The sequence below is a fragment of the Halobacteriovoraceae bacterium genome, from assembly GCA_020635115.1.
Taxonomy (GTDB): Bacteria; Bdellovibrionota; Bacteriovoracia; order Bacteriovoracales; family Bacteriovoracaceae; genus JACKAK01.
Window position 1 is genome coordinate 57672 of sequence record JACKAK010000001.1, and the last position, 115343, is coordinate 173014.

Annotated in this window: 116 protein-coding genes and 1 pseudogene (2 of these 117 cut by a window edge); 49 read left to right on the forward strand and 68 right to left on the reverse strand. The window is 33.2% G+C overall.

Annotated elements, in window-relative coordinates; genetic code table 11:
- The 3 genes in view from H6622_00340 to H6622_00350 are tightly spaced (at most 3 nt apart) and all read left to right on the forward strand, a layout consistent with a single transcriptional unit that may run on beyond the window.
- Positions 1–1488, forward strand: partial view of an efflux RND transporter permease subunit gene (locus tag H6622_00340; protein ID MCB9059951.1) — the 3' portion only. It extends 3039 nt beyond the left edge of the window; 1488 of the gene's 4527 nt are visible here — the last part of the coding sequence; the start codon falls outside the window, past its left edge; it ends in the stop codon at positions 1486–1488.
- A 3-nt stretch (positions 1489–1491) separates the two neighbouring features.
- On the forward strand, positions 1492–1767 hold the full coding sequence (locus tag H6622_00345) for a DUF1971 domain-containing protein (GenBank protein MCB9059952.1): 276 nt from the start codon (positions 1492–1494) through the stop codon (positions 1765–1767).
- On the forward strand, positions 1764–2177 hold the full coding sequence (locus tag H6622_00350; protein ID MCB9059953.1) for a hypothetical protein: 414 nt from the start codon (positions 1764–1766) through the stop codon (positions 2175–2177). The genes H6622_00345 and H6622_00350 overlap by 4 nt, the downstream gene beginning before the upstream one ends.
- A 2-nt stretch (positions 2178–2179) precedes the next feature.
- On the opposite strand, the gene H6622_00355 is transcribed toward H6622_00350, so the two are convergent.
- Together H6622_00355 and H6622_00360 are read right to left on the reverse strand one after the other, a co-directional pair.
- Positions 2180–2350 carry a hypothetical protein gene (locus H6622_00355; protein MCB9059954.1) on the reverse strand — a complete coding sequence of 57 codons (171 nt, stop codon included), beginning with the start codon at positions 2348–2350 and terminating at the stop codon, positions 2180–2182.
- The gene (locus tag H6622_00360) at positions 2347–2661 is read right to left on the reverse strand and encodes a recombinase family protein (GenBank protein MCB9059955.1); all 315 of its coding nucleotides are present in this window, start codon (positions 2659–2661) and stop codon (positions 2347–2349) included. The genes H6622_00355 and H6622_00360 overlap by 4 nt, the downstream gene beginning before the upstream one ends.
- 358 nt (positions 2662–3019) lie before the next feature.
- Between H6622_00360 and H6622_00365 the strand changes: the two are divergent.
- From H6622_00365 to H6622_00375, 3 genes and pseudogenes are all read left to right on the forward strand, one after another.
- Positions 3020–3445: pseudogene (locus H6622_00365) on the forward strand (TIR domain-containing protein).
- 12 nt (positions 3446–3457) lie between these two features.
- Positions 3458–3706: a hypothetical protein gene (locus tag H6622_00370; protein ID MCB9059956.1), complete on the forward strand. Its 249-nt coding sequence runs from the start codon at positions 3458–3460 to the stop codon at positions 3704–3706.
- Between the two features lie 15 nt (positions 3707–3721).
- Positions 3722–4078: a hypothetical protein gene (locus H6622_00375; protein ID MCB9059957.1), complete on the forward strand. Its 357-nt coding sequence runs from the start codon at positions 3722–3724 to the stop codon at positions 4076–4078.
- 21 nt (positions 4079–4099) lie between these two features.
- On the opposite strand, the gene H6622_00380 is transcribed toward H6622_00375, so the two are convergent.
- A complete protein-coding gene (locus H6622_00380; GenBank protein ID MCB9059958.1) occupies positions 4100–4750 on the reverse strand; it encodes a hypothetical protein in 651 nt (216 codons plus the stop codon).
- The gene (locus H6622_00385) at positions 4747–5103 is read right to left on the reverse strand and encodes a hypothetical protein (protein MCB9059959.1); all 357 of its coding nucleotides are present in this window, start codon (positions 5101–5103) and stop codon (positions 4747–4749) included. The genes H6622_00380 and H6622_00385 overlap by 4 nt, the downstream gene beginning before the upstream one ends.
- Before the next feature lie 828 nt (positions 5104–5931).
- Between H6622_00385 and H6622_00390 the strand changes: the two genes are divergently transcribed.
- Together H6622_00390 and H6622_00395 are read left to right on the forward strand one after the other, a co-directional pair.
- On the forward strand, positions 5932–6927 hold the full coding sequence (locus H6622_00390) for a LysM peptidoglycan-binding domain-containing protein (GenBank protein ID MCB9059960.1): 996 nt from the start codon (positions 5932–5934) through the stop codon (positions 6925–6927).
- A complete protein-coding gene (locus H6622_00395; protein ID MCB9059961.1) occupies positions 6924–7448 on the forward strand; it encodes a hypothetical protein in 525 nt (174 codons plus the stop codon). The genes H6622_00390 and H6622_00395 overlap by 4 nt, the downstream gene beginning before the upstream one ends.
- 4 nt (positions 7449–7452) lie before the next feature.
- Here the strand turns inward: H6622_00395 and H6622_00400 are convergent, their stop codons facing one another.
- The gene (locus H6622_00400; GenBank protein ID MCB9059962.1) at positions 7453–7590 is read right to left on the reverse strand and encodes a hypothetical protein; all 138 of its coding nucleotides are present in this window, start codon (positions 7588–7590) and stop codon (positions 7453–7455) included.
- Between the two features lie 228 nt (positions 7591–7818).
- Here H6622_00400 and H6622_00405 point away from each other — a divergent pair, with 228 nt between their 5' ends.
- A complete protein-coding gene (locus H6622_00405) occupies positions 7819–8058 on the forward strand; it encodes a hypothetical protein (protein MCB9059963.1) in 240 nt (79 codons plus the stop codon).
- Between the two features lie 88 nt (positions 8059–8146).
- Positions 8147–8398: a hypothetical protein gene (locus H6622_00410; GenBank protein MCB9059964.1), complete on the forward strand. Its 252-nt coding sequence runs from the start codon at positions 8147–8149 to the stop codon at positions 8396–8398.
- 80 nt (positions 8399–8478) lie between these two features.
- Here H6622_00410 and H6622_00415 read toward each other — a convergent pair whose 3' ends face one another.
- Positions 8479–9138 carry a GNAT family N-acetyltransferase gene (locus H6622_00415; GenBank protein ID MCB9059965.1) on the reverse strand — a complete coding sequence of 220 codons (660 nt, stop codon included), beginning with the start codon at positions 9136–9138 and terminating at the stop codon, positions 8479–8481.
- A gap of 132 nt (positions 9139–9270) precedes the next feature.
- Entirely contained in the window at positions 9271–9717 is a 447-nt protein-coding gene (locus H6622_00420) for a carboxypeptidase regulatory-like domain-containing protein (GenBank protein ID MCB9059966.1), read from the reverse strand.
- Positions 9718–10060: 343 nt separating this feature from the next.
- On the opposite strand from H6622_00420, the gene H6622_00425 reads away from it, so the two are divergent.
- The 3 genes from H6622_00425 to H6622_00435 are packed head-to-tail and all read left to right on the forward strand — an operon-like array spanning position 10061 to position 14610.
- The gene (locus H6622_00425; protein MCB9059967.1) at positions 10061–10273 is read left to right on the forward strand and encodes a hypothetical protein; all 213 of its coding nucleotides are present in this window, start codon (positions 10061–10063) and stop codon (positions 10271–10273) included.
- A 21-nt stretch (positions 10274–10294) separates the two neighbouring features.
- Entirely contained in the window at positions 10295–11545 is a 1251-nt protein-coding gene (locus H6622_00430; GenBank protein ID MCB9059968.1) for a TolC family protein, read from the forward strand.
- 5 nt (positions 11546–11550) lie between these two features.
- Positions 11551–14610 carry an efflux RND transporter permease subunit gene (locus H6622_00435; protein MCB9059969.1) on the forward strand — a complete coding sequence of 1020 codons (3060 nt, stop codon included), beginning with the start codon at positions 11551–11553 and terminating at the stop codon, positions 14608–14610.
- Between the two features lie 21 nt (positions 14611–14631).
- Here H6622_00435 and H6622_00440 read toward each other — a convergent pair whose 3' ends face one another.
- The 7 genes from H6622_00440 to H6622_00470 all read right to left on the reverse strand — a co-directional run bounded on the left by H6622_00440 (position 14632) and on the right by H6622_00470 (position 23009).
- Positions 14632–15369: a sulfite exporter TauE/SafE family protein gene (locus tag H6622_00440; GenBank protein ID MCB9059970.1), complete on the reverse strand. Its 738-nt coding sequence runs from the start codon at positions 15367–15369 to the stop codon at positions 14632–14634.
- Positions 15370–16863: a carboxypeptidase M32 gene (locus H6622_00445; protein MCB9059971.1), complete on the reverse strand. Its 1494-nt coding sequence runs from the start codon at positions 16861–16863 to the stop codon at positions 15370–15372.
- A gap of 24 nt (positions 16864–16887) precedes the next feature.
- The gene (locus tag H6622_00450) at positions 16888–18414 is read right to left on the reverse strand and encodes a hypothetical protein (protein ID MCB9059972.1); all 1527 of its coding nucleotides are present in this window, start codon (positions 18412–18414) and stop codon (positions 16888–16890) included.
- Positions 18411–20723 carry a hypothetical protein gene (locus tag H6622_00455; protein ID MCB9059973.1) on the reverse strand — a complete coding sequence of 771 codons (2313 nt, stop codon included), beginning with the start codon at positions 20721–20723 and terminating at the stop codon, positions 18411–18413. Before H6622_00455 ends, H6622_00450 begins: the two co-directional genes overlap by 4 nt.
- A 61-nt stretch (positions 20724–20784) precedes the next feature.
- Positions 20785–21159, reverse strand: coding sequence for a hypothetical protein (locus H6622_00460; GenBank protein MCB9059974.1), 375 nt, complete (start codon positions 21157–21159; stop codon positions 20785–20787).
- Between the two features lie 218 nt (positions 21160–21377).
- Positions 21378–22016, reverse strand: a complete 639-nt coding sequence (locus H6622_00465; protein MCB9059975.1) for a class I SAM-dependent methyltransferase — start codon at positions 22014–22016, stop codon at positions 21378–21380.
- Between the two features lie 3 nt (positions 22017–22019).
- On the reverse strand, positions 22020–23009 hold the full coding sequence (locus H6622_00470) for a hypothetical protein (protein ID MCB9059976.1): 990 nt from the start codon (positions 23007–23009) through the stop codon (positions 22020–22022).
- A 200-nt stretch (positions 23010–23209) separates the two neighbouring features.
- On the opposite strand from H6622_00470, the gene H6622_00475 reads away from it, so the two are divergent.
- Positions 23210–23608 (forward strand): hypothetical protein, encoded by a 399-nt coding sequence (locus H6622_00475; protein ID MCB9059977.1) that lies wholly within the window; start codon positions 23210–23212, stop codon positions 23606–23608.
- Positions 23609–23617: 9 nt separating this feature from the next.
- Positions 23618–24763, forward strand: a complete 1146-nt coding sequence (locus tag H6622_00480) for a helix-turn-helix transcriptional regulator (protein ID MCB9059978.1) — start codon at positions 23618–23620, stop codon at positions 24761–24763.
- On the opposite strand, the gene H6622_00485 is transcribed toward H6622_00480, so the two are convergent.
- Positions 24760–25569: a hypothetical protein gene (locus H6622_00485; GenBank protein MCB9059979.1), complete on the reverse strand. Its 810-nt coding sequence runs from the start codon at positions 25567–25569 to the stop codon at positions 24760–24762. The two genes, H6622_00480 and H6622_00485, sit on opposite strands and share 4 nt — an antisense overlap.
- A 756-nt stretch (positions 25570–26325) precedes the next feature.
- On the opposite strand from H6622_00485, the gene H6622_00490 reads away from it, so the two are divergent.
- Both H6622_00490 and H6622_00495 read left to right on the forward strand, forming a co-directional pair.
- Positions 26326–26688, forward strand: a complete 363-nt coding sequence (locus tag H6622_00490) for a hypothetical protein (GenBank protein ID MCB9059980.1) — start codon at positions 26326–26328, stop codon at positions 26686–26688.
- Positions 26685–27104 carry a helix-turn-helix transcriptional regulator gene (locus H6622_00495; protein MCB9059981.1) on the forward strand — a complete coding sequence of 140 codons (420 nt, stop codon included), beginning with the start codon at positions 26685–26687 and terminating at the stop codon, positions 27102–27104. The genes H6622_00490 and H6622_00495 overlap by 4 nt, the downstream gene beginning before the upstream one ends.
- A 437-nt stretch (positions 27105–27541) precedes the next feature.
- Here H6622_00495 and H6622_00500 read toward each other — a convergent pair whose 3' ends face one another.
- From H6622_00500 to H6622_00510, 3 genes are read right to left on the reverse strand one after another with little or no spacing between them, the layout of a single operon-like run.
- Positions 27542–28708 (reverse strand): IS91 family transposase, encoded by a 1167-nt coding sequence (locus H6622_00500; protein MCB9059982.1) that lies wholly within the window; start codon positions 28706–28708, stop codon positions 27542–27544.
- A 9-nt stretch (positions 28709–28717) separates the two neighbouring features.
- Positions 28718–29371, reverse strand: a complete 654-nt coding sequence (locus tag H6622_00505) for a tyrosine-type recombinase/integrase (GenBank protein MCB9059983.1) — start codon at positions 29369–29371, stop codon at positions 28718–28720.
- Positions 29328–29606, reverse strand: a complete 279-nt coding sequence (locus H6622_00510; protein MCB9059984.1) for a phage integrase N-terminal SAM-like domain-containing protein — start codon at positions 29604–29606, stop codon at positions 29328–29330. The genes H6622_00505 and H6622_00510 overlap by 44 nt, the downstream gene beginning before the upstream one ends.
- A gap of 513 nt (positions 29607–30119) precedes the next feature.
- Here H6622_00510 and H6622_00515 point away from each other — a divergent pair.
- A complete protein-coding gene (locus H6622_00515) occupies positions 30120–33887 on the forward strand; it encodes a hypothetical protein (protein ID MCB9059985.1) in 3768 nt (1255 codons plus the stop codon).
- Between the two features lie 204 nt (positions 33888–34091).
- Here H6622_00515 and H6622_00520 read toward each other — a convergent pair whose 3' ends face one another.
- The 10 genes from H6622_00520 to H6622_00565 form a co-directional block, all read right to left on the reverse strand.
- Entirely contained in the window at positions 34092–34622 is a 531-nt protein-coding gene (locus tag H6622_00520; GenBank protein MCB9059986.1) for a hypothetical protein, read from the reverse strand.
- Positions 34619–35674: a hypothetical protein gene (locus tag H6622_00525; GenBank protein MCB9059987.1), complete on the reverse strand. Its 1056-nt coding sequence runs from the start codon at positions 35672–35674 to the stop codon at positions 34619–34621. Before H6622_00525 ends, H6622_00520 begins: the two co-directional genes overlap by 4 nt.
- A 262-nt stretch (positions 35675–35936) precedes the next feature.
- Positions 35937–36248, reverse strand: coding sequence for a helix-turn-helix transcriptional regulator (locus tag H6622_00530; protein MCB9059988.1), 312 nt, complete (start codon positions 36246–36248; stop codon positions 35937–35939).
- A gap of 3 nt (positions 36249–36251) precedes the next feature.
- Positions 36252–36557 carry a hypothetical protein gene (locus H6622_00535; protein ID MCB9059989.1) on the reverse strand — a complete coding sequence of 102 codons (306 nt, stop codon included), beginning with the start codon at positions 36555–36557 and terminating at the stop codon, positions 36252–36254.
- A 266-nt stretch (positions 36558–36823) separates the two neighbouring features.
- Positions 36824–37282 (reverse strand): hypothetical protein, encoded by a 459-nt coding sequence (locus H6622_00540; protein MCB9059990.1) that lies wholly within the window; start codon positions 37280–37282, stop codon positions 36824–36826.
- 5 nt (positions 37283–37287) lie between these two features.
- Positions 37288–39393, reverse strand: a complete 2106-nt coding sequence (locus H6622_00545; GenBank protein MCB9059991.1) for a hypothetical protein — start codon at positions 39391–39393, stop codon at positions 37288–37290.
- Between the two features lie 24 nt (positions 39394–39417).
- The gene (locus tag H6622_00550) at positions 39418–40266 is read right to left on the reverse strand and encodes a hypothetical protein (GenBank protein ID MCB9059992.1); all 849 of its coding nucleotides are present in this window, start codon (positions 40264–40266) and stop codon (positions 39418–39420) included.
- A 37-nt stretch (positions 40267–40303) separates the two neighbouring features.
- The gene (locus H6622_00555; protein ID MCB9059993.1) at positions 40304–42310 is read right to left on the reverse strand and encodes a hypothetical protein; all 2007 of its coding nucleotides are present in this window, start codon (positions 42308–42310) and stop codon (positions 40304–40306) included.
- Position 42311: 1 nt separating this feature from the next.
- Positions 42312–44846: a hypothetical protein gene (locus H6622_00560; protein MCB9059994.1), complete on the reverse strand. Its 2535-nt coding sequence runs from the start codon at positions 44844–44846 to the stop codon at positions 42312–42314.
- 274 nt (positions 44847–45120) lie between these two features.
- A complete protein-coding gene (locus H6622_00565) occupies positions 45121–45870 on the reverse strand; it encodes an IS5 family transposase (GenBank protein ID MCB9059995.1) in 750 nt (249 codons plus the stop codon).
- Positions 45871–46201: 331 nt separating this feature from the next.
- On the opposite strand from H6622_00565, the gene H6622_00570 reads away from it, so the two are divergent.
- Positions 46202–46549: a hypothetical protein gene (locus H6622_00570; GenBank protein ID MCB9059996.1), complete on the forward strand. Its 348-nt coding sequence runs from the start codon at positions 46202–46204 to the stop codon at positions 46547–46549.
- On the opposite strand, the gene H6622_00575 is transcribed toward H6622_00570, so the two are convergent.
- Both H6622_00575 and H6622_00580 read right to left on the reverse strand, forming a co-directional pair.
- Positions 46546–47370 (reverse strand): hypothetical protein, encoded by an 825-nt coding sequence (locus tag H6622_00575; GenBank protein MCB9059997.1) that lies wholly within the window; start codon positions 47368–47370, stop codon positions 46546–46548. The genes H6622_00570 and H6622_00575 overlap by 4 nt on opposite strands.
- Complete coding sequence (locus H6622_00580; protein ID MCB9059998.1) at positions 47346–48341, reverse strand: class I mannose-6-phosphate isomerase; 996 nt, start codon at positions 48339–48341, stop codon at positions 47346–47348. Before H6622_00580 ends, H6622_00575 begins: the two co-directional genes overlap by 25 nt.
- A gap of 69 nt (positions 48342–48410) precedes the next feature.
- On the opposite strand from H6622_00580, the gene H6622_00585 reads away from it, so the two are divergent.
- The 5 genes from H6622_00585 to H6622_00605 all read left to right on the forward strand — a co-directional run bounded on the left by H6622_00585 (position 48411) and on the right by H6622_00605 (position 54980).
- Positions 48411–49115 carry an LON peptidase substrate-binding domain-containing protein gene (locus H6622_00585; GenBank protein ID MCB9059999.1) on the forward strand — a complete coding sequence of 235 codons (705 nt, stop codon included), beginning with the start codon at positions 48411–48413 and terminating at the stop codon, positions 49113–49115.
- A gap of 79 nt (positions 49116–49194) precedes the next feature.
- Positions 49195–51600 (forward strand): leucine--tRNA ligase, encoded by a 2406-nt coding sequence (locus H6622_00590; GenBank protein ID MCB9060000.1) that lies wholly within the window; start codon positions 49195–49197, stop codon positions 51598–51600.
- Between the two features lie 13 nt (positions 51601–51613).
- Complete coding sequence (locus H6622_00595) at positions 51614–52366, forward strand: sterol desaturase family protein (GenBank protein MCB9060001.1); 753 nt, start codon at positions 51614–51616, stop codon at positions 52364–52366.
- A gap of 127 nt (positions 52367–52493) precedes the next feature.
- On the forward strand, positions 52494–53765 hold the full coding sequence (locus H6622_00600; GenBank protein ID MCB9060002.1) for a hypothetical protein: 1272 nt from the start codon (positions 52494–52496) through the stop codon (positions 53763–53765).
- Between the two features lie 120 nt (positions 53766–53885).
- Positions 53886–54980, forward strand: coding sequence for a hypothetical protein (locus tag H6622_00605; GenBank protein ID MCB9060003.1), 1095 nt, complete (start codon positions 53886–53888; stop codon positions 54978–54980).
- Here the strand turns inward: H6622_00605 and H6622_00610 are convergent.
- Complete coding sequence (locus H6622_00610) at positions 54967–55614, reverse strand: hypothetical protein (GenBank protein MCB9060004.1); 648 nt, start codon at positions 55612–55614, stop codon at positions 54967–54969. The genes H6622_00605 and H6622_00610 overlap by 14 nt on opposite strands.
- A 161-nt stretch (positions 55615–55775) precedes the next feature.
- On the opposite strand from H6622_00610, the gene H6622_00615 reads away from it, so the two are divergent.
- From H6622_00615 to H6622_00640, 6 genes are read left to right on the forward strand one after another with little or no spacing between them, the layout of a single operon-like run.
- Entirely contained in the window at positions 55776–56723 is a 948-nt protein-coding gene (locus tag H6622_00615; GenBank protein MCB9060005.1) for a P-loop NTPase, read from the forward strand.
- A gap of 2 nt (positions 56724–56725) precedes the next feature.
- The gene (locus tag H6622_00620; protein MCB9060006.1) at positions 56726–57418 is read left to right on the forward strand and encodes a helix-turn-helix domain-containing protein; all 693 of its coding nucleotides are present in this window, start codon (positions 56726–56728) and stop codon (positions 57416–57418) included.
- A gap of 4 nt (positions 57419–57422) precedes the next feature.
- Positions 57423–58400: an RluA family pseudouridine synthase gene (locus tag H6622_00625; protein ID MCB9060007.1), complete on the forward strand. Its 978-nt coding sequence runs from the start codon at positions 57423–57425 to the stop codon at positions 58398–58400.
- 10 nt (positions 58401–58410) lie between these two features.
- Entirely contained in the window at positions 58411–59007 is a 597-nt protein-coding gene (locus H6622_00630; protein ID MCB9060008.1) for a polyphenol oxidase family protein, read from the forward strand.
- A 54-nt stretch (positions 59008–59061) separates the two neighbouring features.
- Positions 59062–60219, forward strand: coding sequence for a thioredoxin domain-containing protein (locus H6622_00635; GenBank protein MCB9060009.1), 1158 nt, complete (start codon positions 59062–59064; stop codon positions 60217–60219).
- The gene (locus H6622_00640; protein MCB9060010.1) at positions 60206–61012 is read left to right on the forward strand and encodes a TatD family hydrolase; all 807 of its coding nucleotides are present in this window, start codon (positions 60206–60208) and stop codon (positions 61010–61012) included. The genes H6622_00635 and H6622_00640 overlap by 14 nt, the downstream gene beginning before the upstream one ends.
- On the opposite strand, the gene H6622_00645 is transcribed toward H6622_00640, so the two are convergent.
- The 3 genes from H6622_00645 to H6622_00655 all read right to left on the reverse strand — a co-directional run bounded on the left by H6622_00645 (position 61007) and on the right by H6622_00655 (position 63130).
- Positions 61007–61387, reverse strand: a complete 381-nt coding sequence (locus H6622_00645) for a DUF1311 domain-containing protein (protein ID MCB9060011.1) — start codon at positions 61385–61387, stop codon at positions 61007–61009. The genes H6622_00640 and H6622_00645 overlap by 6 nt on opposite strands.
- A gap of 98 nt (positions 61388–61485) precedes the next feature.
- Positions 61486–62202, reverse strand: a complete 717-nt coding sequence (locus H6622_00650) for a Bax inhibitor-1/YccA family protein (protein MCB9060012.1) — start codon at positions 62200–62202, stop codon at positions 61486–61488.
- Entirely contained in the window at positions 62195–63130 is a 936-nt protein-coding gene (locus H6622_00655; GenBank protein MCB9060013.1) for an alpha/beta hydrolase, read from the reverse strand. Before H6622_00655 ends, H6622_00650 begins: the two co-directional genes overlap by 8 nt.
- 212 nt (positions 63131–63342) lie before the next feature.
- On the opposite strand from H6622_00655, the gene H6622_00660 reads away from it, so the two are divergent.
- Complete coding sequence (locus H6622_00660; GenBank protein ID MCB9060014.1) at positions 63343–64752, forward strand: HAMP domain-containing histidine kinase; 1410 nt, start codon at positions 63343–63345, stop codon at positions 64750–64752.
- Here H6622_00660 and H6622_00665 read toward each other — a convergent pair whose 3' ends face one another.
- Genes H6622_00665 through H6622_00680 form a run of 4 tightly spaced genes read right to left on the reverse strand, consistent with a single transcriptional unit; the run spans position 64753 to position 67260 of the window.
- Positions 64753–65283 carry a hemerythrin domain-containing protein gene (locus tag H6622_00665; GenBank protein MCB9060015.1) on the reverse strand — a complete coding sequence of 177 codons (531 nt, stop codon included), beginning with the start codon at positions 65281–65283 and terminating at the stop codon, positions 64753–64755.
- A 9-nt stretch (positions 65284–65292) separates the two neighbouring features.
- Positions 65293–65496, reverse strand: coding sequence for a hypothetical protein (locus tag H6622_00670; GenBank protein ID MCB9060016.1), 204 nt, complete (start codon positions 65494–65496; stop codon positions 65293–65295).
- Complete coding sequence (locus tag H6622_00675; GenBank protein MCB9060017.1) at positions 65483–66181, reverse strand: hypothetical protein; 699 nt, start codon at positions 66179–66181, stop codon at positions 65483–65485. The genes H6622_00670 and H6622_00675 overlap by 14 nt, the downstream gene beginning before the upstream one ends.
- Complete coding sequence (locus H6622_00680; protein ID MCB9060018.1) at positions 66178–67260, reverse strand: HD domain-containing protein; 1083 nt, start codon at positions 67258–67260, stop codon at positions 66178–66180. The genes H6622_00675 and H6622_00680 overlap by 4 nt, the downstream gene beginning before the upstream one ends.
- A 139-nt stretch (positions 67261–67399) precedes the next feature.
- On the opposite strand from H6622_00680, the gene gap reads away from it, so the two are divergent.
- Genes gap through H6622_00695 form a run of 3 tightly spaced genes read left to right on the forward strand, consistent with a single transcriptional unit; the run spans position 67400 to position 70350 of the window.
- Positions 67400–68413 carry a type I glyceraldehyde-3-phosphate dehydrogenase gene (gap, locus tag H6622_00685; GenBank protein MCB9060019.1) on the forward strand — a complete coding sequence of 338 codons (1014 nt, stop codon included), beginning with the start codon at positions 67400–67402 and terminating at the stop codon, positions 68411–68413.
- Entirely contained in the window at positions 68413–69603 is a 1191-nt protein-coding gene (locus H6622_00690; GenBank protein MCB9060020.1) for a phosphoglycerate kinase, read from the forward strand. The genes gap and H6622_00690 overlap by 1 nt, the downstream gene beginning before the upstream one ends.
- Before the next feature lie 9 nt (positions 69604–69612).
- On the forward strand, positions 69613–70350 hold the full coding sequence (locus H6622_00695) for a triose-phosphate isomerase (GenBank protein MCB9060021.1): 738 nt from the start codon (positions 69613–69615) through the stop codon (positions 70348–70350).
- Here H6622_00695 and H6622_00700 read toward each other — a convergent pair.
- Entirely contained in the window at positions 70347–70928 is a 582-nt protein-coding gene (locus tag H6622_00700; protein MCB9060022.1) for a hypothetical protein, read from the reverse strand. The two genes, H6622_00695 and H6622_00700, sit on opposite strands and share 4 nt — an antisense overlap.
- A 153-nt stretch (positions 70929–71081) precedes the next feature.
- On the opposite strand from H6622_00700, the gene secG reads away from it, so the two are divergent.
- The 3 genes from secG (at position 71082) to H6622_00715 (ending at position 74215) form a co-directional block, all read left to right on the forward strand.
- A complete protein-coding gene (gene secG, locus H6622_00705; protein ID MCB9060023.1) occupies positions 71082–71462 on the forward strand; it encodes a preprotein translocase subunit SecG in 381 nt (126 codons plus the stop codon).
- An 82-nt stretch (positions 71463–71544) separates the two neighbouring features.
- On the forward strand, positions 71545–72009 hold the full coding sequence (locus tag H6622_00710; protein MCB9060024.1) for a hypothetical protein: 465 nt from the start codon (positions 71545–71547) through the stop codon (positions 72007–72009).
- 226 nt (positions 72010–72235) lie between these two features.
- On the forward strand, positions 72236–74215 hold the full coding sequence (locus tag H6622_00715) for a hypothetical protein (GenBank protein ID MCB9060025.1): 1980 nt from the start codon (positions 72236–72238) through the stop codon (positions 74213–74215).
- Positions 74216–74220: 5 nt separating this feature from the next.
- Here H6622_00715 and H6622_00720 read toward each other — a convergent pair whose 3' ends face one another.
- From H6622_00720 to H6622_00735, 4 genes are all read right to left on the reverse strand, one after another.
- On the reverse strand, positions 74221–76374 hold the full coding sequence (locus H6622_00720; protein MCB9060026.1) for a hypothetical protein: 2154 nt from the start codon (positions 76372–76374) through the stop codon (positions 74221–74223).
- Positions 76375–76526: 152 nt separating this feature from the next.
- Entirely contained in the window at positions 76527–77492 is a 966-nt protein-coding gene (locus tag H6622_00725) for a hypothetical protein (GenBank protein MCB9060027.1), read from the reverse strand.
- A 229-nt stretch (positions 77493–77721) separates the two neighbouring features.
- The gene (locus H6622_00730) at positions 77722–78183 is read right to left on the reverse strand and encodes a single-stranded DNA-binding protein (GenBank protein MCB9060028.1); all 462 of its coding nucleotides are present in this window, start codon (positions 78181–78183) and stop codon (positions 77722–77724) included.
- Positions 78184–78367: 184 nt separating this feature from the next.
- The gene (locus H6622_00735) at positions 78368–78811 is read right to left on the reverse strand and encodes a hypothetical protein (GenBank protein ID MCB9060029.1); all 444 of its coding nucleotides are present in this window, start codon (positions 78809–78811) and stop codon (positions 78368–78370) included.
- A 400-nt stretch (positions 78812–79211) separates the two neighbouring features.
- Here H6622_00735 and H6622_00740 point away from each other — a divergent pair, with 400 nt between their 5' ends.
- From H6622_00740 to H6622_00765, 6 genes are all read left to right on the forward strand, one after another.
- Positions 79212–82010 (forward strand): Tad domain-containing protein, encoded by a 2799-nt coding sequence (locus H6622_00740; protein ID MCB9060030.1) that lies wholly within the window; start codon positions 79212–79214, stop codon positions 82008–82010.
- 71 nt (positions 82011–82081) lie between these two features.
- Positions 82082–82759 (forward strand): histone protein, encoded by a 678-nt coding sequence (locus H6622_00745; GenBank protein ID MCB9060031.1) that lies wholly within the window; start codon positions 82082–82084, stop codon positions 82757–82759.
- A 63-nt stretch (positions 82760–82822) separates the two neighbouring features.
- Positions 82823–83080 (forward strand): glutathione S-transferase N-terminal domain-containing protein, encoded by a 258-nt coding sequence (locus H6622_00750; GenBank protein ID MCB9060032.1) that lies wholly within the window; start codon positions 82823–82825, stop codon positions 83078–83080.
- Between the two features lie 66 nt (positions 83081–83146).
- Entirely contained in the window at positions 83147–84439 is a 1293-nt protein-coding gene (locus H6622_00755) for an HD domain-containing protein (GenBank protein MCB9060033.1), read from the forward strand.
- On the forward strand, positions 84432–85115 hold the full coding sequence (locus tag H6622_00760) for a hypothetical protein (protein MCB9060034.1): 684 nt from the start codon (positions 84432–84434) through the stop codon (positions 85113–85115). Before H6622_00755 ends, H6622_00760 begins: the two co-directional genes overlap by 8 nt.
- On the forward strand, positions 85108–86016 hold the full coding sequence (locus tag H6622_00765) for a hypothetical protein (protein ID MCB9060035.1): 909 nt from the start codon (positions 85108–85110) through the stop codon (positions 86014–86016). Before H6622_00760 ends, H6622_00765 begins: the two co-directional genes overlap by 8 nt.
- Here the strand turns inward: H6622_00765 and H6622_00770 are convergent.
- The 6 genes from H6622_00770 to mreC all read right to left on the reverse strand — a co-directional run bounded on the left by H6622_00770 (position 86013) and on the right by mreC (position 91447).
- The gene (locus tag H6622_00770; protein ID MCB9060036.1) at positions 86013–86498 is read right to left on the reverse strand and encodes a MarR family transcriptional regulator; all 486 of its coding nucleotides are present in this window, start codon (positions 86496–86498) and stop codon (positions 86013–86015) included. The genes H6622_00765 and H6622_00770 overlap by 4 nt on opposite strands.
- Positions 86499–86635: 137 nt before the next feature.
- The gene (locus H6622_00775) at positions 86636–86884 is read right to left on the reverse strand and encodes a hypothetical protein (GenBank protein MCB9060037.1); all 249 of its coding nucleotides are present in this window, start codon (positions 86882–86884) and stop codon (positions 86636–86638) included.
- Between the two features lie 66 nt (positions 86885–86950).
- Positions 86951–88063: a rod shape-determining protein RodA gene (gene rodA / locus H6622_00780; protein MCB9060038.1), complete on the reverse strand. Its 1113-nt coding sequence runs from the start codon at positions 88061–88063 to the stop codon at positions 86951–86953.
- Positions 88056–90032 carry a penicillin-binding protein 2 gene (gene mrdA, locus H6622_00785; protein MCB9060039.1) on the reverse strand — a complete coding sequence of 659 codons (1977 nt, stop codon included), beginning with the start codon at positions 90030–90032 and terminating at the stop codon, positions 88056–88058. Before mrdA ends, rodA begins: the two co-directional genes overlap by 8 nt.
- A 6-nt stretch (positions 90033–90038) precedes the next feature.
- Positions 90039–90566, reverse strand: coding sequence for a hypothetical protein (locus H6622_00790; GenBank protein MCB9060040.1), 528 nt, complete (start codon positions 90564–90566; stop codon positions 90039–90041).
- Positions 90563–91447, reverse strand: coding sequence for a rod shape-determining protein MreC (mreC, locus tag H6622_00795; protein ID MCB9060041.1), 885 nt, complete (start codon positions 91445–91447; stop codon positions 90563–90565). Before mreC ends, H6622_00790 begins: the two co-directional genes overlap by 4 nt.
- Positions 91448–91628: 181 nt before the next feature.
- On the opposite strand from mreC, the gene H6622_00800 reads away from it, so the two are divergent.
- A complete protein-coding gene (locus H6622_00800) occupies positions 91629–93095 on the forward strand; it encodes a SurA N-terminal domain-containing protein (protein ID MCB9060042.1) in 1467 nt (488 codons plus the stop codon).
- Between the two features lie 9 nt (positions 93096–93104).
- Positions 93105–93335, forward strand: coding sequence for a ferredoxin (locus tag H6622_00805; GenBank protein ID MCB9060043.1), 231 nt, complete (start codon positions 93105–93107; stop codon positions 93333–93335).
- 66 nt (positions 93336–93401) lie between these two features.
- Here H6622_00805 and H6622_00810 read toward each other — a convergent pair whose 3' ends face one another.
- The 15 genes from H6622_00810 to H6622_00880 form a co-directional block, all read right to left on the reverse strand.
- A complete protein-coding gene (locus H6622_00810; protein MCB9060044.1) occupies positions 93402–94682 on the reverse strand; it encodes a flagellar hook protein FlgE in 1281 nt (426 codons plus the stop codon).
- A 117-nt stretch (positions 94683–94799) separates the two neighbouring features.
- The gene (locus H6622_00815) at positions 94800–95216 is read right to left on the reverse strand and encodes a flagellar protein (GenBank protein MCB9060045.1); all 417 of its coding nucleotides are present in this window, start codon (positions 95214–95216) and stop codon (positions 94800–94802) included.
- On the reverse strand, positions 95203–96066 hold the full coding sequence (locus tag H6622_00820) for a hypothetical protein (GenBank protein MCB9060046.1): 864 nt from the start codon (positions 96064–96066) through the stop codon (positions 95203–95205). Before H6622_00820 ends, H6622_00815 begins: the two co-directional genes overlap by 14 nt.
- Before the next feature lie 8 nt (positions 96067–96074).
- The gene (locus H6622_00825) at positions 96075–97451 is read right to left on the reverse strand and encodes a flagellar hook-length control protein FliK (protein ID MCB9060047.1); all 1377 of its coding nucleotides are present in this window, start codon (positions 97449–97451) and stop codon (positions 96075–96077) included.
- Positions 97452–97473: 22 nt separating this feature from the next.
- The gene (locus tag H6622_00830; GenBank protein ID MCB9060048.1) at positions 97474–98022 is read right to left on the reverse strand and encodes a hypothetical protein; all 549 of its coding nucleotides are present in this window, start codon (positions 98020–98022) and stop codon (positions 97474–97476) included.
- Positions 98019–98471, reverse strand: coding sequence for a flagellar export protein FliJ (gene fliJ, locus H6622_00835; protein ID MCB9060049.1), 453 nt, complete (start codon positions 98469–98471; stop codon positions 98019–98021). The genes H6622_00830 and fliJ overlap by 4 nt, the downstream gene beginning before the upstream one ends.
- Positions 98468–99844 (reverse strand): FliI/YscN family ATPase, encoded by a 1377-nt coding sequence (locus H6622_00840; protein MCB9060050.1) that lies wholly within the window; start codon positions 99842–99844, stop codon positions 98468–98470. Before H6622_00840 ends, fliJ begins: the two co-directional genes overlap by 4 nt.
- A complete protein-coding gene (locus tag H6622_00845) occupies positions 99837–100646 on the reverse strand; it encodes a hypothetical protein (protein ID MCB9060051.1) in 810 nt (269 codons plus the stop codon). Before H6622_00845 ends, H6622_00840 begins: the two co-directional genes overlap by 8 nt.
- 12 nt (positions 100647–100658) lie before the next feature.
- The gene (gene fliG, locus H6622_00850) at positions 100659–101696 is read right to left on the reverse strand and encodes a flagellar motor switch protein FliG (GenBank protein ID MCB9060052.1); all 1038 of its coding nucleotides are present in this window, start codon (positions 101694–101696) and stop codon (positions 100659–100661) included.
- A 13-nt stretch (positions 101697–101709) separates the two neighbouring features.
- Entirely contained in the window at positions 101710–103398 is a 1689-nt protein-coding gene (gene fliF, locus H6622_00855) for a flagellar M-ring protein FliF (GenBank protein ID MCB9060053.1), read from the reverse strand.
- Between the two features lie 19 nt (positions 103399–103417).
- Entirely contained in the window at positions 103418–103780 is a 363-nt protein-coding gene (fliE, locus tag H6622_00860) for a flagellar hook-basal body complex protein FliE (GenBank protein MCB9060054.1), read from the reverse strand.
- A gap of 9 nt (positions 103781–103789) precedes the next feature.
- Positions 103790–104227, reverse strand: a complete 438-nt coding sequence (flgC, locus tag H6622_00865) for a flagellar basal body rod protein FlgC (GenBank protein MCB9060055.1) — start codon at positions 104225–104227, stop codon at positions 103790–103792.
- 7 nt (positions 104228–104234) lie between these two features.
- Positions 104235–104642, reverse strand: a complete 408-nt coding sequence (gene flgB / locus H6622_00870; GenBank protein MCB9060056.1) for a flagellar basal body rod protein FlgB — start codon at positions 104640–104642, stop codon at positions 104235–104237.
- Positions 104643–104646: 4 nt separating this feature from the next.
- Positions 104647–105582: a sigma-54-dependent Fis family transcriptional regulator gene (locus H6622_00875; GenBank protein MCB9060057.1), complete on the reverse strand. Its 936-nt coding sequence runs from the start codon at positions 105580–105582 to the stop codon at positions 104647–104649.
- Positions 105583–105617: 35 nt separating this feature from the next.
- Positions 105618–108266, reverse strand: a complete 2649-nt coding sequence (locus tag H6622_00880; protein ID MCB9060058.1) for a hypothetical protein — start codon at positions 108264–108266, stop codon at positions 105618–105620.
- Positions 108267–108504: 238 nt separating this feature from the next.
- Here H6622_00880 and H6622_00885 point away from each other — a divergent pair, with 238 nt between their 5' ends.
- The 4 genes from H6622_00885 (at position 108505) to H6622_00900 (ending at position 111405) form a co-directional block, all read left to right on the forward strand.
- Positions 108505–108996, forward strand: coding sequence for a hypothetical protein (locus H6622_00885; GenBank protein ID MCB9060059.1), 492 nt, complete (start codon positions 108505–108507; stop codon positions 108994–108996).
- Between the two features lie 66 nt (positions 108997–109062).
- Positions 109063–109866: an ABC transporter permease gene (locus H6622_00890; GenBank protein ID MCB9060060.1), complete on the forward strand. Its 804-nt coding sequence runs from the start codon at positions 109063–109065 to the stop codon at positions 109864–109866.
- Positions 109866–110603 carry an ATP-binding cassette domain-containing protein gene (locus H6622_00895; protein MCB9060061.1) on the forward strand — a complete coding sequence of 246 codons (738 nt, stop codon included), beginning with the start codon at positions 109866–109868 and terminating at the stop codon, positions 110601–110603. Before H6622_00890 ends, H6622_00895 begins: the two co-directional genes overlap by 1 nt.
- Position 110604: 1 nt before the next feature.
- Positions 110605–111405 (forward strand): MCE family protein, encoded by an 801-nt coding sequence (locus H6622_00900; protein MCB9060062.1) that lies wholly within the window; start codon positions 110605–110607, stop codon positions 111403–111405.
- 3 nt (positions 111406–111408) lie between these two features.
- On the opposite strand, the gene H6622_00905 is transcribed toward H6622_00900, so the two are convergent.
- From H6622_00905 to H6622_00920, 4 genes are all read right to left on the reverse strand, one after another.
- A complete protein-coding gene (locus tag H6622_00905; GenBank protein ID MCB9060063.1) occupies positions 111409–112338 on the reverse strand; it encodes a hypothetical protein in 930 nt (309 codons plus the stop codon).
- 106 nt (positions 112339–112444) lie between these two features.
- Complete coding sequence (locus H6622_00910) at positions 112445–113974, reverse strand: sigma-54-dependent Fis family transcriptional regulator (protein MCB9060064.1); 1530 nt, start codon at positions 113972–113974, stop codon at positions 112445–112447.
- Positions 113975–114073: 99 nt separating this feature from the next.
- Positions 114074–114301, reverse strand: coding sequence for a hypothetical protein (locus tag H6622_00915; GenBank protein MCB9060065.1), 228 nt, complete (start codon positions 114299–114301; stop codon positions 114074–114076).
- 110 nt (positions 114302–114411) lie between these two features.
- Positions 114412–115343: the 3' portion of a methionine adenosyltransferase gene (locus H6622_00920; GenBank protein MCB9060066.1), read on the reverse strand. It continues 232 nt past the right edge of the window; only the last 932 of its 1164 coding nucleotides appear in the window; the start codon falls outside the window, past its right edge — the gene reads right to left on this strand; it ends in the stop codon at positions 114412–114414.

Sequence of the window (115343 nt, forward strand, 5' to 3'; positions counted from 1 at the left end):
AACTTTATGAAAAAGGTCAAAGGTAACAAAAAGGTAAAACATTTATCAGTTTTATTAATCCCACTCATAATTGGTTTACACACAAAAGAAGCTAGGGCCGAAGAAAGAATAAACATTAAAAGAATTGTAGAACTTGTTAAAGATACCAATGAATTTAAAATTCAAAATGAGTCTGTGAGTCAGTCTGAATTTGGTATTGATGCTGTTGATGGATTCCTCGATTCAAAACTGACTTCAAAGCTTTTTAAGTATTCCTCTGTTAACTATCCAAACCCACCGATCTCTCTTGATTCTGAAAGAGAAGGATACGGACTTAGTTTTGACTACGAAAAAATGACTTCATTTGGAATTAAACTTGGTTTGGGGGTTGGATTTGAGGATAAAAAGCTTGGAACAATTCCGGACAATAATCAATTTAGCCTTGATGCAATGGATACTGTTTATAAAGCAACTATCGCTGCTCCACTTTGGAGAAACTTTGGCAGTAAGGAATATCACTTAAACAGAAGTGCTGCCGTTGCCAAAAAGAATGGCCAAACTATTCAAAGTAAATCTTTAAAGGACAAACTAATTATCGAAGCTGTCACTAATTATTGGTCGATAGTTAAGTTAGAAGAAGAGCGAGAAATTGCTCAAAATTCACTGACACGTTTTAAAGAACTACATAAATTGAACATAACAAAAATAAAATCTGGAATCATAAGTAAATCGGAGTTCTTGACTTCTGAAGTTGAAATTACTAGTCGAGAGAAAATTTTAAAAGATTTAGAATCTAGGATAAGAATTGAGAAATTAACTCTAGAAAGTGTTTTAGAACTGAAGTCTTCTGTTGTGATCGAGCATGACAAAATGAATGCTTCAAGTTCAATTCTAAGCAGTCAAAGTAATTCTGCTCTAAATTTAGTAGAGTCAGGTCTTACATTTAAACAAATGCAAAGTAATAGTGAACTTTTTGATGAGTTGCTTTCAATTGAGAACGAAAAAACAAAATCAAACGTTGATTTTTTTGTATCTTTAAAGAGTTTTGGACGTGGTGATGATTTGAGCAACTCAATTAGTGAAAACACTCAAGATAAATACGAGGTGTTTGCTGGTGTAACTTGGGATTTTGACTTAGGAACTAAGAAAAATGATTCAGCCATGGCAGCAGCGATGAGTCAAAAAAGGCAAGCAGACTATAAGAGAGATAAGACTAAGCTTCAACTTATAAAGGGTGTAGAGACTCTGAAAGAGAAAGTAAAATCCAATAAAGAACAGATTGTATTTCTCGAAAAGATGAAAGAGCAGCAATTCAGCATTTTAAAAGCTGAAAAGAAAAGGTTTGAAAATGGCAGAATTACAACATTAGACTTTGTAAAGCTACAAGAGGCTTTTGATCGAAGCTTATTGCAAGTTATTGCTCTTAATTATTTAAATGAAATAACCATACTTAATCTATATTTTACTGTTGGTAAGACGGATGAATATTTAAAGACATACATGGAGTAAAAAATGAAAGAATTACCAGAAAATGTAAATGTATATAAACGCACTCCTGATTTTAATCAAGAAACCATCCCTACTGGATTATTGAAGGCCCACACAACGAAAGAAGGAACTTGGGGAAAAATTTGCGTCACCAAAGGGAAATTACTATATACAATTGAGACAGGGCAACAGGAGTCAATTGAACTAACGCCCGAGAAATTTGGAGTTGTGGAGCCACAAGTCCCACATCATGTTGAAGCTTTAGGAGAAGTTGAGTTTCATGTGGAGTTTTTAAAATGAGCGATAGAAATAAGAAAGTCATTGCCTTTACTTTGGGCTTGCTCGCAATTGGCTTTGGAGTAATGACATTAAAATCTGGAGGATTTGCTCTCTTTGGTGGAGTTGAAGGAAAAGAATTTGCTGGTCAGTATGTTCCATTTGTACTTTGGTTTAATTTCATTGCTGGTTTTTTCTATGTAATATCAGGGGTTGGTATAATTCTTAAAACGAAATGGGCCCTAAAATTATCCATCGCTCTGGCAGCTTTGACTCTGTTCGTTTTCTTGGGTTTCGGAATTCATATTATTTTAGGAAATTCCTATGAGGCGAGAACCGTTGGAGCAATGTCTATTCGGGCCATTTTTTGGATATTCATTTCCATCTCTTTAATGAAAATTGGGGTAGATAAAAATCAGGAAATTACTCTTTAATTTTAGTTGAGACCATTTTTTATTAAAGCAGAACTGAACCCCTGAAGTGGTGGCAACCCCTGATCCAGTTTTTTAATGGTTTCAACCTTGAACTCTTTAATCAAGCTTGGGGCAATATAGCTTCCTGATACCAGTAAAATAATGGCCGCTACTATTTCTGCTACTGCTTTCATTTCTCTTCCTCCTGTTGGCGGCGGACAATGGTAGTCACGACAGACTTGTCCCATTGGCCTCCTTTTTTACTTTTTATTTTTTTATCGTTTAAGTGTTTGGCGATCTGGCGGAATGATAGGCCCTCATCATGAAGCTTCATAATAAGCTTTATGATCTTTTGCTCCTTAGGGCTTGAAACAATCTGGCCTTTGACAAGCATTTCCCCGTACTTCACCCGAAGCATTTGAGTGCCCTGATCCTTGCTCAGATCGTGAAGTTTAATAGCATCTAAGATTGAGGTTTTTGGCCAAACGCAGTCGGTCACGGCCACGATTTGCCTCATAGAGAGGCCCAAATCGAGGTAAAGCTTCTTCAGTATTCCGTAATTTTCCGCTGGCGAATTGAAAAAATGTGTAATAAAAACAGAGATATAACTAGGGTTGGGGAACGGTTCGTCTAGCGTTGCGGTTGCCCGACCATTTTAATTCCCACTATTTTTTTATTTTCTAAAAAATTGAATTTTTCTAAACACTTAAAAACACTAATGTTTAGAGATTGCGATCAGGTCACTATTTCTTGAAATTTCCCCATATTTCGATGTTTGGTAACATTTGGTAACTTCTCAACCTTGACATCTGCGCGATCAATCCCATCTTACCTCTGGTTAAACACCAGATAGGAGTCTTTCAATGGCAAAAAAATCAGTATTCGTCAGTTTTGATTATGAAAATGACAAACATTAAAAACATTTAATGAGTGCATGGGATGCGAATGATAATTCTGATTTCTCATTCAACGACAAATCTTCTCACGAAATAAATAGCGATAATGTGGGAAGTGTTAAGACAGCTCTAACATCCAGAATCAATGATGCAACATATACATTAATTATAGTTGGAAAAGAAGCTAATAAGGCCCATAAGGATAAAGATTTAATTGGGTACAAAAACTGGATTAACTTTGAAACTGCGAAAAGCAAGGGTGCTAAAAACAAACTTGTAGCGGTCAAGCTAGATAAGTCTTATGAATCGCCAGAAGAGCTATTAAACTCTGGCGCAAGCTGGGCAATGTCCTTTAAAGAAGATGAAATAATTAAAGCTCTTAATAATGCCTAAGAGGCCATAGACGTGTCCTTGGAAGTTGAAGCAAAAATTAACATTTTAAACGATCATTACAAGGACACGTTCCCGTATCTAATCGAGTATATAAAGCGTAGAGATAGATTTCTCCTGTATGTCATATTAGTTCTAGGGCTACAGTTTATTTCAATTACCACTGATACAGATTCAACAGGAATATTAAAAGGTTTTATGGAGTCCAAAGTTGGATTCAAATTAAACATAACTCCAGAAATATTTAATATTTTAATATTTTAATATTTTAATATTTTAATGTGGTTCTTATTAATGATTACCTCGTTGAAGTATTTTCAGGTAACAACTTTAATAGAAAAACAATATAAGTATATCCACTCATTAGAAAATGAATTTAAAATTCTTTATGGAAAAGAAGTAATTAATAGAGAGGGATATTCTTATTTGAAAAATTACCCTTTAATCTCTTCATACGCTCATTTTATATATGTTTGGTTTTTTCCGGTTTTTTTAATACTTATTTCATCTATGAAAATTATAAAAGATTATCCAGGCACTTTTTGGGATTTTCATTTTTTATTAAGTATAATTATTTTCTTTGGTGTTCTTGCTTCGACGATCTTCTATGTAATTTTTCAAAAATATAAAAGGTAAATTATAAATGTTTGATGAAGGCTAATCTAAGTTATTAGTTTCTCTGCCATCTGGGTTTGAAACTGGAGTTGGTAAACCCTTTATCACCTTTACTGCATAAGCGGGATAGTTCCCAGCTTCGATGGCCGTGACAAATTCCTCTCTTGACAGGAGAACATTTTTTACCAAGTCGAAGAATAATTCATTTCTGCCATTTTTGTCTTCTTTGAGCACAACCACCGGCTTACTTTTATTGATAGACTCAGACTTCTTACCTTCATATTTACGTTTGTCACTGGGGGTAATAATTAACTCGCCTTTATCTAAGGCTTCATGAATTAACTTAAGAAGTTCTTTTCTATCTTTGGCTTTTTTACCATATTTTCTTCCAATGGCATTGTTCCAAAGGTCCATATTTAGAGAACCGGGATTTTTTGCATCTGAATACCAAGAGAGTGGCGAATATTCATTAATTCTTCCAAATATATCAGCAGTCTCCTCACTATAAACTTGAGTAAATACTCCGCTTACATAGCCATGTCTAAAAGCATCAATGTCGTTGTCAACAAGCCCATGAGCAGTTGGATCAATTTTCCCATTTGCATCTTTGGGTAATGGGCGAATATTTTTATCAAAATATTCATAAGCCTCATCTCTTGCTTCAATAAGTAAAAGGTCTGGTCTAAAGTTCACAGGTCCTCTTTACTCTTAATTAAATCAAAAATAAACCACCAGTGAAAGGCTAAGGATATAAATGCTAATGCCCATCCCCAAGGTGTCGCTAAAAAAATACCTAAGCTGGATATAAAAATAAAAAATGCGATGGGGTACTTGAATCTAATACGAATATATTTAAATGAAGCAAGCCATAATGGAGCATTTAAAAATAACGAATTCAAAAAGCCTCTTGGAATTGCGATATGATAGGGGCGAGGTTCTCCGACAAGGTACAATGTAAATGTGCATAAGATTGTGAGGACAAGGGCCATAATTCTTATGCACCAATCTTTGTTATCTTTATATTGTTGCTTGATTGCTAAGATCACTATTTTCCCTTTAAGGGTAAGCTAAAATATCTTTCATCGATTGTCATAAAAAATATTAATAATTCAACGTCTCATTTCATTTCTGAAAACATATCACTTTGATACAATAGCTGATTAATTTTGGTTCCAACAACAGATTCAACATTATAATTCATCTCTTTATAAGCATTAAGGCGTTTTTTGAACATCGAAATGGTTAATCCCATCCCTGGATCAAGATAGTGACCTTAAACCCAAAATTTAGTCCATACTCAAAGAGAGTCTCACTGTGTGTTAAAAATAGAACAAGGAGACAATAAAATGAAAGGCAAAAAATTTTCAGAAGAAGTGATTTTTAAAATTTTAAAGGAATATGAATCGGGAATTCCAGTAAAAGAACTTGGACGCAAATATTGAATGGCCGAGCAAACAGTTCATAAATTGAAGAAAAAGTCTTAGATTACGATAGAGAACAACTAAAAGAGATGGTTTAAGCCAAGTGGATCTTGAAAGAACACCAGGAAAGAAAGTCGAAGAAAACTACGAATTTCAGTCAGGTGTTATTGTAGGTTAATATATTGGTGGTCAGTTTTTGCTACTCTAGGAACTGATGGACTAGTTAAAATCCTGGCGGCATAAGATAGTGCAAAATTAAAAATCTAAGCAAAATGCAGTTCATTAAAATATCCTTAGACTAAATAAAAACAGCAATAAGATAATAGTTAAATTCAGATAACTCACTGATAGTTAATCCTTTACAAATTACAAGTATGAAAAATTCGCAATATTCTCTCGGTTAAATACTTAAATATGATATTAACGTTAAAAATATTCTGACTGGTGTGAAAAATGATCGAAGTGAGACCAAGTAGTTTTTATAAAATTTATGAGGTTCAGCCTGGAGATACCCTATCTCAAATTATCGCAGATCACTTTTCATATGATGACTTGCCTCATAGTCCGCATCTTAATTGGTCTGAAATAAATTATCTCATCGATATTGTACTCCATAATAATCCTCATATAAAAGACCCTAATAGAATACAACCCTGGCAAATGATAGATCTTGCCACTTATAAGAAAAAACATTCTGAAATTTATACCAATGCTCATCACGCATTAATGAAGAATATATTTAGACATATACCAATAGGAATGTCACATATTATGAACAGAAATCAGGGTGGTATAGATTTGCTTGCTCTTGTTATTTCTGGATCGGTATCAGCAACAGATGGTGTAGCAAAAGTATATATTAAAGCTATGGAGAGGTTTGCTGATTTTGTAAACCAAGGCGGTTATACATTTAAAGGTTCTAGCAATAATCTAGTAGCAATGCTTCAGGACGTTTGGGATAAGGGTCCAATTAAGAAAGAAATAAATGCGATGAATGACCTTCTTATCGCTCAAATCAAGGGACTAAATTATAAAGGGTATATTAATCCTTTGAAAAAACACCTAGTTTTTCCTAATACATTTGCACCCAGAAAAGCTGTAAGATATGCTGAAAATGCCGTAAAACATCTTGGGAAAGCTAGGACGGTGGCATTTGGTACAAGTTATGTAATTGAACCAGCTCTAGGGGTTTTTAGAGTTTATAAGGCAAAAGATGGTGAGAAAGTTAAAGTTGCTTTTGAACAGACAGGTGGAGTTGTTATTGGAGCTTTAGCTTCAAATGTTGCTGCTTGGGGTGTGTGTACGGTTACTTTTTCATTGCCTTCTGGTCTAACAAGTGCCTTTTTCTGTGTCGGTGTGGTTTCGTTTTTTGCTGGAGCGGCTGGAAGTTATGGAGGGTCAGAGGTTGGAGGTAAAATTTATGAGAAATTAGAGGGGGTTCTGTATTGAATTTAGAAAATATAACTCTTAATATTCTTGGGTTAGTAGCGATATATTTTGCTTTAGTTGTACCATTACTTACATGGTTTTATTTAGATAAAAAATACCCAAAGATTAAGAATAACTTTATCTATAATACGACAGGAGGGTATTTTACCAAATTTAAGGTAAATCACCGATTCTTTGGATACGTAACATTATTCGTATTTAGTGATTTGAGCAAAAAAAATAACAGAAATAGGCTTTCACATTATTTTGATCGAGGTACAGATATAGCAGGCTTGGCAAAAATTGGTAAAATTGAAAAATACTTTGGTTTATTTCATATATTTATTGCTTTTATATTTTTAGTTGATTTATCAGCTTTTTATATTTTATCAAAAGGATGGCCTATAAATTATCTCTACGGTATTGAAAGAAGTCCAACAACATTACAAATGTATCATTTTTCCGGTCTTGCCGTTACCTTAATTGGTTGTGCTATATACTACTCATATAAATTTATAAAAAAGAGAAAAGACAGGAAGTAAATTTCTAAGGTCTGTACACACATCTAAAACCAACATCTGCGGCAGCATATGTTGATAGAGAATTTGTTGATAGTCCGTAAATACCGGATTTATCTCCCCAAGAATATGTCCCACCTCTAAATGCTCCACCGCCTGAACCCAAAGGTCATATCCATTGTAGGCCACACCAAAACTTCTACGCGCTTGATGTCTATCTAAAGTTGGCAGGAGTGGAGACAAAAGGCGTAACCGACAATCTCTCCTACGGAATTGGTGAATCAAATATTTTTTTGAAAACACTAAAGTCCAATTATTCAGCAACCTATATATCCTATACAAATTATAATTTATTCTATTATATTTCATATAATTATGTGTTATAATGTATAGGATGAGCGAAGCACCTACAAGCTATAAATTTGAAGTTACTGTTAATGGCCATGAGATAAATGAAGTTCTCATCGGAAGACATTATCTCAAAAAGCATAGTTCCTATATGAATGATGAGCTAATATTGGAACTGGTCAGCTATCTTGATGGTAGGGATTTTCCAGTTGATTCTAGCACCAGCGGAATAGATTATTTTGCGGCCGATATTGAATTTGGTGAACCTCCAAAAATCTATCGGTAAATTTGGTTATTTGAAGGCAAGCGACTTTCAATTTTGGGAGTGGTCAATGCTTATCGAAGAAAGAAAATTGTAAAAAGAGAGGTGAAAGATGGCCAAAAGAAAAAGTAAACTTGAGTCTTTGTCATCTGAACAGATTGAAGAAATCACGGCCCATTCTGAAAAGAGAAAGGATGTTCCTCTGATCAAATCCAGTCAAGTCAATATGAGACTGTCAGATGAGATTTTAAAAAAGGCCAAATCTTTGGCCAAGGCCCAAAAGGTTCCCTATACAACTTTTTTAACAAAACTTTTAAAAGAAGATATTGAAAGGCTTTGGAGTGTGTTTAAAGGGGCCAGATAGGCGTTAACAAAAGTGAACTGTCTTAAATTTCCCCTTTAATAATGGGAATTTGCAGTGATAATATCTGTTCAACCATTTAACTATGTCTCAGGAAGGACATTTATTTTTTTTTCTCGATACCAAATTTCATAGGGATCATTGACGTCAAGAGATATAAACTTGTCAATTATTTTAAAATCATATCGATCATATATGCTTTGAGCTTTCATTTCTTCAACGTTTTGAGGAGAAGTGGTATCGAGCCGTAAATAACTTTTTCCTCTTTTTTTTGATTCTTCAATCGCTTTTTCTAGTAATTTTTTTCCAGCACCTCTACCAGTATAACTTGGATCTACAAAATACCATCCGATCCAATCTGCTTCAGTTTGATCGGTCACAATTTCATAAAGACCAATTGCTCCTCTTGGCGTTTCTTCTCCAATTTCAAATATTGCCCAAAATTCAAAACTATCATTGACGTAGACTTGTCCTGTAGGAGGATAATAAAAATGGTGACCAGGTGAACTCAAGGATGTATTTAAATGATCTTCTATGTGCGATAAGTCTTTTGGAAATACTGATTTTGCAAGTTCCATTAATTGAGGAATATCTTTTAATTGCACTTTCCTTATTACTTGTCCTTTTCTATTAAAATTTTTATAAGCATTTTTACTCAAAAGATTTTGGCAATCTTCAGCATATGAATTTATTAAAACAGAAATGAGCAAAAATATTGATAAAATAATTTTTTTTAAGGCCATTAAGGTTACTCTGTGAATAAATAGTATATATTTATATCTTAAGCTAAACTTCAATGACTACAGGAATAATTTGGCCCATTTTGGAGGTAAGAAAATATAAGATTTAAGGTTTTATTTTCAGATGCGTCAATTTTAAAAAATATCTTCTGGTTGATCCTCATCTACCTCCCATTTACATAACGAGTAAAAGGTTTGGCCATTGACCGTAATAAACTTTTTCTCGTTTAAAAGTTCGCATTCTAAATAAATAAGAACACCTCTACCCTCACCATGCTCTATTCGTGAGCGTTTAACTCCACTCCAAATATCATATTCCTTTCCATCAACTATAACTATTATCATCTGACCGACAGCAAATTCATGTGGAAGAATATGAAGAAGACTTCTTCTAAAAGAAGAAGGAAATTCAAAATATCCATTTTCATCAGTGGTCGTTTCATCAACGAATTTGTCAGCTTCATTGATCGTCCTAATAACTTTAGCATTTTTAATAATCTTGCCATCTGGCCTAATAATTCCAGAGGAACTAGAAAATAAACATGCAACTGCTTTTTTTTGTTGTAAAAAAATAAACCCCAAGTGGAAAGAAAATAACAACAATTACAATTAGTATTAACTTGATCATGATTTTATTATATATTGAGGAGAATTAAAGACAAGATACTAGGCCTGCTCAGTTCAGAATTCATCTAAATTCAAATCTCTTCTGAATATACCTCTGTTCGAATTTTTAGATATTTTTATCTACACATAAATTTAAAGTGTTAAAATACTATAGTATTTATATATGCTTAGTATTAAAAAGAGTTTTTTCAAAATATTGACTCGTGATCTAAAAATAATATAACCTAGTTCTAAATTATTATATGAAACTAGTTTTAGTGAAGTTTCAAAAATAATTTATAAAAAAATTCATCTTATGATGAATATATTGAGGTGGATTATTAAAGCATCATCTTATCTATCGTTAAGTTTTCCTCAATTGAGTCTTAAAATTGATTATGATCTTTCTTTTAATCATGTCTATGAAATACCTACATTTGTGGTTGTACTATTTTTCAGTGAACTTATGAGTAAGCTCCATGGCCAAAATAATTTTAGAGTAACAAAACAGTGGCCCATAAAAATTCATTAACAATTATCAAAAAGACAAAATATGTATAACATTTCTTCCATTTTCCAGATAATAATCAAACTTAATTTTAGCTTTGTTTTCATACTACTTTCTACTAAATCCATTCATGCATCAGTTGAAGAATTATTTCTTCAGTCCCTTAAAGAATCAAAGCAAGTTGCAATTATTAACCTAAATGAACAAAAATCCCTATTACTGTTAAAAAATAGAATTACTTCAATCTACCCTGAGATAAGTCTAAAAAACACTAATTCATATACTGATCAAAGCGATACTACAAATAGTTTAAATTCCAAAATCGCTTTATCTTTAGAGCAGAAACTTTTTCAAGGAGGTGCTGAATTTGCACTACTTGATTTAAAAGGAATTATACCTCGGCAAAGTGACGCACAAAAAAAGCTCGAATTTTCAACATACTTTGCGCAATTTAGTAATTATTATTTCCAACTTTCTTCAGCTTTAAAAGAAAGAGATACTGTAAGAGATCTACTTAAAAACCTTGAACAAAGAGTAAAGCTTGTTAGCAAAAGAGTGACAATTGGTAGAGATCGTGGAGCTGATTTGCTAGCATTGGAATCACAACTTGCAAGATTAAAATCAGACCTTATCTCTACTGAAATTCAAATTGAACATGCAAGAACTAACTTTACTAATTTTTCAAATTTAAAAAATATTGAGATCACTCAAGACAATATTGACCCTCTAAAACTAGTATTGGAAGGAGATGCAAATCTTAATGAAAGACCTGAATTAAAAAACTTAAAATTAGAACTTGAAGTCTCTCAAGCAGAAGTAAAAATTCAAAAATCAAGTTATTATCCCCAGGTAAGTCTTGGATCTAATTACTATGTCTATCATTCTTCTAGTAATAATACAAATTGGGATATAAGTCTAAACGTGACAATGCCATTACTTGATTTTGGTGAGAGGTCATCTGCTGTGATGGTACAAAAAATACAGACTAAAATCAATCAAGCAAAACTTGATCTCAGTGTGAATAATTCTGATAAAATTTGGAGTAACTATATTAAAGCTTTTGGTCTTAAGAAATTAGAATTTCTCAAACTTAAAGAATCCTTGGAAAAAAGTAAGGATGCATACAAAGAACAATTGAAAGACGTTGAAAAAGGACTAATTACACAAATAGATGTTATAAGAAGTCTTGATGATGTTATTAATCTTGAAAAACTTGTCATCAGGTCTGCTCTTGATTTGAAATTACAATACTATCAGGCCAAGGCCTATCTAGGGGATTATCCAAAGAGTGAGTAAAATTTATGAGTTTATCTTCGATTTCTATAAGGAACCCTGTTTTTGCTTGGATGATTATGGTCTCTCTCATTCTATTTGGAATTCTAGGGTTTCGTGAATTAGGTATTAATGAAAATCCAGATGTTGATTATCCCTCAATTTCTATTTCATACACCTATGATGGAGCAACTCCTGAAGTTGTTGAAAAAGACATTTTAGAACCAGTTGAGTCTGTTCTTGTTTCAATGCAAGGTATAAAAGATATGACCTCAACTGCTGGACGTGGACAAGGGAGTATTGAACTTGAATTTACCTTAGAAAAAAATATTGATTTTGCTCTTCAAGAAGTCCAAACATTGTTAGGTAGAGCACAAAGACAGTTGCCTGATACTATAGAAACACCCACTGTTACAAAGTCAAATGCTGCAGATGACCCAATTCTTTATCTTGCTATTACATCAAAAACTTTAAATGAGCGCGAACTAAATATCTTATTTAAGGATGGAATTGTCGATCAATTGACAACTGTTGAAGGAGTTTCAGAAATAAGAGCATTTGGTTCACAAGACCCGATGATGAGAATTGATGTTGATGCAAAAAAACTTCGCTCTTATCAGTTAACTCTTACAGACATCACTGAAACGTTGAAAAGAGAGCATGTTGAACTACCTGCTGGGAAATTTGAAAATGTTGAAATGGAAAAAAGTTTAAGAATACTAGGAGAAGGTAAAACTGTTAACGATTTTAGAAATATGATCATTGGCCGTAGAGGTGGTAGGGCCAACTATATTCCGATTAAACTCTCTGATGTTGCAAATATTTATCAAGGAGTTGCAAATCGAACAAGAGTTTCCAGAGTGAATGGAATACCTTCGTTGTCGATGCCGATTTATAAACAAAGAGGAGCAAATGCAGTAGAGGTTGCAGATAGAGTTAAAGAAAGAGTTCAAGAAATATCTAGCTCATTACCCCAAGGGACAAATCTTTCGGTCAATTTTGATAGGACTACATTTGTCAGAATTTCAATTAATGAACTATTACAAAACTTAGTTATTTCTGCGCTTTTAACCTCTCTTGTTTGTTGGTTGTTTTTAAATTCAGTCTCGGCGACAGTGAATATTTTGCTCGCGATTCCAACTGCCATTATTGGAACTTTTGCTTTTATGCATTTACTAGGATTTACACTCAATACTTTCTCCTTTTTGGGACTCACTTTGGCCATTGGGATTGTTGTTGATGACGCCATAGTCATGCTAGAAAATATAGTCCGATATGCAAATGAAGGATATGATAAGGTTCAGGCCTCATTCAAAGGAAGTCGAGAAATCACTTTTGCAGTCATAGCTACTACTGCTGTTTTAATCGCAATTTTTTCTCCAATCACACTTATGCCTGGGATTGAAGGACGATTTTTCAATGAATTTGCACTTACACTTTGTATAGCAGTAAGTTTGTCATCTGTAGAAGCATTAACTCTGGCCCCAATGCGCTGTTCTCAGTTTTTAGATGTTAGCTCTAAAGGTTTATTTATTCACCGAATTGTTGATCGGGCCGTGGAGTGGGGAAAGAACTTTTACATTAAGTGTTTAACATATTCCTTAAAACATAAAACAATTATTCTCGCATCGGCATTAATATTTTTTGCGGCCTCTCTTTTATCACTCAAGTATATTGATAAAGAATTCTCTCCAGAGTCTGATAGAGGTTTTATGTTTGTCATCTTTATTGCTCCAGATGGAAAAAGTATAGATTACACAAATTCAAGAGTAAAAGAATTTGAAAAAATTGTAATGGCCCATCAAAGTGTTAGAAAAGTTATTGTTGCGGTTGGTGGTGGGCGTGGAGCAACCTCTGGTAATCGAGGATTTGGAGTTATCATCTTAAAAGACCTTGAAAAAAGAAGTAAATCCCAATTTGAAGTTGCTGATGAATTACGAAAACAGTTTAAAGAAATCAAAGGAATTCACATTATCGTTAGGGATAGAATGGGTTCTGTTATAGGAGGACGAAGAGGTAGTCCAATTGAATTTACGATTACAGGGCCTAGTTTAGAAAAACAAAAAGAACTTTATAAATTGATAAGCAAAGAGATGGCCGATTCTCAATTAATGGTCGGTATTCGTTCAGATGATGTTGGAGAGTTACCAGAAATTCATGTCGTTCCTGATCGTAAGAAGGCACAGGATCATGGTGTTGAAATAAATACGATTGCTTCAACGTTAAACATTGGGATTGGAGGAATCAGCGCTGGAAAATACACTGAAAATGGCAGACGTTATGATCTTTTTGTACAATTAGCAGAAAATGATCGTGAAGAGGACAAGCTTTCATCTTTATTGCTTCAAAATAATAGAGGTGAATTTATTTCATTAAGTGATGTAGTTTCCGTTGAGCCGGCATTTGGTCCTCAAAATATTTACAGAGAAAATCGTCTTCGTGGTGTTCGAGTTGATGCGAACTTGGCAAGTGGAGTGAATCAAAGTAAAGCGATGGAGTTTGTGCAAAAAAAGGCAAAAGAGATTTTCCCTGAAAAATATTATTTGAAGTTTTCAAAAAATCTTAACGAGTCGCTCATCAATATTGTTTTAATTATGCTTTTAGGATTAGTTATTGCTTACATGTTGCTTGCGAGTCAGTTTAATTCATTTGTAGATCCATTGACTGTTTTTCTAGCGATTCCATTTGGACTCACAGGAGCTTTTTTTGCACTTTGGATGACAGGTGAAACGTTAAATATTTATTCAATGATTGGGATATTACTAACAATGGGAATTGTTAAAAAGACTTCTATTTTAATTGTAGAGTTTTCAAATCACTTGCGTGATCAAGGCATGGATTTATATGATGCTATAATCTCGGCCTGTTCGACTCGTTTCCGTCCTATCATTATGACGACTTTTACAACTTTGGCCTCGGCCCTACCAGCGGCCTTTATAGCTGGTGCAGGAATTGAAACGAGAAGGCCTATGGCACTTGTTATATTAGGGGGAGTATTCCTTTCTACAGTATTTACTTTAATTGTCATTCCCTGCTTTTATGTAAGTATTGCTAGACCAAGGCGTGAAATTTTAGTTGAAATAGATTAGTTTATCGTTTTATAAAGCTACTCAAATGTACATCTTGAAAATTCTATATATAATCCTCAGTGCAGCAATAAAAAGAGCAGATTTATATATAATTGTAAATACTCTTTCGTTTATTTTCCCTAGTATACTAACTCCTATTTTTGTACCAATAATAGTCCCTACAGACATGAACACGATGAGTGGTAAGTACGAAAAATAATCAAATTGAAGATATAAAAATGCAGGAATTTTAAAAAGATGTCCTATAAACTGTGAAGATGCTTTCGTGGCCACAATGTTCTCTTTACTAAAATCATCTCTTAAAAAAAACACTGCTTGCATTGGGCCAGTAGCTCCAATCAATGGGCCAAGTAAACCGGTAAAAAATCCAACAAACGCATATCCCCAAAAAGGGATTTGTAAATGAGGCATTTTTTTTGGTTTAAATAAAACATAAAAAATTAACAGTACAATTAATCCCAAAAAATATTCTGTTTGATCAATTTGTTTTATCAAATATACAGCAACAACAGTTCCCAAAGGAAGCCCAAGCAGAGTCCAATAAAAAATTGGTAAAATAATGTGTTCTCTAAGGATAAATGATCTTGTTGAATTACTTACGAGTTGAACAATTCCATGAACCGGGACAAGATTTTGATAGGAAAAAAAGAAGGTCATTAGGGAAAGTAGAACAATTCCTCCGGCCATACCAATCGTTGCAGAAATAGTAGCAGTTAAGCCTGATAGAAATGTAAGTATCCCAATTTGAGTAAATTCCATTTAAATTCCTACATATCTTTCTTTTAAATGTTTTAGTAGGTACTGGCCACTTAGTTTTTCACCTGTTGCATTTTTTAAAAGTTCGTCCATATCGTATAAGGCACCCTTACTCCAAATGTTTTTTTTCAACCAATTCTTGATTGATAAAAAATTTCCGTTACGAATTTCTTGATCGAAATTAAGTTCTTCTTTCATTTTATTTTTTACTTGAGCAGCTATCATTGCCCCTTGAGTGTACACAGGAAAATAACCAAATCCCCCCCCTGGCCAATGAACATCTTGCATGCATCCATCTTTGTCATCCCCAAGAGTTGAAATCCCTAAATATTCAAGCATTTTTTCATTCCAAATATTAGGCAAATCACTAATGTTTATATTCCCACTAAACAACTCTTTTTCGATTTCATATCGCATAATAACATGTAACGGATAAGTTAACTCATCTGCTTCAACTCTTATTTTACTTTTTTCTACTTTGATGAAATGTCTATAAATATTCTCTGGACTCCAGGCCAGGAGATCAAATGTTTTTGCATATTTAAAAAATGTATCGTGTACCTTTGATGAGTAAAATTTCCAAAACTCAAGTGATCTAGCAATTTGCATTTCAAAAAAAAGACTTTGACCTTCGTGAACAGCTATGCCACTAGCAGAACCTACTGGTTCATATAAATAATCAGCGGGTAAATTTTGCTCGTAACAGGCATGTCCGGTTTCATGGACAATTCCCATAAAGGCCTGAGTAAAATCTCCATCTTTATATCTAGTTGTAATTCTCACATCAGTAGGTACTCCGCCACAAAAAGGATGATGTGAAACGTCTAATCTTGCATGATTAAAATCAAGTCCTAGATTTTGAATAATTTCTTCACCAAATGTTTTTTGTATTTCTATTGGATAATCACCATCAAGTGGTTTTGTTTCTTTCTGTTTTTCAATAGCAATATTTATTAAATTTGGAAGTTCTTTCTTTAAAGGTTTAAAAAGTTCATCAATTCTCTTTTGAGAATTTCCAGGTTGAAATTTATCTAATAAAACGTCATAAGGATTTGATTTTTCTTCATCACTAATTATTTGGGCCTCTTCCTTAGAAAGTTCAAATACCTTCTGTAAATACGGGATCAGAGCTTTGAAATTATTTTCTTTTCTGTATTCTTGCCATTTGAATTCACAAGTAGAAGTGGCCCTTGAAAGTTCTTTTGTTAGTTTATTTGGGATGACTATCTGACGTGTATACTCTTTCTCTACGATTTTTAGATTTTTTACTTGCCATTCATTTAATTTTTCTTTTTTTGCATCTTCAATAAATGAAATTATATCTGGGGATGTTTTATAATCTTTAATTAAACATTCAAGTTCAGATAAAGCATCTGTTCTGGCCTCTTGGCCACCTTTAGGCATAAAAACTGCACCATCCCAATAGAGCATATTTTTAGCATGTTCAAGATTTTTAATTTTTTTGCAATGTGATTTTAAAGACTCATATTTAGACATAATTTCTCCTGCTTAGTAACTATTTTACAAGCAAGAGAAGTACTCTGTCATTAATCTGAAGTTAAAACCTATCTTTTTTTTCTGATAAAAATATTCTTTAAAATATTCTAATGACAAACAACTTTTACCTAAAAACGTACCATATCCGTATTCTTCTAAATCTTTCAAAAGATTAAAGAGAGTAGATAATCTATTTTGAACGGATTTGTTATTTTCGAGACCTTCAGATATCAATCCAGCTCTTATCATCATCAGATCTGGATTATTTCTTTGTTCCTTTAAGTAAATTGAATAAGATTTTTCAAGAGCAAGCTCAACATTATCGTTTTCCAGGCCCTCTATTAATTTTTTAACGATGTCATAAAATTTGTCTAAAGACTCACCCATTAATAAATTCGCATCATCTAGTGCATCGTCAGCAGTTTTGAAGAGATCATCAATATTATTAATATTTAAGTTTTCTTGGTGTCGAATGGCCCTTGAAATTATGTTTAATTTACCAAGACCACGAGCATCACCACCTAGGACATTTACGGGAACTCCGTCTTTTTTAATGACAATATACATATCATCACCTGAGGTAATTTTCTCTACGCTATACCCATTTTTAAATACTTTTTGTGGTTTAGAAGTGAGAAGTAACTGCAATGTATTTGCTAAACTTGTCGCAGACTTATAAGGGATCTCGAAAAAAATATCATATATTTTTATAAATGGGCCAAATCCTTTGAGATCTTCAAGAGGATATCCTTTTCTATATAGATCAATCATTTTATCTAGATCTGCAAGAAATTGTTCATTCTTTAAATCAAGTTTGATACCATTTCTTCTCAGCTCTTCTTCGGCCCTTTTGTATTCTTCTTTTAAAAAATCTGCAACTGGTTCCTTATAATTTGGGTATTCAAATTTTGCTCTTGCATTTATGTAAGACTCTGGATAGCTGGAACCACCAGCATAATTCATAGAAAAATTAACCTTATTTCTATCAAAATTTTTATCTTCAGTGTAACTTTTTAGTTTTTTAGTAAGGAACACCCCGAAACCGTTAAGAAGTGGATTTTTAACAATTTCGCGTGGTTTTTCTGGTACAAACTTTTTATTATAATGAAAACTAGTTACTTCATTTACACTATCACTTATAATCGACAATGGACTTTTTCTTAAGAGATTTCCTGCCTCATCTCTGTGATCGTACAAGTTTTGTAGACAAGAGGACATTGGAGTACATGTTATAAAAACTCCTTTATAATCTAGATCAAGAATTTTATATTTGAATTTATTTTCTGCATTTCCCTCTGCTTCCAAAACCTCACAAAGTTTATTCATTATAGGTTTTGTAAAATCATCTGCAGAACCTTGCCCAACTGATGTGTTAAAACCTTTTAACCCATTAAATACGAATCTAACTCCTGGTGCTTTATCTTCTAAATATACATTTCTAGCTTTAATAATATCAATATCTTCATCACTTCTAAGATTTATAGGACACTCTTCAGCTAAGATTATTATAGGCAAACTTAATAATAGAATAATTTCAAGAATTATATTCATTTTTTAATCTCGCACTTTTCTAGAATTTCTTTCATATAATTTTTTATATTTTTAGGATTTACTTTTTTCCCGTTAGGGAGCATTTTACTTTGTCTTTTTCCAAGAAGATCAATTAGCCCTACAAAATATTTTAAATCTAAATCCGACATTTTTCTATTTTTTAATAGATCATCATATTGTCTAATAATTTTATTTGAAGATCTATCAATATCTTCTTCTAGATTAGTAATTATTTCTCTTTGAGTTTCATCATATCGAGCAATTTCTTCTTCCTTAAATTTTTCTTTTTTGGGTAAGGGTAAGTGATTAAATTTTCTTGTTACATCTGCGATCGCTCCGGAGACAGAGACAACACCAAGAGTTAAGGCCATTGTGTAATCAAGATATTGATCATCATGAGTTTCAACACATTCTCTATATTTTTCTCTATCTATACTTACTCCTGTTAAGCTCGCTGTATTATATGACTCACAAATGGATTCAAGTCTTGAAATTTCATTCCAAGCTAAAGTTGCAGATCCTGCTTCTGCATTAAGAGCACCTAATGTAAAAATTGGTTTTGCTGCATTTTTGACTTGTTCAGCATTTTTAATTTTATTAAGTCTAAGAAGTAAGGCCGTTCCCCTCACAAATTTTAATCCCGCAGTCCATGCTAAACCGGGAATTAACATCGTTGCTGCATCCATTGAAAGCATAGAATAAATATCGTTCTTTTCATTTAGTTCTTTATTTTTTGTAATTTCACACATTATTTCTTTTGAAATATCTTCCCCTTTTGCATAAGTTATTAACTCAGTTGTCGTAAGGGTATCATCCAAAATATTTTTAAGATATTTATCTAGTGTAATTTTTTCGCGAAATAAAGATTTACCATCTTTATCTGAATATGAATACCGATGAATCCATTTTCCTGTTGTGACCATTTGAAAATTAATTGGATTCTCTTTTGTTGTTCTCTCGTAATCTTCACTAATATTCTGATATTTTCTTTCGGCCTTCCCTAAATCTGAGATTGCACTAGTAATATCTTTTTTCATTTTAGACATGAGTTCGTCTTTATCAATTTTAAATGTTTGATCCTCAATTGCATCTTTGACACTTTTTTCTAGTCTTTCCTTTGTACTACATGATTCCTGAGAAATCCGCGATTTCATAGTCGAATTGTTTTTTTGTTGAATATATTTTTCTCGTAGAATATCAATATCTTTAATTCTTTCTCTATTCAGATTCATTGTATCGGTAATTATTCTTCTAGATAAATCAGACGATAAGAAAGTATTATTTTTCAATAAATCCATTCTCCTTTTTTGAAGAGGGATTATTTTCCTGAGATAGAATTCTCTATCTTTTTTTGAGCATGAGTTTTCTATTTGCGTTGGATTTATTTCATCTATATCATTTGTGATAGAAGGTATATCGCTACAATCAACAATGGTTTTCGACAATAGCTCAGTTTGAAATTCTAATTCAATAAAATTTCTTAGTGTCAATGATTGCTTATTACTTAATATTAAATCCTTTTTTCTCTCTCCTAAGCTTAAAGTCAATTCGGGATCTTTGTATTGCATTTTATTCTTATATAATTTCATTAACACTTGATGATCAAGTTCTTGTTTTGTTTCACAATGGCCCAGATCCATACGAGGAACGGATTGTGTAATCCCATAATATTTATTAAATTCATTTTTTATATCTGAAATTTTATCAATATTTCCTTGTTTAGATTTTACTATTTCTTCAATATATTTCCTCAGATTTTCTTGTGCAAAAAGAGGTCGTTTGGATAAAAGTAAGGATTGAGTTTTCACAAGAGGCATTATATTATTTTCATAATATTCATCATTTATCTCTTTACATTTTTTTTCATTTTCTTGTATTAATTCTAATTCTTTTTCGAATTTCCCCATTTTGGATATATTACAATCGAGTAGATTTTCTTCGAGTATATTAATTTGATTTTGTAACGTCGCTAGTTGTTCTACAAATTTCACATCACTATTCGTAGGACCATTTTTTAAAAGTTTTTCTTTATCTGAAGTATACTTGATCTTAGCTTTTTTTGTATCTTCACTTATTTTTTTAGCAATTTTATTAATTTCTTCAAATCTATGCCAATTTAAGAAGATCTTATCTGTGTCTTCACTGTTTGAGATATTCTTTAGTATTTTCTGATAAAGTTCCCCATCACATATTATGGCATTATTTTCAGACATGCATTGTTCTTGAACTTCTTCAAACCATTTTGCCCAGAATCCAAACGAATCTGATATAGAAATAAATAATAAAAAAGTTAACTCTAACTTTTTCAAAAAACCCCCGATAATAACAATTTATCGGTGATTTTTCCCTACAATCTTATTTTAATAGGGGTCATAGAGTTTTTTGTTGATTAATATTGTCAGAGTTTAAACTCAAAATAAGCTTTTGATTTTGATCATACTCCTCACTCTCTCTTTCCTCAAAGACAGCAATGATATTTACATCATTTTCACTGGAAATAATGCATTCTTCATCGCCATAACAGTCTCCGGCCCAATGAGAAAAAATGTAACCATCTGCTGAAATAGCTTTAAACTTGACTATTTTTGAAGGTGAAACAGTTAAAATACATTCAGTCTCACATGAAAGATCAACATTTTCAGCATTTATTAGACCTTTACCTTCAACTGTTATCGATATATTTTTGAACGCAAAACCTTTCTCTATGTCATCTGTGTTGCACGAGACAAATAAGATTAAAGACAAAAAAAATAAAAAAGCCACTTTTAATCGAGGTTCCAAAATTCCCCCTTAAAAGCAATTACAATCCTAGTGTCCATTTTACCTCGAAAAGACACTACAAAATAGATATTTGAAGCACAAATTTATTTCTATAAAAAAATCAGTACTTTAAAGAAGTAACTTGTTTAAAAAGGGTTTTATTAGCGCCAAAAAAAAGACACAGATGAGCTATTTATTTGAATTCACTTAGTCTTGCGTATCAAAAATATCCCATCACGAATGGGTAACATTGTTATATAAATTCCTTCAAAATTTTTCACAAAATCATTGAATTCAATAATTGATGATGTTGTTTCATCTTCAGGCTTATAAAGAACTTTACCACTCCATAAAACGTTATCAACAATAATCAATCCATTTTCAGAAAGTAACCTGAGAGATTCAACAAAGTAATTTTTATAATTCTTTTTATCTGCATCAATAAAAATTAAATCAAACTTGTCTTCCAAAGTCGGAATAACTTTTAATCCTTCTCCAAATAAGGCCCTAATCTTTTGTCCATGAGGAGACTTCTTCCACATAGAAGATGCAAATTCATTAATTTTTTTATTTTTATCAACAGTTATTACAACTCCTTCTTCGGGTAAACATTCCGCCATCGCTAGAGCTGAATAACCTGTGAATGTTCCAATTTCTAAAACCTTTGTGGCATTCGTAAGTCCAATAATAAAACCTAGAAATGAGGCCTCAAGTTCTCCACATAACATTCTGGCCAAAGGATGGTTTTGTCTTGTTTCTGTTGCAATTTCAAAACAGAACTTGGAAGGAAGAGTTGAATGATTCTGGCAATATTCAATAATTTGTTGATCTTCACTTATCATTTTCTAAAACTCATATTGCAAACCCAAAATATATTCAAAATTCGCATTTTTAACGCTCTTATTTACATTATCTCTTAAAACCACAATATCATTGTAACTATAATAGATTTGGTTAACAAATTCAAAGGATGGCCATTTCTTAATTGGAGAAAATGACCATTTTCCATGTAGTCCAAAACCATTTATATCTTTTATTGTGTCATCGGCAGAAGCATAAACTGGAATACCTATAAAAATTGAGAGATATTGGTTTCTCATGAACCATAGATCTGAAATATTTTTCTCAAAAATCAAACCTGGTGAATAAAGTGATAAAATTTGAATTGAAAATGATCCATTTGTTCTTATGTTAAACAATGGTTTTTGCTTCATCTCATGGGCAACGCCAAAATTTTTATAGAAAAAATATAAACTTACCTCGAAAAGGTCTTTATTATTTGAACCAGATTTTGAGACATATTCAAAATTTGTATAGCGAATATCATTTATCAATTTAAAATTATCTAAGTGATAAAAAAAGGAACTTCCAATATGTAATGGATTATTTGAACCAAACTTTACAGTACCCATGCTACCAGATTGATCCATCGAGTAGAAATTATATCCATATAATAAACTTAATCCCCATTTAGTTGTGGGTATTTTATCTTGAATTTTTTTCTTCAGTTCGTTTTCTTTTCTACTTTGTTCAAGGATATTTTCAATAATGCCTAGTTCAATATATTTAATCAGACCTTCTTCATATATTGGAAGTATTACATTCTCCCCGGCCTTAATTTTCTCAATATTTTTGAGTTGAGGGTTGAGTTTCTTAACATATTCAATCATTCCCTTATGCCCATAAATCGTAAATTCTGGGTTAGGAAAATACCTTAATACGATTTGTGAAAACGTTTCACCCTTTGAAATGATATGGATATAATTAGCACAAACTGCCGAACTTACGTAAATGTTGAAAATCAATAGAATAAAATGTTTTTTTTGAATTTGCATCTCTCATACATTGTCACGTGTCAATTTGATTAGGTCAAGTGATAGGTATCAATTTTAAAATGCTCTATGCATTATACCTCTATTCGCCATATGCGAATTTGTAGAAAAGTTCAACAATAGACTTTATTTAAGGTGTTCGCTATGAGAGAAATAAGAATCTCGTTACACAAGGAGGAAAAGTGCTAATGCGAGAAATTCTTATGAGCATGTTTTTTTTTATAATAAGTTATACACTTAGCGCTAGAGAAATCCCGATCGTCATTCGTGATATCAGTGCACAGAATATTAATGAAAATTACCCCCATATAGAGATTGCTAAAGAATTTGTTGTTGATAGGGCATTTGAACACATTGAGGCCCTTGAGAATTATAATTATAAAAATATTCATACTCCTCTTGTGAAAGAAGTTCTAAGTCAAGTAATTGAGAAATTTCACTGTAGAAAAAATATTCGTAAAAAAAGAATTTTTTTCAAAAGACAAAATCTTCCAGTAAAAACAATTGTAGAACAAAACCATGACCCCATTAGGGTTAGGGCGAATGCTTATTTAAAATTATTCTGCGATAAAGATTATCTACATTACCAAAACTACAGATAGGAGAAAATTTTGAAATCAGATTCATTTGATGGTTTATTGAATACTGAGTTATCAAGGTATTTAAATAGTACAAAATTAAGCCTATCTCAAATAGCAAATAAATTAGAGATATCTAAAGGTCATTTATCAGAGATTAAAAATATGAAAAAGAGACCTGGACTTGATTTAGGTTTGAAAATTTTAAAAATTTGCAATACTCCGGTCACTAAAAGAAGAGAGTGGATTGAAAATGAGTTTTTAGGACATAGTGAAGAATATGAACTTTTAGGACAGACTGTAGAAGAGGGTGAAGAAAAGCACAAACTTAATAGTACAATTAGCGAAAGACTTCAAAACAATCTGCCTTTACTGAATATGTTAATTGATATTTCAAATTCTGGTGAAAATGGGATTTCGGTTAATGAACTTAAAGAAGAGTATGGAGAATTTGGAATTAGGCAATTAGATTTCTTCCTAAATCAAGATATTATATGTCTGAAAAAGCATCAATACTATGGAAGTAGAAAAAGGTTTGTGATTACTAAAAAATCTTCATATCAATTGATGCAGACAATCTTTTCAAACCTCCAAGAGAAATTTGAATGTGGTACATTAGAAAAAACAAAATTTCAATTTGAAATAGATGATGTCCACGAAGATGCTTTCAAAGAACTAAATGTTGTTTTTGAAGACTACATGAAAAAAACTGCTGAAATTATAAAAAAACACAAAGCTGAAAACACACCAGGCTCATGTAGAGTAATTGTTCAAAACTTATACTCAATGATAAAGAGAAATAAACTATTAATTCTCATTTTTGTTTTATTGACATTATCTTCTAAACAGTCGATGGCAATTGGTGGTATTGAGGGAGGAGGGTCAGCAAGAAGTATTTTTATTACAGATGTTTATAATACAAAAAGTGATGCAAGTTACAATGCTTCTATCTTAGAAAAAGAAATTCTCGAAAATGGTAGTGAGAAAAATAAACAGGCCATTCAAAATTATTGCCCTGAAGATGATCAAGACTATAAATATCACTACTTTGCTAAACCTGAAGTTGTTGATGTTTCGCAAGAACTTGAAGAATTTTTTATTGATAGAGACACTGTCGTTTACCGATCAATTATAAATGTAAAAGTAAAATGTAATCGATATAAACGATCAACAAATTAAAGAAACTTGGCAAAAAGATTTATCGATGTCATAGCGGCACTAGTCGCTTTAGTAAATTCGACTCTAGTACCATTATCAATTGGTTTTAAAATATATGATAAACTAATTGCATAATCTTTATTGAATGAATACTTCACTTCAGGCATTAGTTCAATCTCGTGATCATTAAAATTATTTTCGAGAACGTTGTCAGTATATTCGAATTTATTAGAGAAACTCAAGTAATCGTTAAACTTAAAACTAGGCCAAAACCTTACTCTATGTCTATAGTTTCTACTTTTGTTATTTGTGAAATCATTTGAAAGATATTCTTGGTACCGGTATGAAGCAAATAAAAACCAGTTTTGAATCCCCTTACTAAACTGAACTCTAGCTTGAAGGTTACCATCGGAACCATAATATTTTCTTTGTTCTGAATCCGTATTGTAAACGGCCCTAAGTGATAAATCCAAATTCACTCCAGAGTTCTTTTGATTTAAAATCTTTTTAAATTTATAATGTACTTCAGTTGATTGATACTTATTATCTTGATTACTATAGACATCTCCAAAAAAAGTATTAAATTCTTGTCTGAGTCTAAGACGGTTTCCGTTAGTAAAAATATAAGATGTATGCAGCCTTAAAAGTGTATTCATTCCATCAAAATTATTCATAGCAGAGTCTTGATAAACAGTCCCGTAGGCCTCCAAATCAACAGAGTAAGGAGACTTTTGATTATTTTTTGATATTGAGGTTTGAGATTCTTGTGCTAAGAGTGATGAGAGGCCGATCAAAAATATGAAATTTAGAATTGTGAATAACTTCATGAAAAAGTCCTCCTGTAGTGTATAATGTTTTTGGTTTACACTGCATCTTTACTCAATACCAGGTAAATTATTGAGCTAAGTAAATCCTAACAAATAAATATATGAAATTTATTTACCCCAAAGGTAAAATCTGAATATTGCAAGTTTTCAGATCTCCACGTGCATCGCATTAACAAGACTCGGTATTCTCTAAAGATACTTTCTAACCACTATCACTCATAGTGAGAATATTTAAAGCTACATTAATTTCTCCCAAAGAATTATCTGTGACCATAAACTCAAAATTTAGTCCATTCTCAGGCTGAGTCTCACTGTATTAAAAATAACTCAAAGAGACAATAAAATGAAAGGAAAAATCCCTAATTTTAGAGGCCATCTCTGAAATATGTTTTCGCCTCAATGAATTAGAGGATGCAAAAGAGTCGATAACTGAGGCAATTAGCCTAACTGAGAATCACAATCTTTCTAGGTCCCAATATGTAAACCAGCTTTTGCTATTGTCTGAAGTTCTAACTGCCGAAAATAGGGGAGTAGAGGCCAAGACTGTTTCTATCTTTGCAAAAGAGCTGGCCAAAAGCTCTTTTGTGCAAGTACCAGAGAAATTCTAAAAATCACCCAAAAAATGGACCTCATATTTAGCTGAAATGGCCATTTTCGAGGTCTACCCTAGTCCTTGTATGCGCAAAAAAACAATCCCTTGACATATTTTAGCTTAAATATAATACATCGTTAATATATTGACTATAGTTAAGATGTATGGTATTATGCACTATGGACGAAATCATAGGAAGATTCAAGACGCCTGGTGGTCTATCTGTACATGTATCTGTGCAAGCTTTAAAACATGCCCTAGAAGGGCACCCAGAAGTTACTGCAGAAAAGATTGAGCATGCTCTTCAGGAACCGTTAGAGGTGCGTGCAAGTAGGCATAGTAGTAAGGCGTGCTTGTTCTACTCATTTGAGTACTTTGATGAATTTGGAGTTAGAGTATTTTTCTGCGTAGTAGTCGAAGTCCTAGCTCCTGGAGAAGGGACCATGGTAACGGCCTATGAAACAGAAAAAATGAAAAAAGGGGAGACGCTCTATAAGTCACCCATTAAGAAGAGAGGTAAGCTATGAAGATAGATTTTAACTCAAAGACAAACTTACTTTATTTTTATTTCAAAACAGGTGTCCCTAACAGAGGAAGAGAAACAGAAAATGAGGATATTCTTGCATTTGTTCAAAAGGGCACAGACAATATTATTGGATATGAAGTTGATGGTGCTTATCAAAACTATAATTATATGATGAAGCATCTCAACCTTACTCTTAAAGAGAAACTTGCGATTACATTAGTTCTTGAACGCTCGAAGGCCGGTAATTCACAAGAAGAATTTGCAGAAATTCTTGGTATTGGACTAAGTACATACAAGAGCATTGAAAAGGCCATGGCCAATACTGGCATTGAAACGCTTGAGAAGATTTTAGAAATCCTTCCTAATAATCGCTTAAAAGGAATTTTCATCTCAAAACAACACTCGCAATCGGCCTAAAAAGACGCAATATAAAAACACTTATGATCAGTCAATATTTCCAGATTTTTCATGAAAAAAGAGCGAACATAAATAATAGGTTTTATAGGATGTCACATGAGGCGAATAGTGATCGGGAGACCATTATTGATCAACTGACCTTCCATGTTAGATAATCGGTGATTTCCTATAAAACTCTTTGAATGAATGCATCTCTATGGGGTTTGTTTGAAGTCAAAATCATGAATTGTCTTTAAAAGAATAGGGAATTCTCTACGATACCATATAATTTCTTAGTACTATTTACAAGGCCAATTAAAAATATCCTTAAATTTGAAATTTTTTGCAATATTCTGTCTCGTTTATCGCGCTCAGGTGTATTTCGCACACAAAAAAGCGCTTTCATGCAAAACATGACTTTCTTTTATGCTGTAATATTAAATATTAGAGAGATCTATTTAAGCAGAATCTTGAAATTCTCCAAGTTCATATAAACTTATCATTTTTCCATCTTCACATTTAGGACATTGGGCAATGTCTATCCCTGTGACCCTCTTGATTAAGTCTTCTGTGGTTTCTTCATTATCACCCGTCTTGGTGGCCATATTTCCTGAGAAAAGGAGAGCTCTACAGATTTCAATATTCTTGGCCTTGTACTTATTGCCAAATATTCCATAATGTCTGATTCTCATAAATCCCTTGGGAAGGACATGTAGCAAAAATCTTCTCATAAACTCTTTCACTCCTAAGACCATTACCTTCTTGGCACTCTCATTAGCATAGTCTTTGTAACGGAAATAGACTTTCTCATTTTCCACTTTAATGAGGCGATGATTAGAAATCGCAATTCGGTGAGTATAATTCCCAAGATAATTTAAAACTTGTGCTGGCCCAGAAAATGGCCTTTTGGCATAAACAACCCAATTGTTTACACAACACTTAGAAAGAAGATTTTTAAAATTAATTTCATTTTTTAACTCTTCTATTCTTCCAGAAAATTTCAGCTCTCCTTTGTCGAAAGACTTTTTAGTATATTCTAAAAATTTCGCTCTATAGACCATTGATAATATTTTTAATGGTAAGAAAAAGTTCTTCTTGCAGTGAATCCATCTCTTTTTATCCTTAGTCACTCCTCCGCTTGGAACAACCACGTGGAGATGGGGATGGTCTAAAAGATTTTGTCCCCAAGTGTGGAGCACCATAAAATAGCCGATATCAGCACCTAAGTTTTTTGGATTTGAGGCCACTTCCTTTAATGTTTTTGAAACTGATTTAAACAGAATATTGTAACAAACCTCTTTGTTTTGCAGGATAAGGGCATTTAGCTCAGAAGGAAGAGTAAAGACCACATGAAAGTAATCAACAGGAAGAAGTTCTTTTTTTCTTTTATCTACCCATTTTGTTTTTGTGACAAATTGACATTTAGGACAGTGACGAGATCGACATGAATTATAACTCTGTTCTTTGTTTCCGCATTTATTAAACTTTGAGAGATGCCCACCAAGAGAGGCCGTACGACATTTTATAATATCCTGGACAACCTTTTGATGTTGAGATGGTATGAAGTTAAGAAGATGCCCATGCTCACGAAATATATCTGAGACTTCAAGGTTTTGATTTTTCATAAGAACACCTTACTTAAGTTGTTCGCGAACTGAATCAAGAGGACTCTTGATGGCCACATTTCTGAAATCAACAAGATGGGTATAGATTGCGGTGGTATTTAGGGAAGAGTGTCCAAGAAGTACTTGAATGTATCTCAAATTGGTTCCAGCTTCGAGCATATGTGTGGCCCAACTGTGTCTTAATGAATGCAGTGTTACTTTTTTAGAAATATTTGCTTTAATTAAATATTTATCTAACATTTTTGAAATGCTTGCAGGTGAGTACTGGTTTTGGGGCCTAAGCCCTGGAAACAACCAGTATTTTTTACATGACTTTTCATCTTTCCAATATTTGCGAAGCTGCAGCAAATAATGTTCAGATAATATCACGTATCGATCTTTTTTATGTTTTGATTCACGAATGTGAATCAGCATTCTTTCACTATCAATATCTTCGGCCTTAAGCTTAATTATTTCTGATCGTCTGAGTCCGCATGAATATACTCCCATTAAAAGAGTCTGGTGCTTTAAATTTTTAATGGAATTAAGAAGTTGAACCATTTCATTCAAAGAAAGAATTAAGGGAAGTTTTTGATTTACTTTTACGAGGGGAATTTTTCTGGCATCCCACTTGTAAATTTTAATTGAATAATCCCCAAAAATTACACTCCTTATTAAGAACATTGGTGAAAAAAAAGTGAATAGCTGAAACATGTTGATTAATAGTTTGTGGTTGTCTCTTTAACTTATTGATCAAGTGCAGTTTATACCGTTTTACGTGCTCAATATTAAGCCTGGAGGGTGAGCTCTTAGAATAGGTGATAAACTTACTTACCGCTCGCGCGTAGGCCTCTTCGGTATTGCTGCTGAATCCTCGTTGTCTGATTTCATCAATTAATTTGTCTTTTAGAATACCCATTTAATTCTCCTGTGTTTGGGTTAAAAATTAGACAGGAAACATAGGTTAGAAATAAAGGAAGTGGAAATTTGAAGGGTGTGACGCGTTGCGATTTTCCAAATTTTAAGAGCTTATCCTAGAGAGGTGGTGGAAAGTACATTTTAAATCTAGATCTCTGCCCTAGAATACCCATTCTGAGGCAGAGAGTTCCGGCTCAAAATTTGCTGTTTTTTTGCTCTAAAATCGTACATCATCGAATCTTTACGTTTATAGTTAAATGTAAGGCCTTGTTAGGCCAAAGTTCTGGGCCTTTTGTGTTGAGTATGTAATATTTGTACTCATGAAGACACTAGCTAAAATAAATTCAGAAGAAGAATATCAAAATGCCAAAAAATTAATTGAACGAGTGCTCCTCCGTTAACAAGACTTACTAAGACCTAGTTTGGGGGGGAGATTACATTAGGAATTAATTTCCTATAAATAATTCTTTATGTTGAAACTTAAATTCTTTATATAAGAACCCGAATTATAGCTATGCGCTGGCCAGTTATAATACTTTTATTTAATTTACTTGTAAATATCACCACTTATGGTGCCAGTGTTCCTGAGTATTGCAAAAAAGTTCAACCATATCGCTATTGTTACAAAGGTGAATTTGTAACTAACGAGCAAACAGATGGACTTGTGCAAGATACATTTACATTAATAAGTGAATCAACTGAAGATCAATATCTTAAAGAGTGGGAAAAATTAGCTCTTGAATCAATAATAAATCGCAGAAATAGTGGACTAAATATCTTTCCAGAAGCAAAAGAAAAAGTTTCTCTTTTGAACGCAAGAACATGTAAAGGCGCACTTAATGAAATCACTGAAAATAGCAAAAGAAAACAAAAGACGCGTTCTAGTAAACCAAAGAATAAAAACCCAATGACAGAAACTGATTTTTTTGCTCGTCACATTCAAATGGCACTTATATCAGGTCCTTGGTTTAAAAAAACTAAAGAGTTGCATGTAAAAATTCAAAAAGAGAAATTGGGGGAATTAAAAAAAGCGAGAGATGATTGCATTAAAGAGCAAGAAAGTACCAATTCTCAAATGAAGTCTATGTCAATTTGCCAAGAAATGGAAAAAAACAATTTGGGAGTATTTGGTGATATTCATTACCGTTATCAAGAAAAAGCGAATCAATATTTTAAACCTTTAATTCAATTAAAAAATAGTTATCCTGCTCTATTTAAACAAGAGGGAATTTTTACGATTGTTGAAAAAGCGGGGGATCTAGCAAATAAAATGTTAAGTAAAATACCATCAGTTTTAAAGAGTAAAATAATCAAAAAATCTGAAAAAATTTATAATTCTCATATTGGCAAAATTGATTCTGGAGATATTGGTAGCACGATTGATTTCCTAAGTCCTTTAAGGGAACTTTCTAATGAAGAAACTGACCAAATCAAGGGGTTTGCTGAAGAATTTCGTAAAGATAAAGAACTTCGGGAATTGGCAGTGAATGCAATTGCAACTGATGCAAAGGATATAGATAATTCTCTTAAACATTTTTGTGATAAGAATTACCTTACAGGTTCAGACAAAGATCCTCAATTGCAACATTACACCTCTCTTGTTGATGAATTCTTAAATCGGCAAGTCGCAAAAGCGAACAAGGGAGAGATCTCAAAAGAAGAACTTGATTCTCAGATAAAACTTTCTAGGGATGTACAATGTCATCTTATTCAAAAATATCCTGGAGACGCAAATGTTAGTGGTGCAGCGATTGGGGGACTTACTCTTTTGGGCTCAGGTGTCTTAGCATGGGCAACCGGAGGAAGTTCGCTTTTAGTGCAAGGACTTTTTTTAACTGCGGGAACTGTTCTTGGAGGAGTTGGTGTTAAAGACTATATTGACTCTATTGATCGTTATCATATTGGTAAGGTTGTAGTTGGTAATGAATGGGCAAACTATACTGAATTTCAAAAGGTTCATGATGATTTAAAAAATACACGAGACATAAACTTTGCCCTTAATATTGGACTACTTCCTCTTTCAGTTTTTGATGTTGCTGCAGTTAGGTCTTCTTATCGTGCTATTAAAAACTTGGGAAAGGTACTGGATACGAAAAAAGTCTCTCTAGGAAATACCCCCTTAAAAGCATCCTTAACACTTAATGAAATGAATCAACTTGGAAAAATTCTTCCACATATGAGTAAAACTGAAATCGAAGAGCTTTTTAGAGTCATTTCTCCAATGGATCGCTTTAAGAGAGCTCAGTATATTGCAAAGCTTGAACTTCCTAAGACCTCTATCCCTAAACAAGTTGCACAAACAGAAGAATCAGCTAAAAGTAATGCTCCACAGCTCGTAGAAAATAAAAATGATCAAAAAGCAAAAAAACAACAAAACTTTTCCCAATTAATGTTTAATCACACGATTGTTGATCATGCAAATGATCCTGAATTGCAAAGAATAGGACAAAAGCTACAGGAACAAGGGGTGAAGGGTGCTAGAAATCCACAAAAAAAATATGATGCGTGGTTAATTGAGCTTGAAGACCTTTACCAAAATAATCCTGAAGAGTTAAAGAAAATTTTAGAATCTCGCTATCTTGAACCAAGTATTATGAAATATGAAGATATACCTGAAAAATATTTTAAAGGACTTGAAGAACAAGCTAGACGTAGAGGCGCAGGAAACGCACAGATTGACAGAGCGGGATATTATGAAGCGATTAAAACCGACCAGGCAGCAAGTATCAAGAATTGGATTGATTACCTCTCTTCTTCAGAAACTAAACATTACCCTATGTGGGCAAAACTGTGGGCGCTTAAGGCAGTTACCAAGATGGGTAAATATAGTGATGAAAGCAAAATGTTTGGTAGACGTAGAAAGACAGAGGTTGCCTCCTTTGCAGAACTCAACAGAGAGTCCCTTGCAGAAGTAATGGATGTGATTATAAAAGCTAAAAATGGAGAAGAGGTCGATGAGTTTTTCAAACCTTTTTTAAAAGATTTAAGTTTTTCTAATTTATATTCAGCAAGTTATGCGAAAAAACTTGCTGAAATTGCCGACACAAGCTCAATAGAAGGGAAATGGGTCAAGTATGACCAAGGAAGTAATTGTGGGCCTTTAGTTAGTGCGCTAGAAGGGAAAGGAACAAATTGGTGTACTGCCAATCCAGGCATAGCAAAAAAACACCTGGCCGGAGGTGATTTTCATGTCTTTTTCACTAAAGACAAGAGTGGAGAATACGCCCAGCCAAGAGTGGCAATAAGAATGGAAGGAGAAAGAATTAGTGAGATTCGTGGCATTGAAAAAGGGCAGCATCTCGATAGGCATGTAGCAGAGGCGGGAGTTGTTTCCAATAAAATGAAAGAATTTGGAGAAGAGGGAGTGCAATATGCTAAAAGAGAAGAGCAGTTAAAAATATTAAATAGAATTGAAGATAAAACTGAGGCAGGAGAAGAATTGACAAAAGAAGAACTTCGCTTTTTATATGAACTTGATCATAAAATAGAAGATTTTGGTTACGGTAGAGATCCGAGAATTGATGAGATAATTGGCAAAAGAAAAATTAAAGAAGATCTAATTAAAGCAACAGGTTTTAAAGAAAGCGAAATTAGTGTTACTGCAGAAGAAGCGCTAAAGGGTGGAGTGAAATATCATTATGGAGATCTCAATCTTCGCTCCCTTACAGATGCCAAAGATCTCAAACTTCCTGAATCTATTGGAGGAGATCTCTCTCTTCGCTCCCTTACAGATGCCAAAGATCTCAAACTTCCTAACTCTATTGGAGGACATCTCAATCTTGACTCCCTTACAGATGCCAAAGATCTCAAACTTCCTAACTCTATTGGAGGACATCTCAATCTTCGCTCCCTTACTGATGCCAAAGGTCTAAAACTTCCTAACTCTATTGGAGGAGGTCTCTATCTTGACTCCCTTACAGATGCCAAAGGTCTAAAATTTCCTAACTCTATTGGAGGACATCTCTATCTTAACTCCCTTACAGATGCTAAAGATCTAAAACTTCCTAACTCTATTGGAGGAGATCTCTATCTTGACTCCCTTACAGATGCTAAAGGTCTAAAATTTTCAGAATCTATTGGAGGACATCTCAATCTTGACTCCCTTACAGATGCCAAAGATCTCAAACTTCCTAACTCTATTGGAGGACATCTCGATCTTCGCTCCCTTACTGATGCCAAAGGTCTAAAGGTTTCAAATGGTGTTAAACAAATTATTTTACCAGAAAATATGCGTGGTTTTATTCCTGAGGGTTACAATGGAAAAATTATATATAAGGATTAAAAAAATTCATTCACCAAGAAACTTTTTATCGGAGAAACCTTTTTTTTGCGAAGAAGAACTGAACTCAATTTATTGCCAATATTATAATAGATTCAAACCAAAATCATAAGGCACAAAATTAAATTGCAGACTCATTCCACCCCTAACAGGGGTTTCGTTCAAAAGACGTTATGTTCCCTCTTTTGAGGTAGAAAATTAGATCCATTACTTTTTCTCACAGCCTTTTAAACGAGATATAAGCTTGTAAACTAAGTACCCAACACCAATAATAATACCAACGCAGGCTAGACCTAATTTGTATTTCATAAGGGGACTTAATTCTACATCAATTCCGTACAAATAATTAAATGGTGGACCACCCGAAATGACATAAAAAACGAAAACACTACCCAGCCATAGGACATAAAAGATCATGTTTAGAATTCCAAATGTCTTTTCCCAGCGACCAATTGTCACTAATTTATTTATGTCCGTATTAGGTTGAAGGTAATGAGAGAGACGATTTTGATTCTTTTTTTTGCTTTGGTCACTAAAAAGAAAAATTGTTAGATAACCTTGATATCGATGATAAATTTTATGACCTACAAATATAGTACCAGTTGTATTATAAAGGATATTCTCTTTGATTTTCGAATATTTTTTATCCAAATAGAGCAAACAAAATAATGGAACTCCAATCCCATAATAGGTAGTGCATACTCCACCAATAACTAATAAAATATTCTCAAAGCTCAATACAAGTAACTCCTAGTTGTATCATATATTTTTTCACCTCCACTAAACAGAGCACCTCCAGCTTTTTCTCCAAGCCAACTTCCTCCAACTCCTGCAGCAAAACCCACTACAACTCCACATGCTAAACCACTTGTACCTAAAGTGGGGAGTGTCAAAATCGCGGTGCAAATGAAGTATGTACCTCCCCACGAAAGAAGTGCTCCACCGCCAATATTGCCAGCTTGTTCCAATGCGACCTTGATCTTGTTATCATCAGTAGTGATAACATTTCCTAGCCCAATGACCACTTCTATTCCCCATCCTGCTAGATGTTTGATGTATTTAGATTTTCTAAGAACTTTGAATGTGCGCTCTAGGTACCCTACAACCTTCTGTCCATTTAAATAATCAGGAATAACAACCGTTTTCCTTAGAGATTTCACTGAGTCCCAAATTCGTTCTCCTCTAGCTCGACTAACTATAAAATTACTCAACTTGTTAATTTCTTGCTTAACTTTGCCCGACTCTAGCGCATTTTGCAGAGCTTTTTGAAAATTATTGCTGCCACCTTTATAAGTGTAATGTCCATCATTGATTGCCTTCTCGATTAATTTCATACCTTGAGAATATTTCTCATAAAAATTTTCTGTACTAGAGAGAGCACCAGATAATCCAAGACCTGCCCAGTCAACATCCTCATCCGGCTTAGTGTTATTGTTTAAAAAAGAAAAAAGATGAGGGTTGCGATTAAGATAATCTAGTTCAGTTTGATAGGCATAGCGAATTTTATTCTTTATCAACGCTCGCTGACAGAGAGTGAAAATTTCAAAGTGACGTTTTCTATATAGGGAAAGATCAATTATTTGCCAGGCGGATATCTTGTCAGGGTCTTTGATTTCTGGATTATTGTGTTGAATAATTTCAATTATTTCCTTAATTCCCGCCCAGTCTAAACGTGGCCTATATTTTCGGTTGAGATCTTTAAAGTGATCAACAATGATTTGAGACAGAGTTTCACCTGGTTGAACCTCGTGAATGGCGTAATAACCTAGTTTTTTCCCAAGAATACTCAATCGAAACTCCTCATTAAAAAATCTAATAGTTCTTAATAACACAATTGCGGTTGAGAACACAAAGTGTGATGAAGTTATTTCACAGATGAATTATATTTTACTAACTTTCTAAAGGTTAAGAAGAAGTTGTGAAAACAAAATACATTTAAAACCCCAAACAATTCTACAAGTCAAGGACTCCCCCTTTTACGTATTTTCTATAAGTCATAAGAAATACTATATCTCATAGAGGCTATTTTTCTGGAACGCAATATAACTGTTTTTATATTGCGTCTTTTTGACGTAAAAATTTCTCCCGAGAACGCTCTATTTTTTTAATATCTTTACTCTTTTTAAAATCCCCATTAGGAAATAACAAGTCTTGCGGATGTGACCCAAGGGCCGCTGCAATTTTTGAGGCCGACTTTACCGTTAATTCAACACGGTCATTTTCAATGGCACTAAGATTATTCATTTTAATACCTGTTAGTTTTTCAAGGTCTTTTAAAGTCATGCCAAAACATTTTCTATAGGCCCTAACGATTTCACCTGACGTTGAATCTTCTGGCACAAGCAGATCTAAAATATCTTTCATTTTTTACTCCTTCCCATAATTATGGTCTGGGGCGATTCTCACAACTTCTACAATGATCTCATCATCGATAATTCTATAGACAATCCTGCCACTACTACTAAAACAAGAAAACTTATACCCTTTCCACTGCTTGTCCAGTTTATGGTCATCATAGACAGGAATTTCTCTAATTTTTTCTGGCCCAAACTGTTCAATACGATTTCTCCAAACCTTAATTATCTTAATGTCCTCAATGGTGATACTCCCTCTTTCAAAGTCATTTTTGAGCTTCTTTTCCACGTCTTTTGTAAATCGTACTTTCCATGACATTCCTTGTCCTTCTTTAAGGTTATAATAAACCATAAGTTATTATATATTATAACTTATAATTAAATATAACTCAACACGTATATATTATGCAAATCGCTGAAAAGAGACGATATTTCACCTATACCAAGACCAGGACAAACATCTCAATCGCTCATTTCAGCAAAATATGAGGTCCATTTTTTGGGTCGTTTTTAGAATCTTGTAGCAATAACACCTGAATACTTTGACATCAACTGCTTTAAAGGGTTAGTCCTTATTCTTTTTGATTATAATCCTAGAACCCAAATACCATTTCCATTTTCTAGTTGTATTTTTAAATATTTTATTACCTCTTTAACAACGTTTTTTAAATTAACAATAAACTCATCCATTTTTCTAGGTAAGTCAAATTTCTCAAAGAGATAATCTTTTTTGAGATTTGATTCTTTTAGCAATCTATCCAAGCACTCAACAATTTTATTATTGTGAGAATCATCAATATTTTTGTTAATATTTTCGAAAGAATTAATAAGGTTTTTTATACTATCGATTGAATAAAAAGTATTTCCATAATAATTAAAACTGAAATTTGACTCATGAAAAGGATTAGCTATAAACTGAAAATCAATGTCTTTGATGAAAATTGATTCTTTTGAATAATACTCTGGCTTTGTGTCTTGAATACAAGGGGATAGCTCTATGTATTGAGTGCCTTTTGATAGTTGTTCGATTTTTAACACTTCCATAATACTTACTCCAAACCTTCAAAATACTTTTTTCCATCTTCTGGTCTAAAGACAGTTCCGCCATCTGGATTTCTTGAATTTTCGATAACAACAGTTTTAGACTTTTCATCCCAATAGGCTTTTCGTCCTTCTCGTAGTTCTTTAGCTTCTGATGGATTTTCGATAATTTCTTTTATTTTTTCTTTAAATTCTTCTTGAGTTTTGATTTCTGGAAATTCATCATTTTCTATTTTGTGCTTATCCCATGCATGACCACCACCAATTTTATCGGCTAGTTCTTTAGCTGAACCACTCTTACTAGACTCAATGTTCTCCAAATATTCTTCTTCATCATTATCTTTTTGAGTGATAATATCTAAAGCTACATTAAATTCTCCCAATGAATTATCTTCATAATTTTCCTTCAAGACAAGTAGTGATTTAAATGAATTCTGGTCTTGTGTAAGAAGTATTCCTGTTCCAATCAATAAATTTGAAGATAACTCATAAGAAAGCAAACTCGCTCCTAGTGCTTTGATCAACGTTGACGAAGGCGACCTTCCTTCTTCTTCAATTATATTATTTACTTCAGAAACTAAATACTGAATGTCCTCAGGCGTAGCATTTAAAAATAATTCACCTAACTCAGGCAAATAGTTAACCTGAGCACTTTTCATTGACATCAGTCCATCGACTAAATTATTGATACTTTCTTCTTTAAAAATATGATTATAATTTGGAGATATACCCTTAAATGTTTCAAAGAATTCTTCCCTTTTCTCAAGGGGAATCGAACCAAATGGAAGAAGGATTGTTTGTTTTTTACTCTCTTCGTCAACATATTCTCCGCCCATTCCAAGAACATTAAAATTTTCATCCATTGCTAGCGAAATATAAACGCTATCAGAATTGAGTTGTCGATTTAAGCATTTATTAAAACTACCACCTTCTAATACCTCAATGCCACATCCAACTAACGAACCTGGAGTTTTTAAAAGACCGATTGTCATTCTAGATGTAATGTCTTTAAATCTCTCTTTGGCACTTCTCTTTCGATACTCAACTTTATAAAAGGACTCAATTTGATCAAACTGAGTAGTTTGGATATCTATCAATTCTCGTTGAAATTTTTCAACTATATCAATAATTTCGCTCTTGTTCTCAGAATTATCTAAGTTTAAATTTGAACCTTTAAACTGATTTTTTAAAATTTGATTTACATCGTACTTTGTAATTCCTAATTTTAAAAGTTGCCCCTTTGAAAAATCTAGCTTCGATTTACCATATGAATTAATATCAAAACTCTTCAGGTATTGAATTGATTTTTGGAGTAATTCTGCTTTTGAAACTTTGTAATTTAACAATGCAGTCATAACTGGAATTAAAATATTTTTTTCAAGTTGATTATCAACTTTTAAATGTTCTCTATATTCACTTTCCGTACAAGGGAAGTTAACGACCGGATGCCCCTTAGGAGGATATATCCTTTTGTGTTGCGGAAAATATTTTGGAGGTGTATTCCATAGACATTTCTGATTCATCTCCATATAGAATATACCTGCCCTAATATCTGCAATGAATTTCTTCAAATTTTCTGTAAGAAATGCCTTTGAATAAAAGGACAATTCAAGCTCTATTTTTTTTGTCTCTTGAATTAATTTCAAAATGTCATTAACAAGACTAAGTCTATAAATTCTTTCCTTTTCTAATTCCTTCCATTTTTCAACTGAATCTAAATTTAATTCATTAATTCCATAAAGATTGATAAGATTATTTCGAACTTCTTCCTCATCAAAAACACCAAGTGTTGAATTCAACCATGATTTTCCACTCAATGATTTTACTGAAATTCGACTATTACTTCCTCTTCTAGATAGACTTGAAGTTAAAAAATCATTAAAGTTCTGTTCTCCTCCTGCCAATTTGAAGAGTGAAATGATAACATCAGGGCATCTTTTGAACTTAATGATAAAAAACAACTTATTATAAGCTAAATCTCCTGACTGCTTACATAATTCACTTTGCAAAGATATATAATCGTTGAACAACTCTTTTTTGATTTCCACATGATCGCTTGCAAATAATTGACCTATCCAAATTGCAAGTACAAATAATATAAATTTAAACCGCACAAATACCTCTTGTTTTAATTCTGCTTAAACTGTCTCTTTCTTTTTTTCTTCCTTAATTTGTTCTTTTACAATTTTATTACCTTCTTTTGCTTCATCTTTCACAATTTTATTATCTTCTTTTGCTTCATCTTTCACAATTTTATTATCTTCTTTTGCTTCATCTTTCACAATTTTATTATCTTCTTTTGCTTCATCTTTCACAATTTTTTCATCTTGTGAATTTCCCGGTCTTATTAGAACTTCAGGGTATTGATAAATGAAATACACTAATGCTGCGGCCAATACAGGAATAGAAAGCAATCTAAAAATCTTAACTAAAACGACTGCACTCACGAGAAAGGTGGCAGCGTACACAACATTTTTAAAAACATCTTCCTGATGGTAAATATCAGAAATCATTTTTTTTGTCTCTCCAAAACTAGGAACATAATCACCAACTTGTAGTTTATCAGTTCTTGAGTCTGAAAATAATTCTAAAAAGGCATGTTCTATTTTTTGTCTATTTGAAATCTGGTCACTTTTTGTATCAATAATGATTGACTTGCTGTCAATGACTTTGGAAAAATCAGCACTAAGTCTTGTAATCAAAATGCTTTGAAGATTTTTTCCCTTATCAAATTCTGAAATCACCACACTAACACCTGCACTTTCACCATTATCTAAGTCAATCACAATTCGAGTAGGGTTTTGTTGGTTGTAAACTTCTACTAAACTTAGCTTGTAGCCTTTTTCATCAACAAATGTGATGCTATCATTTTCAAGTTGTTCTAAATTTAATTTGATCATTTCCTTACTTACTTTTGCTGGCGTTGTGGCATAAGTTGAGTGAAGAGTAAGAAAACAAATTAAAATATAAATAAATAATCTTCTCATATAAACCTCTCGTTCTTAAAAATATTTATCATTCTTTTTATTCATGATTTTTATTCTCTTTTTCCATTTTTCGTTCGAATTCTAGATTTTTTCTGTATTGTTTATTCAAATTCCCATTTACGATTTGCTTGTGTACTTTTTTACTTTTAGATAGCTTTACTAACTGCTCTTGCATATCTTTCACGATTTTCATCTGTTCAGCATCAGGAAGGCTTTTTCTTTCATCAAGCTTAGCTTCAATCTCAGATGAGGAGTGACTATTTGCAAGTGGCATCAATTGACCTTTAAAGTGTTTTGCAAGTTGATTATTACTACGTTTTGTATTTTTTGTAGTCGTTTTTAATCTCCATCCTCTAAAAAGGTTTCGAATAAGGCCTTTTATTTTTGTTGAGCGGACGGGATCTAAACTTGATAGGTCTATTAATTTCAAGAGATTTTCTAATGTCATTTCAACTTTATCTAGAGGAACTTGTTTTTCAGGGTCTGTCAGTTGTTTCAGGGCATCTAAGATCATTTTTTTTATTTTATTGTCATTAAAAAAATTATCGTCATCTCGACTTTTTTCCCACTGATTAATAATCTCTTCTTTTAGTGAAATTGAATCTAATACATGTTCTATATAAAAGCTTTGATCATCAAGTTCTTTAGAAAATATATATTTTTTGATGTATGCCTTAAACTTCTTGGAATATTTTTCATATTCAAGATCTAATTGAGCGCTAAAATTTTTAAAGCTCATTATTTGTTTCAATATTTCATCATTTTTCTTAAAATAATCTTTTATATCTTGATCACTTATTTTACTAGATTTTGATAGTCTATTTTGTAAATCTTTTAAATCTTCAAGTTGCGCTTGAGAAATGTTCGAATCTTTTTTCAATTCCACATCTGAAAATGGATTAAATTTACTATAAAATTCAATCATCACTTCATTTATATACTGAGCTACATACTGGAGAGCGAAATCTCTTTTCGCAGATTTTATAAAATATTTTGCCGACTGCCCACCAAGGTAGGAATACATTTTTTTTAATCTTTCAATTTTTAATTCAAACTCATATTGTATATTATACAAGCTATCAAAAACTTTCTCATATCCTTTATTTCGACTTCCTGGTACGTCTGCTTGAAATAATTTCCAAGGTGTCACAAAATTATTATAGATTTTATCTCCAAGTCTTTCTCTAACATATTCGGTGATTTCGTCAAAATATCTGGGATCTTCAACAGGATCACCAATAATGACGAGTTCTATACCTCGTTCTTTTACAAGTTTAACGATATAATTTATTTCCGTTTCTAATGTATTCATTTCACCATCGACAAGAAGAATTAACATTCCAGCAAGAGATGTCTGTCTATTAAGATGATCAGTATGGATTATATTTAGATCTAATGGGGGATATTGAACATAAAATCGACTTAATTGAGTGATATCAAAATTGTCTTGCTCTAACACAATTTTTCCTTCTCCAGGAGTAAAATCTTGATAAGAAGTTTTTATAATATCACTATAATGACTACTTTTATCTAGTATATGCTGTCTAAATCTTTCACGAAGTCTTCTTGATCCTCCAAAGATAGCAAAGTAAGTTTTGAATTCATTTAATAAGACTTGAAGCTCTGTATAACTGTGTCTAAGATCCTCTAAATCCATAACAAGCTCTTCTTCACTTCCAATATCTTTCAACTTTTTCTCTATATTTTGAATAACTTCTATGAATCTATGATTTTGAAATCGAAAATTTTGAATTTCTGTTAAAACTTTGGGGACAAGTTTTGGATCGATTTGTCTGTTATTTTTAAAAAGTTTTAGTGCTTTTCTAGTTGCTTTTTCACTAAGCTCAAATTGGTGAGTTTGAGAATTCATTTCAACAGATAGCAGATTATTATTCAAAGTTATTCTTTCATTATTAACAATAATTCCAGAATTGTCTCTGTTTAACATCGCAAGTTCACATTTCTTCAAATCAGTTGTGAGGCCTGGGCCTGAAAAAAACATGACAATCATTATATTGAGAGTTAATTTAATCTTGCATTTCATATTATTTCCTATTCTCTGAAATTACTTTATCAATAATTTTATTTACGATTTTATTTAATTCGTCCTCTTTTATGTGTGGTCGTTTGCGCAATTCTTCATTGATCATTATTTCAATTTCTTCATTTTCCTTTTCGCTGAGTTGTAATTTTTCGATTCGACTTGTTGAAATAGCTGCTTTTATGCTTAGATCTCTTGCACGTTCTAAATTTAATAAATGTTCACCAGAAGTATTACTTTTAGGGCCTTCAATTTCTTCTTTTAAAGGGCCAAGAATATTTGTAAGTGCCATATCTTTGAAATTTGAAGATACTTCTTTAACGATTGTACAAGCAGTCAAACGATTCGTTGCCATTTTTTGTAACCGATCAATAATGAGATAGATTGATCCGGTTATTAAAGGTAATCCACTAAAGATAAGATTTTCGATTTCTTTACTGCTGGAGACAATTCCTTCAGAATGTGTTTTATCATAACCTTTTTTGTTTTGAAGGTGGTCAGTATAATTAATCCAAATTGCGATCGCAGCGCCAAAAGTAAGAAATACCGTAGAATATGCTGCGGTATCACGACAAGCATTCATGGGAGCTGATAATAACATTTTATTTGTCATTGAATTGATCATTTTTTTTCTCACTTTCGCGACATATGGATTTTCATCTTTAGAATCGATTTTAGTATGTTCAGATGTTCGTAACATTAAATCTATACCTTTTGTCATTTGATCAATTTCTCTTTCTAATTGATATTTACCATTTTCTATTTCTTTTTGAGTGGGAGAATGTGAAGTGAATTTTTCAATAATTCTTCTTTGAATTGCTTCTTTTACTAATATTGGGTCGATCCCCTTTTCTTCACGGTTTTGATGTTCTCCGAATTGACTTTCATTTTCATTAAAGAAATCAACGACCATTTTATCTCGAAGAGATAAATTGAGTTCTTGAATGGTTTGATGGAAACGAGAAGAAACTATCCCAAGGATCTGCCTATCAATAAATGTTTCATTCAAACGTATATTGTTGTTATTTGATTTCTTAGTCAGAGTGATTTTTTGAATAAACGTATCAAATATACTTTGAATTTCCTTTACCTCATCTTGAGTGAAGGCAACTGCATTTTTAAGGTTATCGTAAACATTACCTGCAACATTTCCACCCTTTCTTAAACCATCTGCCATTACTTTAAATTTTGGGATTGGGATCAACCCCATAATTGCAAGTGAAATATCACCTGGTGTTGTTGGCAAGTAATAGGCATTAGTCTTTAGAAAGTCACTAGAGAGTTTGTATAATTTATCTTTCAATTCTTTTGATAATTTTAACTCAAGATCTTTTGAAGTTTGTTTAATAAGTAAATCTAAAGATTGTAAGATGACATAATCAACTGATTCATTTAATAACTGTTCTAAGTAAACATGAGTTAACTCTGATTCAAATTTCGTTGCAATTTGTTGATTATTTTCTTTAAACCTAGAATCAACTAGTTGTTTCGTTTGCACATCATCTAATAAACTAAATACTTCTTCAGTAATTGTTCCATGGGTGTCAACCTTTGAAATATTGTCTTTGCTAATACTCCAAAAACTTACAGTGCATTTATCTTCTTTTGATTTAATGTTTTTTTCAACCATTTGAATAATTTCTTTGGCACCATCTCCAACTTCTAAATTTGGATCTGCAAATCCATCGTCAAAAAAAACAAAAATATTTTTTCCTTTTAGTGAAATCTTATCATATTCAAAATATCTTAATTGAGACATAAGACTGTTTTCAATTGCCTCTAAATTCAAGCTGTTTTTTCCAGAAGAATATTTATCTATCACTGGAGAGATATGAAGAAATACATAATCACTCTGATTTAAAAGATTTGAAAAGTTTGAAAGTTCACCATTTCGTTCAAAAGCAACAGAAAGATTTGCTGGAGGTGCATTAAAAAAACTGACTCCTTTTGGAAAATCTTCATTTCCTATATAAATACTAAGTTTAGAGTTGCTACGTAGGACTTCATCGAATGCATACCGTCGACGAATGAAAAGACGATCAATTTTATCACTATGCTGAATTTCCCCTGAAAAATTTAAATGATTTTGGACGTTTTTCGGATCAATACCTGCATTTTCTGAAGTGTAATAGACAAAATGTGGTAAAACATTATCACTTGGCCTTACCATTGCATCTGAATTTGTGAGTCTGTGGATAAAGTTTGTCTTATCAACGTCATTATTCCCCATGACAAATATCTTGAGCCCCTCTAACTCCAAGGAATCTAGAAGATCTTCCAGTTCCTGGAATTGAGAACTTTCCTTTTTTCTATTGAAATTCTTGTTTTGACTAGCGAGTCTCATCATTTCCAATCTCAACACTTCAAATTCATTGAGATCTAGATGATCCTTTTTATTGTTTCTTGAAACAATTGATTTATAAAGGATTAGCTTAGTGTCCTTCTCTATAAAGTTTTCTTCACAGGATTTAGTAGATTTTGCAGCAATCGCAATTTTAGCAACATGAAAAAATATTATAAATAAAATGAAATACTTCATTGTTAACTCCAAATAAATGTCTAAAAATTTCTTAATCAATAACTTAAAAGTAAAAACATATCTACTTAACAACTAATTTATTTTAAAAATGAAAAGATTGATTGGACTTTAAACTATCATTTATACTGAATATAAACTCTTCAGAGCTAAAATATTAAATAATACATCCAATTCAGTTTAGAAAGTTGTGATCAACAGTTATATTGAATTGGTGTACTGTAAAAACTAACTTCACAACACTAACTAGGGGCTGTCCAGAATTCCCGGCCTCGCATCAAAGTTTTAACCATATATAAGCACATGCCAAAGAAAGCATGGATTTGTAATTTCTTTTGAGTTTATCAAACCTAGTTGCAATGGACATGTAGTGCTTCAACCTAGCGAAAATATTTTCTACTTTATATCTTTCTCTGTAGGCCGTTTTGTCTAAATTAGTGTTTCCAATCTTCGAGTTTTCTTTCCTGGGGATTACTGGAATTGATTTTGTTCCTCTGATTACCCAACGAAGATATTCACCATCATACCCCTTATCAGCAATAGTATAAGTACTATGAGGAGTTCTTTCTATAAGTTCTGGTGCCATTTTTATATCATGAACTTGCCCCTCAGTAATTTCAAAATCAATTGGATTCGCGTGAGAATCAACAACCATATGTATTTTAGAACTATTGCCTCCAGCTGTTTTTCCAATACCACTCTCGGCGTCCTTACGTGCACCACAAGCATGTTGATGAGCTTTGACTACACTTCCATCAATAATTTTCCACTCCATATCTGGTTCAACTACAAGTTTCAGAAATATACTCTTTAATTTGTCGTACTTGGACCAGTCGTTAAATCGCGAATACACTTTTTTCCAGCTCCAGTGCTCTTGTGGTAAGTCTCTCCAGGGGCATCCAACTCTCATTTTGTACAAAATTCCTTCTGTGGTATGTCGAAGATCAGGCTTGTCATAGATGCCATTTTGAGACATTATTGGCCATAACTTCGACCAAAGCTCATCTGTGAGCATTAATCGAGGCATAAGTAAGTCCTTTGTTGTTTTTTGCAAATCAATTCTAAGGACTTACTTTCAATTATGCATACGGCCCTGAGTCGAATTCTGGACAGCCCCTAAATTAAACTTGGACTGGAATCGTCAAAGGTAATGGATGAAGAGACAAGCAGCATACTTCCTGAAGATATTACGGAAGAACGGAACAATAAAATAGATGAAATTCCGTATAATTTTTTGACAGTATACTTTTTTTACATACATGGCCCGATCTGATATTTTCGTAACCTTCTGAAATTAAGAGTTATTCTTCCTAAATTTATGGCACAAAATCTGCAATTAAGCTTAAGAGGAGATTAATATGAAAACTTCATTTATCATACTTTTTACATTACTTAGCTCTACTTTATCGGCCTTTGAGCTTTACTGTTATACACCTCGAAAATCGAAATGCTTTAAAGTATCACAAGATAACTTCACTGTGCTTGAAGAAAGAGGAAATCAGAGATCTCGTGGAATTTCATCTGTTGAAAAACTTAAGACCCTCTATACTGGTAAATCTCTCACAAAATATGTGAAATTTGAAGGTGATGATTATCAAATTCACGTTGATAATATCAATTCCCCATCAGATATGAATGATTACTTAATAGTAAAGAATTCTGAAGGACATGAAATGATTTTTTCGCTTACCTGTGAACAAATTTAGAGTTTTCTGTTCCAATCAAATTGCTCTGCCCCACCTTTTTCCTTTGGCTTTGGTGGTGGTTCAAAGTCCTCACATCCAGAAATGATTTCATTTGTTTCATTCTTTACAATTATTTTTTTATCTAACTGAATATAGTTACTTTTTTTAGTTTTAGTTCTTGAATCATAGAAGGCCATCTCAATTTGAAATTCTCCGATAAGAGATTTTCCTCCGTTTATTGAATTTGGAACTAACGAAAACTCCTCTACTCTGTAGGGCATCGTTTCTTCTCGGACTGGACTTATCGTTAACTGCTGGTCAGGAGCAAATACATCTTCCAGAACAACTTCATCAATTACTTTCCTGTGATTAAATGCAGGGCATTTAAATCTTTCAAATCTAGTAGAAACAGAAGCGGCCGAATAGAAAATTTGCACAATCCCTTTTTCTAACTGCCTTACTCTAAAATTATTCATTCTTTCAGTACCAGGAACAACAAAGGGAACGTACATAAAACCTAAGTTATCTTGTCCAGCAATTGTACTACGAGAAATTCTCACTAACCATGAATCTACATTAGTTAATTCTGAAATTTTTAAGACATCGGTTCTTTCTAATTTGGGAAACTGAATAGTAAAACGAACTCCTTTAGACACTTCTTGCTTATAATATGGGCCTACTTTCCAATCTACAATTTCAAAATCTTTTACAGAGGTGTCTTTAACTTTTAATATTACTGTTCTATCCTGCCCATAGGTAACAGTTGAAGTTTCACGACAAGAAACAAAATTTAATAAAATTAAAAGACAAAAAATTATTACTGAACAACGATAATTTCGCACAACGAGCTCACTCCTTTGAGAGAAATTGATCCAAATTCAATCTCTTTACACATGATTGTATCATATTCCTTCACATGTAGGGAGTTATCGGCAAGTTCTATTTTCACTTCTCCATAAAGACAGAAGAAACTTGTCGGCCTTTTTGTACTATTGATAGTACAAAACTGATCTTTAGTGAGATTAACTTTGTATGCAGTGAAATCAAAATGTTGTGCAAGTTTAGCAACTTCGTTTGTAACATATTCAGGTGAAATTTTAAATCTATCAGGTTGATTAAAGTTTTTATCAAATTCAATTACTTCCATTGCTTTTTTCACATGGAGATCCCTGGGCCTTCCATCATTTCCTAATCTGTTCCAGTCCCATACCCTATAAGTGATACCACAAGACTGTTGTATCTCAATAAGCATAACTCCCTTACCTATCGCATGAATCGCACCGGCCGGAACAAATATAAAATCTCCTTTTTTAACAGGAATAAAATTAAGTAAAAGGTTAACATCCTGGCCATGATTAATTGCATTCAGGAAATCTTCTTTTGTCACTCCTGCTTTTAATCCTAGAAATATTCCAGAATTCTTTTGAGAATCCAATATGTACCAACACTCTGTTTTTCCTTTTGAGTTCTCATGTTTTCGCGCATAATCGTCTCCTGGATGAACTTGGACAGAAAGATTATCAGAAGTTTCTATATACTTAACCAAATAGGGAATTTGAGTTTCATCGAACACATTGCTTAGTCTCGTTCCGTCCTCTAGAAAGCATTGTTGATTTTCAAGGATAGAAACTTCAAGCGTCTCACCAATTTTTTCTTTTGAAGTTATTCCCTTTAATTTAGCAAGTTTATGCCCACCCCAGATTTTTTCAATCACAAATGGTCTCAATTTCAATAATTTATTATCCAAAAAATGACTCCAAGTGAGAATAATATTGGCCATAATTCTGTCATAGTTAGCAAATATTGAAATCATTCACCACAGCAACTACGCAAAATAAAACAAGACTCATTTTTGATAGACCTTATGTGATAGTCTATACTCATGAGAAATCATAGAGCTCCCCTTTTATTAATACCCAATGTTGTCCTATATCCAGGCTGTACATTACCGTTATATGTAGTTGAACCCATTTACATTAAGGTTATCGAAGATTGTGTTAATAATTCTCAAAATATCGCAATTTCATTGGCATCGATGAATCCTCATATTGGACCTACAGAGAATTTTGAATCAAACCCTAATGAAATGATTTCACCAAAAAGAATTTGCACGATGGGAATTCCCTACATTCTTGGAACAGGGCCAGGACATGGAATACATGTTATTATAAGGGGGGAAAGAAGAGTTCTCCTCACTCGTTTAGTTCAAAACCTTCCTTATCCAATTTATGAATTGTCTGAATTAGAAGAAACTTCTGGCCACGGCCATTTACCTCAAAAGGCCCTTGAAAGCTTAACCGCTATTCTTCACGAGTGGATTGATTTCAACATTTTAGATTCTAAAGAAAAGATGACTATAAAAAACCAATTACATAGTGTTCAAAACATTTGTTCATATATATGTACATTTCTGATTAGAGATCCAGAGCTAAAGCAAATCTTACTTGAAATGGATGACCTTTTAGAAAAAATACTTATATTGCAAGTTTTGGTTGGGGAGAATTATACTTACATTGAAAACGCGTTGCACAAGCAATCTCTTTTTGACTTCGAACTCTTAGAAAACACTTTTCCAATTGCAAACTAACCTATTCGAATCCCTCTAGATATGTTACGAATAGCTATCTAAATTGACATATCGAGCTATTACCTAACGTGGGGAGAGAATGGAATATAATTTTAATGAGATTGAGAAAAAATGGCAAAACTATTGGGAAACTCATAAAACCTTTAGGGCAGATGATCTTGATAAGACAAAAGAAAAATTCTATGCCCTTGATATGTTCCCCTATCCATCAGGAGCGGGTCTCCATGTAGGACATCCAGAAGGTTATACGGCAACAGATATCATTTCAAGATATAAAAGAATGAAAGGTTTTAATGTACTCCACCCAATGGGTTGGGATAGCTTTGGTCTTCCAACAGAAAACTATGCAATTAAAACTGGAATTCATCCACAGAAAATTACTGAAGACAATGTAGCAACATTTAAAAAGCAATTGAAGTCACTTGGATTTTCATATGACTGGGACCGCGAAATTGCCACCAGCGATGTCAATTACTATAAATGGACTCAGTGGATTTTTTCAGAGCTCTATAATAAAGGTCTGGCCTATGAAGATGAAATTTCTGTCAATTGGTGTCCAGAACTAAAAACAGTTCTGGCAAACGAAGAAATAGTTGATGGAAAATCTGAAGTTGGAGGACATGAAGTTGTAAGAAGGCCCATGAAGCAATGGATGCTCAAAATAACTGAATATGCTGAAAGATTGATTCAAGATTTGGAAGATTTAGATTGGCCAGAGAATATTAAGGATATGCAACGCAACTGGATAGGTAAATCCGAAGGAGCGTCAGTAAGATTTGATGTCGTTGGGATCAAGGATCAAATCGAGGTTTTTACAACTAGGCCCGATACCCTCTTTGGTGCAACATATATGGTTCTCGCTCCGGAACATCCTTTAGTAAATAATATTACTTCAAATGAGCGTAAAGATTCTGTTGCAGAATACATTATAAGAACTCAAAAAAAATCTGACTTAGAAAGAACTGATCTCAACAAAGACAAATCAGGGGTGTTCACAGGAGCTTACGCGGTTAATCCTGTTAATAATAAAAAGATTCCCATTTGGATAGCTGACTATGTCCTTATATCTTATGGGACAGGGGCCATTATGGCCGTTCCAGCCCATGATACAAGAGATTGGGAATTTGCAAAAAAATATGAACTTCCCATTATTGAAGTTTTGAAAGGCGGAAAGGTAGAAGAGGAAGCTTTTCTAGAAGACGGAGAACATGTTAATTCCGAGTTTTTAGATGGATTAAATAAACAAGATGCAATTATTACTATTATTGATTGGCTTGAGAAAAAAGAGCTTGGAAAGAAAAAAATTAATTTTAAGCTAAGGGACTGGATTTTTTCACGTCAACGATACTGGGGAGAGCCATTTCCAATATTAAAATTTGCAGATGGAACTGTTAGGGTTTTAAACAAAGACGAACTTCCCCTAGCTCTTCCTGATGTAAAAAAATACGAACCATCTGGAACAGGAGAATCCCCCCTAGCAACAATAGATGAGTGGTTAAACATCACTGACCCAAAAACGGGGAAAAAGTGTAAAAGAGAAACAAATACTATGCCTCAGTGGGCCGGTTCTTGTTGGTATTATCTTAGATTTATTGATCCTAGTAACGATGTTGAGGCCTGGAACAAAGAAAAAGAAAGATACTGGATGCCAGTGGATCTCTATATTGGAGGAACTGAACACGCTGTACTTCACTTATTGTATGCAAGATTTTGGCATAAGGTACTTTACGATCTAGGTCATGTTTCTACAAAAGAGCCTTTTCAAAAACTTGTCAATCAAGGTATGATTCTCGGAGAAGATGGCGAAAAGATGAGTAAGTCTCGAGGTAATGTCATCAATCCAGATTCAGTTGTAGATCAATATGGGGCCGATACTCTTAGACTCTATGAAATGTTCATGGGCCCTCTTGAAAAAACTAAGCCTTGGTCAATGAAAGGTGTAAAAGGTGTTTATAACTTTTTAAATAGATCATACAAATTCTTTGCAGACAGTAATCATTGGATAGATGGTAAAGAAGATGAAGAAGTGTTGAAACTACTTCATAAATCTATAAAAAAGGTGTCTCAAGATATAGAAAATTTACGATTCAATACTGCGATTTCACAGCTCATGATTTTTTTAAACCTAGTGATAAAAAAGAAAGCTGTTACAAAATCAACAGTTGAAACTTTTGCACTCGTTCTCTCTCCACTTGCACCACATATGTGTGAAGAAATTTGGCAACTTCTTGGAAACCAAGAAAGTCTGGCCTACGCAAAGTGGCCTGCATATGATGAAGATTTAGCAAAAGATGATCTCATTACTGTGGGAGTACAAATCAACGGAAAAACAAGAGGCACAGTTTCAGCGCCAGCAGATATTAGTAAAGAAGAATTTTTAAATATCGCAAAATCTGAACCAATTGTAGCTAAATATTTAGAGGGAAAAAATATTATAAAAGAAATTTATGTTCCTGGTAAAATTTGCAATTTTGTTGTGAAATAAGTCATAATGGGCCATGGGAAAATATATTTACCTTGGCCTAGCTACAATTTTCTTTTTTTTCTTAGAGTTTAGAAAACCGTTTTTCACACGAAAATTAAATATTAAAAAAAATCTTAATAATTTCTTACTTACTTTGTCCTCTCTTCTCATAATTAAGCTCACTTCTTATATGGGTTTGTTTTCTCTTTGGAGTGACTTAATACCAAGTATTGGTATAGAAATCAAAAACATGTCGGCTCTTCCCCGAGTAGGCCTTACCATAATAATTCTTGATTTTTGTATATATTGGCAACATCGTTTTTTTCATTTGAGTTCATTTTTATTTAAATTGCATATCCCACACCACACTGATGAAGAATTAAATGTGAGTAGTGCCTTAAGGTTTCATCCGAGTGAAATATTTTTATCAGCTTTTTATAAACTGTTCATAGTAAATCTAATTGGAATTTCATTCACTGATTACGCTTTATATGAAGTTATCCTCACTAGTTTTGCTCTTTTTAACCACAGTAATATAAAAATTCCTGAGCGAATTAATGACTTCCTGGAATATTTTTTTATCACTCCTACTTTGCACTACGTTCATCACATCAATGAAAGTAAATTGATGAATATGAACTTCGGAAACATATTTAACATTTGGGATAGGCTCTTTGGAACTTATCTCAACTGGAAAACTCTTGATCTTGGGCACCTAAAACAGGGCGTTAAAAACTATCCACAAAAAAATTTTTCTTCATTACTTTTCTTAAAAAAAGATCAGTAAAGCTCTAAAACAACGCCAATAACATACCAATACTGTCAAGTATTGTTCCAAATTTAATCTATAGTTGACTAAATTTGCGGAAAATTTTGCCGATCCTTAGTTAAACAACTTAACAAAGGACGGCCCGATGAGTAAAAAAACAATCGCTGTTATCATGACACTCATATTGAATGTTGGTCTGGCCGGATGGGATCAAGACGTAAGGAATGTCGTCAATCAGTACCCAATTAAATTAGACAATACATTTTCATCAACCTTACTTGGACTTTGCTATGCTTATCCAAGACTTCTTGAGGGAGATCGATTTCCAATTAAGACCATAAAGGTACCGACAAACATGCTTGATAGTCGCGGCCTAAATATAAAGGTTGGACTTGTTCGCAATAAAAATGGAAAAATAAACAGAGATGCTCCTTATGTTTTTGTTATAACAGGAGCATTTAATAATTTGAATGGTGCCTTACCAAAATCTATGATGAATGCATTCTTAGATATGGGATACAATACCGTCGTTATACCCAATCCATGGGGAACAGAATTTATAAAAAGTGGTACTCGAAAACCAGTTGGAACAATTCTTTACGAGGCCGAGGTCATTCATGATGTAATTAAAAACACAGCAAAACTACTGCTCATCGATAAGTTTAGATTGTTTGGTATAAGTTATGGCTCATTTTTGGCCGCAATGGTTTCAACATTTAACGCTCAAGATGGAAGTCCTTATAATATTTTAGACACAACAATCATTTCACCACCTGTAAATATGGGGCATACCTTAGAAAACTTGGATGTTTTGGTTTCACAGACAAAAAAATACCATGGGGCCTCAGTTATTCAATCAGCAATTAACCTTTTCAAATTTTGTCAAAAAACATCACCTAGTGTTTATCGCAAAAAGGATCAAAACACGGCCAAGGGTCTAGTTGTCTCAGTGGGGTTTCATGGTGAACTTATAAACTCTGTCACTCTCTATGATGATTTAAAACATCTTAATATTGTCCCAAAGCGAAATTTGAAAATTTTGAGTTCAGTAGAAAGACAAAAGCTCACCCACTATGAATATTACCAGTATCAAAGAGAACGAAAGAAAGAGGTTGATATCTTTGACAATTGGGTTAAAAACTATAATTTTTCAAAATATTTCCACGACTTTGCTCCTGAAGCAAAAGAACAGATCACTAGTGATTTTGGCAGACTATCTTATTGGATTAATCAGTCCAAAGTTTTGGGATATGACAAATTTAGAATACTGATTGCTGAAGATGATTTTTTAAATTCGCAAGAAGATATTTATGAAGGATTTGAAGATGACTCTATATATCTAAGATTTGGTGGCCATTATGGTTTTCGAGATCAAAGTTGGTATTTTAATTTTCTTAAGGAGGCATATTTAAATTAGAATTATTTACTTGCTGTACTATATATTTTTATAATTCTTTTTGTATTTAGTTTATTAAACATCTCAACATAACTCAAAAAATGAGCTAGTATCCGGCCAAATTCATACTAAGCAAGAAAAATGAAACATAAAATATTTCTAAAATTTTTAACATTTTTTCTTTTAGTCTCCTCTTTATCTGCTCAAAATGTAGACCCTCTTTTTGGACTTGAAAACGAATTTTCAAAATTTAGTACAAAAATTCATGGCCCAATAATCTTATTGCCAAATATTGCAGCATTACCATTTGTCATTTTTTCAGATTTTGGATTAACTCTTGGAATTTCATCATTGGTCGTCACAATTTCTACCGGTGGATTTTTTCTGGGACAGACGTTAAATCGAAGAGCATTGGAAAAATACTATGAACATGCAAAAAAAAATGAGCAAAATTTAAATGTTGAAGTAGTGGGCAACCAAATAAAAATAATCAATTCGAATAAGTTCCATTTAATTGCAAAAAATGATTTTGGTGTCATCGAATTTAATAACTCTCCATCCACTGTTAGTTTTTTTAAAGAAAATATAGATTTCGTTGACGAATTCATGTTCAAAAAAACTAAAAATCTTAAGTTAGGTCCAAAAGGTTTTTTGAATTCAGGTCAAATACACATAGATTATGTCACTGGCCTTGAGGAAAACCCACAGCTCCTCATAGACTTCTTAGTTGATCTCACAAACCATCCAGGTCTGTATCGTGGCCCACTAAGCAGTAGCGACAAATTCACTTCAAAAGATCCACTTAGTAATATTAGAAAATTTCGAAAGGTTTTAAACTATTTTAATTCTCGAAAATCAAATTTTAAAAGAATAATAAGGTTACTAAAGGATGCTGGCCTTGGACGAGTTGGTGATGGGCATGCCTTTTCGTTAAGAAAAGAGAGTTTAGAGACTAGGTTTTGGCGTCCACAATATTCAGTGCATGAGATCATACTATTTTTAGATCTCATAAAAGCAAGATTAAATTATTTAAAAAAACACCCAAATCAAAAACTTAAACCACTCTTTCCAACTTATTTTACATACACCTACCATAAGCAAATGAAAAAATATGTTGAAGAATCAGGACTTGATTGGAATGAATATGAAAAAATTCTCCCTAGAAGTTGGATTAGACTTTTTAATTTTGAGAAGAAAATTGTTAATTATTGTCAAAAGCTTTTCAAAAGACATTGAAGAGTTTATCTAAAAAGCTAAGTCCAAGTCCAGAGAGTACGGGTATAGTAAGATTATCATCAATTTTTCCTGAAAAAAGTTCTGAAATTGCTCCTATTAGGCCACCTAAGAGACAAAAGTATGTTAACTCAACTGAAGGGCCTGTAAAAAAAAGCCCATAGGCCGTGGCAATAGCTGTGCAAGTGACAAAACAAGCAAAAGACCCTTGCCATGACTTTCCTGGAATTATCCGATCTTTACCATACAGTATTCCAAAATATGAAGATATCGGATCGGCAAAAACCAGAAAAAAAATGGATAAAATTGCCATTTTTTCATCATATAAAAAAAGTGATAGCGAAATACCTGAAGCATAATAAGGAACTCCGCTAAAAGAGTTTTTTTCTGACTCTCGCATAAAAGGTCCCATTATAAAAAAGACGTAGCGATTGATTTTGGGAAAATAAAGTCTAATAATATCTGTTGTTAAGGCCAAAAATGCACAAACAGCAGCAATTATTGCCCAGGTTATTTGGGGTAATGCAAATTCGTAGTAGATGCTTACAGCAGTAGAACCCATAACAATATGCCATATTTTTCTGGCCAGATGGAGGTCATTGCGTTTTTTAAATACTGGATCATATTTTAATTCCAAGATACTGCTCCTTACCTTAAAAGCTACTTTATTTACTTAGCTAAAAAAAGCAAAAATCCAACAAAAAAATACTTTGGATTATTATTAAATTTGAGACATAATATTAGGGTCCATGTTGTATTAAAACAGGACTATGTGACATTTTTACCAAGGATGATGGATTGTCCTCATTATTTTCCAACCAACAGTTCAATTCAAGACCACACATTGAAAATGTTCGCAAAAACAAGATACTTGCTATAGGTGGTGGTAAGGGTGGTGTTGGAAAAAGTTTAGTGACGGCCAATATTTCAATATGTCTTGCGTTAATGGGTTTTAAGGTTGTAAGTATTGACCTCGACTTAGGAGGGGCAAATTTACATACATGTCTAGGAGTTCCCGTTCCCGATAAAACATTAACTGACTATGTTTCAAAAAAAACGGCCGATTTGAATGAACTTTGTGTTCCAACGGCCATTGATAATCTGTCAATTATTAGTGGGGCCCAAGATGATCTTGGTATTGCTAATCTTAAGCAAATCCAAAAAAGTAAAATACTAGCGAAGCTAGGAGAATTAAATGCTGATTACGTCATCTTAGATCTTGGTGCAGGGACAACTTTCAATACTATCGATTTTTTTATTTCTGCAGATCAGGGAATTCTTATTGCACTACCTGAACCTACTTCAATAGAGAACACTTATCGTTTTATCAAATCAGTTTTCCATAGAAAATTAAAAACAGCAGAAGAATTATTAGAAATTGGACCTCTTATCGATCAGGCCATGAATAGTAAGATTTCTGAAAATATGGCACCTGTAAATTTAGTTCAAAAAGTAATTGAGATAAATCCCATTATGGGTCAAAAACTCAAAAATGAGATCACGCGTATTACTCCTAAATTAATCATCAACCAGGTAAGAACACAAGCAGACATAGATATTGGTTTTTCGATGAAAATAATTTGTAAAAAGTATTTTGGTATGGATTTAGATTATGTTGGTTATCTAGATTATGATGCAACCGTATGGCAATCTGTTAAAAAAAGAAAACCACTTTTAATGGAGTATCCAAACTCAACTCTCGTGGCAAACTTTGACCGCATAGTGCATAGAATATTGGATGTCTAATGATGGAAGATTTTAATAGTGCCACAAATTATTACGAAGTTCTTGAAGTACCTACAGATGCTGGCCCTGATGAAATTCATCATGGTTATATACGTGCAAAGAATGCTTATTCGCAAGATTCTCTGGCCCTTTATTCTTTGATGTCACAAGATGAATGTCAGAAGATGGTTGAAAAAATTGAAGAGGCCTATCATATCATTAGTGATCCGGTGAAAAGAAAACTTTATGATGAGGCCAAGGGGTTAAATCAACATTTGAAATGTGACTCCACATTGCATTCAAATAAAATGATCAACACTCCTCCTTCTAGTACACATCAAGAGGCCAATGCTCAAGAATTAGGAATTAATGAAACAAGTCATAAAATTCAAAAAATTGTGGCCAGTAAGAAATTTTCCCTTGATTACAAAATCAATCAAGAATTTGAAGATGAAATTGAAAAAGCAAGTGAATATACTGGAGAATTTCTTCAGAAGATTCGAGAATATAAAAATGTTGATATTTTGCGAATGTCTGAAATGACGAAAGTTTCTAAAACTTACATTAGATTTATTGAGGAAGAGACTTACGATAAATTACCAGCACTAGTTTATGTGAGAGGCTTTGTGTATCAAATAGCAAAGTGTCTGAAACTCAATCCTGATCTTGTTGCCAACTCTTATCTTGCCAGAGCTAAAAAAATAAAAGAATCTTAGGCACATGGAGATAATAGATTACGGTTCTGATGAAATTGAAGACACTTTTTCGATTCTCATTACGAGTGAACACCATAAACAATTTAAAAGATTAGATCAATTGCTTGCAAGTCTGACAGATTTAAGCCGGTCTGTTGTTAAAAATTTATTTGAAAAGGGACTCGTTTTTTGCGAACAAAGTAAAATTGAGTTAAAAAAACTTCCACAAGTCGGAAGTACAATTATTGTTCAAATCCCTCCGGCCGCACCTTCAAGTGCACAACCAGAAAATATCCCTTTGGAAATTTTATTTGAAGATGAATATTTGGCCATTATTAATAAACCAGCTGGTATGGTGACTCACCCTGCACCTGGTAATTACACGGGAACATTGGTTAATGCAGTTTTACATCACTGTCCAAATTTAAGGGGTGTGGGAGAGGAAAAACGTCCTGGAATTGTACATCGACTTGATAAGGGTACAAGTGGAGTAATGGTTGTGGCCAAAGAGCAAAAATGTCATGAAGGTTTGGTTCAGCTTTTTTCAAGACATGATATTATCAGAAAGTATCAATGCCTAGTAGTTGGCAATAAAGTAGATCCATCAGGTAAACTTGAGGGAAATATTGGCCGACATCCCCAAAATAGGCTCAAAATGGCCATAACAGAAAAAGGCAAGCATGCGGTAACTTATTATAGAGTTATAAATTATTTTGATCGATTTTCGCATCTTGAAATGACGCTCGAAACTGGAAGAACTCATCAAATCAGGGTTCACTTAAGTTCAATATTAAAGAGACCTATTCTTTGTGATCCCTTATATGCGAATCCATTGGATCAATTGAAAAACCTAGGGCCTCAAATTCAAAAAATTTTAAAAGATTATCCCTATCCACTCTTACATGCTAAGGTTTTAGGTTTTGTTCATCCAATAACTAAAAAAGAGCTCTATTTTGAAACTGAGCTTCCTGGAATCTTTCAAAGTGTGTTAGATTGCATATAAAGGGGGAATTTTGAATTCAATTTATGAAGAAGAATATTCTTTTGGAAAATTTCAGACATTTTCATCAAAACCAGAAATGGACTTTTACGAAGTGAAGCAAGTTCATGGAAATAAAGTTGTATGTGCATCGGAGCTAACATTAAATAGTCCTGAAATAGAAGCAGATGGGATTATTTGTTATATTGATAAACTTGTCCCAATGTGCATTAAAACTGCTGATTGTACGCCTTTATTAATAAAGGGAGAGCTCGGCGTGGCCATGTTACATGTTGGTTGGAAAAGTTTAAATCAACATATAATTTTGCAAGAAGAAATTAGAAAACTGCGTCCACAGATTTTTTTATTGGGACCGCATATTTCTCAAGAAAACTATGAGGTATCTGAAGATTTTAAATTAATTTTTCCGGATGAAGATAATTACAGGGCCATAAATAACAAACTATATTTCTCTTTGCACAATGAAATATCAAGACAAATTAAGCTCAACTTTGATAAAGCTGCGATTTATCACAATGCACCATGTACATATAGTAATCCTCTATTACATTCTTTCAGAAAAAATAAAACAGATAAAAGAAATTATAATCTATTTATTCCTCGAAACTAACCATAATGATTTTATTGATGTATCATTTTGCCCAAAACTAATTAAGGAATGCATATGACGGTAAGACAGGACGATGAACTTTTAACGACTAAACTAGATAAATGGCATGTTTTTGTCATATCAAGTGCTATTGGAATGATTGCAACCTCAACCTATCTTACTAATCATTATTTTGATTTTTATTTTTCAGGAAATCTAGGGGGAGGAAGTTTATGTGATATAAATTCTTTCTTCAGTTGCGACACTTCTACAAGTTCTCCGCTATCAAATATCGCGGGTGCTCCAATTTCTATCGTGGGAATCTTTTTGGGTATTGTTTTATTAATTGGATCGTTATTTCCCAATCGAGAATTTGAAAGATCTCATTACTTTATATTATTAATCAATGCATTAGGATGTTTATTTCTTTTTTGCTATTCACTTTTCATCCTTGGAGGACTTTGTCCATTTTGTACAATTTATTATTTATTCTCCGGTCTGGCCTTTTATGCATTTTATAAAAAAAGTACTTTTGGCAAACCTAATTTTATCATCCTCGTCGTGTATGCGTTTATACTATTAAGTGCAGGAGGGCTGGCCAAGTATTTTTTTGATAAAGATGCTTCAAAACTAGATCAATTAGCATCTTCACTGCTAGAACAGTACAATAAACTTCCTAATCTTGGGTTGCCTGAGCTTGAGTCTCCTCATAGGATTGCCAGTTCTTTTCAAAATTTTGCAGATGCACCAATTCAAATTAGTGTTTTTTCTGATTTCCAATGTCCATCATGCAAGATGTTATCAGAAATGCTCCATCCATTAAGCAGACAATTCAAAGACAAAATTAATATTCAGTATTATTTTTATCCACTTGATTTCAATTGCAACCCTGAAATGAAACAACAATTGCATCCCTATGCCTGCCAAGCAGCATATATAGCTCATTGTTCAGGTGAAAAATTTAGTGAAGTTCATGACCAAATATTTTCTGATCAGGCCCAACTTTCAAATGATTATTTAGAAGATCTTTCAAAAAAATATAATGTTGAAGAATGTGTCAAATCGCCACAAACCAAAGAGTCTGTAGTTAAACTTATTGAGCAAGGAAGAACCTTTAACGTGAAGTCGACTCCGACAATGTTAGTTAATGGAGTGAAAATAGAAGGAGCACTTCCAATTAATCAATTTAAAATTATTTTAAATTATCTTGTTGAGAAAAATGGCAAAAAATAAAAGGGAGTTAATACTACCTACTCCCGTCATAGATACTCATTGCCATCTCGACTATCTTAAAGAGAAAGAGCTATGTGATATTTTAGCTGAATCTCATAGGGTTGGTGTAGAAAAAATAATTACTATTTCCGTTACTCCTGAAAATCTAGACCATGCCTATCGACTGGCAAGTGAGAATAACGATATTTACTGTTCTCAGGGAATTCATCCCCACAATGCAAAAGACTTTACCTTACAAGTTAAGGAAAAAATAGCGCATCATTGTAGCAATCAAAAAGTAGTGGCCATTGGTGAGATTGGTCTAGATTACTATTACAATAATTCACCTAGAGAAAAACAGATTACAGCTTTCGAAGAGCAAATTCAACTTGCGAGTGATTTAAACTTGCCCGTCATAATTCACTCTAGGGATGCTGATGATGACATGATCTCAGTTTTAAAAAACTTTTCAAATAAACTTATTTGCAAAGGAGTTATTCATTCATTTACTTCTACTCGAAAACTAGCACAATATTGTTTGGAGGATGGATATTATCTCGGTTTTAATGGAATTATTACCTTTAATAAAGCTGATAATGTTAGAGAAATTGTTCAGATGACTCCAATTGATAAAATTTTATCAGAAACAGATGCTCCTTTTTTAACCCCTACACCCTATAGAGGAGTAGAAAATTCTCCTTATTATTTGCCTTTTGTTATTGAAAAAATATCTGAACTTAAAGAACTAAATATTGATGAAATGAGTTTGATCACCACAGAAAATGCAAAAAAATTATTTCAAAAAATCTTATAAGAAATCAATTTCACCTTTATATACTTTTTGTAAATACATCAGTTCATCATTTGCATATCTTATGAAGCAGTCATAGTAGTACAATTGTCTTCCTGAGCCTCCTTCATAAATGCTGGTTTCAAACATACATTTCTTTTTTGCAAAAATATTCCATGCATTTAAATAAGGAGAGAAAGTATTTTTATATTCAGGCATTTTTTCGTAGATAAGACTACCTTGATAATTTAGTTTCTGTGCATAAATCGCTGCTGATTGCTTTACACATTCTAATCTTTCACTGGCCAATAGATCTGCATCAAAACATTTATGAAGTTTATTCTTAGGTTCATCTGCAAAAATGTAAAAAGGGAGTAAGCACATCACTAATAATTTCATAGAACCTCCATTATTCAGACAACGATAAACAGACTCCTATCGTTTAGGAAGTAAAAGTAAGAATATGTTTGATGAAATAAGATCTTGAAAGAATAGTTTTATCTTTTTCGATTTCCCATCACTCGTAAAATCTTAAGAAATAAGTTTATAAAATCAAGGTATAAGATGAGTGCTCCCATAATAGTCTCTTTATGATCTTCTTCAGTCCCTTCATTTCCAATGATATTCATTTGTTTTATTTTTTGAGTATCATAGGCCGTCAGTCCAGAAAAAACGACGATTCCCACTAAACCGTAAATCATACTAGTTTGACTAGTCATTAAATTTGGAAAGAAAAGGGTAAGAATCCCAAAACCTATCAGTCCCCATAATCCCATATTACAAAATGTTCCAATTGGGCCTAGGTCTTTTTTGGTCACATATCCAAAAAGGCTTAATCCTGCAAAACTAAATGAGGTTAATAAAAACGCTGACATAATGCTTTCACTTGTATAGATGAGTGAAATTACTGAAAGTGTCACTCCTGTCAAAATACAATAGACAAAGTAAATAAGCGTAGCAGATTGAGCAGACATTTTATTAACCATTGCACTCAATCCAATAACTGCAATTAATTCTGCAATTAATAATCCATAAAAGAGATAAATATTTGACATCAAATAGCTCATGAATGATTCTGAAGTTGCTACATAGTAAGAAGTCGCTGCTGTTACACTTAGCCCTATTGTCATCCACTTATATACTCCGGCCATAAATCTGGCAGTTTCTTCGACTTTAGCGATTTCGGATCGACTATGAACATGAACTTCACTCATGAGTTTTTTCCTTTTTTAAAAATTCTCCATAATTCTCAACAATGTTATCTACATTATCCAGAATTTTCTTCTGAATGTCTTTAGCATTATCAATCCCACTATGATCTTCTCTTCTAAGTTCGTTGATCACAGTTGTAAGCTCAACATTTTTGGCAATATTTGGGCCATCATTAAAAATTAATTCTCTGTCCCCAATGAAATTCAAATTTTTAACAACATTTTCAGGGATGATATCATTATCCATTCCAACAGAGTCTAATGTAACTAAGAGATCAACTCCTCTAAATCCATGCTTTATTGAATTAAGTTCATTCGCAATATCTACAACTGAGTCTCCCCCGAAAGAATGGCCAATGAGAATTAAAGGAGCCTTTTTGTCTAATTTAGAAATTTGCTCAAGTACTTCTTCTTTATCGCTCCAGGAGTATTTTTGTGAATGATCAATAAAATCAGACATTTCACTAAGTCCACCTTTTGAACTATCACTCAGTCCCCACCAGTCAAATCCAGTCATAAAAAATATACCAGGGGATTTTTTTGCTGATTCTGATTTTAGATCATTTGTTATTTTTTCAGATTTTGAATCGCTGATGTTTGAGATATTCTCTTTTTCTTTTGAGTTGCTTAAAAAACCCGATACCAATCCCCCCACAGTAGAGAGTCCTTTTTGAGCTAAATTGAGAACTTCTTCTTTCGCCATACTTTCAATTGCCTGCTTTGCAACATCTTTGGTCTTGCTCCCTAAATCTACTTTTTTATTCGAAGGAAGCTCAGAAGACTTTTCTTCTCCACTAAGTGCATCCTTCAATAAATTTTTAGGATTTTCTTCAATTAACTCTTTGCCCGCCTGCCTAGATTTAGCACGTCCAATGTATTCTTGACGATTCTTATTAACAATAACATCATTTGTCATACTCATGAATTTCATATTAACTCTTAAAAGAATCTAGCGCAATATTGACCAATTTTGCACAAAGCTTCCCTTCAAATAGATGATATTTTTTTTTAATTTATATACAAAAACATTTTAATCCATTATTGCAATTAAAGTGGAGATTCAACTCTGACAACGAGGGATGAAAAATTAAAATTTTTTTCAAAAAACCGATGAGAGAGAATCACAAACATAAGAAAATTGGCATGAAAAAAAAGTTTCTATTAGTCATCACTATTTTAACAACGATATGTATTTTATTAATTCTCTGTCTATATTTTGAAGCTAAAATTCTGTCAGGGATTAGAGCTTATGTTCGTGGAGAAGGATTGTATTCCAAAGGTCAAAAAGATGCAGTCATTGCTTTGACAAAATATGTCCGCACAAAAAAAGAAGAAGATTTTAGAGATTTTGAAGAAATGATCTCAATTCCAATTGGAGATCGAATTGCCAGAGAAGCATTATTAGAGGATGAACCAAATAAAGCGTTGGCATACAAGGGTTTTTTACAAGCACAAAATTCAAAAGAAGATATCCCAACCATGATTAATCTATTTGTTTATTTTCAAAAATTGCCTTTTATTGCCAATGCCATTCAAATCTGGACAGAAGGAGATAAGAAAATAAAACAATTGCATGAAGCAGGAAACAATTTAAAAAATGCTGTTCAAAAAAATGAACAAATATTGATTGATAAATATATGCTTGAAATAAATGTGCTTAATTCTAAACTTGCAGCTTTAGAGTTAGATTTTTCACTTACACTTAGTGAAGGAGCAAATGGAATTTCACAATCCATGATAAGATTAAGCTACTTTTTCTTTTTTATGGTTTTCATTTTAGTATTTTTTTATATTAAAAATATTGTAAAATCGGTTGATAGATTAGAGAAATACTTAAAAGATAAGCAATTAAAATTAAAGAATGAAGTTGAAATCAAAAATCGTTTTTTCTCAATAATTGCCCATGACTTAAATAGCCCATATAATCAGTTAATGGGTCTGACAGAAGTGATGACAAGCGAAGCTGATGAATTTTCAAAAGAAGAAATCGTTGAACTTGCTAAAAATGTTTATGAATCAGCTTCAAGAGTTTTCAATTTGCAAAACGATCTTTTAAAATGGTCGCGCACTCAATTTGAAAAGGGTGAGGTAAGCCGAAAAAAAATCACCACGACTGAACTTTTTAAAGACTCTATACATATTTATAAAACAATTGCTGAAGATAAAAATATTTCACTATTAAACCATATACAAGAAGAATTAGTTCTCGTTGATCCGGATATGATTCAAACTGTTTTAAGAAACCTTATCTCAAATGCCATCAAGTTCACTCCTAAAGAAGGAAAAATAGTTCTCTCCTCGGAACTCAAAGGAAATCATGTTGAAATTAAAGTTACCGACAGTGGAGTTGGAATTTCAAAAAAACAACAAGAAGATTTGTTTCGGCCAGATAAACTATCATCAAATTTTGGGACCAATGGAGAAAGAGGTACAGGGATTGGTTTGATTTTATGCAAAGAGATGCTACAAAAAAATGATGGTGATATCAATGTAGAATCAAACGAAGGAAATGGAACACAAGTTATTTTCACCATTCCTCTTTGTAAAGAATGATCAATTCTCTTTCAATCGATATAAACCAGAAACTTGTTTATTATAGATATTTTTTTTGAGATTCTCATGTTCACTTATAAGACCAAGCATTTTCATGTCGATTTCTTCATTACCATTTGACATAGATTCTGCTCGATTAAAGAGTGCAAGATTTTCTTTATGAATGTGGGCCAGGTTTAACGTTGCATACTCATTTAAAATATTACATGCTTCTTCTAAACGTCTAAGCATTACACTAGTCTTAAATTTATCTAAAGTGTCTCTTAATTTTTCATGCTCTTCTAACATCTTTTCAATTGGCCCATATTCTAATTGAGGTACTTCAGAAATCATCCATTTAAAGAGAACTTCTTCTTCCTTATAGTGATGATAATCATCAACAAACTCATTAAAAAAATCAAACATCGTTTGAAAGCTTTCCTGTGTTAGATTTTTTGTTTTATCAACCCAATTCAAGTAGTGATTCAAATAATCACAAATAATTTCATGTTCACTTCTTAAAATTTCTGTCGTTTTCATTGGTTTAGTCATAACATTAAGTTAATTAGTAAAAATTCCAACCGCAACACTAATAATTGAAGGATTGCCTTGGCCTGTTTTGTCAAAAATATATCTATAATTGAGTTTGATATCTAAATTTACATCACTTGTTCTAAAGAATGTTGTTCCAGCAGTTACTCCCAAAAGAAATCCGGCGGCATCCTCTACTTTCTCTTCTTCTTTTAGAGAATTAAAAAAAATCACCCTTTGTAGAATCCCCCTTAGCTGCCGCATAACCAAACGAAGCACCTATGTGTGGAGAAATATCTGAATCACTGAAATAATAACTCCCCTCTATAACAGGGGCAATATAAAACGCATTACTATTGAAAGCTAATTCAAGATTTAACCAAAGAGCAGCATTTTTTCGAACCAACCATTGTTTCCCACCAGTAAATCCATATCCAATGCCATCATCACCTTGCCAAAGATTGTCAAACCATGTTGGAGCCAAAGCATAATATGTACTAGTTTTCGATTTTCTCGTTTTGTTTAGTACATCTTCTTCTTCTTTTAAAACTTCTCCAACTGCAGGGCCTGATTCACCTTTCAAAACACTCTTAGCGATTCTCAAAAGTCCTTTATCGGCCTCATCTAACTTTTTTATTTTAGCTGATCCGGATTTAACTTCTTGTCCATCTTTTTTCTTTTTTGCTTTTAAAAGATAAGACTCTCCTATCTTATAAATACTCAATGTAATCTGAAAATCTGCTTCATTATAGTCATTCTTTACAACTGCCCCATTATCCTCAAGGCTTTGTTTAAATATAGAATACATTACATCAACATCTTCAGGTGTTACTCCCTTTGATCTCACTGGCTCAATATATACACTTTGAGCAAATGCGCTGAAAGTAAAAGTAAAAAAAAGAATTAGTCTTCTGATCATTCCATGTCCTCGATTTTAAAACCGGCCAATTTATCGGCCAGAGTATAAGTGAGATCACTATTATTTGACTTTTTTTTGTCTTTTTCAAGAGTAGAATTATCTTTTTGTGTTGGAGACACTTTTTGCGTATACAGAGGGAGTTCAGATTTAAAAACTGTTCTATCTAAATGTTTTATGAAATTTGACCATGGGCCTTGAAGATTATCAGTCCTTTTGACTTGTTCCATAGAATTCATTTTTGAATCCATAAGATCTATAAGATGTACCAAAAAGGCCTCTGAAGTTTGTGGCAGCTTAGGGGAGCCATACTCGTACTCACCATGATGAGATAATAGAATATGTTTTAAATGCATTTTTGTATCAGAGGGAAAGCCTTCTATTTGCGAAGTGTATTTTTCAATAAGTTCAACACCATTTGATAGATGTCCAACTAAACGTCCATGATCAGTATAATCACATAATGGCCCCGCAGTAAGTTCAAATATTTTACACAAATCATGCATGATTGCACCAGCAACCACAAAATTCTTGTTCACTTGATAATGCGCAGAAAGCCAAATGGCCAACTGAGTACATGATAGAATATGTTCAAGTAATCCCCCTTCATAGGCATGGTGGACACTCTTTCCGGCCTGCCACTTAAGTAAACGTTCAAATATTTTAGGATCATTTAAAACTTTTTGCAAAAGCTCCTTAATATAAACATCATTCAATTCATTAATAATTGAATGTAACTCATCAAACATCTTGGTTGAATTTTTTTGAGATTTTGCAATAAAATCATCTTCATTAATATCTGATGGATCTACTGAATAAATTTCTTTCACAACGAGTTGGTTTCGACCTTGATATGTGTTAATTTTTCCTGTCACTCTTGCGTAATCTCCGCGATTTATTTTTTCGGCCGTTTTTTCTGCCGTGTTCCATTTTCTCGACTCTAAATCCCCTGTTCTATCTGTCAAAATGATATTCAAATAAGACCTTCCATCCCTTCCTTGCATCACTGACAAATATTTTATAAGAAAAAGCTCATTCACATCAGCTTTTGACTGCAAATCTTCCACAAAAACTTTCTTCATTAATCCCAGACCTTCTTTTGATTTAAATTGCCGCTATACTGCCCCACATGATGACAAAATGTCTACACAGACGTCACTAAGTGTGGCATATTCTGATGCAATAAATTTGCATCCATAAACATAATTCGCGGAGTCACAAATGAGCAAAACTCGTATTGCTATTAACGGCATGGGTAGAATCGGAAGAACACTATTAAGAGAAATCTATAATACAAATAACCAAAATTTACAAATTGTTGCCGTCAATAATCCTGGTGATATTAAACAATATCTTAACTTAATCAAATATGACTCAATTCATGGTAAGTTTTTAACTGATATTTCATTAGATGGAGATATCTTAAAAGTTGGCAATGACTCCATCAAGTTTTTTTCAGAAAAAGATCCTTCAGAAATTGATTGGAGTTCTCAGAATGTTGAAATTGTCATCGATGCTACTGGTAAATTTAAAGATAAAGAAAGTTTAGGTAGACATATCAGAGGGACTGTAAAAAAAGTCATCATGTGTGCTCCTGGAAAAGATCTTGATGGAACTTTTGTAATGAAAATAAATCATGAAACTTATGATCCAAAAAATCATCATGTCATCTCAAATGCAAGTTGCACAACAAATTGCCTCGCACCTGTAGCAAAAGTCCTCCATAAAGAGTTTGGAATTAAAAATGGTCTAATGACCACAATTCATTCATACACATCTGACCAACAACTTTTAGATGGTTCACATAAGGATCCTAGAAGGGCCAGAGCTGCTGCACTTTCAATGGTTCCAACCACAACAGGAGCAGCAAAGGCCGTAGGGCTTGTCATCCCTGAGCTAAAGGGAAAACTTGATGGCCATGCCATCCGAGTTCCAACTCCAAATGTTTCTCTTGTCGATCTAACTGTCACCCTTGAAAAAGATGTCACCATTAGTGAAGTAAACGCAGCTCTAAAAACGGCCAGTCATTCATATCTAGAAGGAGTTCTCCTTTACACTGAAGAAAAGTTAGTTAGTATCGATTTCATTGGGATGCGAGAATCTTCTTGTGTGGATGGAGATCTTACTAATGTTGTAGATAAAAGAAATTTAAAAGTTACGGCCTGGTATGATAACGAGGCCGGCTTTTCAAATAGAGTCCTTGATTTGGCGACCTACGTAGGAGAGAATCTCTAATGGCACTAAAATACATCGATGAAGTTAGTAAGGAAATATTTCAAGGTAGTAAAATTCTTTGTAGATTAGATCTCAACGTCCCTCTTAAAAATGGAATCATTCAAGATTCAACTCGAATTGACGAAGCACTTGACACAATCAACTACCTACTCTCATGTAATCCAAAAAAGCTTATTATTGTAGGCCATCTGGGACGCCCTAAGGGAGAAAGAAAAGAAGAATTATCACTTGCTCCTGTTGGGGAGTACCTAGCAGAAAAAATAGGTCAAGAAATTATCTTGACTGAATCTGCAGTGGACCGAGGAATTAAAACTCAACTTGAACTTCCTAAAGGAAAAATAATTCTTCTTGAAAATATAAGATTTGAAAAAGGAGAAACTAAGGGGGATAAGGAATTAGCTTCCACTTTAGCAAGTTACGCTGATTTTTATGTTAATGATGCATTTGGAACCTGTCACAGAAAACATGCTTCTACATATGAAATCAATTCATTTTTCAAAAATAAAGCATATGCAGGATTCCTACTCAAAAAAGAAATCATCGCACTCAATAAAATCGTTGAGCGCCCTAAGACTCCTTTTGTTGCAATAATTGGAGGAGCAAAAGTAAGTGACAAAATAAAAGTTATAGAAAGTCTACTTACAAATGTAACGGATCTTTTAATCGGTGGAGCAATGGCCTACCCATTTCTTGCAGCAAAAGGACACAAGATTGGCAAATCTCTATGCTCTAAAGAAGATATATCACTCGCAAAAAAGATTTTAAGCACACCAAATGCTCAAAAGATTCATCTTCCTCTAGATCACGTTGTTTCAGATGATATTAATGGTGCACCTGGAAATTGTGCTGAAATAGATATTGCAGAGAGTATGATAGGTCTTGATATTGGGACTAAAACTAAAGAAAGTTATAAAAAAATATTAGAAACTGCTCAAACTGTCCTTTGGAATGGGCCTATGGGAATGTTTGAAAATGAAAATTATTCGAAGGGTACTTTTTTTATCGCTGAAATTCTCAGTACTATTAATGCCTATACACTCGTTGGTGGAGGAGACTCTGTAAGTGCTTTGAAAAAATCAGGCCTCGCTGATAAAATTTCACATGTCTCAACAGGAGGAGGAGCATCACTTGAATATATTGAAAATGGCACGCTACCAGGAATTCAGGCATTAAAATTTGGTATCAATTAAGGAAATAATATGACTCAAAGAAAAATACATGTCGTAGGCAATTGGAAAATGAACATGAATGTTCTTGAGATAAAAGAGTTCGTAAAAAATATTCAGGCCAACCATACTCGTGAAATTTGGATTGCTCCACAGGCCGTACATATCCCCATTCTTATTGACTTACAAGGAGATAAATTTATCTCAGGAGGACAAGATTGTAGTGATCACGATTCAGGTGCATATACAGGAGAAATATCTCCACAATCTTTGGTTGATATCGGTGCTAAGTTTGTCCTGATTGGTCATTCTGAAAGAAGACAATATCAAAAAGAAAACAATGAATTGTTAAATAGAAAAGTTAAATCAGCTATAAAATCAGGTCTCAAAGTCATTTTTTGTGTAGGGGAATCTTTAGAACTTAGAGAAGAAGGATCGACTGAAGCAACAATAAAACATCAATTAGTTGAAGGTCTCAAAAATATTACAACAAAAGAGGCCGAAAACATTCTTATTGCCTATGAACCTGTTTGGGCCATTGGAACAGGTAAAGTGGCCACCCCTGTGCAGGCCCAAGAAGTTCATCACTATATAAGAAATGAAATTCTTGAACATCTCAACTTTAAAACTCAAGATACTATTATCCTTTATGGGGGTAGTGTAAAACCTGATAATTTTTCAGAATTGCTTAATTGTGAAGATATTGATGGTGCACTTGTTGGAGGTGCGAGCTTAAATGCTGACTCATTTAACAAGCTCATCCATACTTAATTTTTGCAAAATTTCTTTGGGGCCAAAACAATCAAGTTGAAGTTTTCAATAACTTTTGCCCCCATTTTTCTAATACTCTCAATGAGTGAATCTAGGCCTCCTTCATTCTTATGCATTAAATACTCGTTTGTATATCTAAGACCCATTTCATTATTATGCAAGTCCATCTCTTCACTCTCACCTTCTCCTGTTAGAGTTAATTCTCTGGCCGTTAAATATTTTCTGGCCAGATTTTCTCCAATTTTAAAACTCAATATACTTGAACCTACAAAATGTCTTATCGCATCGACTTCATCATCAACATTTCTCTCTAACTGTGGACCTACTCCACATATCTGAACTGATAAAGAATTTGCTAATTGCCTCGTCAAATATAAAGGAAGAATTATACTAGGATGTTCGTCCAAAACATCCAATTCACTCCATGATAAACTTTTTCCTTCAACTTGTTCGTATATATAATTAACCATGTGCACAATGTAAGATCTATCCTTATCCATTAATAAATCGTTCTCTGTCCCATTTCTATCGTCTGCAAAAACACAACTTGAAAAGAGTATTAACAAAAGAGTTTTCACAATCAATGATCTCCATCTACTTGATTTTATAGTTTTAATTTGCTTTTTTAATACAAACTCTTCACAACGCAAAGTCTTTTTAACGTATTGTCATATGAATTTATTTCTTGTAAGTTGATTCACTCTATTATGTTTAAAAAGGAATGATTTGCTATGAGCAGTTTTTTTACCATAACCAACGTTCTCATGATTTTTCAAGCAATGGTTTCAGTGCTCTTGATAATCACAGTTTTGTTACAGTTTGGAAAAGGTGCTGAAGCAGGATTATTTTCTTCTGGTGGAGCAGATGCCATGTTCACCGGATCACAAAAGGGAAATATTCTATCCAAAACAACAATTGTTCTTTCTATACTTTTTATAGGTAACTCACTTCTTTTAGCAAAGATTCAGTCTAAATCATCTGGTAAGTCACTTCTTGATGATGTAGCACCAATAGCAAGACCACTAAACAATGATGCTGCAGAAGAACAGGCCAAGAAGAAAGCTCAAGAAGCAAAAGAACAAGCTCCCTCTGAGGAAAAAACCACCAAATAATTCAACTCAATATATTTTTCATATTTGATATTTAATGTTTTTTCGTCTTCACGAAATGCAAAAATAAACATATAAGTTGACTATGTCACACTTAATGAGTTTATCACTTTATTTATTGATTTTTCTTATAACACCAACTTTAAAAGCACAGTCCGTACTTGGTGAATATAATTGTAAAGTGAGACACGCCGATGAGGATCTGTCAGGTAAGGGAACAACTGGAGATTGCAATGTGATTCTTAATAAATCTAATAGTAAGATGATTATTGAGTTAAATTGCGACATCAAATATAAGGATCGATATCTTCAGTCCCAAGACAAACATTTCAGATACATCAAAAATGATTGGTGGAAAGGAATTGTCCTTAAATCAATCAATAATTCTCATGAAGCAAATATTGTTCCTTATACAATGAGAGGAGCTAATGGGATGGACATTTCTCTTAATTTCTTTTCATCTCTTAAGTGGTACTCTCAAAAAGCATTAGAGCTCACATGTTTACAAACAAAAATAATCGAATCCGAAGAAATTGACTTCAAAATGTAAAAAAACAAGAAAACTTATTTTCTTCAAAGTTCTTCTATCCTCATAAAAAAAATTCATTTCTTACATTTTCCCTTTTTGAAATAACAAGTTTTCTGTTAGGAATCTCACATTCAATTTTGGAGATACTAAAATGAAAAATATCACTTTTTTTTCCGTCCTACTGTGCTTTGTAAACTTATTATTTGCCCAAGAAACCCCAAGTTCTCTTATTTCTAAAAATGATAAAATGAGCATAAGGCAACTCATCGTTCCAGGTTTTGAAAACCTACCTCTTAAAAGAAAATTATTCGTTTATTATCTCACCGAAGCATTTGAGGCCGGCAGACAAATGAGCTGGAAACAAAACACAAAAAACGGAATTGAAATTAGAGATCTCCTTTTTGCATTATGGGAACATAAAGCGGCCTTTCCAATTGTCCAAAAGGCCATGCTAGAAGAGTATCTCACTTTGATCTTAAGCAACCTGGGCAATTACTTAAAAATTGGAAATGCAAAAATAATTCCCGATTTTTTAGATTCAAAAAATCTTTTCAATATGGCCGCAATCTCAGATGAATTGAATAAAAGATTAGGGAAAACAACACATCTACTCGACAAAGCAAAAGAGCTTGAAAAAGAAATCTTCGATAGAGATTACTACCCTGAAAAAATTGGAAAAGGAACAAACTTATTAGCAGATACACAAACCAATTATTATGGACCTGAAATTACATTAGAAGACATCAACTCAATGAATATTGAGAATGAAGATCTTTTCTTTTCATATCCAGATAGAGATAAGGACGGAAATCTTCTCGTAAGGAAATACAAAAAAGGTGATCTCTATAGTGAAGATCTTTCACTCATTGCAGATAAAATAAAACACGCAATGAAATACGCAAATGAAAACGAGAAAACAATCTTAAATGCCCACTTAAAAACAATCGATTCAGGAAATTACTCAGATTTTTTAGAAATGAATAAATTATGGGTTAAAAATGAAAGCGAAGATATAGACTTTATGTTTGGTTTTATAGAAGTCTACAATGATCCATTAGAGCAAAGAGGTGCTTGGCAGAGCTTTATCACCATCAAAAATATAGATCACGAATCTGTAAGAAGATCTAAAGCTATCGAAGAAGTGGCCTATAAATTCGAGTCCCTCATGCCAGTTGAAGAACGTTTTAAGAAAGAACCTGGATTTACTCCTCCAAAATCAGAAGGAGTGAATTTTGCATATACTGGTGGTTTATTCGAATTAATTACTTTTGCAGGAATCAATTTGCCTAATGAACAAATTATCCGTGAAAACTATGGATCAAAGAGTTTTACTTTTATTAACCTTCAATCAAATCATGGCCAGTCTCAAGAAGAAAAGTTTCATGAAATTAAAAACTCAATTTTTATTTCACAGATGTATAAAGATTCTTATATGAGGGCCGATTTGAATTTGATCAGATTTCTCAAAACCGAATTCCATGAAATACTCGGACACGGTTCAGGAAAATATGTTGATGGAGCAAGTCAAAATGATTTAAAAAACCTCTATTCAGCCTATGAAGAAGGAAGAGCAGAAGTTGCAGCACTTTATCATCTTACAGATCCAGATCTTTTTCACTATAAAATTTTACCTCTAGAATATACTAAAGAGGATGTTCAAAATACTGTTTTAGTTGCGCTTATTGATTTTTTTACGAATCAGATTAGGTCTTATGAAAATCTATCAGATAGTACGACCGAAATCGTTCAGGCACATCAGCTTGGCCGTCAAATTATATTCAATAACCTCCTCAAAGATGGAGTCATTGAAGTAAGAATTTCTGAATTAAATGTTCCACAAATTTTTATAAAAGAAAATGACATTGCAAAAGTCAGAATTGCTCTAGCAAACGTTTGGGAGAAAATTCAATATGTCATTTCAACAGGTGATCTTGAAATGGCCAAAAAAATGAACGCGGAGGAAGGATTTTACAATGAAACTCAAAAATATTGGAGATCACTCGTTTTAAAAACTGATAGTCTTGGAATTGATGATGAGTATGTCATAGACAAAAAAGTTTCTAGATTAAATGCTTTTTTAAATCCTAGATACGTACTCATCAAAGATGAAATTGGTAATATAAGTGATGTAAAAATAGATTATTATCCGAAAAACAACGGCGCTGAACTATTAATCAATGAACAGTATAACAAAATTAAAAAGTGCGAACTTGCTCTTTTAAAATAAGTTTTTTAAAGAGCTTTAATCTTTTTAAGTAGTGGTTTTGTACTCATGGGTCCTCCAAAATAGGTCTCACACATTTTTTTTGTTGAAACAGTTCCCCCTACTTCTAAAACTTTTTGAATATATTCTTTTATCTGCTCTTTGTTAGTAAAGTCTAAATCTCCCCGCTCATTTCTAAAGCGCTCATCGGCCATCTTTACAAGTGCCTCAGACCAGTCATAGGAAAAATAAAGTGCAGAATATGGGCCAGTAAAAATATGTGAAAACTTTGCAAAAAAGCTCGAGTCAGCTGGATATTCAAAGCCACTTTCAGATAAAATCTTATTTGCCACAATTCTAAATTCATCAACTGTTTCAGGTAGCTCCATTGAGTGAATTTTTAGATCAAGTTTTGCTAGACTATTATTTTTACTAATTACAAAACGTTCTAATAATTCAAGTTTTTCTTCCTGTTCATCAGTAAAACTATAATCGGAATAGTTAAATTCCACATCACCTACAGGGCCTGCAATTTTGTTTATCACTGATTTGTGTCTTCCCCAGTTTTCCATAAACATAGAGGGAAGTTCAACAGTGTCCCAGTTAATATTTAATGAATTTGATAGTTTATAACTATTTTTTGACTTTAGAAGATGAAGAGCATGACCGAATTCATGTGTAAGCGTTTCACGTGTACGTAAGTCAAGATATATGTTTCCGAATTTATCTCTTGGGAAATTAGCAGCAATACCACCAATCGGTAATGTTCTCATTTTCTCATAAGGAAATTTATTTCCCATTACAAATGGATACATTGCCGCCCCAGGGCTTTTGCCATCACCAGGTCTTTCAGCAACATCTATAAAAATCAAGCCTAATGGAGAAGCATCAAGATTTTTTACTTGATAAAGAAGTACATCCTTATCCCATTGATAGGGAGGAGTGAGTTGTTCCAGTTTAATATCAAATAAATCTTCATACATTTCAAAAAGTTTTGCAAGAGTTTCTTTAAAAGGAAAATGTTTCTTTTCTTTTTCAGTTCGCTCATTTAGTTTTTTTGGAGTTAGTCCGGTTACTTTTTGTTTGTATTCTCTAAGCACAAAACCAAGATCCCATGCCATCAGATTTGTGTTGCCATTAACTTCTTTTTTAATTTGACTAAGTTCAACCAAATCTTTATCAATTGCTTTTTTAAGATCATTATATAGACCATTTGCAAATTTTAAATTCTCTTTTCCTGAGCCAGTTGTGGTTTTAATTGCTTGATACTCACTCCAATTCTTAAAACCAAACAAATTGGCAATTTCTTTTCTGAGTTTTAATATATTATAGGCTACTTCAATATTTGCCCTAGGCCCGCTTTCAGCTGAATACCAGGCCTTTTTTCTTGTCTCTTCCTTAATTGCATACATCGAAATATCTTTTAGTAACATTCTCTGCGAATTTGTGGCCATATATTTTTTATCAAAAAACTTCAAGCGTTCTATTATATTTTTTGGAACACCTTTTAATTCACTTTTACTAAAAGATACAATTTCATTAAGATTTTCTGTCACATTTTCTTCATAACTACTTTCTAATCTCTTCAATTCATCAAAAAGCTCTTGTGCATGTTCTTTTTCATCAGCGGGCAATCCTATGCCATTTTTTTCAAACTCCATAAACACTTTTCTTGCAACTTCAGTTTGTTCTTCACTAAGCTTATTTAGATCTACTTTTTTAATTATCTGATATATCTTCTCATCTGTGACAAAGGCATTATACATTTGAGAGATCTTATTAATTAATGACCTTGCATATTTTTTAAAATCCTTGTTTGAACTCACGTTTCCGGCAATATAATTTATAGTATCTATGGCCTCTTCTTTTTGTCCAAACACATAATCTATTGGCCCTAAAATTTTATCAAATTCAAATATCTCTTCATGTGAAAGATTCGAGTAGAAATTTAAATATGTAACGACTTTATTAAAATTAAAAAGAAGTTCTGAAGTGAGTTCTTCAACATTTTCTTTGGAATCAACAAGGGACACATGTTGATATTGCGCACCATATTGTTTAGCATATTCATTTAACTCACTAAAAAGAACTTTTGAATCAACTTCACCGAGTACATGTTTTGACTGAATTTCTGAAGCAAAGGCATTAATGGCAATCAAAAAGAGTAGTAAATGTTTTAGCATGGTTAACTTCCTTATTAAATTTGGAGGAAGTTTATACTACTTTTATTTATAGTTTAATATTATTTAATTTATTTTTGAAATTCTTTTTTAACACAATGTACAACATGTAAAAATGTAACGTATTCTTTTGAATATAAATTCTGTCTCTCGTTTTACAGAGGCAAAATCTTTGCTGGCCTGTTCTTCATTATTCTAAGAATGAATATATATTCCCAAGAATCATCAATCTTGTTTACGAGTATATCAAAGGCCACAGTGTTTAGCTTACTCAGCGAATTAAAAAAATCACCTTGATTCTTTTCCAGATGTACTTTTTTGAAAATATAATTAACAAATTTTGAATTTCTGTTTATTTCATTATTATAGGTGACAGAATCTTCAAATCTAGATCTTAAAAATTCATCCGCTGGATAATCTTCCAACGAAGATCTCACTAGATGTTGCGTTACTTGATATACTTTTGAAAAATATTGCCATTGAAAAGATTTATCCTCTAATTTATCCCTAATATTAAAATAGAATTTATCCCTATTTATCATCCAATCTTTTGGCAATGCATAGGCGTTCACAAGCTGCGCCATTACAAAATGAAGGCCCAGAAATAGACCTGAAGAGAGAGGGTCGTCTATAGAATTATTTAGGATAAAGGGGAGCTGCATAGGAAAAACAATATTAAATACTGTGTCTAGTGAATTATGATACCTCTCTATATAATTTTTCTGTGCTCTTTTTATCCAATTATCTACTTCTTTCAAAAAGCTTTTCATTTCATGAGCATTTAATACTAAACCATACATATACTCTAATTCATTCGATTTTTTGACCTCATTATTTCGAATAATTCCTTCAATTTGTTGTTTAACTTTTACTTGTTGAATTCTTTGCGAAAAATTATCGACATCCAGTTCATCAAATCTCTGAATATAGACTAAAGGTTTTACTTCACTTTTTTGTAAGATTTCTCTTCTAAAGTTTTTTAGTTTTTCAATTGCATTTTTCGTTGAATCATTTTCTGAGTTTTTTTTTGCATGCACCAACGTATTCATCATCAATGCCTGACAAATTGTAACTTTAGTATAGGGAAACAAAAAGTTGATTCCGAATAAAGATTTACTCATTAAGAAAAATAAAAAATACTTTATCAAGTCTTTCTCTCATCTATGAAATTTCCAACTTCTCCTTATTACCTGTCACTTTTTTTCTTTGCAATCATAAGAAATCTGCATGTACAAATTACACTTCACAAAATGTATTTCTTTTAAAAAAAGAAGGGGACCATGGCCCCCTTCTTATTATTTACTAAATATTTTTAAACTTAATTATTTAACAATATTAATGATGGATATCCTAAAACGGAATATCATCAGCAGTAAAACTCGCATCTGTAGAAATATTAAAATCTTGATTCATCATGGAATCATCTTGGTGTGATGATTGATTCATGTTCATATCATTTGAATAGCTCGACTGGCCTGCAGAAGCTTGCCCTCCAATAAATTGAACAGTCGAAGCATTTACCTCTGTCGTATATCTTTTTTGTCCATTTTGATCATCCCATGAACGTGTTTGTAAACGTCCCTCAATATAGGCCTGGCGCCCTTTCGATAGATACTGATTACAAAGCTCAGCAAGCTTATTCCAAACAACCACTCTATGCCATTCTGTTCTTTCTTGTTTTTGTCCACTTTTATCAACCCATGACTCAGACGTTGCCAGCGAAAAATTGCAGACAGCTGCACCTGACGGTGTATATTTAATCTCGGGATCTTGCCCAAGACGACCCAATAGAATAACTTTATTCACGCTCATAAACTCTCCTTTATTCGTCGATAGCTTAGTCTCTTTGCTATCGAATTTCTAGTGCTTTTCCAAGATGAAAGAAAGTTTTCAAATAGAGCGCTCTAAGCTCCTGAAAAGATTTTATTTCTAAAAAATAGACATAAAAAATTAATCATAAAATTCTAAAATTAAGTGGAATTTTGAAAAAATTTTTCTAAGCATTTGTGCTAGATAGCATTGAGTCAACTTGGTCCATGGCCTCATCAAGTGACTGGTCATCAGTCACAACTCCCCTACTGGCCCAAAATTCTTTAACAATTCTACGAGCGACTTTGATATCTCGTTTATACCAAGACGCATCAAAACCACAGTGCGGACAAGGAATCTCCTTACGAAAAAGAATTCGTATAGTTGCTTCGAAACTAACCCAAATCGGGAAAAAAGCAAAAACTCCTCTCCATTCCATAAATGGGTAAAGAACCATCGCAAAAAAAACACTCATCATAACAATTTGAAAATAATTCTTTTGGGTCAAGCGAGGACTAATAGTGAAGGCCCTCTTTGTGCTGCATAGAGGACAAAAAAATTCCTTTGAAGGATTTTTCAATCGAAAAGTTCTCATCACAAGGGGATTATAATTAAAAATGCTTTTATTCATAGATTTTCTCCAAGGGCCCTCATTTCATCATAACAGAGCAAAAGAAGTGAAAATAAGGAGGTAAAAAAATCACCTGCTAACATATTAAAAATAGAAAAATACGCATAAAAAGGGCCGCAGGGCCATCCACATGGCCCAGGGTTTCGACGGCCCCCGAGGGCCTTTCCATGAAAATTACAAATTTTGAGATATGTAGCACAGGAAAGAGAACCGAAATCGCTACAGTACGTGCCACACGGATGACTTTCGGTCAAAGTGCACCCTTGCCCCTATATCCATAAATTGTGCCAAAAATATTTATTTACAAATCAACCCCTTGCGTTATTCTCATCCGCACCAGTGCCATATCGCGCCTCCCTAATTGACGCTCTATTCTCGGCCGGGTAGCATACTTTAAGACATGAATTTATTGAAAAAAATTAAGCTAAAAAGAAAAAATGAAAAAGGACAGATCACAATTTTTCTGGCCTTCTCTCTCATTATTGTCGCTTCATTCCTGGCGTTTGTGATCAATATCGGACTTTTTGTGAAAGCGAAAATAAATCTACAAAATGCTGTTGATGCTGGAGCATGGTCAGGGGCCGCGGTTCAGGCAAGACAACTTTCTCAAATTAGTTATCTCAATTGGGAGTTAAGAAACACATTCAAGGAATGGATGTTTAAATATTATGTTGTAGGACAGCTCGGTCTACTTAATGAGACAGATGTAACGAATGTTGCTGATCTCAATAACAATGGAGTCATGAATTTTAGAACGCAGTCTATGTATACTTCAAAGGATGGACAGCAAAATAGTGGTAATGCAGCTGCTCAGAAAAACTATAACCAATTTGAATTTGATCCTTATAACGTTCCAAGTGTTTGTCTTCATTTTTCTGGTAATTACAATATTTGCAAGATTTTCTCACTACCTGGTGTTCCTAAATTTGGTTCTACAGGACTAGTTGGAATTGATGGTCAAACACAAAACTTTGCCAATGTTATTTCAAAGGATAAGTCTAGGGACTGTGCCAAACGTACAGATTTGAATTTCATGGTGGCGATGATCTGGGCGTTTGGAGTTTACAACGGCTCAAATTCAGGACTTCCTTCTGTTCCCAATGTGGCCGCAGATCGAATGGGAGCATGGCCCCAAGCGTTTGAACTAGGCATAAGAATGAGAAATCTAGAATGGATTATGAACCAACCACCAAAGCAAAATATCTGTTACAATGGAAACACAACTTTTGGAGGTTGCACTCCTGTATCAAATTTTGATCCACAAGAAACATCTTTGCAAACACCGTTTCACGAAAGAACAATTAAGGCCTTTTATACTGTAGGAAGAAACCTAGACAATGAAATGAAGTCCAATTTGATCGTAAGTGAAATTCCTCCTAACGTTGTTGATATGTCTAGTGGCGATAATCTCTCGACCTTTTTAATTCCCAATAGCGAAACTGGATCAATGGCCAGAAAAAAGTACTACTTAAATCTTAAGGCCATGCCAGTTAATTACACTATGTTTTACACAAATTTCGTTCCATATTCCGGAAAATATTACGCAGTAAATTCAGATCGTGAAATCACAATGGATGCTCAGTGTGCTGGATCAAAAATGGCAATTCCAATACCAAGTTATATTTTAGGAATGACTAAGGGCCAGGAAGTTGTCACCTATTATGCCCTAAAGGCCAAAACTAAATACGTTGGTCTTTTTTTTCCATTTGGAAGATCTCCTCAAGGGGCCATCATTCAGGCCTACGCGGCAGCAAAACCTTTCGGAGGAAGAATTGGTCCAAAACTTTTTTTTGAAGAGGAAAGTTCACTAAAGGCCAGAACAAATCCATCTCGATCTGCTAATTTTGCTTCTGTCTTTGACATCTCACGGCCATTATTTGATGCAACAACAGCAAGAAAAACCGCCTCAGGTTGGGATGTACAAAAAATTGCAGTAGGAGAATTTGCACCAGGTCATCCGGTTCCACTTTCTCAAGATTTTTGGGCAGAGGGAAAAGAAACTGTCATCGGAGGAATTGATCCCATAGGAAATAATTCAAAATTTGTTGTTCCTAATCTCATTTATGAGGGAAATTCAGAAGGACAAACAAATTCTGCACTTACTAAACTTCAACCTGCAGAAAACGAGGCAAGTGCAATGACAAGGGCAGGAGTAGATCCTATTGGATTATATGATGTAGATCAATTTAAGGCCTTTGCTTCACATGCAAGAGGTCATTTGCAAGGAAACATCTTAAATGGCGATGGGATTAAAGAAGCTATAAGAAGTGTGAGATCTCCTACAAATTGGGAAAAGCTCAACTATTTAATTCCAACAAAACATCCAGTTTCTGAGGGGATAGGGGTGCAACATGCCTCGCTTGTATCGATGAATGCCAGTTCATACCAACTCTATGCTCCCTTATATGGAGAAGGATTAATATATGAAAATGAAACTCAATTGCAAGGTGCTGTTGAAAAATACATTGATACAGCAAGTAATAGTATAGATAGTTTCTTAAAAGCATTTGCTTCGGTAGCGCAGAGCATGCGAAATCAATCAAGTGATAGGGAACAAAAATGTCTGGAGGATAAAACAGTAAATCCGGATTCTTGTCGTGGAACATATCTTCAGGCAGCAAATGATCTTCATAATGGAATACCCGATTGTTCAAGTATTGCTGGTAAATTTGCGTATTTTTTAACTGGAGAAGGAAAATATAAGGTAGGACAATCGGACGATTGTGGGATAAAGCCTTTGTCTATAATGCTAAGAGAGTATTATTCGCAATTATCTACTGGAAATGCATCTATTTCTGCTGTAGAAAATTGCAATGGTAAATCACCTCAACTCTACTACTGCCAGTCTTATGAATTCACTACTGATAGTAATGGTTCGAGTAGTTCTGGCATACTAGCAAGTAAGATTGGTGCTGAAGACTTGATGACAGGCTATATGCCTGGCCCCAGAAGTGGAATTTCACAAGATGGAATTCATCCAAAATTAAGTCAAAGTATGAGAAGAAATTTTTATTCAACCAAATTTATTCCAATGCATACCGTTATTAGTGGCTCACCTGCTAGTATTGACGGAGTTTCGGTGTATCAGGAGTTATTTAACTTGGGGCAAGGGTACGAAAATCAAATTCCTTTTCGAAATAAGATCCCTATGGAGGAGCTTAGTGAATTTGGAAAACAACCAAGTGATTTAAAATTTTAAATTTTAGGTTGAAACTTCTTTTTCTTTAACTATATACTGTTGTCGAATAAACGTTTACAAGGGGTTTTTAGGTGGCAAAAACAAAAAAGAAAGTTGCAAAGAAAGCAACTAAGAAAGTAGCAAAGAAAGCAACTAAGAAAGTTGCAAAGAAAGCAACTAAGAAAGTTGCAAAGAAAGCAACTAAGAAAGTTGCAAAGAAAGCAACTAAGAAAGTTGCAAAGAAAGCAACTAAGAAAGTAGCAAAGAAAGCGACTAAGAAAGTAGCAAAGAAAGCGACTAAGAAAGTAGCAAAGAAAGCGACTAAGAAAGTTGCAAAGAAAGCGACTAAGAAAGTCGCAAAAAAAACGACTAAAAAATTATCCAAGGCAGGTCTCAAGGAAAAAGCTAAGCAAGAAGCTATAGCTCGGTATAAAAAACAAAATAAACAAGAAACGCCTGAAGAATTAAAAAGTTCAGAAATCATTGAGCACGATGATGTTATTATGGAACCTGTTGGTGAAGAAGGTGATGAGCTAATGGAGATGGATTCTTTAGACAGTTCAGGAACACCAGAAAGTAGCACAAATGACTCTGGCGATGACTATAATCCAGATGATGAAAGTGAAGATGATTCTGAAGAAAGTTCAGCTTATGGTTGGGGTTATAATGAAACACTTGATAATCCAGAAGATGAATCAGATAAGGACTTGGATGATATGGACGAAGATGAGCTTTATGCAGCTGGACTTGATAAAGATGATGATTATTAAAGTTTTTTAAACATATAATTTCAAAGGGCCCATATTTGGGCCCTTTTTTTATTGGAGGAATAAATGAATTACCCAATACTTTCCCTATATTATTTTGAGTCATGTCCTTTTTGCCAAATTGTTCTAGCAGCGATAAAAGATTTATCAATCAAGGTAGAGCTTAGAGATATCAGGAAAGATGAGTTACACTCAAAAAAGTTGCTTAACGACACGGGTAGACAAACAGTACCATGTCTTTACATTGATAACAAACCAATGTTTGAATCTAGAGATATTGTTAATTGGTTACAAAAAAACCAAAGTAATCTCGAAAAAGCCTAGACACAACGCAATTAAAAATTAAAATTTAAGTTGGGCCTGAAGCTAATTTTATAGAGGAAGATGCCGATGGAAATAAGAGATCCAGTTCACGGTTCCATTCAAATTCAAAATGAAATCATCCCAATTATTCGAAATGATTTTTTCCAAAGGTTGCGTTTTATAAAGCAACTAGGTTTTTCGGAGTATGTTTTTCCAGGTGCAACTCATTCGAGGTTCATTCATTCTATTGGTGTCATGAATATTGCAGAGAGGGTATTTGAGAAGCTTTTTGGAAAGAAAAACGATCACAAAGATTTTGAGAAGTTAAAAAATACATTAAAGTTATCCTGTCTTTTGCATGATATAGGCCACGCACCATTGAGTCATTCAACTGAATCTGTTATGCCAAACGTTTTTCAACTAAATTTGCCAGAAGTTTTTAGGCCTAAAGTTAACCGTCAGGCCACGCATGAGGACTATACAGTAAAAATAATTACAGATAGTTCTCTGGCCATATCCTTTGGGCAGATCGAACAGTTTTATGGAGTTAATAGAGACAGAGTTGCTGATTTGGTGATTGGTGAAACAAAACAGGATGATTATTTTTCGATAGATGGAATTAATTATTTTCCGATATTACACCAGTTAGTTTCTAGTGAACTGGACTGTGATAGAATGGACTATTTGTTAAGAGATAGTTATTTTTGTGGTGTTAGTTATGGAAATTTTGACTTAGATTGGATGATAGATAATCTTGAAGTTTGTCTTATAGAGGACAGTGCATATTTAGGGATTTCCGAGAGGGCCGTCGTCACATTTGATGATTTTCTTCTTTCCAGGTTTCATATGTTTTTGATGGTTTACTTTCATTACAGGCCAGTGTGTATGGAGCAATTATTATTAAAATTCTTTAAAACTGCTCCCAATGAATATAAAATACCCCATGATGTAGAAGATTACCTTGAACATGATGATCATTTTTTATTGAAAACTCTACGTCAAAGTAAAAATAAATATGCTCAATCTATTGTAAATAATAATATTCCATCTAAAATTTTTGAATCTTTCAATAATAATCAATTAAAAAAACTAGAAAAGATTGAAGAATATTTGAATGCTGAAAATATTGAATACATTAGAGGATCTTCACAAGGAAGGCTTTCAAAATATTATAATGAAAGTCATAATGAAAACACGACGGGTCTTCAAGTTGTAAGAACTCTATTAAACGGAAAGAAGAAAACTTATTTTGACATTTCAAAAGCAACAGACTTATTTCAAAAGTTTAGTACTTCACATGCGGTAAATAGACTACATTGTAATATGGGAGAAGTTACAAAACAGCAACAAGCTAGGATAGATGAGTTAATAAATGAATAAATTTTCAATATATATTTTATTAATTCTTATTTACTTAGGAATTTCAAAAAGCTATATCCCTGGACACTCTAGGGTTGTTACAGTTAATCATAAAAATGCGCTCACATCTTTGTTTAAAGGAGCTCCATTCACTGTTATTTTAATAGAATCTTTTCAAGTAGGATTATTGATCAAATCATATTTTCAAAAATATAAAATCATTTATGGCTTTAAGAGACCTGAAATAATTACTGTTAAAACAACTAAGAATTTTTGGGATGAAAACCTCATCAATCAAGGCATGTCGATTTATAGAAGAAGAGATACAAAGTTAATGGGTGATGAACTTACTCCATCTCCTCCGGGAATGATATTCGTAGGAGATCCGGCCTTTGGTCGTTGGGTTTATAAAAAATCTGGTGAAAAATATTGGTTATTTCATCGGGCCTATAGAAACTTCCCAAATTATCTTGGTTGGGATGATTTTGGTCTTACTTATTCATTTTATAGAAAGGCCAAGCTTCTTAACCAACAAAATAAAGTATTCTATGGTGAAAACAATGAATTTGGTCTCAATGGAGAAGTTACTCTTAAGGCCTACCCAAAGAAAGAAGAAACTAACGTAACAGAATCGTTTAAAGTTCATATAAAGAAATTTTTGACCTTTAAATTGCGAAAGGATAAAAAAAGTGAATGAATTATTTGATAAATTGATAATACGATTTATATTTGCCATATTTTTATGCTTCATGCTCTTTTTATATAAATATGTGCATGGTTCTGTTCACCCATCTTCTAGAACTCAGATTTTAAAAAAGTTCTCACCTCTCAAAAATGCTGCAGATACCATACATTTATTTTCTAGACTTATAGGACTTGGAATCATTATTTCAGAGTTCTATTTTTCTATGTCAAAAGGTATAGGTTATGCAATTTTTGATTTTTTTCTCCAAGCGACGATTGCATTTGTTATTTTTATGGCATCAACTTTTGTCATTGAAAGTATTGTTCTCTATAATTTTGAATACAACGATGAAGTTATTCGAAGAAAAAATATTTCCTATGCAACGATTACATTTTCAAACTCACTTGGAATAGCTTATCTCTTAAAAACTGTATTAATGGTCTCTGAACACTCTATCATTTACTTAGTTTTCCTATGGCTTTTTTCACTTGTCATACTTGGATTTGCTTGTAAATCCTATAAGTATGTTTCTAAACTCTCTCTTCAAAAACTTGTCGTTCAGCAAAAAATTTCGATTGCTTTGTCCTATACAGGTTTTTTCTGGGGATGGGTGGTTATTATTTCTTCATCTTTGAATCATCAACTTGAAGACATGTCCTCATATAGTATTCAAGTTCTACTTAAGGTTCTTTTGGCACTTATAGTCTATCCTATAATCCTCAAAGGTCTGCATTGGGTTTTTCGTATCCAAGAAATTGAGTTCAAAACTGATGAAAAAGAGCATCTTGAACTTGAAGAAAATGAACTTCAATCATATGGAATCTATGAGGGTGCCATGTTCTTCACAACTTGTTTTCTCACTTCAGTCATTACTGGACACATTCATTATGGAACATTTTATCCAATTTTTTAAAAATCTGTCGGAAATGAAATGTGATTGGGAATGAGATTGGGAGTAGATTGCTTATTAATTAATTTATAGTGATAATTATTGAGAATATGTTCAATTCGGTCAAATTCAACTTCACCAACTAAGTCGAGATGCTGTTTTTCGAGTTCTAAAATGCTCTCATCAAGTACTAATTTAAATTTATGCCCATAGTCAGTAAGAAAGACTTTTTGCTCCCTTTTGTCAGTGCTATTGGTTTTCTTTATGACGTATCCTCTTTTTTCTAATTCATTGAGGTGACTTGTCATCGTTTGTTTTTTTAATCCACAGGCCTGTCCAATTTCTTTAATTGTCGGGCCATCGCCGTGGCAAATGTATATGAGTACCTCTAAAAAGGAAGCTCTTAAATCAGTAAAACCTTTTTGCTCAACTAATGAGAGAAGCTCTAAGTTATAAGAGCGGTAGATTTTTTTAAGTAAAGTTCCGATTGAAGATAATTTGCTCATAGTAGTAATTGTGCTCAATTAGTATGTCTTTAAGACTAGATAACATCAATTATTCTATGGGTCAATATTTTTTGTTCAAGGTTACAATCTAATATTTGAGAAATAAAACATCTCAAAAGATCTGAAAGTATAATAACTTATTCTAATCTTACGAGAGATTTTGCAATTTCTTCAGCATAATAGCCATCACCATCATCATAAACAGCAATATCTCTAACCTCTTCATTCTTTTCCAAAAGATCTTTACTCAGGTCTTCTTGAAGATCTGCATTTCCAACGAGCTCTGCCTCGGCCATCATACGGTATGGCCTGGAGGCATGAGATGAATCTGCATAAGCATTGTTCAAAATAATGACGGCCAAACATAAGACAGACAATATTTTCATAGTAACTCCTTAAATTTACTCAAAAAGTAAAATAGTCTCTGTCAAAAGTGCAGGCCTTATGCCAAATTAAAATAGATTTCTAGAGTTGCTAATAGACGTCGCTATACCGCAACAAAGATTGAACGTGAGTAAACTCGAACCTCCATAACTCATATATGGCAAGGGTAATCCCACAATGGGCATTAATCCCATAACCATGCTCATATTCACAAAAGTATGCCAGAAAAATATACTCATTAGACCAATCGAAACTAAAGAGTTGTAAAAATGAGGAACATTATTTGCGAGCCATATAAATCGATAAAATAATGAAATATAAAGTATGATCAATAAGACAGAACCTATTAATCCATGTTCTTCATTATAAATTGAAAAAATAAAATCCGTATGGTTTTCTGGTAAATAATTTAAGGATGCTTGTGAAGATTTTTTAAAACCTTTTCCAAAAAACTGTCCAGAACCAATTGCTATTTTTGACTGAATGGCATTGTACCCAGAGCCCTTTGAATCTGAATCAGGATTAACAAAAGTTATAATTCTTCTTTTTTGATAGTCTTTAAGTCCAAAATTATACATCAACGTCCCTGTTATGAGACCTACAAAGCCCAATATAAGAATTGTTCTCCATTTCAACTTTCTATAAAAGGCCATCACTAAAAATATCAGTAATATGAGTAACCCAGTTCCCAAATCAGGCTCTAAAATTATTAAAATGGTGGGAATAAAGGCAATAATGGCAGGAAAAACGAGTTCTTTTAAACCTAGTTCACGTTCAGGAGTATTTTTAACAAACCACCTTCCTAGTACAAGAACAATTGCAATCTTTGTTAACTCTGAAGGTTGTACTCTAAACTTACCTACAACTAACCATCTCTGAGCTCCCATACCTTCATGGCCCATAATTAAAACCAAAATAAGAAGGAAAACATTCAGTCCATAGATTGCATATGAATATCTAAAAAAATTTTTAGGGCGTATAAAACTTATTGCAAATCCAATTATTAATGACACAAAATACCAAATGAGTTGAGTCTTATAGAGATTTGACAAATTAACTGAGGCCGAAGCATGTGTGGCTGAATATAAATTTAAAACACCAATCACAAAAATCGAAAATGATGCCCCAAAAAATGAAAAATCATATTTTTTTAAAAGGTTTATAATAAAAGAACTATTCATCTTCACCAACTTCTTCGTTTACTTTGTTAGTTTCTTCTTTTTTCTTTTTCCATTCGGCCCAAAACTTATTCATTACAACCCTATCTTCTTCCTTTAATTTTTCATGAAGCTTAGGCATATATTTCTCCATATAAACTTTGGCCATTTCTCTTGCTACCGGAGCTGCTCCACTACTACCATGGCAACCATGCTCAACAACAACGCTCATCGCGATCTGAGGATCTTCAACTGGTACATAGGCCGCAAAAACTGCATGATGCCTGGATTCATAATCATACTCTTCACATTTGGTGTATTTATTTTCAACTGAATGTCTGATGACTTCTGAAGTTCCAGTTTTTCCGGCCATATGTAAGCCCACTCCTCTTTGCCACCAAGCTGTTCCTTTTGGATTATTTACAACTTGATAGAGGCCCTCTTTAACTAATTGTAAAGTTCTATCAGAAACTTCAACTTCCCTAACAAGTTGTTTATCATATTTTTCAATTATTTTTCCTGAATTAGAAAATACTTCTTTCACTAAAAAAGGGCGATACAATTTGCCTCCATTAGCAATGGCCGCATAAACAAGCGACAATTGTAGAGGTGTAACAGAAACAAATGACTGCCCTATTGCACATGATAAAGTTTCACCAAGTTGCCACTCAATACCTCTTTGCATAAGTTTCCATTCTTTGGAAGGTATAAGACCAGTTTTTTCTCTTGGTAATGTGACTCCAGTATTGCTACCTAAACCAAAAAGTCTTGCGTACTTTGAGAGAACATCTATATCGATTTTGCTCCCAATTTTATAAAAGAATATATTGCAAGATTCTCTTATGGCCTTCGTTATATTTACTTTCCCATGTCCCCATTTTTTCCAGCAATGATAGGGCCTACTGCCAAGTCTCATTTTTCCAGTACACTTCACTTCTGTATCTAAATCAATAATTCCCTCTTCAAGTGCTGCAATTGCAGTAATGGCCTTATAAGTTGATCCTGGCGCATAAGTTCCTTGCACAGTTCTATTTAGAAGTGGTTTTCCTTTGTCATCTCTAAGTTTTTCCCAATGTTGAGGAGTTAGGCCTTTTGAAAAATTTGAAGGTAAGAAGGATGGCCTAGAAACCATGGCCAATACTTCACCTGAATGAATATTTACAGCAACTGCAGCACCAACTTTCCCTTCGAGTGCATTATAGGCAGCTAGTTGCATATCACGATCAATTGTTAATCTAATATTATTTCCTGGACGAATATCAAGATTTTTAATTCCTTTAAAAATATTATTTGAATTTAATACTCGCTTCATCCTACCACTAGCATCTACTTCCATAAATTGATGCCCATCCTCGCCTCTTAATAATTTGTCGAGCTCTTCTTCTAAGCCATTTTGACCAATATAATCTCCAATTTTGTAGTCATAGTTATCTCTTTTTCTAAATTGAGGTAGTTGAGATTTTGATATCTCACGAGTGTATCCTAAAATATGAGCACCAACTTTTTTATCAAGATAGTCTCTAGAAATAAATGTTGTAACACTTACTCCGGGTAGCTTAGAATTTTCAGTTTCAATAATAGCGACTTCTTTTTGAGAAATATTTTTCTTAATAATGACTGGCCTATAGCTTGCTTGTGTACTTTTTTTCTGTAACTCCTTTAAAATATAATCGTAGGGGATGTCTAAAATCTTAGCGAGCTTCCTTAAGGTAACTTTCTTTTGTTGTAAATACTGTGGAGTAATGACGACATCAAATCTTGGTATATTATTAACTATCAACTGATTATTTCTTGAAAAAACCATTCCTCTTGGGGCCTTAACAATTTCTTTACGCAATCGATTATCTATTGAAACACGGTAAAAAAGAGCTCCTTGATAAACTTGCAAATACCAAAGCCTGGCCAATACAATTGCAAAAGAGGCCAAAATTAAATTTCCAATTAAATCGGCCCTAAATTTATGGGATTTAACTAGGTCGTCATCTCCATACATATTCTATTATCCTGCCAATAGGCCCTCGTCACGACCAGTCCAAATTTTATCAAGTAAGAGAAAAAATAAGGGTGCTAAAATGGCCAATATAATACTTTCTGGTAAAAAATTCCAGGCCTGCGAAGAAACATATGACCAGTCTTTATTTTTTAAATAAACTAAAAACGAAACTATTACAAACCAGGCCATTTGAAAAAAGAAGGCCACCATCACTGTTACAACTGCACTTGTTAAATGTATCATATATCTTAGATATTCAATGACCATACAAATGATCACTCCAGCAGTTGTTCCTAGTGCCCATGTTTCAATAGAGAACACAGAGTGGCATATCTGAATCAAAAAAACAAATAATGCTGTGTAGGGACTTTCAACTTTGAGTGCAATGTAAAGAATGATTAAAATATTTACCGGCATTCTAAAATTGACAAGTCCAAGCATTGGAAAGAGCGCACTTGTAAGAACTTCAATGACAACTAATAAAAGAATAGTAATAGATAAAGAATAGGCAACATCTTTTAGCTTAAGTCTCATTTACTCTCATCCTGTAAGTTTGTTTTTCCGAGGTTTTCCCATTCTTGTGCCAGCCCTGGCCTGGTTTTAGGAATTAAAATGACAACTTCCTCTAATCCACTAAAATTTACAAATGGTTTAACTTCAATGTATTGAGTAATCCCATAACTTTCACGTTCAATATGGGAAATTTTTCCAACAGGTATTCCTTTTGGATAAATATTACCAAGTCCAGAGGTAATAATTTTATCATTCAGTCCAACTTGAGAAGTTCTTTTTACAAATTTCATAATGCATATATCATCATCACCTTCTAAAATGCCATGAACCCTTAATCTTTCGTTGAGAACATCAACTCTGTTATTTTGATCAAGAATTGTGAGAATATCTGCATAATTGTCTGATAACCTATACACATGGCCCACAAGACCATCAGCTGTTATGACAGCTGATTGTAAACTCAACCCATGAGTGAGTCCTTTGTTAACTCGAATCATTTTAAAGTTTGAAGACGAATCTCTGGCCACGACTTGCGCAAGAATTCTCTCCCATTTGGTGTCTTCACCAAACTGCATTAAATCTTTCAATCGTCTATTTTCTTTTTGGAGTTCATCTAGGGTAAACAATTGCTCACGCATTGACGCAATATCACTTTTTAATTTTAAATTTTCATCAACAGCATTCATATTGGCCAAATAGCGATCAAATACTGAATCGAATTTTTTTCCAATCATAGTTACACTGGATTGCATTGGTGCAAATAAACCAATGATAAAACGCTCATAGAGAGAAGTTTCCTTTACAACATTGTTATGGCGCATAACAACAATAAGTGAAATCAATATTGTTACAATATTTATTCCTAATTTCAGCCTCGAACTTTCATCTTGAACGATTTTCAAAATTGCCTACCTTATCGGATCAATCTTACTCATAAAAGAGTAACTGACTTTCTAGAAACTGCCAATAAATAGACTAATTTAACGCTTAGAAAAACAATATCAATACAATAGCGAATCTCTTTACGAACACATCGTTAGAATGCTAACCTCCATGGACAAAATGATTAGTAAAGAGGAAACTATGTCGAATACATTTCAGAAAAAAACTTCTGCCATTATCGTTCAAATATTTATTGGACTTATCATTGTTGGTTTTATGTTTACTGGTTATCAAACAGGATTTGGCCCTACAGTAAATAACGTGGCCAGTGTAGGTAAATATCAAATTTCAGGTCGCGAGTTCAACTCTGAAATTAATAGAAGAATCCAATTCTATACCCAAATGTCAGGAGGGAAATCCCTTTCTTCAGTCCAGATCAAAAAGTTTGGAATACGAGAAAGTGCGTTAGAGTCATTGATTTCAAAAAAACTTTTTCTTGTCCTGTCTGATGATATGGGGATATCTCCAGGTTCTGAACAGATAAAAGAAGAAATTAAAAACCTACCTTATTTTAAAACAAATGATCAGTTCGATATCAACTTGTACAAAAATCTTTTAAATGCAAATCAATTTTCAACACAGGAATTTGAAAATACGATGAAAGAAGATTTATCAGTTAAACTTGTAAAAGAAATGCTTGATAATGTCCCAATTTCAAAAGGATATGAAACAACAATTTCAAAACTTAAAAACACCGTTATACCAATTGATGCTGTCAGTATTAACCTTAATTCTCTGGAAACATATATTGAGGTGACTCCAAAAGAGATTGAAGAATTTTTGAAAGATGAAACAAATATAAATAGAGCAAAATCGATTTTCAATGAAAGAAAGTCCCAAAAATATGATCAAGCTGAAGAAGTTTTGGCCTCACATATTCTTTTGAAAAAAGATAAAGAAAGCGACAGTGAATTTGAGAAAAAAGTTCAGGACTTGCTCAAAAAATTAAATACCAAAAATTTTGCAGAACTTGCGAATAAAAATACACAGGATCCTTCAGGTAAAAAGAATGGTGGAGACTTAAATTGGTTTCCAAGAGGTAGAATGGTTCCTGAGTTTGACAAAGTCGCTTTTTCAACCCCAAAAGGTCAAATTTCTTCCCCTGTTAAAACTCAGTTCGGAACTCACATTATTTATGTGAGAAATAAGAAGGACAAAAAGGATGCAAAATTTGAAGATTATAGAGCAGAAATTTCAAAAGAGTTGATACAAAAAAAGAAGACCAATGAGAAAAATACCTTAGCTGAAAAAATATTTTCAGACGTTAAAACAAATATTAAAAATGAAAAAAATCTATCCACAATCATTGCAAAATATAAACTTACTCATGTGAGCAATAATGAAATTAATGCAATAGATGGACTTAAAGGGAAAATCAATTTAGAAGATCAAAAACTTGATCAAATCTTCAATTCTCCTAATCAAGTTTTAGAGTTTAAAGATATAAATCAATATCTAGTTATTTCAACTGGATCTCAAAAAACCGTTGAGAATAAAGGTGATAAAACATCTGAAAGTTTTGCATTAGCTAGAAAATTGCAAGATAAAATTATGAAAACTCTCAAAGAAAATACATCTATAAAAACAACTCGTGGACTTTTAGATTAGGTAGTACGTATGGCCGACAAAGCAAATAAATTCAAAGATAACGTTGAAGGAAAATATTACGTTGATGACCAATGCATAGCATGTGATGCCTGCGTGGCCGAGGCCGAAAGATTTTTTGAGATGAATGATGAAGATGGGCATGCCTTTGTAAAACTTCAACCCTCAACAGAACAAGAAACTGAAGAATGTGAAAATGCACTTGCCGCCTGCCCTGTAGAGGCCATTGGAAATGATGGTTAGTCTTCTTTTTTAGCTAAAAAAAAGGGCCAGAAATCAGGCCCCTTTTAATGAAAAATATCACTAATATTATCTCTTAATCTGTAAAACTTCTTGAAGCATTTGATCTGCTGTCGTAATCGTCTTTGCGTTAGCTTGAAAGTTTCTCTGCGCCGTCATTAAATTAACAAATTCCGTTGCAAGGTCAACGTTTGAAAGTTCAATTGACTTAGCAAATATTTGTCCTCGACCAGATTGACCAGGTTTTCCCATAGCAGCTTGACCAGACTTCTTAGACTCTTTAAAAAGATTTTTACCCATTTTAAAAAGCGCCTCATTATTTTCAAATTTGGCAATTGCAATCTGTGCAATATCCCTGGCCTCACCATTGTCAAAAGTCGCCGTCAGAACCCCTGAATCATCAAAAGAAAGTGATGTTAATGTTGCCGCACTAAAACCATTTTGAGTATGTCTAGATATGGCCGTTTGAGAACCATACTGTGTAGAAGCATCAAGACCATCTCCACCTTCAGCAAGTGACTTACCAAAATTAATTTCAATTTTTTGATCAGGAGCAGCACCTTTATTAAAATTAAATTCGTTCTTTCCTGGTTGCTCCTCTTGTAACACACCTTTGTCGTTAAATATTAACTTACCATTTGCCTGTTCGTACATCTTACCTTGTTCACCATCTTGAACATCTTTCCCATCAGCTGCAATATGATATTCCCAAGTATTGTTTTCAGTTTTGTTAAAATAAACAGTTACAAGCCTCGCTGTTCCCACATTGTCGAAAACAGTTATTGTCGTATTAAATTCAGAAGTTTTTTCAGGATCTTCAATATTGAACTCCTGAGTATTCGCCCTTGAATCTAAATTCATTGAAACCTTAACTTCCTTAGTTGCTGAAGCTGGAATCGTCGTATTTCCAAGTTTGATTTTTTCCATTTTATTTGTGATTTTTCCATCATCATTCGCAGCAAACCCCATCACATTATAACCATCCCCATTTATGAGAAAGCCTTCTTTGTCAAAATGAAATGAACCATCTCTTGAATACCCTCTCCCAAAAGGCGCATCAATTTGAAAAAAACCATTTCCGTTAATAGCTAAGTCTGTAATATTCTCAGTTCTAGCAATATTACCTTGAGTGAATATAGATTTAATATGAGACAATTTCGTACCTGCACCAAATTGATCTCCACCATCTATTCCTTTTAATGATCTGGCCAGAACATCTTGAAACTCTCCTCGAGAACCCTTGAACCCATATGTACCAGCATTGGCAATATTGTCACCAATAATTGTCATATTGTCACCAAAGGCAGCTAAACCAGATACCCCAATGTTAAAAGAGCTTAAAATTCCCATTTGTCCCTCCTAGACAAAAAAATACATACCATATTTTTTAAAAGTGAAATTTTTGCTTAAATAACGACTGACTTAAGCAAGGTTTCCAGAAAGGACCAACCTTTATCACTTCACCTTTTAATTTATAATCATAGTCGAATCTATTTTAGTAATTACATTTTCGGCCATATTGTCTTTTTCTAATGCTGTTACCACTGTGCTATTATTTACATCAATGATATAGGCCGCTTTGTTTGTAATGACTAAAGAATCTTTTCCCCCTTTATTTTTTAATTTTTCAAGTGCCTCATTAAGTTTGAGAAACTCTTGAGAATCTATTTCAATATTTCTTTCTTGCATTCTTTTTGCCGCATGTACTGAAAGTTTTATCTCCTCAGTTCCACTCTTATCTTTATTTTTTACTTCCTTTGAAAGAAGATTTTTAAACTCATCTAACTTTACATTTTCATCAAGCTTTCCCTGAAGTGCTTTAGTTTTCCCATTTAAATGAGATAAATTCGGCACCAATAGATTTGAAATTTTATCGTTTCCCATTCGCCTGATTCTCGTAAATATTCATGGCCTGTTTATTAACATTTTTTCCCTGTACAGCGTTAGCATCAGCTTTATTATGACTCGGAACATTAAAGGCGTCAACATCTCTAAGATTTACACGTTTTTTCCCGTCTACTTTAAGTATAGTCTCACCATTCTCATCAAAGTATACACCTGTTACAATTCCAGTGGCCTTGGTTTCTCCTCTGAAAAACTGATTTTGATCATCCCATGCATGAATTTCATAGCGATAAATATCAGATGATGCCCTACCCCCATCTGATTGATTTCCATCCCAACTTACAACATTTTGCCCTTTAAATAAGTTGTCTCTCTCTATTTGTTGAATGAGTTGATTTTTTGAATCATAAATTCGTACGATTGCACTTTTCGCATTCTGTGGGAGAGAAAAAGGAATATCCAAATTTGTTGTATCATTGTTTAACTGGATACTACTTCCAGAAGTGAGTATTTCTTTGCCTAAAAAAGATGCTGCAAAAAATTTCTTTTCATCTGGCCCATTACTATTTAGTTTTTCAAATCCCTTATTCATATTTGACAATTGTTCTAGTTGAGAAAACTGTGCAAGATCAGAAGCAAATTGTTTTTGATCCATTGGATTAACTGGATCTTGGTTTTGCAATTGAAAAGTTAGGAGTTTTAAAAATTCATCCTTACCCATTTTGTTATGAGTCTTTGCATCAACAAAGTTTGACTTCTCTTTATACCCTGTAATTTGATTCAAATACTTTTGCTTATCTTTTATATCTGTTTGCTTTTCATTCGACGATGATTGGGCCATCTTAATATTTTTAAAGCTATTGTTTATTGCCCCTACGGGCCGTCCCATTCCAGGCATTATGCATACTTCCTATTTTCTTGGAACTGTTGCCAGAGATCTCTTCTACGCTGAGAATCTTCTCTTTGTCCTCTTTGCCCCATACTTTTGTCATTTCCATTGAAGGAAAATTCTCCAGCAAGGGATTTATTTTCAAGATAATTTTCTCCAAAATCTCTCGAGACTGTCATAAGTTTAATATCTGAAACTTTTATTCCATTTGCTGATAAGTCCCTTATCAATGATGCTTCGTTTTTCCTAAAAAAGTCATTTGTCTCTGCTCTTTTAGAAAGAATCTCAATATGAAGTCCCTCATCTCTTTTATGACCTATAACTTTTACATCAATATTTCCTAAATCTTTATCGTGTACTTTTAAACTTAACTCTGGAGTATTTTCTAGTTTTGATTTCTTAATATATTTTGAAATCTCTTCAATGATTTCATCCTGTCCATTTGTAAATGAAACATTATCTAGATCTAAAGTTTTGGCCATGCTTATTTTATCATTTAGAATTGATGTTTTTACTTGTGTTTGTGGATTTGTGAAAAGTCCCACATTTTGAAAATCAACATTATGATTTGCCTTAGGTAGAGTTAATTCTTCCTTACCTTGTAGAGTCTTTTTTACTTCATTTTGTGCAAAATCTGGCCTAATAAAATTTGTATCTATACTCTGAAAATTTTGAGAATACCTTTCCACTGAAGGCATAGAGATATTTTTGTTTTCTAAAGTTTTGACAAACTTATCCGATTTTAGTTTTACTGGAGTATTGGAACTGTTTTTAATTTGTGCAAATTCTGGATTAATTCTTTTTTTCATATCCACAGAAGATATTGTTCGAGCTTGATCTTTTGTAAATTCAATGTTTGAATTATTTTTAGAAATTTTATTTTCACCTAAAAACATTTTCTCTAAACTATTTAACTGAGGTTGTACTTCGCCTTTACCATTTTTTTGCTCAATTGATTTATTTAGTCCAACATTATTTGCAAATAATTGCTCTTGCCCCTTCATCAGTTGATTTGAATCGTTCTTCCTCTTTGGAAAGCTAACTTGTTGAACAAATTCAGCAATATTATTTTTCTTCTCAACTTTTGGCCCAATTTTAATATTATCAATATTAAGAGGAACGCTTGTTACTTGAGGGTGTAATTCAGGTTGAGCATTAGTTATACCCGACAAAACCTCTTCTGAGGTGAACTCATTTTTAAGTAATTCTCCAAATGTTTTACCTTCTGGCAAATTTAAGAGCTTTTCAATCGATTGCTCTTCTTCACCTAAGAGTGCTAATTTTTCTTCAATATTACCTTGTGCCTTCAATCCTTTTGCAGGAAGTAAATTATTTTTTAAAAATAATTCTGTATTTTGAATGTTGGGCATGTTTTGATTACTCATTAAACGCAGCGCTCCTTAGCTTCTATCTTTTCATAGTCATATACTGCTTTTGAAGTCGGGCAGATATTTCCTTATCCATGACATTGAATATTTTCGATACCTTAACTGGATCAAGCAGTCCTAAAATTTTTACAGAAATATCTGGATCTTGTACAGACAGGACATCGGCAGCATTTTGAGGTCTCATCCCTGAAACAATTGTCACCATATGCTGAATTCTTCCTTCAACTTTTTTATCTTTTTCATCTATACAACCTAAGACTGATGCTTGTTTATCTTGAAAAGACTTGATCTTATTTTGCAGGTCTGTGAGATTTAATTTAAGTTGTTCTTCTCTTTTTTTTATTTCTAATTCTTGAAGTTCAATTTTCTTTTCTTTTTCCAAGAGTTCATTTGAAAATTGTATTATCTTTCCTCTACCAATTTTTTTCATTCTCTTTGCATATTCTTTTTCAATAAGTTCATTCACTTCATTTTGAGTAAATGTTTTTTCTTTCGGCACTTCCTTGTCTTGTGAGAATGAAGAAAAGGGAAAAATTGAAAGCATCAAAAATAAGACTTTTATATTCATAGTATTTTCCTTTTTTGTTCTCGAACAATTTGGGCCAGTTCTTCAAGTGTTTCTTGCTGTTTTTTATCATACTTCTTCTTGGCCTTAACAAAATCTTTTTCTTTCATATTTTCAATTACTTTAACTTCCCCTCTAGCAAACATCAATTCTTGTAGTTTATTTTCATATTTTTCGTTAAGCTCATCTAAATGGGCCCTTTCATTTTCAAGATGTTTATTTTTACCTTTGATAAACATTGAATAAAATTGTAATTCACTCCCTGTTGTACTCTGTGCAGTTGATTTCTCCTGGGAAATATAAGCATCTTCTATTTCAGATTTTATTTTTTCTATCAATTCTTTTGTTTGTACAATTTCACCCACAATTTTTCCAAGTTCTATCTTTTTTTCTCTTTCTCGAAATGTTCGAAGTTTTAATAATCCATCTAATTTAAATTTATAATTTTTCATTCATCATCCAAACTTTTTGGATTAATTGCTTTTTCTGCCTTTCTAGCTAACTCAACCATCTCCTCATACAGTTGTTCCAAATCTAAATGTTCAGACATTCCCTGTTCTTGTCTCATCAAATTCATAAGTTCTGAATAGATAACAAGAGCTTTATCCACTTTAACGTTTGAACCTTTTGCATAAGCACCTACATTTATCAGATCTTCATTTTCCTTATATGACGCCAAAAGATCACGTAAATGAGATGATACAATTCGATGCTCTTTTGTCACAACCTTAGTCATGACCCGGGAAAGTGATTGTAATATATCAATAGCGGGAAAATGATTTCGAGATGCTAAATCACGGGATAAGATGATATGTCCATCAGCAATGGCCCTAACAGCGTCGGCTATAGGCTCATCCATATCCCCTCCTTCGACAAGAACGGTGTATATTCCCGTGATAGTCCCACTTCCTCTTTTGGTACCAGCCCGCTCAAGCAATTTGGGAAGTTTTGCAAATACACTTGGAGTATAACCTTTTTGACCAGGCGGTTCTCCGGCACTTAAGCTTATTTCTCGACTGGCCATTGCAAAACGGGTGACAGAATCCATCATTAAGATAACATCTTTTTTTTGATCCCTAAAGTATTCGGCAATTGTAGTGGCCACATAAGCGGCCTTCATCCTAATTAATGATGATTGATCACTTGTAGCAACAACTACAACAGATTTTTTTAAACCTTCCTCACCCAGATCATTTTCAATAAATTCAAGAACCTCTCTTCCCCGCTCTCCAATGAGAGCTATCACGTTAACATCTGCCTCTGTATTCTTGGCAATCATCCCTAATAAGACGGACTTACCAACCCCAGATCCAGCAAGGATTGATAGACGTTGCCCTTTACCAACAGTGGCAAAACAATTTATTGCATGAATTCCAGTATCTATTGGCTCACATATTGGTGGGCGATCAAGAGGGTTAAGACTACTCCCAAAAATATTTCTTGCAACAGAAGATTTTTCAATCGGTCCTTTCCCATCAATAGGATTTCCTAAAAAGTCTATTACTCGGCCCAAATAGGAATCACTTACACTGATTGAAGTTGTTAGATCTTTTAAATAAACTTTAGTCTGAGAATTTATTCCTGAAACATCGTCGTATGGCATGGCAACACAAGATCTCCCGTCAATACCAACCACTTCACCTAAGGATACATCTCCAAATTCTGTTATGAATTCTACATTACTACCAATAACGGCCCTGGGGAGATTGACTTTATAAACCAGTCCTCTTCCTGAGACGACTTTTCCAATTTTTTGAAATGGAACTGATGATTCGAATATTTTTCGAATAGGTGAAAAATTTAATTCTGGTGTTGAATTACTCATGATCAACTATTCCTAGAGATTCAAACAGTTTATCGATACTTTTAAATTGTTCATCAAGAGTAGCTGCTATGATTCCATTTTCACAATCGAGAATCATGCCATGGCCTTCAAGATCATAATCTATCTCAACTCTCAAGTTTGGCAACTGTCCTAATTTTGATTCGATTGATTGTATCACTTCAGGCATTTTTTCGAAGTGATCTTTACTTACCTTAACAATTAAATCAGATTTTGTTTGAATTTCAAGAATAAGTTTTTCCAGAAGTCTTTGCAGATAATTATCATCATCTTTTAACTCTCTTAAAATAACCCATTTTGTGAGATCTTTGACAATTTTGTAAATATCTGTTTTTTGTCGATCAATAATTTCATTACGCTGATCACGCATAAAATTTATCATGTCAGCAAATTCTTGCAGTTTTTCTTCCGTTTGTAATTTAGTCTGTTCAATTACCTCTTTACGTCCCTGAGAAATTCCTTCTTCTTGGCCTAATTTAAAAGCGTTCTGCTGAACTTCTGCAACTCTTTTTTCAACACGGTATTTAATTTCTCTTTCTTTTTCCTCTGACTCTTGTCTATTTAAACCTCTAAATTCTCGCACTATTGGAGATATTTCAAAGTTAGATTTTTTGGCAAATTCTCTTTCAATTTTAAGAACTTTATCTTCAACTTTATTATTCAAATCACTTATTTGACTTAAATCTTTAAATTCATAAAGGAGAAGATCTTCCTCGGAAGCAGAGAGTGAAAAATTTTTAAACTCGTAGTCAGATACTTTAAAATGTTCCTTATTCTGGGCCATAAGTTCTCCTTATTAAACAAGAGCGTCACCATCTCCTCCACCTCGAGAAATAAATGCTTTACCTTGAGACTCGAGATCTTTACATTTTTGTACAATTTCGGCCTGCGCCTTTTCAACATCAGATAGTTTTGTAGGCCCTAGTGCTTCAAGGTCTTCTTTTAGAAGTTCAGCTGCTCTGTTAGACATATTACTGAACATCTTAATTTTGATTTCTTCTGGAGCTGTTTTCATTGCAATAACAAGTTTTTGTTGGTCAACCTCTTTAAGTAAGTTTTGTATACCTTTATCATCAACGTAAATAAGATCTTCAAACACAAACATAAGTTTTCTGATTTCTTCAGCAAGTTCTGGATCTTTTTCTTCTACCCTAGACATGATGTTTTTCTCAGAGTTTTTATCCATCTGATTTAACATATCCGCAATTGGCTCAACACCACCAAGTTGATTTGTATCGATTGATCCAAGAGTTGAAAGTTCTGTTTTAAGAACATCATCAAGTTGAGCAATAAGTTCAGGGGAAACATAATCAAGATTGGCAACCCTAAGAACAACTTCGGCCTGCAATCCTTCTGGTAGTCTTCTAAGAACATCAACTTTTCTTTCACTGGATAAATGTGCAACAATAAGAGCAATTGTCTGAGGATGTTCATTAATTAGGAAGTTTGCAAGAGTTCTTGTATCAACAAGCTCCAATGATTCAAGAGTAATAGTTGTCCCAACATCTACGATTTGACCAAGAAGTTGTTTTGCTCGGTCTTCACCTAATGCATTAATGATGAAGTCTCGACCTCGGTTATCAGAAAAGAGTAATGCAGCATCTTCGTTCAGATGTGAATAAAATTCTTCAAGAACTCTTTTAATCATCCAAATCGGGGCCTTATCAATATTGGCCATAGCATTAATCATACGTTTTACATCGTTATCTCGCATATGATCAAAAATTAATTGAGTCGTTGCAACTCCAAGGGAACTTAAAAGGATCGCGGCCTTCTCTTGTCCTGAAAGTAGAGCATATTCAATGTCTGGATCTAAACTTGAATCTGAGGCCACCTCTTTCTCCTTTTTAAGCTATTTGCTTATCTGATTCAGTTGAATGAATCATTTCATGTAAAACTTGTGCTGCTTTTGCAGGATTTCCATCAACAAGTGAAATAATTTTTTCTCGAAGCATATTTCCTTCGATTTTCTCTGGATTAAGCTTTTCCTCAATCTGAGGTAGAGCGTCTTCAAGACCAGGAAGTTTTTGATTGGCCTGAACTTTTTCTAACTCTTCTAAAGTTTTAGGTAAAAAGTCCTCAACAGACTCAACCGTATTATCTGTAATCCATTGAACAAAGGGTCTAACAACAAAAAAGAAAAACAAACTTATCGTCAGACCAATTGCCAAATACTTCACGACGTTTCTGATAAGTTCTCTATTTTCTCTTTCTCTCATTAACGCATCTATTGCGGCCAAGTCTTCTTGAGCAAACTCCATATTTTTTATAACAATTTTATCTCCTCTCTTAGTATCTATCCCTACAGCAGAGGCCACAATTGCTGAAAAGTTTGTCAGATCTGCATCTGACCATGGTTCATATTTGTTAACAGCTTTTCCATCTTCACCTATCATTGCATTGCCATTTTCATCCAGTGTAGGTACATGTTTCCCATCAACCATTACCGCCACGTTTAATGACTTTACAGTTGCAGTTGGACGTGAGCTTTTTGTAACTTTTGAAGGTATGTTATAGTTTTTTGTCTTTAGTTCTTTATCTACATCATTTCTAGTTTCAGGAATACCTGGTTGAGGTTGCTCTCCTGGTAAATTAGATCTCGCACCGGGTATCCCTTGTGGAGAAGGCCTAGAACCTTTTATCTTTTGAGAATTTGATACTTCGGATACAATGGCCGCAGTTTCTTGATCATAAGCGGTCTCTGTAGACACACTTTGCGTAAAATCAAGATTTACTGCTACTTTAGCTATAACTTTTCCCTCTCCTACGACCTTTGATAATATCTCCTCTACTTGATTTTCATATTGTTTATTTAATTTAGATTCTAAAGCTAACCTATTTGCTGTGTAAGCAGTTAATTCATCGCCAATATTTTCAGAAAGCTGCTTTCCTCTACTATCAACTATTACGACATGTTCGGGTCTCATTCCATCGACAGATGAAGATACTAAAGATTGGATACCTTTAATTTCCATTGATGTTAATGTCACCCCCCTATCAACCTCTAAAACGACAGAAGCTCCTGGTGGCTTTTTGTCAGCAACAAATGGACTTGATTCGGGAATTGATAAGTGAACACGAGCTCTTTTAACGCCCTTTATATACTTTATGGTCTTAACAAGTTCGCCTTCAAGTGCTCTTTGTCGATTTATTTTTTGAACATAACTTGAAGTACCAAATGACTGATTATCTAATACCTCATATCCAACTGTACCGCTGAAAGAGACATCTTTTTTAGCTAATTCTAATCTCATGACTTCAATCATATCTTCAGGAATTAATACTGTTGCATGATCATCACTCACTCTATATTCAACTCCTGCATCACTTAATAATTTCACGACAACAGCAACATCATCATCGTTCAAGTTTTCATAGAGTACTTTGAAGCGTGTGTTAGTCGTCCAAATAATAATGGATGCCATTATTGCAACAATAATGGCAGACAAAATGATCACCGCTATTTTTTTAATGGTTTCAAGTCCATTGTAGAACTCTAAAAAATTTCGAAATACTTTTTCTAAAAAATCTTGCAAGACAGTCCTCCTGACTTAATCACACTTGCATACGCATGATTTCTTTATATGCATCAACTACTTTTTGTCTTATTTGATTCATCGTTTTGAAAGCAATCTCAGCTTGTTCAACAGCTAACATCGTCTCTGCGATATCCTTTGATTTACCTGTTGCAAGTTTTTGAATCGCTTCATTAGCTTTTAATTGGAGGTCATTAACATCTCCAATTGCTCCGGCCAACATTTCACCAAATGTTTTTCGATCTTCGCCAGGACGTAATTCATTTAATGTTTTTATGTTAGAAGAAGACATAGGTTGCCCAAGCTCAGCACTTTTAATCCATGATTTTGAATCAAACTTGTTAAGCATATTATTAAATTGGCCTATAGTTTCGACTGCCATATATTACTCCTATCTTCCTATTTCCATCGCTTTTAGCGCCATACTTTTAGTTGTGTTCATAACATTTATATTAGCTTCATATGCTCGTGAAGCTGAAATCATATTGGCCATCTCTTCCATCACATTTATATTAGGATAGGCAACCATTCCATTTTCATCTGCATTCTTATGACTTGGTTCATATTTTAAAATTGGTGGACGATTTGTTGAAATCACATCTGTAGCGTGAACCTTTTGCGCTAGACTATCTATCTCACCTTCCAAAATATCTGAGAATTTTTCTCTGGCCGGTTCTGATCCAAAAACAACTTCTTTTCTCCTGTAAGGCCCACCTTCAACTGTTTCTGAGACTTGTGCATTAGCAATATTTGAAGAAATTGCGGCCATTCTCTTCTTTTGTGCAGACAGGCCAGAGGCACTAATCTTTAAAGTCGTTAATAAATCCATAAATCACCTACCTCTCTGTGCTTATCGCGTATTTTTTGAGAGCAATTTTTTTGTTCAATAATTGTATTGTTGCATCATACATAATTTTGTTTTCGGCCATCAGGGCCATTTCTTTTTCACGATCGACATTATTGTCATCTTCAGAAACAATACCATTACTTTCTTCGTAAATTTCAGGAGAGAGAGTATCAAACCCTCCACTCCCAACGTTATAATGTTTATCGGAGGTCACATTCATACGTTTCAAATCTTCTACATCGATAGCATCAGCAAGTGCATCCTCGAAGTCGAGGCGCTTAGTTTTGTAGCCAGGCGTTTCAGCATTAGCAATATTGGCCGACAGGATTTCTTGCCTCATTTGCCTATACTTAATCGCCATGGCCAGAGTTTTTAGTGTGACACTATCACCTTTCATTTTATTACCTTAAGTTAATAAAATATGAACTTCCAGAATTTCTGTATTCATTAATTTTATTTCTAAGTGTTCGAATAGACACACCAAGAATTTTTGCAGCTTGAGTTCTATTTTCACTTGTATGTATTAATGCTTTTTTAATTAATAATTTTTCTGCTTCCTTCAAAGACATCAAACGAATTCCTTCGTTTTCCTCATCTTCAAATGTTTCAGATGTTTTCTTATCTCCAATTGAAAGAACTTCATCGTTAATTTCAGATCCTTCCATATTATTGACAGTATTTTCGAGTACAGAAAAAAGTTCTTTAATATTGTGAGTCCAATAGTGAGACATCATTTTCGTTAATGTATCTCTGTTGATTGTTAGATTCTCACCTAACTCTTCTGATTTTCTTACTAAGAATTTCTGAATTAATATTTCAATATCCTCAACTCTATCTCTTAAAGGAGAAAGTGTAATTTGGTTTGATGAAATAAGAGTATACAGACCGCGATAAAATCTACCAGAACCAACAAGTTTGGAAAGATTTTTTGTAGTTGTTGCAATTAATCTCACATCAATATCATAATCTTCTAGTTCAGAAAGAATTTTGTGAAGTCTTCTTTGAAAATCTTCATCAAGTGCATCAACATTTGAAAAAACAACCGTTCCACCGTTTGCATCTTCTAAGACACCTCTAACAAATTTACCATTTTCCTCTCTATACCCAAGAATTAAATTCTCTACAGTCTTTGGATCTTGAGAACAATCACAAAATAAAATCTTTTTTGTAGCTCGTGCTGATTGCTGATGGATAAACTTCGCCAATGTTTTTTTACCTGTTCCACTTTCACCTACAACAAGCACCGTAGCTTTCGATACAGAAATATTCTTGGCCATATTGATGGACTTTTGAATTTTCTGATCTCTCCCAAAAAGTTCTAAATTAATTGTTTCCATTTGACCTCCTGTCAATATAACTCAATCCTTGAGCCTTATATTTTTTCTTTTATTTTCATGAGACCGATTTCTGATTTCACCATTTCCTTGATATAAGATGAAGTAGAAGCGTTCTCGAGTAAATTGTTAAATAATTTCTTACCTTCCTCGTCTTTTTTATTGCGTATGTATGTTACTCCGAGCAAATAATTCAATCGATCAGCGTACATAGTTTTGGGTTCATCTCCTAAAAATTTAGCTATATCTTTTTCCAAGACCAAATTCTGATCAGGTTTATTTTCTGAATAGACCATTTCAAATTTTAAATATAGTGCTCTTTCTTTTACATTTCTTATGTAAGGATTTTTCTTTTGATATTCAGACATATCTTCTAGAAGTGCATCAACTGACCTCTTAAATTTTTCACTCTCACCTAACTCATATAATGAGTTTGTATAGGCCCATAACAAGTCTGCTGATTCTTGAGGATCTTTAAATATATTTTTGTCTGATTTTACTAAGAATGTTTCAAAGTTTTTGATAGCTTCTTTATAATTTTTCTTATTGAATTCAGTTAGCCCTTTATAATAGAAATATTGTTTGTACTGATTTCCCATTTTTTCTAAGATTTCTTCTACTTTTTTATAATTCTTCAAAGCAAGATGCTTGGCCAAGTTAAGTTCATTAATAATGTTTTCAAAATTCTGAGTTTTTTCTCTTTTAACCCAAATTGGATAGGTCTTAACTGACTGGACAGAATCTAATTTGAGGTTTGAGATCAACCTTTCTAAACCTTCATATAAAGACATTCTTATGTACGATCTTCCAACAATATTATTGAGCACAGGATCGAGGGCCACCTTATTTATATATTTTGTTTTATAAATTTCCCATACTTTTAATACTTTTGCATAATCCATTTTTTCATATGAGTTTTTTATCAGTCCATAAACAATTTCAGCTCCATCTGCCTCAAAAACTCTCTTTTCAGATGGAATCATTGAATCAACAGGAATGATATTTAAATACGCTAAAGCATCATTATAATTTTGATCTATTATAAAAAGCCTTAATCTTGTCAACCATAATAGTTTTAAAATATTTCTGTCTTTGATTTTCGTGTTATTTTTTTCAAAATTTAAAAAGGTTCTTATCTGCTTGTCATCATTAGTTAAGTCAATTTTTCTTAAATTTGTTATAGCAATATATCTTAAGATTGCTTCCGTTTTTATTTGATTACTCTGCGATCTATTAACTGTATTTTTGTATAATTCTGTAGTTTCTAATATCGGTTTTTCTAAAAACTCATAACAAAGAGCTATTCTCAATCTCGCTTCTTCACTCTTTGTTGTATATGAGTAGTGTTTAATAAATTTATCAAACAATGGAATTGCTTCATTATACTTAGCTTCTCTAAAATATGCTTCAGCTACATTGAAATATATTGAAGCGAATGTTTCCCCTGAAATACTATTTTTTTGTGATTCATAAAATTTAATTAGCTCATTAGTATCATCCATTTTCAAAAGTGCATAACTTTGATAGGCCAAAAACTCTTGTTTACTTATTATTTTTTTGAATATCTTATCATTCATTAGATCTTTAAGTTTTGAAATTTGATTCAATTTTCCTAAATTAAACAAGATCATCCTAGAAGCATATTCTGATTCTTCAATGTCAAAACTTTTTCTAGTAATGACAAAAAGTTTTTTTGAATTTTTTAAGGCGCTCACATAATCTTGCTTATGAATATCGTAATTTAATAAATATTTCAAAATTCCTTTTTTCATATCATAATTTTGCGTTCTAGCAGCAATGCTTTTAAGCATTGTAATCCCCATTTTCTCTTGTGCATTATTTGGTGTCTTGAAATTTATTCTTAAGATTGCATTTGATTTTAAATATTCAGTAAAATCTCTATCCGCAAAATTATATTTTTCGTTAAACATGTTGATCGAGTTATACATTAATCCATATTTTTCTTTTCGATACAAGTTGATTGTAAGCTGTAGATGAGATTCCATATCACTTTGTGTGTACTCTCTATTTTTAATAGGATAAAAAAATTCAGGTGTTTTTCTTATAACATCTACAATTATTTTAGGATCAGGTGATAGTGGTTCATAATCCCATACAAAGGGACCCCCATATCGGAAATCCCGATGTGTTTCATTTTTTTGCTTTCTTGGATATTCTTTATAGTTTTCTTTTAGAAGGATTTCTTTTTTTTCCGTGATAGTAGGAAGTGCCACTTTTTCTACAATCTTTTTTTCATCTTGTTTTTTAATGCTTGCTTCTACCTTAGATACTTTTTTTTCATCTATCCAAAAATCAAGCACATAAGATTTTTCACCCTTCCTATAAAATGAAAATACATCAACGGCCTCATTTGTAAGTTTGACTATTATTGATTGTGTTTTGGACTCATTATTTGAGATTACTTTATTGATTGATTTTATATATTTTGGAACCAGTTGAAACTTATTGATTTCATCATAAACAGAACTAATTATATCAGTTTTGATGGACTTGATTTCTAGGACATCATTTTTTTTATCAATTAATAAAAAGTCCTTATCGAAGTTAAACTTCCATCTTAAATGTGTATTGTACTCTTCTTGATTTCCTATGGAGGCAAAAGTTTCTATAGAGAGAAACATGAACAGACAAGCTGTGAAATTGAATGTCAATTTTTTGATACTCATCATAAGAGAGAAACTTCCTGTTTCACTTTATTCTTAAGCCCTTTGTGCATCCTGACAAAGGTCTCACAAGTATATTCTAACCGCATTTAAGTTTTTTAAAAGGAAAATTTTTCTTAAGGAATTTTTTTCCAAACAATATTTTGACACTTTTGTTAATTTTTCAAATTTTCGAATTTTTCTCAGCTTTTAGGCATAATTTGCCGATGAATAACTGAATTAAAACTTGGAGACCATAAGGTTGAAAAAAGCTCTTTTCCTACCCCTCTTTTTCCTCTTAATTTCAGCATCTTGCAGTTTTTTGCTAAGTGATGACCCTGCCGATTTTAAAGATAAACAACTTAGTATAAAACGATCCCCAAGCTCAAATTGGATTCCCATTGAAAAAGGCAGAAGTGATTACGCTTACTTAAATAACGAATCAAAATCAATTGTTGTCATTAATAGTCTGTGTAAAAAATACAACTATTCTGATCATAAACAACTTATGGACAATATGTTCTCTGGAGTAGAAAAGGAAATTATTGAAACAAAAGAAGATAAAATTCATCAAGTACTCGCATCTATATTAACTGTTAGTATCAAAGTCGATGGCGAGCGCAGATTTGTAAAAACAATTTTATTTCGCAAAAATTATTGCATCTATGATGCTTATTTAATAAGTACTAGCTTGGAATTTTTAGAACACGACTCTCCAGCTTTATTTAATTACGTAGAAAATATGGCAATTTGATTCACCTATACTCACCTTCTGTCCCCTCGTAAAATAGAACAAATATCTAATAATGAGGAAATTCAAATGCAGATATTATCCACTAAGGATATTCCCATTTATAATCTCAAAAAAAGATTATTAAGATTATTTTATTTTATCGGTGAACTATTTTATCTTTTTCTAGATATTCTAAAGTGCTCTTTTAGTAGACCCTTTTATTTTTACCGAGTTATTGAACAGATCGTCTCTCTCGGAGTCCAATCGATTTCAATCACTGTTGTCATTGGCTTTGCAATGGGCACAGTTATGACTTTAAATTTTGGTTATGGACTATCAAAATTTGGAGGAACACTTTATGTACCAGGGATTGTTTCTCTATCAATTCTAAGAGAAATGGCCCCTATATTCACCTCTCTTCTCGTTGCCGGCCGAATCGGTTCTGGGATGGCCGCAGAAATTGGATCAATGAATGTCAATCAACAAGTTGATGCAATTAGGGCCATGGGAACCTCTCCCATACGGGTACTTGTTGTCCCTAGATTTTGGGCATCTGTCATCTCCCTTCCTCTTTTAACAGGATTGGCAGGTTTTTTAGGATTAGTTGGTGGAGCAATCATCGCAAACGGTGAATTTCAAATTCCTCCACCCTTTTACATAAACAAAGTCATTGAAATCGTAAAGATTCATGACTTCGCAAGTGGTTTACTTAAAACAAGTATCTTTGGAGGAATTATCGCTGTTGTAGGCTGCTATAAAGGGCTTAGAACTAAAGATGGGACGAGAGGTGTTGGTGAATCTACTACCTACGTTGTTGTTATTAGTTCAATCATTATACTTATAACCAATTTTTTCTTAAGCAAACTCTTTTTTCTATTTTGGTTACAGTAATGAAAGAAAATATATTAAACTTAGTAGATGTCTATAAAAGTTTTGGAAATAATCACATTCATCAAGGAGTCTCCCTCCACGTAAAAAAAGGTGAAAGTCTAGGGCTACTCGGAGGATCTGGAACTGGAAAAAGTGTACTTCTTCGATCAATAATAGGACTCGAAAAAATTGATCAAGGCCAGATTTATTATCATGATGAAAGGATAGACAATTTAAATGAGGTGGAGTTAATTCCTTATAGATTAAAAATTTCATATTCGTTTCAAAGTGGTGCTTTATTTGATTCATCAAATGTATTCGATAATCTCGCCTATCCACTTTACGAGCATACAAAAATGTCTCAAGTAGAAATTAATAACAAAGTCTCTCAAATGCTAGAGATGGTTGATCTTGCGGGAAAAGAATATCTCATGCCTTCTGATCTTTCAGGAGGAATGAGAAAAAGAGTTGGAATGGCCAGATCAATGATCTTAAATCCAGAAATTATTCTTTATGATGAACCCACTGCGGGACTAGATCCAGCAAATGCAAAAAATGTTATTCATATAATGAAAAATTTAAAAAAATTGGGACAATCTTCAATTTTTGTCACTCATGAAATTCCTGCAGCAATAGATTTTTGTGATCGAATTGTCGTTTTGGATAGTGGAAAAGTTATTTTCAACGACACACCCGATGCCTTTTTAAACGAAAAAAATCCAATCATAAAAGAGTTCATTTCAAACGAGGGGTATTAAGATGAGACCTGAAGACAAGCAAAATGTATTTATCTCAGGAATCTTTCTGTGTTTTCTATTTATATTATGCGGAATTATTATAAGTATGTTGGGAAAAGACCAGGCGTTCTTCGAAGGACAATCAGCAATTAAGACATACGTCAAAAATGCCCAAAATCTAAAAATTGGAGCAGCTGTTCAGTTAAAAGGAATACGAGTAGGAACGTTAGAAAGCATTGAATTCATCGAACTTAATAAAATAGAGCTTATTTTAAAAATTAAAAGTAAATATCTGAATTGGATAAGAAAAGATAGCTATATAGAAGTAAAAACTCAGGGTGTATTAGGCGATAAACTTCTTGAAATATTAGGCGGTACAACTGATTCTGTTGCCATGAATGATGGAGATATCATTGAAACATTAGACCAAAACTCATTTGATAAACTTCTTAATAGAGGCGAAGACATTATGGTCACAGCTGATCGTCTCTTAAAAAAGCTTGATATTATTTTTTCAAACGTGGACGAGCAAACTGTTGCTATTTCATTTAAAAACTTAGAGAAATCTTTAGAAACTCTAAATAATACAGTTAAGCAGTTAAATGTGAAAAACTTAAATAAATCTTTTGCAAACATGGAAAAAGTATCAAAACATCTTGAATTTATGGGGGCAAGAATCAATGAGGGCCCAGGTACCTTGCATTCACTAATCTACGATCGAACTGTTTATGATGACCTTCAAACACTACTTGGAGGAGCAAAGAGAAACAAAGTACTGAAATACTTTTTGAGAGAATCAATCAAAAAGGCCGAGAATAATTAGTTATTACCTACCTAATTTGGAGACAGGTTCAAAAGTCTTGTTGAATGCCTTGAGAATTGAAACAAAATTTCCTTGATTGTATTCACTATTTATATATTCAATATTATCAATTAATAACTTTAAATTAGGCCAGCTTGAAAATATTCTGGCCGTAAAATCCACAGATAAAATAAATAAACAAATTAATTGCGGTTGTTTTGAAGCGTCCACTTGATAAATAATAGATTTTCCATTCGGCCTTTCATGATGCATTTTTATCATTTTATCTAAATCAGATGACATTGTACTAGATTTAGAAAGTGCAGTGATCGCCTTATTAATATGTTCCTTTACCTCAAGAACTTCTTGATTTGATAAATTGTGTTCATGATAATTTTCAATTCTTGATAGTTTTTCGTTATCTAAAAAGGAATCGTGCAAAAGTGAAGCAATACCTAGCTTTTTATAAGACTCACTATTTACCCATGAGCAGTTTTTTGCAATTGAAAATGCGATATAAGAAGTCAGTAATGACTTTTCATATATATAATTTTCACCTTTAATCATCTCATTGAGTATATCGAAAAGTGATTTTTCTTTTTTCTCTAAAAAATTCAAATTAGACTGTGTAATCTTATCGGCCTCTTGAATAACCGAATCATCAATCCCAAGTTGTAAAACCATTTCTTTTACTTTTTCAGCAGCAGATAAACTTTCGTTTACTTTAAATTGAAATACTTTTTGTACTTTTTGCCATAGTCTCAAATCACCTTTTTGAACATAAAGAAATTCAACACCTCTATTATTGTATTTATCATATAGCTCAGCACATACATGGTCTCCTGCATTGCCAATTTTTACAAATTTACTATCTGTCATTTTAAGATATAAATGAGTAGGTAGGTCTTCAAAATTTTGTAATCTCATTATTTCTAATTCTTCGTATTCTTCCATATGAAAGCTTCCTCTAAGTAGCAAAAACTTAAAAATTAAGCTGATTATATCGTATCTTCAAAATAAAAAATAGTTTTAATAGAATTGAATTTTTTGTTCGCAAATTTTACAAATCTAAGAGGGGAGATCGTTCATTTTTTTTAATTTTTTCGATAAGAGTCGTTCTATTGAGACCAAGTAGTTTAGAGGCCTGATTTTTATTTCCATTTGTTCTTTTTAGCGCCTGATCAATAAAACTTTTCTCTAACTCAACTACAAATTTTTTAAGATTTACTCCCTCCTGGGGAAGTTCAAAATCAAATAACTCAAACCCCGACTGAGTACCTAAAAATTTTCGAGGTAGATCAGCAAGAGATATCGTATTGCCACCTTTGAGAATGACCAGTCTTTCAATAAGGTTTTCTAATTCTCTAACATTTCCTGGCCAATCGTAATCATATAGACAATCAAGAGCATCTTTTTCAAAAGAAATATTATTACTACCATCCGCACTTACATATCTATTCAGAAAATGACCAATTAAAATTGAGATATCATCTTTTCTCTCGGCCAAGCTTGGGATTGTAATAGGAATGACATTGAGTCGATAAAAGAGATCTTCCCTAAACTCCCCCCTGGAGACACTTTCTTCCAGATTTCTGTGAGTTGCTGTAATAATTCGGACATCGATTGGAATTGATTGACTTCCACCCACAGGCTCAACTTCACGTCCCTGTAGAACGCGCAATAATTTAACTTGCAAAATCAAAGGCATATCACCAATTTCATCAAGAAAAATTGATCCTGTATTTGCGAGTTCAAACTTTCCTTTTCTATCTGATATTGCACCAGTAAAAGCACCTTTTTTATGCCCAAAAAGTTCACTTTCAAGAAGTTCACCTGGAATCGCACCACAATTTACAGAAACTAAAGGTCGACTGGCCCTTAAGGACAAATTATGAAGTGCCTTAGCAACTAATTCTTTTCCTGTCCCAGATGCTCCTGAGATAAATACAGTAGAATCAGATTGAGAAACCTTCTCTATTCGCTCAAATACTTTTTTCATCTTTTTTGAACGACCAACTATTCCACAAAAGAAATCTTCTTTTTTTGGCATTTCAATTAATTTTAAAGAATCACTTCGCGGATTATCCACATTTGAGAATTTTACATTTTCGGACTTATTAAAAAAATCCTCAGAAATACTTAACTCCTCATAAAAAGCTCGCTTTAAAAGATCAAGTAAATGAGAAATTTCAAAAGGTTTTGTCAGATAGTGAAATACACCTTTTTTTGTGGCCAGAATTGCTGTTTCAACTGAAGCAAACCCTGTCATTGCAATAGCAGTGAAACGGATGGATCTTTCTTTTAAAATATCTATAAGCTTAAGGCCATCAATTGCCTGTGAAAAACTGATATCAGTAAGTAAACAATATGAACGATCTGTTTCAAAATTGTAGTCCAAACAAGAAAGAGGATCTGCAAACGTCCTAACATTTAATCCCATTTTTTTCTCAATGATTTTTTTTAAAGAATTTCTCAGATTATCTTCATCTTCAACAATGATCACTTCCGGAATTTGAAATAAGTGATCTTGATTATCTTTTAATTTTTCTGGTTGTCCGAAATTACTGTATAAGAATTGATAATCTTCCATGTAAGGCCGTATACTCCTAGTGCCAAAGAATAACACCTTATATAGACTACACTAAATAAATTATTGGTGTCAATTTTCTAACACTAGGAAAAAATCAACTTATATTTGATGAAAAAACCATATGAGATTATCAACAGCAGCGTCAGGGCCACCACCAATTAAGTAATAAAGTAGTGAAATAAAACAAAATACACCAAAAACAAAAAAGGTAACTGAAACTTTTTTGAAAGATTTTAACCAATAAATATAACTAAACTCAGCTGAAATCATTCCAAAAGGTACGGCCCAATAGGGTGTATGTTTTATGATAAAATAGACTATATCCATCAATTATCCTGAATGAGTGTCTATTCCAATTGTCGCGTAAATTACAAGTAAATTAAAGGTGGGAAAAAGGTGAAGGAAGGCCCGTATGAAGACCTTCCTTTTCAACTTATTTAACAATAAGATTTTAATTCTTCAATTTTATCGAGTCTTTCCCAATTAAAACCATTGGAGGTCTCACGCCCAAAGTGCCCATAAGCAGCAGTTTGTGAATAAATAGGTCTCAATAAATCTAGTCTTTCAATAATTGCTTTAGGTCTCATATCAAAGACTTTATTAACAGCTTCATTAATTTTATTCACAGAAACTTTTTCTGTGCCAAATGTATCAACTAAAAACGACATTGGTTGAGCAACACCGATAGCATAGGCAACTTGTACAAGTGCTCTATCAGCAAGACCTGCAGCAACGATGTGTTTAGCAACATGTCTTGTGGCATAAGCGGCAGATCTATCTACCTTAGATGGATCTTTACCAGAAAATGCACCACCACCGTGAGCTCCATGTCCACCGTAAGTATCAACAATTATCTTACGTCCAGTAAGACCAGCATCTCCCATTGGGCCACCAATTACAAATCGACCGGTTGGGTTAATAAAAATTTTAGTTTCATTATCTATAAGCTCACTTGGAACTATTTTATTGATAACTTCTTCTCTAATTGCCTCTTGTACTTGTTTAAGAGTAACTTCTTCAGCATGCTGAGTAGAAAGGACAATAGCATCTAGCCTTGAAACTTTACCATCTACGTACTGGGCAGAGACTTGAGTCTTACCATCAGCTCTTAACCATGGGAGTGTACCATTTTTTCTAACGTCACTTAATCTCTTAGCTAGTCTGTGAGATAGATCAATCGTAAGAGGCATAAAGTTAGTCGTTTCATTTATGGCATAACCAAACATAAGGCCCTGATCTCCGGCCCCCTGCTCATTATATGAACCTTCATTTTCGTTTACTCCTTGAGCAATATCTGGAGATTGCTTATCAAGGGCAACAAGTACAGAACATGTATCGCAATCAAAACCTTTATCAGAGTGATCGTATC

What these genes read in the sequence shown, in the direction of transcription:
- H6622_00410 (MCB9059964.1), top strand. Translation starts at nt 8,147, where the DNA reads ATGGCCAAAAGAAAAAGTAAACTTGAGTCTTTGTCATCTGAACAGATT.
- H6622_00450 (MCB9059972.1), bottom strand. Translation starts at nt 18,414, where the DNA reads ATGAATATAATTCTTGAAATTATTCTATTATTAAGTTTGCCTATAATA.
- H6622_00725 (MCB9060027.1), bottom strand. Translation starts at nt 77,492, where the DNA reads ATGAGTAAATCTTTATTCGGAATCAACTTTTTGTTTCCCTATACTAAA.
- H6622_00710 (MCB9060024.1), top strand. Translation starts at nt 71,545, where the DNA reads ATGTCACACTTAATGAGTTTATCACTTTATTTATTGATTTTTCTTATA.
- H6622_00790 (MCB9060040.1), bottom strand. Translation starts at nt 90,566, where the DNA reads ATGAGACTTAAGCTAAAAGATGTTGCCTATTCTTTATCTATTACTATT.
- H6622_00350 (MCB9059953.1), top strand. Translation starts at nt 1,764, where the DNA reads ATGAGCGATAGAAATAAGAAAGTCATTGCCTTTACTTTGGGCTTGCTC.
- flgB (MCB9060056.1), bottom strand. Translation starts at nt 104,642, where the DNA reads ATGAAAGGTGATAGTGTCACACTAAAAACTCTGGCCATGGCGATTAAG.
- H6622_00825 (MCB9060047.1), bottom strand. Translation starts at nt 97,451, where the DNA reads ATGAGTAATCAAAACATGCCCAACATTCAAAATACAGAATTATTTTTA.
- fliE (MCB9060054.1), bottom strand. Translation starts at nt 103,780, where the DNA reads ATGGCAGTCGAAACTATAGGCCAATTTAATAATATGCTTAACAAGTTT.
- H6622_00345 (MCB9059952.1), top strand. Translation starts at nt 1,492, where the DNA reads ATGAAAGAATTACCAGAAAATGTAAATGTATATAAACGCACTCCTGAT.
- H6622_00720 (MCB9060026.1), bottom strand. Translation starts at nt 76,374, where the DNA reads ATGCTAAAACATTTACTACTCTTTTTGATTGCCATTAATGCCTTTGCT.
- H6622_00535 (MCB9059989.1), bottom strand. Translation starts at nt 36,557, where the DNA reads ATGTCATGGAAAGTACGATTTACAAAAGACGTGGAAAAGAAGCTCAAA.
- H6622_00585 (MCB9059999.1), top strand. Translation starts at nt 48,411, where the DNA reads ATGAGAAATCATAGAGCTCCCCTTTTATTAATACCCAATGTTGTCCTA.
- H6622_00605 (MCB9060003.1), top strand. Translation starts at nt 53,886, where the DNA reads ATGAAACATAAAATATTTCTAAAATTTTTAACATTTTTTCTTTTAGTC.
- fliJ (MCB9060049.1), bottom strand. Translation starts at nt 98,471, where the DNA reads ATGAAAAATTATAAATTTAAATTAGATGGATTATTAAAACTTCGAACA.
- H6622_00815 (MCB9060045.1), bottom strand. Translation starts at nt 95,216, where the DNA reads ATGGGAAACGATAAAATTTCAAATCTATTGGTGCCGAATTTATCTCAT.
- H6622_00655 (MCB9060013.1), bottom strand. Translation starts at nt 63,130, where the DNA reads ATGAAATTCATGAGTATGACAAATGATGTTATTGTTAATAAGAATCGT.
- H6622_00840 (MCB9060050.1), bottom strand. Translation starts at nt 99,844, where the DNA reads ATGAGTAATTCAACACCAGAATTAAATTTTTCACCTATTCGAAAAATA.
- H6622_00800 (MCB9060042.1), top strand. Translation starts at nt 91,629, where the DNA reads ATGTCGAATACATTTCAGAAAAAAACTTCTGCCATTATCGTTCAAATA.
- rodA (MCB9060038.1), bottom strand. Translation starts at nt 88,063, where the DNA reads ATGAATAGTTCTTTTATTATAAACCTTTTAAAAAAATATGATTTTTCA.
- H6622_00665 (MCB9060015.1), bottom strand. Translation starts at nt 65,283, where the DNA reads ATGACTAAACCAATGAAAACGACAGAAATTTTAAGAAGTGAACATGAA.
- H6622_00690 (MCB9060020.1), top strand. Translation starts at nt 68,413, where the DNA reads ATGGCACTAAAATACATCGATGAAGTTAGTAAGGAAATATTTCAAGGT.
- H6622_00415 (MCB9059965.1), bottom strand. Translation starts at nt 9,138, where the DNA reads ATGGCCTTAAAAAAAATTATTTTATCAATATTTTTGCTCATTTCTGTT.
- H6622_00830 (MCB9060048.1), bottom strand. Translation starts at nt 98,022, where the DNA reads ATGAATATAAAAGTCTTATTTTTGATGCTTTCAATTTTTCCCTTTTCT.
- H6622_00905 (MCB9060063.1), bottom strand. Translation starts at nt 112,338, where the DNA reads ATGGAAGAATACGAAGAATTAGAAATAATGAGATTACAAAATTTTGAA.
- H6622_00900 (MCB9060062.1), top strand. Translation starts at nt 110,605, where the DNA reads ATGAGACCTGAAGACAAGCAAAATGTATTTATCTCAGGAATCTTTCTG.
- H6622_00650 (MCB9060012.1), bottom strand. Translation starts at nt 62,202, where the DNA reads ATGAGTGAAGTTCATGTTCATAGTCGATCCGAAATCGCTAAAGTCGAA.
- H6622_00680 (MCB9060018.1), bottom strand. Translation starts at nt 67,260, where the DNA reads ATGAAGAAAGTTTTTGTGGAAGATTTGCAGTCAAAAGCTGATGTGAAT.
- H6622_00435 (MCB9059969.1), top strand. Translation starts at nt 11,551, where the DNA reads ATGAGTTTATCTTCGATTTCTATAAGGAACCCTGTTTTTGCTTGGATG.
- H6622_00510 (MCB9059984.1), bottom strand. Translation starts at nt 29,606, where the DNA reads ATGGGTATTCTAAAAGACAAATTAATTGATGAAATCAGACAACGAGGA.
- H6622_00465 (MCB9059975.1), bottom strand. Translation starts at nt 22,016, where the DNA reads ATGATAAGTGAAGATCAACAAATTATTGAATATTGCCAGAATCATTCA.
- H6622_00880 (MCB9060058.1), bottom strand. Translation starts at nt 108,266, where the DNA reads ATGAGTATCAAAAAATTGACATTCAATTTCACAGCTTGTCTGTTCATG.
- H6622_00805 (MCB9060043.1), top strand. Translation starts at nt 93,105, where the DNA reads ATGGCCGACAAAGCAAATAAATTCAAAGATAACGTTGAAGGAAAATAT.
- H6622_00775 (MCB9060037.1), bottom strand. Translation starts at nt 86,884, where the DNA reads ATGAAAATATTGTCTGTCTTATGTTTGGCCGTCATTATTTTGAACAAT.
- H6622_00730 (MCB9060028.1), bottom strand. Translation starts at nt 78,183, where the DNA reads ATGAGCGTGAATAAAGTTATTCTATTGGGTCGTCTTGGGCAAGATCCC.
- H6622_00570 (MCB9059996.1), top strand. Translation starts at nt 46,202, where the DNA reads ATGAAAACTTCATTTATCATACTTTTTACATTACTTAGCTCTACTTTA.
- H6622_00675 (MCB9060017.1), bottom strand. Translation starts at nt 66,181, where the DNA reads ATGATCAGAAGACTAATTCTTTTTTTTACTTTTACTTTCAGCGCATTT.
- secG (MCB9060023.1), top strand. Translation starts at nt 71,082, where the DNA reads ATGAGCAGTTTTTTTACCATAACCAACGTTCTCATGATTTTTCAAGCA.
- H6622_00475 (MCB9059977.1), top strand. Translation starts at nt 23,210, where the DNA reads ATGAGCATGTTTTTTTTTATAATAAGTTATACACTTAGCGCTAGAGAA.
- H6622_00515 (MCB9059985.1), top strand. Translation starts at nt 30,120, where the DNA reads ATGCGCTGGCCAGTTATAATACTTTTATTTAATTTACTTGTAAATATC.
- H6622_00560 (MCB9059994.1), bottom strand. Translation starts at nt 44,846, where the DNA reads ATGAAGTATTTCATTTTATTTATAATATTTTTTCATGTTGCTAAAATT.
- H6622_00635 (MCB9060009.1), top strand. Translation starts at nt 59,062, where the DNA reads ATGACGGTAAGACAGGACGATGAACTTTTAACGACTAAACTAGATAAA.
- H6622_00915 (MCB9060065.1), bottom strand. Translation starts at nt 114,301, where the DNA reads ATGGATATAGTCTATTTTATCATAAAACATACACCCTATTGGGCCGTA.
- H6622_00430 (MCB9059968.1), top strand. Translation starts at nt 10,295, where the DNA reads ATGTATAACATTTCTTCCATTTTCCAGATAATAATCAAACTTAATTTT.
- H6622_00530 (MCB9059988.1), bottom strand. Translation starts at nt 36,248, where the DNA reads ATGAAAGATATTTTAGATCTGCTTGTGCCAGAAGATTCAACGTCAGGT.
- H6622_00550 (MCB9059992.1), bottom strand. Translation starts at nt 40,266, where the DNA reads ATGAGAAGATTATTTATTTATATTTTAATTTGTTTTCTTACTCTTCAC.
- H6622_00735 (MCB9060029.1), bottom strand. Translation starts at nt 78,811, where the DNA reads ATGAATAAAAGCATTTTTAATTATAATCCCCTTGTGATGAGAACTTTT.
- H6622_00390 (MCB9059960.1), top strand. Translation starts at nt 5,932, where the DNA reads ATGATCGAAGTGAGACCAAGTAGTTTTTATAAAATTTATGAGGTTCAG.
- H6622_00495 (MCB9059981.1), top strand. Translation starts at nt 26,685, where the DNA reads ATGAAGATAGATTTTAACTCAAAGACAAACTTACTTTATTTTTATTTC.
- H6622_00620 (MCB9060006.1), top strand. Translation starts at nt 56,726, where the DNA reads ATGGAAGATTTTAATAGTGCCACAAATTATTACGAAGTTCTTGAAGTA.
- H6622_00425 (MCB9059967.1), top strand. Translation starts at nt 10,061, where the DNA reads ATGAATATATTGAGGTGGATTATTAAAGCATCATCTTATCTATCGTTA.
- gap (MCB9060019.1), top strand. Translation starts at nt 67,400, where the DNA reads ATGAGCAAAACTCGTATTGCTATTAACGGCATGGGTAGAATCGGAAGA.
- H6622_00590 (MCB9060000.1), top strand. Translation starts at nt 49,195, where the DNA reads ATGGAATATAATTTTAATGAGATTGAGAAAAAATGGCAAAACTATTGG.
- H6622_00625 (MCB9060007.1), top strand. Translation starts at nt 57,423, where the DNA reads ATGGAGATAATAGATTACGGTTCTGATGAAATTGAAGACACTTTTTCG.
- H6622_00810 (MCB9060044.1), bottom strand. Translation starts at nt 94,682, where the DNA reads ATGGGAATTTTAAGCTCTTTTAACATTGGGGTATCTGGTTTAGCTGCC.
- H6622_00375 (MCB9059957.1), top strand. Translation starts at nt 3,722, where the DNA reads ATGTGGTTCTTATTAATGATTACCTCGTTGAAGTATTTTCAGGTAACA.
- H6622_00895 (MCB9060061.1), top strand. Translation starts at nt 109,866, where the DNA reads ATGAAAGAAAATATATTAAACTTAGTAGATGTCTATAAAAGTTTTGGA.
- H6622_00770 (MCB9060036.1), bottom strand. Translation starts at nt 86,498, where the DNA reads ATGAGCAAATTATCTTCAATCGGAACTTTACTTAAAAAAATCTACCGC.
- H6622_00440 (MCB9059970.1), bottom strand. Translation starts at nt 15,369, where the DNA reads ATGGAATTTACTCAAATTGGGATACTTACATTTCTATCAGGCTTAACT.
- H6622_00500 (MCB9059982.1), bottom strand. Translation starts at nt 28,708, where the DNA reads ATGAAAAATCAAAACCTTGAAGTCTCAGATATATTTCGTGAGCATGGG.
- H6622_00595 (MCB9060001.1), top strand. Translation starts at nt 51,614, where the DNA reads ATGGGAAAATATATTTACCTTGGCCTAGCTACAATTTTCTTTTTTTTC.
- H6622_00760 (MCB9060034.1), top strand. Translation starts at nt 84,432, where the DNA reads ATGAATAAATTTTCAATATATATTTTATTAATTCTTATTTACTTAGGA.
- H6622_00355 (MCB9059954.1), bottom strand. Translation starts at nt 2,350, where the DNA reads ATGAAAGCAGTAGCAGAAATAGTAGCGGCCATTATTTTACTGGTATCA.
- H6622_00640 (MCB9060010.1), top strand. Translation starts at nt 60,206, where the DNA reads ATGGCAAAAAATAAAAGGGAGTTAATACTACCTACTCCCGTCATAGAT.
- H6622_00485 (MCB9059979.1), bottom strand. Translation starts at nt 25,569, where the DNA reads ATGAAGTTATTCACAATTCTAAATTTCATATTTTTGATCGGCCTCTCA.
- H6622_00445 (MCB9059971.1), bottom strand. Translation starts at nt 16,863, where the DNA reads ATGTCTAAATATGAGTCTTTAAAATCACATTGCAAAAAAATTAAAAAT.
- H6622_00490 (MCB9059980.1), top strand. Translation starts at nt 26,326, where the DNA reads ATGGTATTATGCACTATGGACGAAATCATAGGAAGATTCAAGACGCCT.
- H6622_00845 (MCB9060051.1), bottom strand. Translation starts at nt 100,646, where the DNA reads ATGGCCCAGAATAAGGAACATTTTAAAGTATCTGACTACGAGTTTAAA.
- H6622_00600 (MCB9060002.1), top strand. Translation starts at nt 52,494, where the DNA reads ATGAGTAAAAAAACAATCGCTGTTATCATGACACTCATATTGAATGTT.
- H6622_00740 (MCB9060030.1), top strand. Translation starts at nt 79,212, where the DNA reads ATGAATTTATTGAAAAAAATTAAGCTAAAAAGAAAAAATGAAAAAGGA.
- H6622_00505 (MCB9059983.1), bottom strand. Translation starts at nt 29,371, where the DNA reads ATGTTCTTAATAAGGAGTGTAATTTTTGGGGATTATTCAATTAAAATT.
- H6622_00875 (MCB9060057.1), bottom strand. Translation starts at nt 105,582, where the DNA reads ATGGAAACAATTAATTTAGAACTTTTTGGGAGAGATCAGAAAATTCAA.
- H6622_00580 (MCB9059998.1), bottom strand. Translation starts at nt 48,341, where the DNA reads ATGATTTCAATATTTGCTAACTATGACAGAATTATGGCCAATATTATT.
- H6622_00660 (MCB9060014.1), top strand. Translation starts at nt 63,343, where the DNA reads ATGAAAAAAAAGTTTCTATTAGTCATCACTATTTTAACAACGATATGT.
- H6622_00695 (MCB9060021.1), top strand. Translation starts at nt 69,613, where the DNA reads ATGACTCAAAGAAAAATACATGTCGTAGGCAATTGGAAAATGAACATG.
- H6622_00540 (MCB9059990.1), bottom strand. Translation starts at nt 37,282, where the DNA reads ATGGAAGTGTTAAAAATCGAACAACTATCAAAAGGCACTCAATACATA.
- H6622_00755 (MCB9060033.1), top strand. Translation starts at nt 83,147, where the DNA reads ATGGAAATAAGAGATCCAGTTCACGGTTCCATTCAAATTCAAAATGAA.
- H6622_00890 (MCB9060060.1), top strand. Translation starts at nt 109,063, where the DNA reads ATGCAGATATTATCCACTAAGGATATTCCCATTTATAATCTCAAAAAA.
- H6622_00645 (MCB9060011.1), bottom strand. Translation starts at nt 61,387, where the DNA reads ATGAAATTATTAGTGATGTGCTTACTCCCTTTTTACATTTTTGCAGAT.
- H6622_00405 (MCB9059963.1), top strand. Translation starts at nt 7,819, where the DNA reads ATGAGCGAAGCACCTACAAGCTATAAATTTGAAGTTACTGTTAATGGC.
- H6622_00715 (MCB9060025.1), top strand. Translation starts at nt 72,236, where the DNA reads ATGAGCATAAGGCAACTCATCGTTCCAGGTTTTGAAAACCTACCTCTT.
- H6622_00565 (MCB9059995.1), bottom strand. Translation starts at nt 45,870, where the DNA reads ATGCCTCGATTAATGCTCACAGATGAGCTTTGGTCGAAGTTATGGCCA.
- flgC (MCB9060055.1), bottom strand. Translation starts at nt 104,227, where the DNA reads ATGGATTTATTAACGACTTTAAAGATTAGTGCCTCTGGCCTGTCTGCA.
- H6622_00470 (MCB9059976.1), bottom strand. Translation starts at nt 23,009, where the DNA reads ATGCAAATTCAAAAAAAACATTTTATTCTATTGATTTTCAACATTTAC.
- H6622_00555 (MCB9059993.1), bottom strand. Translation starts at nt 42,310, where the DNA reads ATGAAATGCAAGATTAAATTAACTCTCAATATAATGATTGTCATGTTT.
- H6622_00750 (MCB9060032.1), top strand. Translation starts at nt 82,823, where the DNA reads ATGAATTACCCAATACTTTCCCTATATTATTTTGAGTCATGTCCTTTT.
- mrdA (MCB9060039.1), bottom strand. Translation starts at nt 90,032, where the DNA reads ATGTATGGAGATGACGACCTAGTTAAATCCCATAAATTTAGGGCCGAT.
- H6622_00910 (MCB9060064.1), bottom strand. Translation starts at nt 113,974, where the DNA reads ATGGAAGATTATCAATTCTTATACAGTAATTTCGGACAACCAGAAAAA.
- H6622_00820 (MCB9060046.1), bottom strand. Translation starts at nt 96,066, where the DNA reads ATGGGACGGCCCGTAGGGGCAATAAACAATAGCTTTAAAAATATTAAG.